This window comes from Varibaculum vaginae, from assembly GCF_900604285.1.
GTDB lineage: Bacteria > Actinomycetota > Actinomycetes > Actinomycetales > Actinomycetaceae > Varibaculum > Varibaculum vaginae.
On the sequence record NZ_UWNY01000002.1, the window covers coordinates 1 to 115,343 of the forward strand.

Sequence of the window (115,343 nt, forward strand, 5' to 3'; positions counted from 1 at the left end):
GAGCAAAAACAGGGGGTGAAACGGGAGTGAGAGTAGGGCGAGGTGGGGTAGCAGAAGTGGGAGTCATCTCGGGAGGAGGTGGGGGAACCGAGCTGATCATTGTACTGCCTTTATTGCCGTATTTTTTCTAATGCCAGACACTGTATGCACGTTCCATAATCTCACGATTAGCCTCAGTAGTGAAAAGCGATTCTGGTGGATGCACCGGAGTTAGGGCGCTAAATATCTAAAATATTTACTTCTGTGAAGTGCTAAAACACGCTTTAAATTCAATTTTGTATGTGTGGTGGACGGATGTCCCCAAGGTGGTTTATGATGGGTTTTCCTCAGCTGATTTTTTAGACATAGCCCCAGATAAATGCAAATGAAAATCTGCTGGGTATGAATACAAAAAAGCAGTCCCGCAGGGACAATCATGGAAATGTCATCAGCACGCCTCTTCCTTCTCGGATTAGCGCTGCACGTCGCAAAAAAATCCGGTTTCACCGCCGAGCCGCGATCGGAGCTTTAGTAGCGGTGACTGCGTTATTTTCCGGGGGAATAGTGGTCTTTGAAAACACGCCTTCCCAGGCGCAGGAAGTCAGTGTTACCTGGAAAAATCGGGGGGATCAAGACGCACAACTATATGCTCGTAAATCTATAGATGGGGCAAAAGTAGCAGTGTGTGCAACCGATAGGCAATCAAACTCCCCTGAGAATGTGGCGGTCACCTATCAAAATGTGAGAACCATTGGACCGGGACAGGAATACCGCTCAAACGAGAAAACCTTTGATATCAATTATCGGCAAAGAGGATCTGGCCTGATTTTTCCGGCAGAAACCCAGCAGAGAGCGGCATATTTGGTGAATTATCTGCGTTCGGCAGTAGATAAAGACGACAACGAGCTGGCTGCCACAGTTTACGCAATTCATGGGTTGGCCGGGCGCCTTCTTCCTATGCAAACCCAGTCAGAAAAAGTTAAGCAGCGGGGAAATCAGCTACTAGCGCAAGCACAAATGTATTCTGGTCCTTACCGAGCCGAGGGATTAGAACTTAATTTTATCCCCGGAAGAACCCGAGGGATGCTACGAGTACCGGTGGTAAAAAGTGCAGCAGGGCAAGAACTAAACGGTTTGAAAAAAACTATTACCTTGTCCGGGCCGGCCCATTTTAATGGTGAGGGTTCCCCGCGTAGTATCACGGTTACTTCTGGACAAAGGCAAGCAGAAATTCCTGTAGAGGTGAGCGCTCCGGGCAAAGTGACCGTCCAAGTGAGTATCACCGGACTTCCTCCCACCAGTTATCAGGTTTGGGAGGACGAACGCTGGCAGGATTTGCTGATTGCCGGTGCGCCCTCGCAGCTCAGTGTCAACGCGGAAGCCGAGGCGAACCCGCACCAAGAATTTGCGGTAAAAACTGAAACGCATTCGGAAATGACCCGACAAGATAAGGGGATGAAGTTAATCGACATGGTGAGGGTTAAACCTGAGGGGGAGTGGGGAAAGCGTACCGATCAGGATGTTTGGCAGACTCTGCTGGTTGACTTAGCGCTCTATGGGCCGTTTAGCTCAACTCGCGATGCAGGGGAAATTCCCTCGGGGGTAAAACCAGTAAAAACTTGGCAGATTTCTGCTACTCCTAACAGCGAAGAAGAAGCGAAAAGTGGGGTCAGTGTCTCGAATGAAAAAGATCCCTATGTAGCGGAAAGACCGGGGTTCTATACTTTTGTGGCGGCGGTTCATCGCAGTTCACAGCCTGAAGGTACCTATCTGAAATCTGACTATGTTCCTTCATTCTTTGAGGAGGAGGAAACTCAGGTACTACCATTTGCTCCGCAAGTGAAAACCCAGGTGAAAGTGGTGAGCAAACAGGAAGATAAGATTCTTACCGACCGGGTGGAGCTAAGTGGGTTCCCAGACGATCACCCCGATTTTGCTGGCAATGGAAAATGGCGATCCGACGAAAAAATAGTGCGCAATGATCTATATTGCTTGCCGCAACCTATTAAAGATCAAGACGCAAAAGGAAAAAAGCCCCTAGCCTCAATAGAAGTTCCTGCCCAAAACGGAACTTTTACCGTAGATAAAGACAAAGAAGGTAAACCGCTTAGTCTCAAACGATTGTCCTGCAAAGACACTTATGTGTTTGTGACTACCTATAAAGGGGACACGCGAACTCAAGCTTTCCGTAGTTCCGAAACTGAAATTAGTGAACAGTACTCAGAGCCGGTGGAATTTATTCCTCCGGCCGTGCAAACCTTGTTGGCAAAAACCGGTGGGAGTTTTTCGGAGGCTTTGGGGCTAGGTTTTCTACTAGTAGGAAGCGGGGGAATTTTACTTTATTACCGGGCGCGCCGGAGATAGCTGTACCTGTTAAGGGAATGGTTTTAGCGGGAATTAGTCCTGGATAGAGCGTTAACCACACGCTCTATCCAGGGCTGGTGGCTTATCGGGCCGGGCGTGCATTAGAGTTGAAAGGGTGTCTGAGGCGTGCGAAATAAATCCGGAACGCGGCGATCAAGAAACTGAGTTGATCCGGCGCGGCGGTCAAGCGCCCCTAGCGATCATGGCGGATCGGGCTAGTGCAGTCCTAGTTGGGCAAGCCTGCGGTAATGCCCTGGGAGTTGGATACGAATTTAGAACCCCACCCCTGGCGGGAACCCCGCGCATGCTAGGAGCTAAGGGGCGCCTTGAAGGCGGGGAGTGGTCAGAAAATACCCAGTTGGCAATTTGCCTAGCTGAAGTGGCAGTGACCGGAATAGACTTCACCACGGAAGAAGGCTTAGATGCAATTACCTCGCGCTATTTAGCCTGGTATCAGGGGGGTACTCGTAAAGTTGATGCTCCCACGCGGGTGGTGCTGGAAACCGCCGTTAACGATATTTCCAATATGAATCCCGCGCGAAAAATACGCTCCGCAGCGGCCTATTTTCATATGCGCACCCGGCGCACCAATGGTTCTGGTCCTCTTAGCCGTTGCGCTATTCTCGGGCTGACTCGCATAAAAGATCCACAGTGGACAGCAGAGTCAGTGCGGGCAGTAACTGAACTGACTCATGTGGATTCTCTGGCTAGTGAGGCAGCGGTTATCTATGCTGAAGCAATTCGCCGAGCGGTCACTGATCCGCTACCTGGCGATGAATCTTGGGCGAGCCGAATAAATCTAGGTACCGGGATTGCTTTGCTTGCCCCCTCTCGTCGGGAACAGTGGCGGGAATGGCTGCAACAGGCGGAAGAGACCTATTTTAAACCTCCCCGGGATAATACCTCTGCAGTTCCCGCGCTGCAGGCAGTTGCCGGAATCTTACGGGCAGTAAAAATCGAGCACAGCGAAAGTCCGCTTAGCGGGCAAGATGCATTCCGGAGGGCGGTGTCTCTTGCGGTGCAGCTGGGAGGAGCTACTGATGCTATTGCCGGGTTAATCGGGGCGCTCTTTGCTGCTGGGATTGGGCTTGCGCAAGTACCTGCTGATCTACAAAAGCGACTTCATGGCTGGCCGGGGCTAAAAGTAGATGCCCTGGCGGAAATGGGGGTAGGTACTGCTCTGGCAGGGGTAGTTGGCAGCCGCGGCATGGCGCAAATGATTACCTCGGCAGCCTCACTAACAGATCTGATTGCTGCTCACCCTGACGCCCAGTTGGATGCAGGGGTCTCGCCCGAACCCTGAGAGAGGCAAAGCAGCTAAGTAGCAGCTAGCTAAGAAAATTAATAATTTTTAGAGGGTGTGGAGTAAACAGGCGGTAGCGGCAGCCGCAACTGCGCCACAAACTGCGGCATTGCCGTGGTATACCTCTTGACCTGCCGGGGAGCAAAGGTCAGAAATGCAGCGTACCGCCAAGAAAGGAATCCCATATAGGTAAGCCACTTGAGCGGCGGCGGCCGACTCCATTTCTGCGGCTAATGCCGCTGGGAAGGCATGGCGAACCTCGTTTACATTGGCGTCAGTGATAAAAGAATCTCCAGTGGCGATAGTCCCGCAGCGCGCTAGAATCCCCCCTAAAGCCTCCATCGGTAACTTTTTTTCTTCCTTGTGGCCTGCGGCTTCCCAGGAGGTTAGGTTTAGCCGAGTCCTCTCTCTGCTCCCAGCATTGACAACCTCCGCATCTGTGGCAGGGCGCAACAGGCTGCGGGCAGCAGAAACTAGTTTTTCATTGGCTGGGTAACTGGAGGGCATCCCTGGCAGCTGCCCCGGAGGATATCCGAAGGCAGTTGCGTTCACGTTATGCAAAACATAGGTGTCGCCAAAAATGACTTCCCCCACCTGGCTGTCTGCGGCTAATCCCCCGGCTGTTCCCGAGTAAATTATCTGTTTTGCTCCCAAAACTTCGATGGCAACCGTGGCGGTACGGGCGGCGTTAACTATTCCCACTCCGCTTTGTACCGCGAGTACCTCTCGCGGGTACTCTGGCAAATCCATAGGGTAAAACCGTAACCCCGATAGATCTTTAAGGGGAGCTGGCAGTATCTTTTCGGGATCGCTGGGGCTATAGCAGGCATCGGAGAGGTGCGCTAAACATTCTTGCAGCCAAGAGCGATTCACCAGAGGGGCTAGTTCGGTAAGCTCTGCGCAAATTACTACGGTATCGTAACTGTTCATGAGGTGTTTAGCTCCTAGGCGTAGATTTGATCCCAGCTGTCATGCGCCGCTAAGAAACGTGCGGTAGCCTGCTGTGCTCCTTCAAGACTATGGTTCGCGCCCCATCCACATTGTCGCTCATTCGCTGCGGGAACTTCTTGGGCGTGTTGAATATCTTTAAAAGTTAATTCCAATAGTCGGGTAAATTCGGAGGGTTCCACCCCCAAGGTCAGGGCGTAAAATCCTGTTTGGCAACCCATAGGTGAAAAATCAATCAACTTATCGGTGTGATTGCGCATTAGTTCTGCGGTGAGATGCTCAATCGAATGCACCGTGTCCATTTCCAGGTGTTCCTGGTTCGGTTGGCAAAAACGTACGTCATATTTGACCAGTTCATCGCCGCCAGGCAGCTGCTTACGATCGGCCACCCGGACAAACGGAGCCACCACCTTCGTGTGGTCAAGGTTGAAAGATTCCACATTCATGCGCTCACTCATCGCCTACTCCTTAATACATAGCTGTTCTGGATACCACCTTAGCGAGATTCATTCGCCTGTGGGGGATAGCTTGCCATCGCTGCGGGTCTGGCTCGGTAAAAGCGCTCCGGGGCCCCGTGACCGGCAAAGCCGGTCAAGCCCCTCTCGTATCTTTTACCGGCCGCGACCCGCGTCCGATGCCTGTGAGCGCGGGGAAAAGTTTAGTCCGAGTGGGTGCGGTGGGCATAAGAATTCGGGAAACGTCGCCACGTTTCCCGAATTCTTGGGCGGGAGGACAAACTTTTCCCCCGCGCGGTACGTGACTGAAGAGAAAACGCCACGGCACTTGCGACACGCCGGGAAAGTTTTTATCCACAATTTTTGGTGGAACTGCTCACCAATAATCTCGCGGATGGGTTTTCCTTAAAAGCCAGGCAGACATGGGGCGGTCAGCCTATAAAGATGTTTCTTCTCTTAGGTTTCCCCAGAAATTCACGCTCTATCCACCGGTTATCCCCAAACACATTATCTTGGGGTGCTGGCATTAAATGACTACTAGGTGTAGTGTTTAATCCGTCGCCTAAATCTGGCGGTAGAAAAACTACAATGGTGTTATTCTTTGAATAGCGCAGACGAAGAAAGCGAAAATAAGGAGCGCAGAAATATGTCGATCACCGTTTACTCTAAGCCCCGTTGTGTGCAGTGTGATGCGACTAAGCGTGCCTTAAAAAAGCAAGGGATTTCCTACGCGGAAATCGATATGAGCCAGGATTTAGATGCTCTCGAACACGTTAAGTCCCTGGGGTTCGTGCAAGCTCCGGTGGTGGTAGCCGATGGTGACTCTTGGAGTGGGTTCCGTCCTGATAAAATCAAGGGACTAGCAGTCGCAGCTCGTGCGGTGGCTACTGCTTAGGTGGTCACTTCCTTAGGGAATAAAAGATGCCACATGTGGTAGTCGATGCAAAGAAGCGGAGCGCCGGGGCAGAAGTGTTAGCAGGTCTGCCTAAAAATAGGTATTAGCGAAGATTAAGAGGGATAAGGCAGGTCAAAGGTGAGCGATTCGGAACCTCTGCTGGTCTATTTTTCTTCCGCGACGGGTAATACCAAGCGTTTCGTTGAGAAACTAGGTTTTCGTAATAAAAGAATTCCGTTGCGTCCTCGTGATGAATTTCTTTATGTTAACGAACCCTATGTGATTGTAGTTCCCACTTATGGGGGTGGGAATATCAAGGGTGCGGTGCCTAAACAGGTGGTCAAGTTCCTAAACGAAAAAAATAACCGAGACCACTGTGTAGGCGTTATTGCCAGTGGAAATACTAATTTCGGCAAAGCGTATTGCATCGCGGGCGATATCATCGCTCAAAAACTTAAAATCCCGTTTATGTACAAGTATGAACTTCTGGGAACCTCCCAGGACGTAGAGATATGCCGTAAAGGACTGAGTGAGTTTTGGCAGAAAATCTAACTGACACCGGAGTAGAAACCGCGCTTTCCCCTGATCGGGATTATCATGCGTTAAATGCGGAGCTGAACCTGTACGACAAAGAGGGGAAAATTCAGTTCTGGGCGGATAAAGAGGCCGCTCGTCAGTATTTCCTTCAGCACGTAAATCAGAACACTGTTTTCTTCCATGACCTGGAAGAAAAGATGAAGTATCTGGTTAGTGAAGGATATTACGAGCAGGGAGTACTGGATCAGTATCAGTTCCAGTTCGTTAAAGACCTGTTCAAACGAGCCTATGCGTATAAGTTCCGGTTTCCCACTTTCCTGGGGGCGTTCAAATACTACACTTCTTATACTTTGAAAACTTTCGACGGTAAACGCTACCTGGAACGTTTTGAGGATCGAGTATGTATGGTCGGCCTGTATTTGGCACGTGGAGATGAAGAACTAGCCAAACGTCTCGTAGACGAGATTATGACAGGTCGTTTTCAACCTGCTACTCCCACTTTCCTAAATGCGGGTAAGAAAGCCCGTGGAGAACTAGTTTCTTGCTTCCTATTGCGCATTGAAGACAATATGGAATCCATTGCGCGTGGTATCAACTCTGCATTGCAGCTTTCAAAGCGCGGAGGCGGGGTAGCCTTATCGCTTACTAACCTGCGGGAAGCGGGCGCGCCAATTAAAAAGATTGAAAATCAGTCTTCCGGGGTAGTTCCAGTGATGAAGCTGCTAGAAGATTCGTTTTCTTACGCCAACCAATTGGGGGCACGGCAGGGAGCGGGCGCGGTTTACATCAATGCCCATCACCCTGACATTATGGAATTTTTGGATACCAAGCGGGAGAATGCTGATGAAAAAATCCGGATTAAGTCCCTATCCCTAGGGGTAGTGATTCCGGATATTACTTTCCACTTGGCGCGCAACAAAGAGCCCATGTATCTGTTCAGCCCCTATGACGTGGAACGGGTCTACGGTAAACCGATGAGTGATATATCCATCACCGAGCATTACCGGGAGATGGTAGAGGACGGGCGGATCCACAAGAAGAAGATCGATGCGCGTCGTTTCTTCCAGACCTTGGCCGAAATCCAGTTCGAGTCGGGTTATCCCTATATTGTTTACGAGGATACCGTTAATCGGGCTAACCCGATTAAGGGGCGGATTTCCATGTCCAACCTGTGTTCAGAGATCCTGCAAGTATCGGAAAAGAGTAAGTTCAATGAGGATCTAACCTATGCGCAGGTGGGTAAAGATATTTCCTGTAACCTGGCTTCGTTAAATATTGCGAAGACTATGGATTCTCCAGACTTTTCCGCCACGATTGAAACCGCAATTCGGGGTTTGACCAGTGTTTCTGATTTGTCAAATATCCGAGCGGTTCCCTCAATCGAGCGTGGGAATAGTATGAGCCACGCCATTGGTCTTGGTCAGATGAACCTGCACGGTTACCTGGCACGGGAAAAGGTATTCTACGGTAGTGAAGAAGCCTTGGATTTCACTAATATGTATTTCCTGACTGTGGCGTTTGAAGCGATTAAAGCCTCGTGCAAGATCGCTAAAGAGCGTGGGGAACGCTTCGAAGGTTTCGAGGATTCGCAATACTATTCCGGGCAGTACTTCGAGAAATACATTAATGGTGACTGGACGCCGCAGACCGCGAAATGCCGTGAGCTACTAGAAAAATCATCAATCAAGGTACCTACCAGCGAAGACTGGAAGAAACTGGCAGAAAAAGTCCGTGAATACGGAATGTATCACCAGAATCTGCAGGCGGTGCCACCAACTGGGTCGATTTCCTATATCAATAACTCCACGTCCTCTATTCATCCGATTGTTTCCAAGATTGAGATTCGTAAAGAGGGCAAGATCGGTCGGGTCTACTATCCGGCTCCCTATATGGATAACGACAACCTGGAGTACTACCAGGATGCTTACGAGATTGGGCCGCAAAAGATTATCGATACTTATGCGGTGGCTACCCAGCATGTCGACCAAGGGCTCAGTTTGACTCTGTTCTACCCGGACACGGTAACCACTCGCGAAGTAAACAAGAATTATATTTACGCATGGCGCAAGGGGATTAAAACTCTGTATTACATGCGTCTGCGCCAACATGCGCTACAGGGGACCGAGGTAGAAGGCTGTGTATCCTGCATGCTCTAAGGTTGCATAGCTGTTTTAGTGGGAGCAAGGGGCCCCGAACAACAGCAGTAAATGACAAATAGTTGCGGGTGGGGAAAATCTTTTCCCCACCCGCAACTATTATTTTTTTCCGATAAGCGCAGCTGCGCCTTTAAAAATTTAGAAGTCCCAATCGTCGTCCTCGGTATCAACGATCTCCCCGATAACGTAGGAGGATCCAGAACCTGAGAAGAAGTCATGGTTTTCATCCGCCGACGGGGAAAGTGCCGCTAAAATTGCGGGGTTTACATCGGTGGAGTCAGCTGGGAATAGTGCCTCATAACCCAAGTTCATCAGGGCTTTATTGGCGTTGTAACGCAAGAATTTCTTTACGTCCTCGGTCAGTCCCAGGGGGTCATAAAGATCCTCGGTATAAGATTCTTCGTTGTCGTAAAGCTCCGACAAAAGGTCAAAAGTGTAATCCTTGAGTTCTTCGCGCCGTTCGGGGGAAGACTCATTAACCGCCAACTGGTATTTATAGCCAATGTAATAGCCGTGTACTGCCTCATCCCGGATAATCAGGCGGATTAAATCTGCGGTATTAGTTAGTTTCGCGTGCGCTGACCAATACATAGGGGCGTAGAAACCGGAATAGAACAGGAAAGATTCCAGTAAAGTAGACGCAACTTTGCGTTTTTCTGGGTCATCTCCCTGGTAGTAGTTCATAATGATATGTGCTTTACGCTGTAGGTTTTCGTTTTCTTCGCTCCAGCGGAAAGACTCATTGATTTCCGTTGTGGACAACAGGGTAGAGAAAATCGAAGAATACGATTTCGCATGTACGCTCTCCATAAAAGCAATATTGGTGTAAACCGCTTCCTCGTGGGGAGTGCGTGCATCTGGAATCAGCGAAACCGCGCCCACTGTGCCCTGCAGAGTATCTAGTAAAGTTAGCCCGGTAAATACCCGGTTGGTCATTAGCTGTTCTTCGGGTTTTAGGGTTTTCCAGGAAGGTAAATCATTGGACAGCGGAATCTTTTCTGGCAACCAGAAGTTTCCCGTGAGTCGATCCCAAACTTCCAGATCTTTATCATCTTCAATATCGTTCCAGTTGATTGCTTGGATAGTGTCAATCAGTTTCAGCTTGTCAGTCACGAAAAATCCCTTTCCTCCTCTGAAATAGCCGGGTAGCCACCAGACGATGCCTGGAAGTTACTTTCGGGGTACCTCGCCAGTCTACAAGGCAAACCAGGGTGCGGCATAGAATAAGGAACTATGCGCGATGCAGATGAGCTAATTCGGAAAACTAAATCACTAGATGGACGCTCCTATGGTGGCTATAAACAGCTAATTGGGCAATGGAGTTTTGGGGATTTTACTTTCTCCATTGACCGGGTACAGTCTGACCCTTTTGCCCCACCCTCAGCCTGCCGGATATTAGTGCCCTTAGAAACTGCCCAGATTCCTAATGAAATGATTGACGACCAGCTGGGACGGATAGCTACCGGTGATTTTTTAGCACGGCGAGCTCGCAAAATTTTTGGGATGAGGCGATCGGGAGGGAAATCTGAATCGCAGTTGCGGATTGCTCCGGTTGGGCAAGAAATCTTGGCGCGCTCCTCGGTAACTCTGAGTGAGGAAGGACTGGAACTGCGTGTTCAGGTGCCTTTCCCGGCGGCCGGTCGGCGAATATTGGGACGTAACTTTGCGCGTTTCTTGGACTACGATCTGTGTGAACTGGTCTATAAAACCGTATGTTTTGGCGAAGACGATGGCCCGGATTTAGATGATCTCACTCGCCATATTCACACTTTAAAAGATCATGTGGCGCTGCAAAAGATTCTCGGTGAACGCGGGTGGGTGGCATTCGTGGCCGAGGGTGCGCTGCTGGCTCGAGCCTCCGGAATCAGTGATTTACCGATGAAAAACGCGGTGCCGTTTCACCTACCTACCGTATTAGGACAGGATGCCCCCTCACCCCTGGTGCAAATGGTAGAGCTGCCCTACAGCGGGAAAATATCGGGAATGGCTATCCCCAAAGGGATTACCGTGATTGTGGGGGGTGGCTATCATGGTAAATCTACCTTGCTAGAAGCATTGGAGCGTGCAGTTTACCCCCATATTCCTGGGGACGGGCGCGAATTGGTAGCGACTTTGCCCGATGCAATAAAGGTGCGTGCCGAGGACGGGCGGGCAATAACTGCTACCGATATATCTTTATTCATCGGTTCTCTACCTGGAGGTGGTGACACTAGCGCGTTCTATACCGAAAATGCATCGGGTTCCACCTCCCAGGCTGCAGCGATTACCGAAGCCATAGAGTGCGGCTCGCGGGCGCTCCTGATTGATGAAGATACCTCTGCTACCAACCTTTTGCTGCGTGATAGCCGGATGCGACGCCTGGTACGCAGTGAGCCGATTATTCCCCTGATCGATAGAGTAGGAGGCATCCGGGAAGAACTGGGGGTATCCACCGTTATCGTGATGGGAGGCTCAGGAGATTTCCTAGATTTGGCCGACCAGGTATTACTGCTAGAAAACTACCTGCCTTACGATGCTACTGCGCGCGCACGCCAGGTTAGTAGGGGAGAGGATGCGGCAAGCAGCACGGCTAGCGCGGGGGCTCCCTGGCCAAAAGAAGCGGTGAGGAAACGGATACTTTTATCTTGCCCGCCTCCTTCCGCTGGGCGACGAGAAAAAACTCGCGCGGAAGGTACCTCTACTTTGCGCTTGAACCGTGAAGAAATCGACATTTCCGCCCTCGCCCAAGTAGTTGATCCTGGGCAAGCAGAAGCGCTTGCTTATGCCATTCGGGCTTTGGTCAATGATGCTAACGGCAAAGAAACTATTGCAGATGCCTGTGCCCGCTTCGCGACTGAGTTTACGTCTTCCAGCTGGCAGGCTTTCGCCGCGGGACGCTACCCGGCGTTCCTGGCAGCTCCTCGTCTCCAAGATATTTTCGCGGCGCTTTGTCGCTATCGCCACCTAAAAGCCCGCTCTGCGTAAGTCCCACACCTTACACCTATCGCCTTAGGTATGTTCCGGCCGGTATTAGCGGGAGTAGTTTCCCGCTGTATTCGTCCGCGCACAGGGGCGGATTTTGCCTCGCGCCCCGAAATCCGGAAAATGCTCTGGTATTTTCACGGATTTAAGGCCCGAACCCTACCCCTCGGCATAAATTCGCCCCTGCACGCTTAGTGCGTACCTAGCGTGAGTCTCGCACCACCTGAGTCCCTTGCACGGGGGAGAAGTGTTATCCGAGCAGGTTAGGCGGGCGTAAAACTCGAAAAATGCCCTTGGGGCTTTTTCGAGTTTTTGGGCAGGAGGAAAAACTTCTTCCCCGCGCTAATGCCTGGTCGAGCCAGACCCGATGTTGGAGGAAAACTAAGTCCAAGCGGGGTGGATTATTTGGCTTGGCGTTGCTGGGCGGCTGCTAGTTCGCGGCGGCGACGGTTAGTAAATTCGGCGTGGATTTTCGCGTTTTGGGGACTCCGGCTCGCCAGGAACGATATCCCAGCGGTGATAGCAATCCACAGTAGGCTAGACAGCATGGCGAATCGCGTTGCGGGATCCAGAGCGAGGACGAACACCATCGCAACAATAAAGACGCTGATAACCGCGATTGAAAGGTATCCGCCGGGCATAGCAAATATTGACTCTTCATGCTTTTGGGGCAGCCGGCGACGAAACTCTACGTAAGCGGCCACAATCATTACCCACACGAACATGAATAGTACCGATGCCACCGAGGTTACCAAGGTGAATGCTTCCATTACCGTGCCTCCCACTGCCATCAACACAATGGAGGTCAGCAGGAATAGGCAGGTTACAATCAGGGCGTTTAAAGGCACAGAACGGCGGGAAAGTTTTTGGAAAATCTTTGGGGCATCACTGCGCAGTGCCATGGCGTACATCATCCGCGAGGTGGAATAAACCCCGGAGTTACACGACGAGGCAGCAGATGTCATCACCACCAGGTTTACCAGGGAAGCCGCAAAAACCAGTCCTACCAGAGAGAATAGATTCACGAAGGGGGAGGATTCGGGGTCTAGAGAATCCCACGGGGTTACCGACATAATTGCTATCAGTGCCAAAACATAGAACAGCAGTACCCGCAGGGGAATAGAGTTAATGGCTTTGGGTAGTGATTTTTCCGGGTCTTTGGTCTCTGCAGCAGTGGTACCCACCAGTTCGATACCTACGAAACTAAAGATAGCCAGCTGGAATCCTCCTAGGAATCCCGAGAAACCATTCGGGAAGAACCCGGAGCCGGTTACTCCCGGATGTGACCAAAGGTTAGTAATGGTGGCACGCTGACCATCGGGGGAAGTAAACCCGATGATCACCATTACGGCTCCACAGCAGATTAGGGCAATAATCGCGATGATTTTTATCATTGAAAACCAAAATTCGGTTTCCCCAAAGGCTTTAACGGTTAGGGCGTTAAGGAAGAATAGTAGCGCTACGGTAGCAATCGCGGGAATCCATCGTGGTAGATCTGGCCACCAAAAGTTAAAGTAACCGGCAATCGCAATTACCTCGGCGGTTCCGGTTACAATCCAACACAGCCAATAGGTCCATCCCACCACGAAACCTGCACCTGGTCCTAACAGGTCAGTAATGAAATCAGCAAAAGTGCCATACTTGTGATCGGAAACTAGTAGTTCTCCCATGCACCGCATCACCAGGAATAGCACGGCTCCAATAATGGCATAAACCACTAGCACTGAAGGGCCTGCCAGGTGAATGGTGCGTCCCGATCCCATGAACAAACCGGTTCCGATTGCCCCGCCAATTGCGATTAACTGGATATGCCGATTCGAAAGGTTGCGTTGCAGTCCCCCCGAATGGTTGTTGATAATGTCCTCAACCTCGACTGGTTTTTTCGGCATTGGCTTTCCCTTATCGATCCCTTTTTGTTTCCTCGATTTTAAGCGCTAAACCTCAAATCTAAGCAAACTGATGCCTATCCGCGTGGAATTAGCTTTTCCTGACCCTGAACTTGAGCGCGGGGGAGAAGTTTTTCCTCCTGCCATTCTCCGCGCGAAGCCTAGGTTTTCCTCCCGCCCAAAAAATCGGGCAAAGCTACAAATCTTTGCCCGATTTTTACGCCCGCCTAGCCTATTCGGATAAAACCTAGTCTCCGTGCTCGCTGACACCGCCTACGTCAGAGGCGCAGCGGAAAAAAGATCCCCGAAGATGCGCACTGAGCGTGCAGGGGCGGATTTATGTCGAAGGGTGGGCTTTGGACCTTAAATCCGTGAAAATGCCAGAGCACTTTCCGGATTTCGGGGCGCGAGGCAAAACCCGCTCCTGTACGCGGACGACTACGGGAGGAAAAACCTGACCCCGAGTTTAAGCGAGTGTGCGCGTCGGAAAGTTGCTATCGAGGTTGAGGACATTCAGTTAGGAGGGTCAGGAAATCTGGGAGAGGACTTCTAGGAGTACTGGGGTTACCCGCTCGATTACTTCCAGGGTGTCAGCGAACTCGTGCTCCCCGCCATACCAAGGATCTGGCACTTCCATATCGTCCGGGCTGGCCTCGGGGTCGAATTCGCGGTAGAGACGAACTTTACTAGCGTCAACTCCCCAACGTTGCGCTAGTCGGGTGAGTGCTCGTTTATGGCCGCTGGTCATGGCAAGTATCAGATCAAAATCTTGGAAGTCGCCGCGATGAACCTGGCGGGCATAATGATCGGGAACCAGCCAGCCGTGTTCTTCCAGGATATGTACTGCGCGATAATCTGGAGGATTACCGTGTTCTTCGTCAGAAACACCAGCCGAGTCAAAAACCAGGTTATCCAGTGCCTCTTCTTCAGCCTTTTGGGTGGCTACCGCCTGTGCCATTACCGAACGGCAGATATTGCCGGTACACACAAACAATATCCGATTCAAGGGGATTCCTTTCGCTAGTCAGCTAATGGGGTCTACTTGCAAGGCCACCTATTAAAGTGCTTCTACCAGGAAATTTCCACGGGTGCGCCTTCTTTGTACCCGGAGGCGCTTTGAATTCCGACGATTGCTTTTTCTCGGAACTCGGCTTGGTTTGCAGCGCCCGCATAGGTGAAGGAGGAGCGTACTCCCGCCAGGATCTGATCAATTAGGCTTTCCACGCCAGGACGAGCGGGATCTAGATACATACGCGAGGTAGAGATACCTTCTTCAAATAGCTCTTTACGAGCCCGTTCGAAACCGCGGGAGGTAGCGTTACGATTGCGAACTGCGCGGCGCGAAGCCATCCCAAAGTTTTCTTTGTAGGGTCGTCCATCCGCGTCTCGCACAATATCCCCCGGCGATTCGTGTGTACCGGCAAACCAGGAACCTACCATCACGTTAGAGGCTCCGGCGGCTAGTGCTAAAGCTACGTCACGAGGATGTCTAACACCTCCATCAGCCCAAACGTGTTTTCCAAGTTCATGGGCACGGCGGGAACATTCGAGAACCGCCGAGAACTGGGGGCGCCCTACACCGGTAGCCATACGGGTGGTGCACATCGCTCCCGGTCCGATACCGACTTTCAAAATATCAGCGCCGGCAGCAGCTAGCTCCGATACCGCGTCCGCGGTGACCACATTTCCGGCCACAATCGGTACGTCCACTCCAGTGGCGCGTACTGCCTGTAAAGCCTGGATAGTTCGGTCTTGATATCCGTGGGCGGTGTCAACTACTAGCACGTCAACGCCCGCTGCTACCAATTGACAGGCGCGTCCGGCAACGTCGCCATTGATGCCAATCGCTGCCGCCACCCGTAATTTTCCGTCTTTGTCAGTGTTGGGGGTGTAGATAGAGGAACGTACGGCCCCCGGGGCGGTCATCACTCCGATCAAGCATCCCTGCTCATCAACTACCGCGCCGAGTCCTAAGTGTTCTTCCGCTAATTGCCGGTAAGCATCCTCCGGGCCAATACCTTCTGACAGTAGCAAGGTATGGGTATCCATCACCGTGTGCAGCTGCGCAAAGTGGTCCACCCCGGCCAGTGCTGACTCGGGAACTACTCCCATGGGATGGTTTTCCTCGTCTACTACTAGTACCGCACGATGAGAGCGTTTGGAGATCAGCGAAAGGGCGGCAGCTACCGTGTCGTGAGGGCTGAGCACCACTGGGGTGTCATAGACCGTGTGGCAGGCTTTTACCTTGGCCACGGTCTTCGCGATGATGTCACCGGGAACATCTTGGGGCAGAGTAACTAGACCACCGCGGCGAGAAACTGTTTCCGCCATTCGCTTGCCGGCGACCGCCGTCATATTGGCAACGATAATCGGCACTGTGGTGCCGGTGCCGTCATCGGAAGACAAGTCCACGTCAAAACGAGAAGCAATTCCCGAACGGGAAGGAACCATAAAAACGTCGTCATAGGTCAGCTCGTAAGGAGCCGACATTCCATTTAGAAAGCGCACAACTACTCAGCTTAGTGCAAATAAGGCAAAAGGGGGAGACTTTAGGGGTGAGGGAAAAATCTTGCTGTAAATAATGGGGTGTTTTCGCAGTTAAGAGGGTAGGGAGGTGGGGAATGAAAAAAATATTCTCTCGCAGTTTCAAAAAGTTCGCTAAAAATAGCTAGGCTAGTTTCATGGCTGATACACAAGATCGGGAAGTGCTAACCTGGCAAGGATTCGGAGATGCCACCCGGCAAATTGCACAAAATATTGTTGATTCCGGGTGGATGCCCGAGCTAGTAGTAGCAGTGGCTCGTGGTGGCCTGTTGCCGGCTGGCGCCCTCTCATATGCAATGGGGTTGAAAGCAATCGGGACTATGAATGTTGAGTTCTACACCGATATCGAGGAAACCCTGCCCGAGCCAGTTCTAATTCCCCCGTTGATGGATGTTTCGGCGCTTTCAGGGAAACGAGTGTTGGTAGTAGATGACGTAGCTGATTCCGGAAAAACTTTAGAGCTGGTGATGAGGCTAATCCGTGAACGGGGGATTCCCTCCGGGCAAGAGGGCGAGCGAGTTACGGTTTCGGAGGCTAGGAGCGCATGTATCTATGTGAAATCCCGGTCGATTATTAAACCGGATTACGTCCTGAAGCACACTGATAAGTGGATTAATTTCCCCTGGTCAACACTACCTCCGGTCACCCCGGGTGTGATGGGACACTAGTTTATTCGCTGGCAACCATTCCAGCTAGGCAGCACGGTAAAGCGGCTTCTAAGAAGTGACTAGAAGGGCGTAATACTTGTCCAGATTCTGCTTCCTCGGAGCGGTTGATTAGGTCAGCTTGCCAGAGAGCAATCACCACAAAGGCACACTCTAGCGGTTGCACCTGCAAGTGTAATCCCAGAGAGCGTAGGCAGTTGGTGATTATTTGTGCCAATTGTTCTTCGATCACCCGGATTTCTGCGCGGAGAATAGGTAGGAATTCTCGGTTGCGTGCCGCGTATATCCGCAGTTCGGTCAGTACTAATACGAAATCTCGTTCAAATAACATAGTGGAGGCGATCGCTTCACTAACTGAAGGCCAGTGGGTAGTTAAGAAACTGTCTTTACAGGTCTCGGTTTCGGTAAATAGAACCGGTTCAATTAGAGTTTGGGCTTGGCTTAATTGCTCTGATACTCGTGTGAACTCGCCGTGGATGTATTGGCGTAAGAATTCTGAAAAATCAGGGAAGTTGGAGTAAAAAGCTCCGCGGGAAAACCCGGCGGCTTCACACAGGGTTTTCACCCCGGTTTTGCTCAGTCCTTCTTTGGCAAACAGCTCCCGAGCGGATGCGAATAGTTTTTGTCGGGTAACTTCCCGTCGTGCAGAGACCGTTGGGGGCATTGGAAGTGAGGTTGTCATTTAGGGGTTTTCCTCCGTTAGGATTCAGGGGAACAGACCCAGTTTATGGTTTTGGATGGATTATTTGAAAGTAAGCGACTTAGACAAGGTGTTAGAGCTGGCGCGTCGCATCCTGGATGCCTGCGGGTTGCAGGATTGGGAGGTTGGCTTAGATAATGCACGGCGGCGCGCAGGAGCTTGTCATTTTGGGGATAAACGGATTAGTTTTTCCCGCTACTTGTTGCCACTATATGATGCTGCCACCGCTCGGCAAGTGGTTTTACACGAGGTGGCTCACGCCCAATCCGGGCCGCGGGCAGGACACGGGAAACGTTGGCAGCAGGCAGTTAAGGCGTTAGGGGGATGCGCTGAACGTACAGTAGCCCCAGATGCGCCCTCCCTACCTGCTCCCTGGGTAGGAGTGTGTAAAGCCGGCCATCGCGTTGAACGTTTCCGTACTCCCACTCGAGTTTTAGCCTGTTCTAAATGCTCTCGAGATTTTCGTGTAGAAAATATTTTTACTTGGAGTTATCGGGGAGGCTCCCCGCGTCATCACCCCGCTTATCTGCGGGAACTCCGCAAGATCCAACGTGGAATTTGAGTTATTTGACCCAGATGTAACTTTTATACATCCCAGACCGTAAACTAAAAATGTTCAGGTTTAGATTTCCACCAAAGAAGGCGTATGGGGAAGCAACTATTGGTGCATTGCGGTGGGAAAGAGCTGATTCTTTCTCGCGGTCAGGGTGCAATAATAGGTCGGGATAGATCTGCAGATCTATTTGTGAAAGATCCGGTTGTATCGCGTCGTCATGCCCAGATTTCTTACCAGAATGGGCGTTTTACGCTGACAGACCTAAACTCAACTAATGGGCTCTATGTCAACGGACAGCGGTTACAACCTGGTAGGGCTTATGCGATGGAGGGAGTAGGGCAGGTTCGTATAGGATCCCAACCTTCCGCCCCGACTATTACCTATCAAGAGAAAGTCGTCAACCAGGAGCTTAAGGAAACTGGGGTCAGAAATCCAGCTTTACCGCTGGCCTCTGCGCTACCTCCCCGAGTGGTAGCTGCCAAAGGGGTTGAAAAAATTCCTGCTTCACAGCCGGTGAAAATTCCCCAAGGCGGGGTCAGCACTGCTTCTCCTAGGACACTCTCTCGTTCCGACATGTTGGTTCCTACTGGATGGACTACTTTAGGTGTCGGTAAAAAACCTCCCCGTCCTGCCCCAGACAGGCTTCCCGCTAATTTGGGTAAAACGGATAACCGCGAAATCGTGGGGGCAGGTAACCAGATTCCAATTCCTGCCCCTGGACAAATTTTCCATATCGGACGTGATCTTGAAAACGAAGTTGTATTACCGGATCCGATGGTTTCTTCCCGGCACGCGATGCTGGCTATTAACTATGGCAGGTTAACGGTTACCGATCTTGGTTCTACCAACGGTGTTTTTATCAACGGTCTGCGAGTACGCTCCGGTCAAATTGAGTCTGGAGATGTGCTAACGGTAGGAAGAATTTCTCTACGCTTAGAGGGAAATAAACTGGTCAGAATGGGGATGATAGCTACTGAAGGGCAAAAACATGATGCGTTAATCGTTGATAATATGTCTTTCTTGGTAGGTACTAGTGGGGCGGAACGGCAAAAGGGCGCCGGGGCGAAAAAACCTATTTTAGATCAGGTATCTTTTGCGGTTCCTAAGGATTCCTTGTTGGCAGTAATCGGTCCGTCCGGAGCTGGCAAATCTACGCTGCTTAACTGCATGATGGGTAAGCTGAAACCGCAAAAAGGCGCCACCTATTTCGAAGGCTTGGAGATGAGCCAATATGCCTCTGCGCTTTCTGATCGGATTTCAGCAGTTCCACAAGATGATTTGTTGCATTTGGATTTGACCGGGAGAAAAGTTTTAGATTATGCGGCCAAACTTCGTTTCCCGGATGATGCTCCTGCCGCAGTACGCAAAGAGGCGGTACAGAGAGTCATTAATCAGCTCGACCTCCGAGCCCATGCCGATACGAAAGTAAAACGGATGTCGGGAGGGCAGCGTAAACGGGTATCTACCGCTATGGAACTTTTAGACGAGCCTGATTTGTTGTTCCTGGATGAGCCAACTTCGGGGCTAGATCCTAATCTGGATCGGGAAGTCATGGCGCTGTTAGCTAAACTGGCGCACGGCCAAAACGGGCAACCGGGGCGCACGGTGGTAGTGATTACTCATTCGACTGCCAATCTGCATATGGCGGACAATGTGCTATTGCTAGCTCCCGGGGGGAAAGTAGCATATTTTGGTCCGCCAGCGGAGCTTAAGGGATATTTTGCCCCCATGGGGGTGAAAGATTTTCCGGAGATCTATGATTTACTTTCGCGGGCTCCTGACCATATGCAAGCCATGTTCGCTTCCTCGGGGCGAGTGAGTCTTCAGGGTATTAGGCGTTCGCTTACATTGGCTGGGGTTAGTGTAGGTAGTAGAGCCATTTCGGTTCAAAAGCAATTGATACAAGCGAAGAAGCATTCTCTGTTTAGGCAAAGTTGTACCTTATTTTCCCGGCAAATGCGGCTGATGATGTCCGATCCTCTGGTAGTAATTTTTACGGTGGCGCTTCCGCTAGTTATGGCGGTTTTGTCCTTAGTTATTCCTGGTAAAGCCGGATTTGTTGGGAGTACCGATACCGAGGGGATTAAATCTCCGGGAATGCTTTTGGTGATCGTTATCTTTGGGGCGGTACTGATGGGGCTAGTTCCCGCAATTAGGGAACTGGTGCGTGAACGCGCTATTTTTCTCCGAGAATCCGCGGTGGGGTTGCGTTTAGGTGCCTATCTGCTATCAAAAATCATTAGCCTGGGGCTATCGGCATTGGTGCAGGCGGGAATCCTTACGGTGGTAATAACGCTCCTGAACCGGATTCCTAAAGACGGGGTTGTCCTACCTTTCCGCTGGGAGCTATTCCTTGCCTGTTTGCTGGCAACTTTGGCGGCATCGTCTTTAGGGTTGTTTTTTTCTGCTTTGGTACGTAGCGCAGAACAGACCACTCCAGTGATGATCGTGCTGCTGATGGTGCAGTTGGTGATGTGTGGGGGAGTAATTGATTTTGCGGATTCCAGCGCGGGACACGTGTTATCTTCTACGGTTTCCTCGCAGTGGGCTTATTCGGCCGGTGCTGCATCAGTCGATTTGGATCGGGTGCGCCGGCAATCAGCTCTGGATGCGCAGAAAAAACAGGATAAAACTTATGCGGAAAATAAAGCGAAGATTGACCAACGTAACCAGGACGCCCAGCAACAGGCACAGGCTTTGGGGCAGGAGCCTCCTCAGGCTGAAAGCTTAAAAAAACCAGAGCCCATAACTATTCCGGAAAAGCATCAGCGATGGAAACCGGCTAAAGGTCGGTGGGCAGCTAACTTGCTGATTTTAGGGGGATTCTACGGCGTATTTGCCGCGCTAACTGCTTTCCCGTTAGCTAGGTTGAGGAGATAAGTGGTGCCTCAGTATCCCGAGTATCCCGACCGATTTCCGAGACAATTAGGCAACGGTGAAGACTCTAGATTTTCGCAAGTTCCGGTAGCTAACCAGGGAGTAACCGTTCCACCGCAAACTCCGTTTTATCTTGCCGGTTACCGCCTGCTCAAAGCCTTAGGTTCGGGCACTATGGGAGAAGTATGGCAGGTAGCGGATCCTGGAGGAAATGTTTACGCTGCCAAGATTTTACGCTCGAAGCTAGCAATTAAACCCGGGATTGTGCAGCGTTTTCGGATGGAGAAAGATCTGGTTACCGCAATTCGCCATCAAAATATCGTGGAAGTTTACGATCTGGTGCAAACCCCGGAATATATGGCAATCATTATGGAATATACCGATAGTGGAGATTTGGGGGAGTTGCTTAAAAAACGGGGTACGTTGCTTCCTTTAGATGCCGTCTACTATTGCATGGGAATTGCTGCGGGCCTATCTCCGATCCATCAGGCCGGGATCGTACATCGGGATTTGAAGCCTTCTAATATTTTGTTGAAACGGCAAGGTAACTATTTGGTTCCTAAAATCGCAGATTTCGGTCTGGCTCGATGGATTGATCCCCGCTACGAAATTCAGACTACCAAGCGTTCTGGAACTCCCTACTATATGGCTCCCGAGATGATTGAAGGCAAGGGGGTGAGTTCGAAAACCGATATTTATTCCCTGGGTGTGATTCTTTATGAGTTGCTCTGCGGAATCACCCCCTTTAGAGGGACAGTGGGAGAAGTGTTAAACCAGCAGTTCTACGATATGCCCGGTATGCTTACCGGGATTTCCAGTTCCCTATGGAATGTAATTACCAAAATGCTGGCCAAAGAAACTTCTGTGCGCCCCGATGCTGCCCAGACCTATGCCCTCTTAAAATCAGTAGTTGAGCAGGTTCGCAACCTAGAAGCTCTGGAAGTTCTAACGGAACCCCCACCACCGCAACCTTTAGAGGAGGTAGTACGAATATCCCCGCCGGATGCCCAGACCTCCTTGGCATCGGCTAAACCAATTATCCCTGCCCATGATGAAGCGGAAACTCGCTCCGGGCAAACCGTTCAGGGGCAGGTAGAACCGGGTTTTCCTACCTGGCATCCGGTGAGCTTACCCCCGGCGATTATGGTTAATACCGAGGAGACTATCGGGGTGACAACTGGAAGTCCCGAGGGTTTTTCTTCGCCCAGGGAGCAGAAAATATCCCCAAGTGAACAAACTATAGGCGCTTGGGGAAACAGCCCAGATCTTGCCGAGAATTTATCAAATCCTTCTTTCTATCAGGGCCCGTCAGCTCTCCGCCGGAGCCCAGCTAAAGAAATCTTAGGAGGGATCGCGATTGGTCTGGGGATCGGTACTCTCATTACCCTGTTAGTCGCCGCGATTTTACTATTGTTTTAGTGGAGACAGCCTAGAGTTAAATTTCTTTCAGTAGCTTGCTTAGGCGCTGAAGCGAAACCCGCTCCCGCGTACCCAAGGGTTGGGCAAACAGTGAAACCCTTAGCTCTTCCACTAGCCAGCGCCCGTGAATAAGGGAAGCTACTGCCGTAGGATCTGGGTTTAGGCTTTCCCGGTCTGCCAGCTTTTCGCGTGCGTCCTCCCAAATTGCTAAAGCTTGTTCTTCCTGGTGTCTGCCCTTGCTCTGCCCCTGGCTTGCTTTTTGCAAGCGGGAAGTGATCGCTCGTAGGTAGCGTCCTAAATCTTCCGCTCCCTCACATAAATCCCAGAGGAACCCCGGGTAGATCAGCTGCGATAACTGAGAGCGCACCTGGGTAACTTCGTTTAAAGCGCTGAGCGGGAAATGCCCAGAGAGCGCGGCTGACACTTCCCGGTAGCTGGCTCCAACCTCTCCAATTTCGCGAGCGAGGGCGTAAACCTCGTCCTCGAAACGGTCGCGGAAATCTACAGTGAGCTGTTGCAAAGCCGAAGAATCACGAACCGTCCAGGTTTCGACTTTTGCTTTTTCTAGGCAGCGCCAGGTGGCGATCAGCTGTAACTCTGAAAGTAAATCCGCTTTTTCGTAGGGAAGTGCCGCCAGGTTTAGTGCTAAAGGCGCTGGCCAGCGAGTAGAGATTCGGGCAGGCGGCAGGCAAAGCTGGGAACAAAGCAGGTAGGTAACCCCAAAGCGGTGGGCGCGCTGAGCTTGTTGTAAGGTTTCAAAACGTGCCACTCGCACTGAGAAAAGCAGGGATGTGGAATCCTGTCGTTTGTTATTTTCGCTGCCAGGTCGGGCGGCAGGCGGATTTTCATAACGGTTTTTTTGTGAGCCAGACAGTAGCGATAATCCGAAAGGCCGCGGCAGGCGCTGTGGCAGCAACCCCGGAAAGGCCTTACCCGGCACCCCGCCAGCACTAGTGATTATCTCAGTGGGTACAACTATCTCTTTCTCTTTCCCGCGTATTTGTGGCCAGGACGGAGAAAAGTCTGTTTCCGGGAAACTATGCCCGTGAACTCTATTATTCGTGGCACTGCCCCGCCCTGCTTGGGGCTGGGATGGGGTTTTCTTTTTATTTTCGACTTTGCTCACCTGCGAGAGCGCTTCCCGGATTACCTGTCTGCGGGCAGTGCGTCCTTTCTTGCCGTACCGGTTCTGCAGTTTTTCGAGGTCACGAGAATAAATTTGTTCTTTCCCAACGCGAAGGGCAAAACGAATCCGCAAGTGGGCAGGCAAGGACGTGACCGCCTGGAAAAAATCTTGCGTGGTTACTTCTACGGCGCGTAGTTGATCGAGAGCCGCGATAAAAAGCTGAGCTAGCGGGAGAGAAGGGGCGGTTAGTTTCTTTTTCTTAGAAGTTTCCGTTTGCTCGCGGTGGAAATTACTTTCAAAAGTACCCGCAGTGTGGTTTTTCCCGCCTCCTAGGGCAGCCGCAGTTGCCACTGCGGGTTCACTTTTAGCGTTGTCCGCCGTTCCTTGAACTTCTGACTTAGTTTCGTTGGTAAAGGACTTTGTATTACCGCTATCAATTCCTGCCCAAGCCGCTAGGCGTCCCAAAGAAGCCTGCAGCGCTTCCTCTTGCTTAAGCTGCACCGGGGTAGGTTCAAGGTTTTTGGCCGGCTCAGTAGTACCAGCCGTGGGATTAGCTAGTTGCTGTTGAATCCACGCATTCACTTCGGACGCTACTTGCGGGGCGGGCACCAATTGGCGGCGTACCGTTTTGGGGAGCGCCCGAATCAGCGCGGTGAACAGCTGCGGCCACAGCCCCGGTACCGTCCATTGAAATTCCTGAGGATCAAGGTAGGGTAACTGTTCCAAGCTAATCTGGCAGGTAATCCCATCTTCTTCCTTGCCGGGAGCGAATTTATACCGCAGGGGCAAACTAAAATCTGCCCCTATCCAGCGCTCAGGGAACCCCGCATGGGAAAGCCGGGTAAGTTTGTCTGCTAAATCGGTTCTGTTCCCAATCGAATGATCTGCGGCTTCTCCGCTGGAATAGTTGCGAGGCGTTTTTTTGGTGGCTGCGGGGGTGAGCACCACGTCTTCGGGATAATCCAAAATATGGGGATCATCTTGACGTTTGAACCAGGCAGCGAAAGTTCCCGGATTGGTTACCTCTTTACCTAGCCGGGCAGCAAAGAAAGCCGCTAAGGCGTCCTCGCCGGCAACAATGCCCGCCTGACGGGTACGTTGTTCGACTTCCCGCGCGCGCTCCAGCATTTTTTCATTGCGCTTCAAGAAAGGATAGTTCAAGGGGGCATCCCCTCTGACCAGTGCATTAGTGATAAAGAGGGTGCGTGACCACTCTCGGGCGGTTTGCGGGCTTTGCTCGCCGGGCAAATCCAGTCTATTTGCCGCAGGCGATAGCGTCGGCATCTCTTTATTACCTAGTCGGGACAGGGGAACCGGCACGTCAGCGGCTATAGTGAGACCGTAAAGGGTGACCCGTTCCGGCACTAGCGCCGTGCCTTTTCGCCTTGACCAATAAGGCTCCCCATAAGAGCGTTTTACCAGGTGTTTTCCGGCGTGAATAATCCAATCGGGGTTAACTCGGGAAACGTTGCGCGCAAAAAGCCGCGAAGTTTCTACCAGTTCGGCAGCCATTACCCAATCAAAATTACGGTTAGAGAGCCCCGAACCTGGCCAGATTGTGAAACGGGCACCACGTGGTGCCAGGTACTGTTTGGCACGCTGATCCCAGTTGCCAATCCCAGAAAGCATCCCTACCAGCAGGGAACGGGCGATAGCATCCGTATCCGAGTATTTGGAAGTTAGACTTTGGCAGGCCGCAATCAGATCGCGAGACTCCGGATCTGTTTGGTAGGCCGAACGGGAGGGCTCCGCCAAAGGGTGCGCGCTAATTCCCAGTTCTTTCAATAGTTGCCGCAGCTGATTAGTAAGGTCTTGCCATTCCCGAGTACGCAGGTAATGTAGGAATTCGCGCTGACACATTTTCCGGAAAGCGCTTCCTGACAGGTCGCGGGATTGGGTGCGTAGGTAGCGCCAAAGATTCAAGTAAGTCAGAAAGTCAGAACTGGGGTCTAAGAAACGCGCGTGAGCCTGATCCGCAGCTTCTTGCTGCTCTAGAGGACGCAGACGCACATCTTGCATTGACAGTGCCGAAACTATTACTAGTACCTCTGATATGCACCCGCGCCGGTCTGCTTCCAGCAGCATGCGGGCCAGCCGCGGATCGATTGGAAGCTTCGCAAGGCGTTTGCCCAGTTTGCTGAGGCGGTAACCTTCGGAATTTTCGCTTCGCTCCGAAAGAGCCCCCAGTTCGTAAAGTAGCTGTTCCCCGTCACGTACTTGCCTGGGATCCGGGGCGTCGATGAAAGGAAAATCGGCGACTTTTCCCAGATTTAACGAGGCCATCGCCAAAATTACTGCCGCCAAGGAGGTTCGTAAAATTTCGGGTTCAGTAAAACGGGGACGTGCCAGGAAATTTTCTTCCGAATACAGCCGGATACAAATCCCGTCGCTAATCCGCCCGCAACGTCCAGCTCGTTGGCGGGCGCTCGCTTGGGAAACTTCCTCAATCGGCAGGCGCTGTACTTTAGTGCGTTGCGAATAGCGAGAAATCCGCGCCAGACCGGGATCGATCACGTATTTTATGCCCGGTACGGTCAGCGAAGTTTCCGCCACATTGGTGGCCAGCACTATCCGCGGATAAGGGTGGGGGGCGAAGACGCGTTGCTGTTCGGCCGGGGATAGTCGGGCAAACAGCGGTAGGATTTCTACTGCGCCTGGCGCGGTTGAGCGCTCCCCGGCGCGCACGTACCGGGAACCTAGATGCGCGGCGAGGGCGGCTTCGGTGTCCCGAATATCTCGTTCACCTGGCAAAAATACTAAAATATCGCCGGGGCCGAACGCAAAGAGTTCATCAACTGCTTGGCAGATTCCCTCGGTCTGGTCTTTCAATTCGCCGCGGGTGGCTGCTTCTTTCTGCTGGTTAAGAGAAGTCTTACGGTTTTCTCTGAAGATTTGCGAATCATCGTTGGCGTCCTCGTCCCCGTTATCAGAGCCGTCCAAAGGACGGTAGCGCACTTCCACCGGGTAGGTGCGCCCCGAAACTTCGATAATCGGGACCGGGGAACCAGGGCGGGAAAAATGCTCGGCAAAACGCTGTGAATCAATAGTTGCCGAGGTAATAATGACTTTCAGATCCGGGCGGCGGGGCAGCAGACGCGCCAAATACCCCAAAATAAAATCAATATTGAGGGAGCGTTCATGGGCTTCATCCACGATGATGGTGTCATAGCGTTTCAGCAAGGGATCGGTGCGGATTTCCGCCAATAAAATCCCATCCGTCATTAACTTCACCATGGTTTTTGCGGAAACTACGTCAGTGAAACGCACCTGGAAACCGATGGTTTTTCCTAGCTCTTCCCCCAACTCACTGGCAATCCGGGAGGCAACCGAGCGGGCAGCAATCCGCCGCGGCTGCGTATGCCCGATTAGAGCGTCGCGTCCTCTGCCTAGCTCTAAACAGATTTTTGGCAGCTGCGTAGTTTTCCCGGAGCCAGTTTCCCCGGAAACCACTACCACCTGGTTGCTGGCGATGGCTTCGGCGATTTCTTTCCGCTTTGCGCTGACCGGTAATTCCTTAGGGAACTGGATCTGACTAGGCGCAGTATTTAGAGATTTTTCTTTAGGGAGGGCGGGGAACCTAGTTTTTTCGTGTAGTTTTTCGCGCCGCTTAGCCGGCTTAATCCGCCCGCTTGCTGCCTGCTGCCCGCTCATCGTCCTCCTTACCTCTGAGGAAAGTCTAGCGGGTATCGCGCTCTCATCATTATTGAAAGCTGGCAACTGCGATAAGGTAGAGGTTCTGAACCAGGTAATCCGCCCAGTGGAGGCAGCTAGATAGAACATGAGCGTGGAATACGATTTCGATGTCATTATCGTAGGTGGCGGTATCGCCGGAACGGTATGTGCTTACCTATTAGCAAAAGCTGATCACCAGGTCTTATTGATTGAGCGCGGTTCGGAAGTAGGGGCTAAGAACCTTTCGGGCGGGGTATTTTACTGCCAGATCATGAACCAGATTTTCCCGGAATTTATTGAAAAAGCTCCGGTTGAACGAAAAATCACCAAGAATATTATGTCATTCCTGAACTCAAAATCTGCGGTGAATCTGGAGTATTGGGATCAGCGTCTTGCTGAACCGGTGAATGCCGTGAGTGTTTTACGCGCCAAACTTGATCCCTGGCTGGCTGAGCAGGCTGAGGAGGCCGGAGCCACCATTATGCCGGGTATGAAAGTTGATGAACTGGTGCGCGAGGACGGAAAGTTCTGCGGGGTGCGCGCAGGCGAGGACACTGTGTACGGCAAAGTAATCGTGGCTGCAGACGGGGTGAATTCCTTCCTGGCGCAATACGCTGGGATTCGCCCGCAAGAACCCCTCGCTCACCTGGGGGTGGGGGTGAAATCTGTTATCCAGTTAGGGGAAGAAACGGTTAAAGAACGTTTCAACCTGCAAGCAGGTGAGGGCGCGGCCTATCAAATGGTGGGGGACTGCACCCAGGGGGTAGCTGGCGGCGGTTTTCTTTATACCAACCGCGACTCGGTTTCTGTTGGGATTGTGGCGATGTTAGATGATCTCAAGAAAAAACAGTTATCCTCATCTGAACTGCACGATCATTTCTTGCAGCATCCCTTCATCGAGCCGTTCCTTCGCGGAGGAAAACTGATCGAATATGGCTGTCACCTAGTAGCCGAGGGCGGAAAAACTATGCAGCACGGGCTGGTGTATGACGGGTTGGTCTTAATAGGGGACGCGGCTGGGTTTACGCTCAATACTGGGTTTACGATTCGGGGAATGGACTTGGCGGCCGGATCTGCCCAAGCCGCCGCCAGTGCCATAGATACTGCTCTCAAAGCCGAAAACTATAGTGCCTCCTCGTTAAATAGATATCTGGAAAACTATCAGGAAACCTTTGTGGGACAAGATATGGATACTTTCGCGCGTGCCCCACAGTTCCTACATAATCAGGAGCTATATGGTCAGGTAGGCCAGCTCGCGGCGGATACCCTACAGGGAATCTATAACCTGGACACTACTCCGCGAAAACGTCTATTACCGGTGGCACGAGCGGCGTTAAAAAAATCCCCGCTGAGTATGCGTCAGCTAATCAAACTCGGTTTACAAGCAGTGAGGTCGATTTAAATGACTGATTATCTTCCCGAAAGTGTTTCTGGCAGACTTACTGCCAATATTTACGAGGTAGACGAAGAAGAATCTCATATATTTATCGATCAAGAACTAGCTAAATCCACTGGTGCCGGAAAACTTTTGGAACGCGTTTGCCCCGCTCATGTATATATTGCGCGCGAAGATGGTTCGGTTGATATCGAATATGCGGCCTGCTTAGAATGTGGCACCTGCCTGGCAGTGGCCCCTCCGGGAGTTCTCAAGTGGCATTACCCGCGTTCCATGATGGGTGTTAGTTATCGCCAGGGATGAACGTTATTTCATCGGAAGTCGCCCTTTGAGGGGAAAAATAAATATCCTTAATGATATGAGCACCGCTATGCAGATACGCCAAGCCGAAAGCGCGGATGATATTCTTGATATTTTCGCGACCCGCCGCGCGGTTTTTCACCTGGAACAAGGGATTTCTCTGGATCGGGAAATAGACGATACCGACTTTGCTAAGGGAACCATCCACCTGCTAGGTGAGGACGCATCCGGTACTATCGCAGTAGGAAGGATATCTCCTCCCAAAATTGGGATTCCTGCTGATCTTGCCGAAATGTTTCCCCAAATTCCGCGGGATGTGCTTATCGGAAAATTAGGGCATTTTTGTGTGCTTCCTGCTGCTCGCGGCTGTGGAAACGGCAAGGAACTGTTGCGGGGTGCCGAACGTTTGGCGCTTAGCTGCTGGGCACGATCGGCGGGCGGCGGAGTGGTGTTGTTGCAAGTCGCGGCGCAGGCTCCGGTAATTGGCTTTTATCAAAAACTAGGCTACCGGCTCATATCTTCCCGGGATTCTTACCTGGATGCGGGAATCGAACATCGTGACCTGGTGAAATTGGTGGAGCCGCAAGCCAGCGTAGTGCAGTTCCCTGGCCGTTGGCTATAGCTGCCTGCGTGCCCTCAATACACAGATCAATAAGAACATCTGGGGCTGGTGAGGCGCAGAAAATCGGTTTTTCCTCCCGTCTAAGAATTTGGAAAACGTTGCGACGTTTTCCAAATTCTTAGACCCGCCGCGCCCACTCGGATAAAACCGATTCCCCGCGCTTTCCTCGCCATTCCCAGCGTGGGCAGCACACGAAGATCTATGCGCCCACGCCACCGCGGTTTATCAGAGTCTTAGGCCTCGGCCTGCTGCTTGGCGCGGCGGTAACCCGCGGCGGCTAAGGCAACGAAGATAACCAGTCCAACTAGGGAGGATACCCCCGACCAAGAATCAGGCACGATAGCCAGGGGCTCTTCGCTGCCGGTAGTACCTACAATCGCGGCATAAACCACGCCCCACAGGCTTTCTCCAACAATTAAACCAGTGGCGAGCAAAGTTCCCATCCGTGAGGCGGCCTCAGGATTCTTCCGAGTTTTTGCCCAACGGTTATAGAGGACTCCGCAGGTAGCGCCAATCGGAATCAGAATCGTGAGGGTGATGGGAAGGTACATCCCCATTCCCACTGCAATCGGGGGGAGTGCATAGCGGGAAGTGGTGTGCTTTAAAATTTCATCAATCAGAATGATAACTACCCCGATCAACGCCCCGAGCCCTAGGCGGCTCCAATCAATATCGCCTCCGAATACCCCTTTAGTAAGTTCTGAAATCAGGGAGGCTTGTGGTGCAGCCAGTGCATTTTTATCGGCGCCGGGGGCCCCTTGGAATCCAAAGGCGTTATTCATTAGCTGCAATACAGGGGGAATGATCAGGGAACCAAAAATCACTCCGATAATTAGGGCTACCTGCTGTTTCCAGGGGGTCGAATTAACCAATTGCCCGGTTTTCAGGTCTTGAAGATTGTCGTTAGAAATAGTGGCTATCCCGAAGACAATAGCCGCAGTAAACAAAGTATAAGCAACCAAAGTTTTCGGGTCGCTCCCAGTGGGAACCGCCGCCTTAATTACCAGGGCAGTCAATATTGCCACCAAGATACCGACCCCGGAAACGGGACTGTTGGAGGAGCCGATTAGGCCCGCCATATATCCACATACACTGGCAACGGCCAGTCCCAGAGCCAGAATGAACAGGATAGATAAGAAAATCAGGCCACCGGTATGGTGCTCCAAAGGGGTGTCTTTTAGGAACAACCAGAGCAACACTCCGATGGGGAGCATCAGCGCCAAGGTAATGCCAACTACCCAAGTCAGGGAAAGGTCGCGTTCTTGAGCTGGCACTTCCACCCCCTCTTTGCGTTGACGCGATGCAACCAGTGATTCGCGCATTCCCCGGATAATCGGACCAATTATTTTCAAGAAAGTCCAGATAGCGGCAATGGCGATAGCGCCGGCGCCTACGAAACGTACGTCGGAGGCAAAGATGCCTTGCACACCCTCGGTAAAATCTCCGCTGCTAAGCTGACCGGAAGAAAAGTAGGGCAGTAACATCCCATAGCTGATTACCATGCCGCAGATCATGGCAATACCGACCCCCAGGCCGACGAGGTGACCGATGCCGATTAATGCTAGGGAAAGGCTAGTGCCTACCATGGTTCCCCCAGCTCCGACCTTGAAAACAGTGCTTACACTGGAAAGCGCGATTTTCAGGTTGGTGAGTAAGGAAAAGAAGGCTGAGGAAACTGCTCCCCAAATAATCACTTGCAGACCCCGCCGATTATCAGCGGCACCTTCGCTAGTATCCCCAACTTTTAAGACTTCCGCGGCTGCTACCCCCTCGGGGAAAGCAAGGTCGGAACCGGTTACGAGGGCGCGGCGTAAGGGGATAGAGTAGGTGACCCCCAAGATACCACCCAGAGCACACAGCGCAGCGGTCGTCCAATAAGGGAATCCGCTCCACCAACCCACCATGATCAGACCCGGCAGTACGAAAATGATTGCCGATAAGGTGCCGGCCGCGGAAGCGATAGTTTGGACGATGTTATTTTCTTGAACAGTGTGATCCTTGAAATATCGCAGGATCGCCATAGAAATAACTGCTGCTGGAATTGAGGTGGCAAAAGTCAGCCCCACTTTTAGACCCAAATAAACATTCGCAGCGGTGAAAATCAGGGTAATAATGCCCCCGATAATCACTCCGCGAATAGTGAGTTCTTTTACTGTCGTTTTCGATTCAGCTGTCATTACTGGGAAATCTCCTTGGTAAAATACATAAAAAGAATACGACCAGCTCCGGGCGATTGAAAATCAAGATGCTGTTAAGGTGCTGGAACGAGATAGAAAAGCTTAAATTCGGGATAAAGACAACGAACCTAAATTAAAGTAACACTGATAGCTGAAAATATTGGAAAACTTAGGTAAAAGTTAGCTGTTATGCCAGGCTGTCGCGGGGTAATGATCATTTATCGCCAATGCTAGGGTTGCCTATTAACAAGCCGTAACCGGGTTCATAACCGGGCTGTCTTTGCATCTTTAGTGAAAAAACCTATTGCAGATATGTCCAGTATCGATACCTTCGGATTGTTTGTATTGCTGATGCGCGAAAATAGGCGAGTTACGATTTGCTCTACTAACCAGTAGCGACAATTTTCTTGAATAGGGCTACCTGTGAGAGCTCTCTCTCTAAGCGTCGTATGCGGGGGAAAATGTCTCATTGTCCCGCTAGATTGCAACCTTAAAAACTGCAGGCTTATTTTTTAGAGGGCAGCCAATAGTGGCTGCCGATTTGTTTAGAAACTGTATTAGAGGGACATATGAATTTTTTAGAAAAAACTGATCCGTCGCGGCGTCGTCTGGGAATTGCCGTGTTAGTGGGCCTAATTGGGGGTATCTTTAGCGCGATTGTGAAGTTTGGTTGGGAAGTTCCTTTCCCTCCGCGTACTCCAGAACGTAATGAGACCAATCCTCCTCAGGAACTGTTACAACAGTTGGGGATGAGTCATGATGCGTCGCATACTTCCGTGATCTTCAACGGTAATGAGCTTCCGATTTATTCGTTTATCATCCATTTCTCGTTTGCGATTGTCTTTGCAATCATCTACTGCGTGATTGCGGAGTATTTCCCGAAGATCAAATTGTGGCAGGGGGCAGCCTTCGGCTTATTAATCTGGGTGTTAGCGCACTTAATCGTGATGCCTGCTATGGGAACGGTTCCGGCTCCCTGGGATCAGCCTTTAGCTGAGCATTTCTCGGAGGCTCTAGGACACGTCGTTTGGCTATGGGCAATCGAAATTGTACGCCGTGACCTGCGTAATCGCATCACTCATGAACCTGATGCGGAAGTGTCGCTCAAGGTTACGAGTAGATAAGGTGTTGCCTTAAAACGGCAATGCTCTTATCCCAAGGGCGGATATTCCCGGTGATTTTGAGGGGAGTGCCCCTCGCATTCCGGCTGCGAATGCGGTGATATCCATCCTTGGTAGCTACCTTCGCCCTCCCTGTATGCGTAAGTTCCCGGAAAGTGGGAATTTTCAACGTTACCGGGAGGGCGATTATGTTACTGAGACGCTATGCTACTGAGACACGCAGTTGCTGCGCCCTTTTAACGGTTTCTTTTACCAAAACTTCCTGAGCATCAATAAGTGGAATTTCAGGCAGTGGGAAGGTTTCGTTTAGTACGCTCAGCTCGGTGCAACCCAGGATTAAAGCATCGCAACTGTTTTCTCTGTCTGGATGCAACATCTCGGTCAGTACGGACTGGTAGCGCTGCAGATCAAGCCCTCTCCCTCCTTTTACGTCCTCGTATATCAGGGAGGTTACCCGAGACTGTAAGGCGGCGTCAGGTTCGATGTAGTGGTAGCCGGCGGCAGTAATTGCTCGGCGGTAAACACCAGCCTGGAGAGATCCTTCTGTGCCCAAGAAACCTATATGAGAGCAGGTTTGTTTCGGGTGTCGGGCAGTGAGTTCGGCTATGGCTAGGCGCGGCATATGCAAAATTGGTACCGGGGTTAAAGCCTGGAAGTCATCGAAAAAGTAATGGGCAGTATTGCAGGTGAGAACGATGAAGCTAGCGCCCATCGCAGTTGCTTTCACTATGTCGTCAGCAATCACCGGGAAGGGGTTTTCCTTAGACTGCTCGTTTATAAAAGCGGTACGGTCAGGAACCGAGGCGTCATTGAAAACCACGTAATCCAAAAAATCTTGGTCGCTTTGCGCTTTAGTAGCCTTGTTGACCAGACGAATGAAGCTTTCAGTAGCGAGGGTACCCATGCCTCCCAAGACAGCAAAGAATGGACGTTTCATTTGGCACCCCTACTAACTAACTGAGCTCTTTAAACTATATAGCTAATAAAAGCATGATTATTTAAATGTAGTGTAAACGGTTTTGGCTATTAAGATTTATTGCGAAAATGCTGGGCGTAGCGCTTACTGTAGATTGAGAACATATGTCTAATCATTGCCCAACGTAGCAGATTCCTATCTTTGTGGTACTCCAGGGTTGTTCCCCAATCGCCGCGAGCAATCATTTCCATTCCCCGCTGTTTTTCTGCGCCCTCAGCAACGTAATCCTGGAAAATCCGGCGAGGAATCTCCATCCATAATTTGTTTCCGCGTCCAATTATAGTCTCACCATTAAAATCGGTTTGTTCGATTAAATCTTCAACAAAATAGCGTCCTAGATTGAAGCCATTTAAAGTAACGAAATAACTGGAGCGTCCCTGGCGAAGATTAATTTCAAACAGTTTTAATTTTCCATCACGTTCGTCATATTTCATATCGAAATTAGCGAAACCTACGTATTTTATATCTTCTAAGAAGGCTTTTATCTGTTGACAAATTTCTTGGTTGTAGTCGGGAATAATTGCGGCATAGTTTCCTACTGCCTCTGGGGTGGGGTCTTCTAAGAGCGGGTGCCCTAGAAACATCATTCGAACCTGATGATTACGATCCACATAGGCATTTAGAACCCGCATCCGGGAATCATCTCCGGGAATAAAATCTTGCAAAATCATTTCCCCGGTGTATCCCGCGTCGTAGGAACGGGTAATTAAGGTGTCGAGTTCCTGGGGGGTGTCAATGATGAATGCTTTTTTACGACCAGGAAAATCAATGTCTAGCCATTCAGTAGAGTTTGCTGGCTTCATTGCTATCGGAAAATCAAAGGGGAGCTGCTGATATTCTCCCGCTTTCACTTGTGTGGCGTTGAGAACCTTGGTGGCGGGATAGGGCAACCCGTATTCTTCACAGAGTTGATAGAAGCTGCTCTTCAGACTGAGGCGCCGGTTAAGGTCTAGGGGCAGCGTGTGATAAGAAAAGTGTTCTTTGAGTTCATCGCCGCATTCGCTGAGAAGATTAGCGTAAGCATCGCCGCAAGAAATCAGCAATAGTTTCACCTGAGGGTGTTCCGCATACCAAATTTTCGCGAATTGGAGCAGCGTTTGTTTGAAAGTTTCGAGCTGGCCAAAATTTTGAACAATCCGAACATCAATAATCTTGGAGTATTTTGTGGGGGAGAGCTGAAAGTGTGCGAATGCGATAGATTTTTTTCCGTATGCCTCGTGAAATGCCCGTGCCATGCCGTAAGCGTTAATGTCACTGCCCAAAATAACTGGTTGGAACTGCTTCATTGAGTGAAACTTTCTATATCTCGACTGTATGTACTGCTGAACGAGCCCGGTTGCCGATTACTGTCTAGCTGCTAGGGATGTTTCTATTTTAGCCTTAGCGTTGCCGGAGGATAAATCTATCCCTCTTTAAGCAAAGTGAAAATGGTGGGCAGCAAGGGTTCATGAGGGAAGAGAGGGAGGGGACGGGCTAAAAGAGAAAATCTGGAGGGGGAGGTTTTTCTCCTGCCTACTAGTCGGATAGCCTTAGAGTATCTTTAGACTTGCTCAGCTAATCCAGCGGGAGGAACCCTAGATGTGCGGAATCGTTGGCTTTGTCAATGACGCTTCCGGTGAAGATAAAAAGGTTATCTTAAAACAGATGACTGACGTTATCATTCATCGCGGCCCTGATGAGTACGGGGAGATGATTGATGATCATATCGCGATGGGGTTTCGGCGCCTGAGCATTATTGACCATAAAATGGGGTCACAGCCGATAGAAAACGAGGATGGAAATCTCGTAATTACCTATAACGGTGAAATCTACAACTATCAGCCGCTTCGTGAACAGCTTATCGCTGCTGGGCACCAGTTCAAGAGTAAGAGTGATACCGAGGTTATTCTTCACGGTTACGAAGAATGGGGTAAGGGTCTGCTGCAGCATCTACGGGGGATGTTCGCGTTTGTTATTTGGGATAAACAGAAGCAGGAACTCTTTGGGGCAAGAGACCACTTTGGGATCAAGCCTTTCTACTATGCCCAAATGAACGGTACCTTTTTTTACGCTTCCGAAATTAAAGCGATGTTGCCGCACCCGCAGTTCGTAAAAGAACTTAACCCGGACGCGTTAAGACCGTATCTAACTTTCCAATATCCGGCGATTAACGAAACTTTCTTTAAGGGGGTGTTCAAGCTTAAAGAGGGGCATTGCTTTACTTTGAGAAACGGGAAAATGCAGATTGAACGTTATTATGATCCCGATTTTCGTGAGAGTAAACAGGAGTTATCAGAATTGGTCGAGTCTATCGACAGGACCGTCCGTGAGTCTGTGGATGCCCATATGATTGCAGACGTGGAAGTGGGTTCTTTCCTGTCTAGTGGGGTGGACTCGAGCTATGTGGCTGCGGTGGCTCGCCCAGACCACACCTATTCCATAGGTTTCGATAGTGGAAAGTACAACGAGTCGCAGCAAGCGCATGAACTAGCGAAAGTGCTAGATCTACAAAACACTACTGCGGTGATTAACCCTCAGGTAGCGTTCCGAAACTTCCCGTTGATTCAGTGGCACTTAGATGAACCAGATTCTAATTTTTCTTGTGTTCCACTCTTCTTCTTGGCGCAACTAGCAGCGAAAGATTTGAAGGCGGTGCTTAGCGGCGAGGGCGCAGACGAACTATTTGCGGGTTACATTGACTACGGGGTACATACTAGCTCTAAAGTGATTAAAGTCTTTACGCGTTTCTGTTCCTACCTACCGGCGAAAATTCGTTATGGGATTGCAAACTTCGCTAAGAATAAAACTTTTCACGGAGCCTGGCACCTTTACTCTAATCTGGCTCCCGCTGAGGAAAGCTTTATTGGGCAATCCCTAGTTTTCAAGGAATCTGAATCTGATCGTTTCTTACGGCCAGAGTATCGCCGTGGTCCTAGCGTACGTTCGATTGTGGGAGAAACATACGGGCGATTAAAAGGAAAAAATCTTTCGGAACTAAAAAAGAAACAGTACCTTGATATGCATCAGTGGATGCCAGGGGATATCTTGTTGAAAGCAGATAAGATGACCATGGCTCATTCTCTAGAGTTGCGGGTTCCGCTGTTGGATCGGGAGCTCATGAAAGTTGCTGAGCAGGTTCCAACTAAATGGTTAATTACCGACCAGAATACTAAATATGCGTTCCGGCAAGCGGCTGCCCAACATATCCCGAGGGAATGGTATGACCGGGAAAAATTGGGATTCCCGGTTCCGGTCAAAGATTGGTTGCGAGATGAGAAATACTACCGTGAAGTGCGGGAGCTTTTCGCCAGTGACACGGCAGCAAAGTTTTTCAACCGGGAACTATTGTTACAACTAGTAGATGATAACTTTGCAGGTAGGGTCGATGAACGCCGAAAGATTTGGACAGTTTACACTTTCCTAGTTTGGTACACCGTCTACTTCATCCATGATGGCTCCAAGCCGGTAATCGTTCACGAATCTGAATAAGGGTGTTCGCTTCTCTGATTTTCAATCGGGAAGAAAAACTTTGCGGTATACAAATCGCTAATTCGTTTTCTGCCCTTTCGAGATTTTTTGCAAGGGTTTATTACGCAAGTTAGGTGTTATCTTAATCCTGTGATTTTCAGGGGCAGGCGGTGGTATTTGTCCCGGTTAACTAGGAGTTTTTCAAATAAGATGACACAAAATTTAACTGAGGTTAGCCCTACTTTGCTTCATTAATGACAGTAGAGAATCCACTTACGGAATATCCCAGGGATTAAACGCATTGATGTAGGGGATTGCGCCTCCACACTTTTTCTTCGTTCATTTTTCAAGGAGGTGGGGCGAGGGTATTAGATTTTTTGCTTTGGCTCTCCTTGCCTTAGCGGTTGTGGTTTTATCGCTTCATCTTGCCTACTGCTCGCCGCTTTATCCGGCTTCCTGACTCGCAAAAATTTTTATCTTGCTATTCTGACCGTGAAGTCAGAAAAGTCGTCTAACGCCTTAAACGCGCTGGTAAATGGAGGTGCCAAATGAGTTTGGTGGGGGAAAGAATATTAGGTACTTCTGCAAAGGTGCAAGAACGCGATGCACATGAGGATCAAAGCGTTAAGACTGCCTCGAAGCTGAACTGGCTACGTGCCGGGGTGCTGGGAGCTAATGACGGCATTGTTTCTACCGCCGGGGTAGTAGTCGGGGTGGCCGCCGCGGATCCGTTAAATAATATTGCGATCTTTACCGCGGGGATGGCGGCAGTGGTGGCCGGCGCTATTTCTATGGCGGCGGGAGAATATGTTTCGGTATCGACCCAGAAAGATACGGAGAAAGCCCTGGTTTATAAAGAACGGATACGGCTAAATCGTGATCCCCTTGGGGAATTTGAGGGACTGGTTAAGGTTTACGAAGCTAAGGGGCTGTCGAAGCCAACCGCCCGTCTAGTAGCTAGGGAATATTCTGCGATCGACCCAGTGGCGGCGCAGGTACAGGCGCGTTATTCGATTGATTCTGAAGAATTTGTTAGTCCCTGGAATGCCGCATTTTCTTCTGCGATTTCCTTTGTTCTAGGCGCAGTTTTACCGATGATTGCCATTCTGCTGTTCCCGCCTGCCTCGAAGTTTGTCGCCACCTTCCTGTTAACTCTGGTGGCGCTAGGTTTGGCCGGTTATACCTCGGCTTGGCTTTCAGAAGCCCCCCGGGGACGTGCAGTAATGAGGGTAATCACCGGGGGCGCCTTCGCTATGATTGTTACTGGCGCGGTCGGCCACCTCGTGGGTTTGTCGCTGTAATAGGATCGAAAATGGGGTGACTCGGGTTAAGTGATTCCGGGTTTCTTCGCGATCGTTGCCAGCATAGAAACTTACCCCAAAACTACTCCTTTTACTGTCCCTGATGAGGTTTACTAAAAGGGTGGTATCGGACTTTTCTCTCTCAAATGCGGCGCTATCTATTTGGGCGAAAACTAATTTCTGGAATGCAGCTCCACCTGAGGACGTAAATAAACAGTGGTTACCGCTTGCTGTCCACATGGCAGATTCAGGCGAAGTCGCTGAACTGATATGGGATAACTACTTATCGCAGCGGCAGCGGCAATTATTGGCGGATCCTTTACTGCAGATAAAGGGGATTGAAGAGCCTAGGCAAAAAGCCTTAAGCTTACTCAAGCTGATTGTGGGCGCGCATGATATTGGAAAATGCTCGCCCATGTTCCTTACCCAGAACACCGAACTTTATGAACGAGTTTTGAAACATTCGCTAACCAGGTGCAAGCGGGCAGATGAATGGCGCGGAGTTAGCCCACACTCATGGATAGGGGAAATAGCGTTTGAAAAATGGCTAGAGGCACGCTGGAATCATGGTGATCCAGAAAAGAAATATGTTTCTGTGACTGCTAAACAGTTGGGGTCGATTATTGGTGCTCATCATGGCCGCCCGGTGTCTTTACGCCAACATACTGTTATGGCAGGTCCCAGCCTTCCTTTGGCGGTTAGCGGTGATAGCACCTGGAGGCAGATTCGCCGGGAACTCCTCAATTGGTGGATGGACTGGACTGATAGCCAAGAGATTATTCGCCAATGTAAAGGGTTAGTTTTCCCAACTACCTGGCAAAGCCTGGTGGCAGGGATTACCGTGATGGCAGACTGGATCGCCTCGAATCAAGACCTTTTCCCGCTGGTTGATTGGGATGATCTATATCCAAAAAGGTTGCTATCTCCTGATCAGCATCGCGAGCGCACTAAAGCTGCTTGGGAGAATCTACATTTGCCGCCCTCTTGGAAGCCAGAAATACTGTCTCAAGATCCCGATCAGCTGTTACGAACCCTGTTCGCTTTAGGCGCCGATGCTCATGCGCGCCCCGCGCAGGTAGCGGCGGTAAAAGCCGCAGAGAAAATGACGCTACCGGGCATGATGATAATCGAGGAGGTGATGGGGGCAGGTAAGACCGAGGCGGCGTTAATGGCGGCCACCATTTTGGCGAAACGGGCGGGAACTTCCGGGGTGTTGGTGGCTCTACCCACGAAAGCCACTACCGATGCCATGTTTACTCGAGTGGTTGAATGGGCGCAGACCTCGGCAAAGACCGGTTTTAGCCTGAAACTGCAGCATGGAAACGCTGCCTTGAACAGTGCGTACAAGAAAATCCAATACGGAAGAATTGCTAGTGCGGGGAATGCGGTTTCCCCGGGAGAGAGTTCTTCCATGGGGATTGACGAAGAATCATCCCACAGCAGGCAGCCGGCAGTAGTTCATCGCTGGTTTAACAAGAAGGCCGCGCTGCTAGCCTCCGTAGTGGTTTGTACCGTGGATCATTTACTGTTCTCTGCGCTCCAAACCAAGCATGTGAGTTTGCGGCATCTCGGCATTAGCGACAAAGTTGTCATTATTGACGAAGTGCATAGCTATGACGTCTACACCAGCCAATTTCTGAAGAGAACGGTGCAGTGGTTAGGGGCATTTGGAGTGCCGGTAATTGCTTTGTCGGCTACTCTCACCCGCAGGGCTCGTGAAGAACTATATGCAGCCTATAAAAAAGGGCAAGAGCTGGAACGGCCTGCTCAGGAGAACAAAGGTTCGACACCGTTTGATACTTCGGTATTTGCAGCGATGCGCAAACCACAGTCGAAAAGGGGTGGGGTTTTAGCACCAGCTCGGGAATCGGAATCTGAGTCTATTCCGCAAAAAACCATCTATCCGGCACTTTCTTACTCGGATGCGCAGGGGGCTAAAGTTCGCCCTCTATCCGTACTAGCTACTAAAAAGATTGAAGTTGAGCATTGGGAGGACGATACGGGGCTGCTCGCGGATCTTGAAAAGCGACTCCAAAATGGGGGGTGTGCACTGGTGGTTCGCAATACGGTCGCTAATGCGCAGCGTACCTATGAAACTTTACGGGGTGTATTTGGGGATGACGTCCGTTTGGTGCATTCGCGTTTTACCCAGCAAGATCGCCAAGACAACGATGAGTGGCTGGTACGTACCTTTGGAAAACCCGGAAAATCTCGCCGCCCTAAGCGGGCAATCGTGGTGGGGACCCAGGTGGTCGAGCAGAGCCTGGATATTGACTTCGATGTGCTTTACAGTGATTTAGCGCCGATTGATTTGCTGTTTCAGCGCATGGGTCGGGTGCATCGTCACGAAAGAGATGCTCGCCCTCCTGCAGTTGCAGACCCGCGCTGCATCCTAATGGGGATCCCTAGAAAAGATAACCCGGAGCCGCGAGTTGATCGAGGTTCAACTTTTGTTTATGACGAGGATGTGTTGTTGCGGACTGCGGCTTATGTTCTAGACAAGGATATCGAGGAAGATGCTTGGCAGATTCCCACGGATATCGGGACAGCGGTGGCTGCTGTTTATGAGGAAACCGTTGCTACCCCCGATTGTTGGGGGGTAACTTTGCGGCGGACTAAGAAACGTAAAGAGGACAAGGCGCGTTCTAAAACCGAGGGTGCGGCTATGGGGCTGTTGGTGCCACCGGCTAACAGCGATACCGCCTCTTTGATTGGCTGGCTAGGTGGCAATAATCCTGATGGGGATCCCGATGAACTAGGAATCGTTGGGGTTCGTGACGGTGATTCGGGAGTGGAAGTGCTGTTGGTCGAACAACAGGGAGAGGGTATCGCAGCGATTCCTTCTGATCATCATCCAGAATTCCGAGAAATTGATTTGCAAGAATTGCCGAGCGGCGCGCTGCGGGAGCGGCTTGTACGGTCTCTGGTGTCTATTCCTTCAGCCCGGCTGCGAGTGAAAGGCCGGGGGCTTGAAGAGGTCATCGATGAATTCATCCACGAGCTAGAAAAGGAAACTCGTGACCTGGGGGTGAATTGGGAAAAAGACTTTATGCTGCGGGGGCAATTAGTTGTTCCGCTACAAGGAGGGGAGTACCGAACCGGGTTTGGGAAAACTATTTCCTATCGCCGCGATGTGGGTCTGCAAATTCTTTAGTCCCGATTTTGCTTTTTGAGATTGCCGGTGCAACTAGATTTGGCGGTCTATGGGACGGTGTAGGGTATCCCCGCAGGTGCGGGGCACGGGTGTTGGTTAATTCCTACACACGGATCATCTCAAGTTTTCTCGAGCTGACTTCATTCTATCAGCGGGAAACGAGGTAGCTAATATTAGTTCGCATCGAAGCTCGGTTGCTTGCTATGTTGTTATGTAAGATTTATATAATTCCTACACAGTTGTATAAAATAAATATCAAGGGTTTTGTGAGCGGTAGAAACGGGACTGCTTGAGATTATTAGTGAACCGAAGTCGGTTCATGAGAGGAAGGACATTGACTGAGAACCTGAAGTTTAATATGGCAATCTTTGATCGTATGGTTACCGAAAGCGTTTTGGTAAATACCAGTTTTGCCAGCCGGATTGTGCGTGGTAGCTTTGCTCGTGACGTTGACAACGAAGGCGAGTGCTACATCCCACTTGATGGCTTGGGGTCCCAAGAGCGGCGAGAAGCCGATGCTGGGGCATGCGTTATCGAAACCGTCGCCTTAATGTCCTCGACTAGGGATACTAAGTCGTCCTGTTTTATCGCTAGTAGACATATGGAGTAATGAGTGCTGCTCTCTCCTCTACCAACCTGGGAGGGACTCCCGCAGATTATTGTGGCTTATGATTTCGCAGATGCCTTAGGTGTGCTCTCAGAACTATCCAGGGCAGCTCTACAAATTTGGCAATCCTGACACGGTCAGATCGCAGCGGTTGATTCGCGCACTATAAGTTTCGGAACAAAGGAAATGTGTCTGGGCTTGTCAGTGTCGGAAAGTAGCAGATTTGCCGCGGTGTTTCCCAATTCATTCATTGGTTGGCGAATGGTGGTCAGTGGAGTAATGAGTTCAGATGCGACTGCTATATCATCAAAACCGACTACGGAAATATCATTCGGAATAGCCAAGCGGAGCTGACGAATAGTACGCATGGCTCCTATAGCTAACTGGTCACTGGCGCAGAAAACCGCAGTGATATCCGGATGGTTGCGGATAAGTTCGCGCGCCGCATGTGCCCCCGAAGTCGCATCGAAGTGATCGGCAACGATTTCAAATATATCCACCTTCGTAGCGACTTTATTCCGTGCCTCAATAACTCCTCGGTGGCGCGCACGCGCCTGCCTGATGTTTTTTGGACCATTGATGAACCCGACCTGGCGGTGGCCTAGACTCAGGAGGTATGTTATCGCGGTAGCAGCACCGGTCTCATCATCGACAGAGACGGTACTGATCTCTGCGGAAGCAGAAGGATAGTCCATGAAGACCACCGGAATCTTACGGCGTTGGAGTAAACGGATATTCTCCATTGCTTTATCTGAAGGAGTCATAATCACCCCCCTCACCTGTTGGGATGCCAGTTGCTGAATGAGTTTTCTTTCTTTGTTTGCATCCCCATCTGAAGAGCAAATCATGGGGTAGCAATTATCCAGTGCCAGCCGGTTCTCAATTCCTCTAGCAGACTGAGTGAAAAATGGATTTGCAATGTCGAGAACAATCAGTCCTACCAGGCGTGAGTTTCCAGCGCGCAATCGTCTACCCGCATCTGATGGAACGAATCCAAGTTGGGAAATCGCCTCTTCGACCCGCTTCCTAGTTGACGTCGAAACTAAGTGAGGATGATTCAAAACATTAGAAGCTGTACCGACCGAGACTTGTGCAGTTTTAGCTACGTCTTTGATACTTGGCGGCCTATTCATGGGAACTCCTAACTCTGGGCATTTCCTAATAAGTAGATTAGCTCATATCTGTCTGAACAGCGAAAACGGTCACTTGAAAATGGTTAAGAAGAAAAATGTAAAAACTCTTGACAGTGAAACGATTCAATGTTAGTTTAAAAACCAGGTTGAAACCTTTCAATCATGTGACAATGGAGTGACAATGAGTGGCGAAAAAACAACCCAAGAAATTCTAGAGACAAGCACACAGCGCTCAGATTCGCGCTGTGGTTTTCTGCTGAAAATACGTAAAGAAGTACTTGCCGAGTATTTGGAGATACACCAACACGTATGGGAGGAGATGAGGCAGGCACTTACCACAGCTGGTTGGAGAAACTATTCGCTCTTCGTAGATCCACCGACTGGGGTAGTATTCGGCTACTTTGAGGCTGATGATGTGCGAGACGCAATGTCGCGAATGGACTCGCAACAGATAAATAGGATTTGGCAATCAGAGATGTCCAGATTCTTCGTGCAGCCCGACGGGGGCGTTAATCACCTTCTGTCACAGTATTTCTACCTAAAGTAATTCAATATTTTCAATGGAGAAAACTATGCAAAACAAAACGTTAACAGGTTGGAAAGCGACGATCGCCGTTTCCATGTCAAACTATATTGACTCCGGATCTATCATTGCCATCGCTACTTCCTTAGGTTTTTGGGGCGCGGCCTTCTTCCCGGGGGATGACGGCACTATTGCTGGCATGCTTGCGGCATTCAGCTCTAACGCTTTTGGCGCCGCGCTTGGTGCGCTAATCGGTGGTCCACTTTGCGATAAATATGGACGGAAGTTCATCTACACTTATGATCTGCTGGTTTATGCGCTAGGTGGGTTGTTCGTGGTGTTTGCAGCAAATCTGGCAATGCTGTTCGTTGGCTTTGTGGTAATTGGGCTCGCGGTAGGAGCCTCTGTGCCGGCCGGTTGGACCTATATAGCGGAGTTCGCCCCAGCTGAGAGTCGAGGTAAGCATATCGGCACTACCCAAATGGCCTGGTCTTTTGGTCCTTTTATAGGATTTGGGCTGGCTGCGGCACTTACACCCCTAGGCCTGCTTGGTTCTAGGATAGTCTTTGCCCATCTTGTGGTGATTGCACTGGTCACCTGGTATATTCGGCGCAATCTCGAAGAGTCTGAGGTTTGGGAGGATGCCAAAGGCGGTGCTGCTGCAAAAGCACCTTCTATTTTCAAGTCATTTAAGGCTTTATTTAGCTGGAAGTGCAATATCAGCGCATTAATATTTCTCGCAGTGATCTATACCTGTTGGAATCAGGCGGCTTCGCAAAACGGAATATTTCTCCCAACGATATTGAACTCCATGGGATACGACCAAATGGCTTCCAATATGTTCTCAATGTTGTCTTGGGGTGTTGTTATTGTTGGAACTGCCGGATTTATGTATTTCGTGGACAGGGTTCCGTACCGTGTTCACTTCTTCGTGGGGGCGGCTCTCGCTATCGTAGCTTGGCTGATATTAATCTTTGGGTCAGCGGATTCTGCGTTTACCGCATTCGGCTATGCAATCATCTGGGGAATTTCCGCAGGTCCTTCGGCACAAGCGTTTTACTCAGTGTGGGCGCCAGAGTTGTTTGCTGCTCCGTATCGCGCCGGCGCACAAGGAATTATATTCTTTGCTGTCCGCGTCATGTCTGGCCTTATCTCTCTCATCTTCCCGGTCATTTTGAAATGGAACAACGGATTACTGGTAGACGGATTGATTCTTATTGGCTTCTTGATTGTCTCTTTAGTGGTAGGAACCGTTTGGGCGCCCAAAACTCAGGGTAGACCGTTAAGAGATATTGAAGTTGAGCGTTACGGTCGCGTTGTTTCTGCCAAAGATGAAACTAGATCGTAATGATTATTCGTATTGAGCATTCGACTGGCGTATAGGAAAGGAAAAAATAATGGTACAACTAAAAGACCTCAGCGCAGAAAATCGGAAACTGCTTGAGGAACAGGATATTGAATTGCCATCGTGGGCTTTTGGGAACTCTGGGACACGGTTTAGGGTTTTTACCACTGAAGGTGTGCCACGTGACCCATTTGAGAAAGTGGCGGATGCAGCCCAGGTAAACAAATTTACGAGATCGGCATCGCGCGTGTCTCTACATATCCCCTGGGATCTTACTGATGACTACGATGGACTGAGGAAATACGCGGAAGACAAGGGCGTAACACTTGGTACGATTAATTCGAATGTTTTCCAGGACGAGGACTATAAATTTGGTTCGCTTTGCAACCCTGACCCAAGAATTCGTCAGAAGGCAATCGATCATCACAAGCAATGTATCGATATTATGCGAAAGACCGGGTCTAAGGACTTAAAGATTTGGTTAGCAGACGGTACTAATTATCCAGGACAGGATTCAATCCGAGAACGGCAAGATCGATTAGCTAATTGCTTGGAAAAAATCTATGCCGAGCTGGATTTGGATATGCGGTTAATTTTGGAATACAAGTTCTTTGAACCTGCGTTTTATCATACGGATGTCCCTGATTGGGGTACTTCTCTGGTGCAATGCCAGGCTCTAGGTGAAAGGGCAATGGTAGTGCTAGATACGGGGCATCACGCCCCGGGGACCAACATTGAGTTCATCGTGGCACAGCTCTTACGCTTGGGGAGGTTGGGAGCTTTTGATTTTAATTCTCGCTTCTATGCTGATGATGATTTGATAGTTGGAGCTGCCGACCCATTTCAGCTGTTCAGAATCATGAATGAAATCGTAGCGGCGGGGGCGTTATCAGCTGACTCACCGGTCAATTTTATGCTCGATCAATGCCACAATTTGGAGGAAAAAATTCCCGGAGAAATTCGATCTGTCACCAATGTGCAGGAAATGACCGCAAAAGCCCTGTTGGTTGACCGGGGAGAACTAAAGAAGAAGCAGTTAGAAGGAGACGTGCTAGGGGCGAATGACCTACTGATGGATGCGTTTAACACAGATGTGCGGAGTCTATTAAGAGAACTTCGCGAATCGCAAGGTATAGATCCTGATCCAATGAGGGCGTTCCTGTCTTCCGGTTATCTGCAGAAGGTTCGGCAGGATCGGGTAGGAGGAAAACAAGCTGGTTGGGGAGCTTAACAAGATGATTTCATGTCCTTCCGTTTTCTCGGAAGTGGCTTAGTCAACGATTTTGGCCCGGCGTCGATTTTATCGGTTGCGTGTCGCGCGCCGGGCCAAGACGTGATGAATGGAGTTTTGAGAAATGCCTGTTTTCGCTGCAATTGATCTTGGTGCTTCTTCGGGAAGAATAATAAGTGGAGATGTCGAGGGTAACCAGATTCATACTAGAGAAGTAAGCAGATTTACAAATGGTCCGATCCGCGTACCTGAGCGGGGAAAGGCTGGCCTATATTGGGATATACACCGAATCTGGAATCAAATAAATAACGGATTGAGGATACTACAAAGTGAGTCAATTGAATCAGTGGGAATTGATTCGTGGGCCGTTGATTATGGGCTAATCGGCAACAACGGAAAGCTACTTACATCGCCATATAGCTACCGTGATTCCCGAACAAAGAGTGTTCCTGGCAAACTTTTCGGGAAGGTTTCTCCCCAACGGTTCTATCGCCATAATGGATTGCAGGTAATAAACTTCAACACGGTTTTCCAGCTGCTGGCTAGTATGGAAAATGAAGATGACCGAAGATTGACTGAGGCTGCTCGACATATTCTTTTGCTTCCAGACCTGATTGTTTACTGGTTGTCTGGAAAGATTTATGCCGAGGCGACGAATGCCTCTTCCACAGGGTTATTGGATCCCAGTACGCGTAGATGGTCCCGGGAAATATTGCAACTGTACACGCGGCAGACGGGCATGGACATCGCGCAAAAATTACCCGATGTGATTGAATCTGGAAAATGTATAGGGCCGGTCTTGCAAGATGTCATCCCTTTGCGTAACGGTAAGGATTTGCCCACCAACGTGGTAAGTGTAGGAAGCCATGATACGGCCTCTGCAGTTGCGGCGATTCCTGCTAAGACTGATAATTTCGCCTATATTTCTTGCGGAACCTGGTCATTGGTCGGGCTTGAATTAGCCGCTCCCGTGCTTACCGAAGCCTCTTGTAAAGCAAACTTTACTAACGAACTAGGTGTAGATGGAACAGTCAGGTACTTGCGCAACATTATGGGTATGTGGATCCTTAATGGCTGTGTTGCAAAATGGCGCGAAAAGGAGCCGCATTTATCTTTTGCGGAGATCGATGAAGCGGCTGCAAAAGCCCCCAGTATGCGCACGATTATTGACGTTAATGACCCCATCTTTGCGGATCCAGGTGACATGTTGGTTCGTATAGACCGGCTTGCTGATGAAACTGATCAACCGCGCCCTAGAGAAATAGGGGAATATGCACGCTGCATTTACGAATCTCTGGCATTAGCCCATGCTAGAACAATCCATCAAGCAGCCGCACTCGCGGATGTGCCGGTTGACACGGTGAATATCGTGGGCGGTGGCGCTAAGAATCTTTTGCTTTGCCAACTTACAGCTGACGCATGCGGGTTGCCAGTAACTGTTGGGCCAGTGGAGGCTACGGCATTAGGGAACCTTCTGGTACAGGCTCGAGCCAGTGGCGCGGTAGGAGATTCGCTATCTGAGATGAGATTCGTTGTATCTCAATCGGTAGCATCAATAACACTAAACCCTGAGGGAAAGAAAACGGATTGGCAACAAGCAGCTGCCCGAATTTTTAGCAAAGAAAGATGAGAAATAAAATGAACAATAATTCAACTATTAAGGAACTACTTGACCAAATGGGGCAGGCGGGCGCCCGGCTAGACCAGATGCACGCGGTGGAAGCAAGTGCGGGAAACATATCAATATTGATAAATTGGCCCGTGGATTTGGAGTCTGTTTTCCCCGACCGTCAAGAAAAGAAGAATTTGCCATGGGCGGTTCCGGCACTAGCCGGAAGAACCGTTTTCGTGACCGGCTCTGGGTGCCGGTTGCGGGATGTTGGAAAAATGCCGGCGGTGAATGTTTCAGCTTTCGTGATTGATGAGGGTGGTAGAACCGGTACCTGGTATACGCATCCAGACAAGAAATATCATCAACCCACGAGCGAGTTTAACTCCCATCTGGCGGTTCACAATGACCAGGTAGCTAGGAGGAAGGTAGATTTTCAAGCCGTGGTTCATGCGCAGCCACCTTACCTGGTTGCTCTGTCGCATCACCCGGAATTGCTCAATAACACTGACTATAACCGCGCGATTTTCCGCTGGGAACCGGAAACGATAGTCCAGGTTCCACAGGGTATAGAGGTGCTGGATTTCATGGTACCTGGCAGCCAGGAGTTGATGGAAAATAACTTACGGGGATTGCGCGATCACGAGATCACGCTGTGGGCAAAGCATGGAATCATGGTACGTTCTGACGTCTCGCCCGTGGCTGCCGTTGACAAAGTGGAATATCTGGAGACCGGCGCTATGTATGAATATTTGAATACCGCAAGCGGGGGGAAGGCAGAGGGTCTAACGGATGAGGAGATTCGCAGAGTTATCTCTGCCTTTGGGGTTAAAACAACTTTGTACTAAGACCTGATAGGAGAGAGTTTGATGTCACTTATCTTCCTGAGGAGGAGTCTAGACTTGCGCTTTGCATACCGGTAAGATCTAGCTCCTGTCTCAGGGGCAAACTAGGGTGATTGCCATCTCTCTGGCAAGTGTGTGGGTCGCGCTTTTGGCCACGGCGCTATATAGTGTCACGGGTGGCTTCCCTTGTAATTCCAACACAGTTCCTGTAAAACTATTTAGTAAGAGTCTTGTAGGTGAGCAGGATTCAGATTATTTGGTTTTTTGAGAACCAAAGGTTGGTTCTAGAAGGGAGGTACGGTGACTGAGAAATCAAAGTTTAACCTACTTGATGAGCCCTGGGTTCCGGTTGTGTTCTGCAACGGTAAACATCAGGTGCTTCCTCTGCGTGATTGCTTTTCGCGTTCGCCCGAGATTAGAAGATTGTCTTTTGGCCAGGATGCCGTAAGTTTCGCGGTGCTTCGAATCATGGTAGCGATAATGCAGCGAACGTTGTATGTTGCCAGCGTGGCAAGCAGGGGATGGAATGTGTCGGCTTGGCAGCGGGCTAATGAAAATCCGAAAGAAACCTTGGGTCTGGTAGAGCAGTATCTTGAAACATGGAGGGATCGATTCTTTTTATTTGATTCTGATTACCCATTTTTTCAGCATCCCACTATTCATACCCCTAAAGGAGACTACTCTGAGCTGAATAAAATACTGGCGGACGTTCCTAACGGGGAACCGTTCATCACTATGCGTATCGGGGCAGGTTTAGAAGAGATTAGCTATCCCGAGGTTGCTGCGCAGCTTATCCACTTACAAGCATACGATTCTGCGGGGATTCGCTCCGGAGCGGTTGGTGACCCCCGGGTGAAGGGTGGTAAAGGCTACCCAATTGGTACTGGTTGGGTAGGTGCCCAAGGTGGGGTTTATGTAGAAGGAGAAAGTCTGTTTTCAACTCTGATGCTGAATACCCTTGCGATCGGACAACCAGGGGAGGAAAGCGAAGAAGCCCGGGCGACAGGAATCATTGCTACCAATCCAGATATTGATTTACCTGCTTGGGAACGTGAAGAACAACCAGTAGGGCAACGCGCCGATATTTATCCTCATGGTCTAGCCGATATGCTTACCTGGCAATCTCGACGGGTGAGGTTGATTGATGGCGGTAACTCGGTAATCGGGTTGGTGCTGTGCCAAGGGGATAGATTGGGGTCAGAGGACGTTTCCGCGGTGTCTAACGCGCAGATCCGGGAACCTATGGGCGCTTGGCGATTTTCTGAGCCCCAGACCAAGAAAAACAAACAGATAACTTATATGCCACGCAAGCATGATCCCAGTCGCGTAATTTGGCGGGGAATGACTTCCCTCTTGCCTGAGTTTCCGGGGAAAACCGCAACCTACAAAGAGGTGCAGGTAGAAGCAAGCCTGCCACCAGCAGTAGTGCGTTGGGTGGGGTGGTTGCTGTCAAACGGTTATCTGCCGGAATCGACAACCTATCGCTTGCGATCTTGTGGGTATGTTTATGGATCCAACGAATCAATTTTTGAGGAAGCAATCAGTGATTATCTGGCAATCCCCCCTCGTCTATTGACTGGCAAAGATCAAAAATCCTTGTACTTAGTGAAAACCGGGATGGAGCTGTTAGATGAATTAGCCAGTGCGATTGCTGCGCTGGCTGGCAACCTGGAACGTGCGGTTGGGGCAGAGGACACCAAGCAAGCTAATCGGATAGTCCGCGAGCGCTTTTACTCGGGAATTGATGGAGCGTTCAGAGCCTGGCTGCTAGGGGTTGGTTCAACTACCTGCGATCTGGAGTCGCTGTGGAAATCTGGATACGGGATAGCTAAAAAACTGGAATCTGAACTGCTAGCAGCTGCTCCAGATGAAGCAATGAAGGGAAGAGAAAAAAACGGAACGGTTTTTGATCTTCCTAACTGTGTTAAATGGTTTGCAATCAAACTTTCGAAGACGAAATCAAAGGTCTCAGCTTTCAATGAGTCGAAGGAGAATCATGAGTGATCAAATGCAACCAGAGCAATCAAGTAAGCACTATTACAGTGAGCTTGGTTGGACAGTAGTACGGCGAATTGAATCCCTGCAGCAGGGGTATTTAAAAGATTCCCCGCAAGCTCGGGCTGATTTGGCTGAGCTGCGCAAGGCGTCCCAAGATCTCTATGTTTTTCCACCCTCAGTCTGGCACCTAGTCGACTGGGATGAAGTGGGCAGGAATACCTCTTCGGATCAATTGACGCCAAAGGAGCAGGCAATTCGCGGTGTCTTGTGGTTATATGCCCGCCACCAGCGAGGCAGAACTACCCCCATGCATCAACGAGGAGTAAACCTGGGAGAAGCAGTCTCTAGGCTGGCATGGCTTGAGGGCATGGATAACGAGAAAGCAGTGCGCCGCCATTTTGATGCGGCAGTCATGGCCACTACTTTTTCCGGATTTTTTAACCACTTGAAGGGGCTAATCTCTCAGCTGGGATCAACGCGTGCCGCGATTGCTATTGACTACGGGCTGCTGGCGCAAGACCTTTATCGCTTCGCAATCCCCGGGGGTAAACAAAAAGTTACCCTCTCCTGGGCAAGAGGCTACGCCCGACAGAAAAACGAAAAACTAGAAACTAACTCACAGACCAAATAAAGGAGATCATCATGACTAACTTTATCGATTTTCATATTTTGCAAAATGTTCCCCCTTCCTGCGTAAACCGAGATGATTCCGGAAGTCCCAAGACTGCAACATTTGGGGGACAACGCCGAGCACGAGTTTCTTCGCAATGCTGGAAACGAGAAACCAGACAAGTATTTGGAGACTTCCTCAATCAAGAAGATCTTGGCTATCGAACCAATCGGATTGTGGAATTGCTGGCTGAACAGATAGTGGCACAAAACCCGGATTTAGAACCGGAATCTGTGAAACTAGCGGCCGAAGTGTTCAAAGCTTTGGGAATCAAGTTAAAAGCCCCGCGCGCAAAGAAGGATGCTGAGGAAGAGGTCGGAAATGAGGTTTCTACCTACTTAGTGTTCCTGTCTGCCCTACAGTTGCGACAACTGGCGGAATATGCGGTAGAGAAAGCTGCTAATAAAGAAAAGCCAAAGAAACGCGAAATTGAAAAACTATTGAATCGAAATCACTCAGTAGATTTAGCTCTTTTTGGACGCATGGTAGCTGACGACGCGGCCGTGAACGTTGATGCCTCCTGCCAGGTAGCACACGCGATTTCTACCCACAGCGTAGAAAATGAATTCGATTTCTTTACCGCCGTTGATGACGTAAAGTCCCAAGATCAAGAGGAAACCGATGCGGGAGCGGGGATGATGGGAACGATTGAGTTCAACTCCTCGACGCTGTATCGCTACGCCACTATCAACCTAGATATGCTGCGGGAAAACCTAGGAAGTGACGATGCTACTGTGCGGGCAGTTGACGCGTTCGTCCAGGCATTTGTGAAAGCAATGCCCACCGGTAAACAAAACACTTTTGCCAATAGGACACTTCCGGAAGTAATCTACGTTTCCGTGCGTGATGACCAGCCAGTTTCCTTGGTGGGGGCGTTTGAAAATGCAATTACCGCTCGAGAAAATACTGGATTCCTAGCCCCCTCAGTGTCTCGGCTAGTAAAAGAGGTCGGTGATATTGAGGATGCTTACGGGGTCAAGCCTCTTGCCCAGTTTACCTGCGGGGTCGGGGACTCGCGGGAGCAGCTACGGCAGATTCAGGAACCAGTGGCGTTCCCACAGTTAGTTTCGGATCTAGGCAAACTGGTGACTGAACTGCTTGCCAAAGGTGAATAGCCATGAAAAATATGCTTTTGACCCTCAAGGGTCCAATGCAGTCGTGGGGTAATTCATCTAGATTTACCAGGCGAAGGACTTCCTCGGAGCCATCGAAGAGCGGAATAATTGGTTTACTAGCCGCAGCACAAGGGCGCCGCCGGGTTGATCCTATTGAGGATCTAGTTGGCCTGAAAATGGCGGTTCGCATCGATCAACCGGGAACCAGGGAAAGGGATTTTCATACCACTCATTCCTTTGATGGTGAGACTCCGTACCCTCTTTCTGACCGATATTACCTGGCAGACGCGGTATTTGTCGTGGGTCTCAGTGGGGAAAGCAGCCTGATCGACGCCGTTAACGAGGCCTTGGTTAAACCAAAGTTCCCGCTGTATTTAGGGAGAAGGGCGTTTCCCCCTATGATGCCTATCCGTCCGAAGCTGTCAGAGGGCAATCTGATAGACGACCTTGCTGCTTTTCCGTGGCAGGCTGCCCCGTGGTATCAAAAGAAACTATCGCGGAAAACTGTCTGGTCGCCGACTTCGCCCCTAGACCTCGAAAACGGAAAAGTAAGTTTAGAGGTAGTAGCGGATTTGGCTTTACTACCGGAGGAGCGACGGGAAGACTGTATTTTTGACCAAGTCCACGATGTTCCGCTCAGTTTCGATTCCCATCATCGGCAATATGAGTGGCGAGACGTAGTCAGGTGGAAATGCGAGGTGGTGTCGGGCATTACAGTTACCGAAACCGAGTCAGCGTTCTTAACCACCCACAATCCGGGAGGTATGTGGTGAGCGAAATTTATCTTTCACGCTGTGCTCTAAACCCGCGGAGACGGGGAGCTTCCAGGTTACTCGCCTCGATGGAGCGGATGCACGCCGCTATCTTGCAGAACTGTTTTCATGAATCCCAATGGGAGGGGGAGGCTCCTCCCAGGATTCTCTGGCGACTGGATAGACATCAAAAGGGCTATTACCTCTATATACAGTCTCCGGTGCGTCCGGATTTCACTCAATTCGTTGAAGAGGCTGGCTGGCCCGAGATTAAGTCCTCGTTCGGAGTGAAAAACTATCAGCCTTTCATGGAGCGACTCGCGGAGGGTAGCAGCTGGAACTTTAGGTTAGCGGCAACTCCCACCCGGGCAGTGAAAGGCGAAGGTGCTAAAAGGTCTAAGCGGATTCCAATCGTTAAGGATGAAGACCGCATTAAATGGTTGGCATCTAGAGCAAAGGGTTGGGGTTTTGAAATTCCCCAGGTAGCTGTCAATCCAGCGGAGAGTGAAGCAAATGGTTTGGCGGTAGCGATCGTGGAAAAGGAACGCATTCGTTTTCAGCGAGGGAAATCGGGAAAACCGGGATCTTTAGTCACCTTGAATCGAGTCGCATTCGAGGGAATTTTGACTGTTAAGGATCCTGAGGTGCTGCGCAGTGCCATACAAAATGGTTTAGGAGCTGCCAAGGCCTATGGGTGTGGTCTGTTAACCCTGGCTCCCAGGTAGATAGCAATGAGTGGCGGTCTCGCGAATAAGCCGATTCCTCGGCAATCTCTGCCCCGGGTGGAAGACCGCTGGTCATTCCTCTATGCAGAGCGCTGTATTGTTCACCGCGCAGACAATGCTTTGACCCTGCGAGATGAACAGGGCACGGTGCATGTCCCAGCAGCAACGATCTCGTCGCTGCTGCTGGGGCCAGGGTCTACGGTTTCTCACCAGGCCATGAGTCTATTAGGGGAATCCGGCGTGAGTGTCGTCTGGGTCGGTGAAAACGGGGTGCGCTTTTATGTCAGCGGACGCAGTTTGGCTGACTCTAATACCTTGCTGCAGCTACAAGCGCGTTGCTCGTCCTCGCAAAATGAAAGAATCAAAGTTGCCCGGGCAATGTACCAAATGCGTTTTGGTGATGAGGAAGTGGAGGGGATCTCCATGCGTCAGTTGCGGGGTAGGGAAGGTCACCGTATGAAAATGCTCTACCGGCGGTGCGCAGATGAATATGGGGTTCCCTGGGCCGGTAGAGTTTTCGATTCCCAAGATTTCCAGGCTAGCGATCCGGTGAATCAAGCACTTTCTGCTGGTAATGCCACCTTATATGGAATTGCTCATGCGGTTATTTGTGCTCTGGGTTGTTCGCCAGGTTTAGGGATTGTTCATACCGGGCATTCACGCTCTTTTGTCTTTGATATTGCGGATTTATACAAGGCGGATTTTGTAATCCCGCTAGCATTTCAGATTGTATCCGAGGGGGAGCAGGACGTTGCCACCAGGATGCGGATTAAACTTCGAGACCAGGTTTTTCGCGATGGACTGCTGAAGCGGTGTGCGCAAGATATTATCTTCTTACTTACCGGTGAGCGTGACGTATCTGTCGATGTTAAAGAAAACCGGATTCGCCTGTGGGACTACTATCAGGGAAATGTTGCGGGCGGCTCGAACTATGCGGCCGAGGCGGGGGAGACTCCGTTTTGATGGTTTTAATCTTAACTGCCTGCCCTCCGGGTTTGCGGGGATACGTTACACGCTGGCTTTTAGAGGCGTCTCCGGGAGTTTTCGTGGGGAGGTTATCTGCCCGGGTAAGGGAGAACCTGTGGGATTTGGTGGTTGCGGAGCGGAAACAAGGTAAAGCCCTGCTGATATATAGCACTAATAATGAGCAGGGTTACGCGGTGCGCTCGGCTGGGCATAAATGGAATCCAGTGGAACTCGAAGGAATGACTTTGCTGCAACATCCGGAGCGAATTAGGTCTGATAGTCAGACAGGGGAGGGGAATGTGCGAAAGCCGGGAGCGTGGCAAGGGAAATCTAATGGTAAAGAAGGGTATGGCTGGTCAATAGCTGCTAGGCGCCGGAAAATGCGTAGGCGTAAACCCTAATATTCTCGGTAAGTACCTATAGGATGGCTATAGCGGCGGATATTTTGGATCGATATCCCAGCTCATCGAGTAAGTGCCCCGCACCTGCGGGGATGATCCGAAGCGTTTCTAGAGGCTCACGCGCACCGTTGGAAGTGCCCCGCACCTGCGGGGATGATCCGGATCGAGCACCTATCGACGATAGACCACATGAAAGTGCCCCGCACCTGCGGGGATGATCCCCTAACCGCAGACCCGCAACTACGCTACACAAAAAGTGCCCCGCACCTGCGGGGATGATCCGAACGGACCCGCCCTACAATCCCTCGGCTTTAGAAGTGCCCCGCACCTGCGGGGATGATCCGGTCTGGAGATGCGGCGGGGTTAGATTTGCCTGAAGTGCCCCGCACCTGCGGGGATGATCCGAGCGAGCGACTAGTTTTCAGCTAGATACTGAAAAGTGCCCCGCACCTGCGGGGATGATCCCAAAATCCAACGCCTTAAAGCCGCGGCGGAAAAAAGTGCCCCGCACCTGCGGGGATGATCCCAGGCGCAAATAGACGCGGAAGCCGCCGCGCTCAAGTGCCCCGCACCTGCGGGGATGATCCCATCGAGGTCACCCTTATCGGCTTGGTCTATCCAAGTGCCCCGCACCTGCGGGGATGATCCTAAAAGAAGTAAGGGACGCGGTAACCACTATAAAAGTGCCCCGCACCTGCGGGGATGATCCCGCTTAATAGACGCTAGTTCCGCGACTTTATCCAAGTGCCCCGCACCTGCGGGGATGATCCCGCGAATAACATCAACCTCGCTGAGAACCTCCAAAGTGCCCCGCACCTGCGGGGATGATCCCCCCACATTCCTAAAATACGGGGTGCACGGGTGAAGTGCCCCGCACCTGCGGGGATGATCCGTTTTCTAGTTGTCCCCATGTGTCGAGGTCTTGAAGTGCCCCGCACCTGCGGGGATGATCCTGGACACCGTAACCCTGCCTGCCGCCACCGTCGAAGTGCCCCGCACCTGCGGGGATGATCCGGCGCGAAGCTGGTTTAGGTCTGCCATTTTTAGAAGTGCCCCGCACCTGCGGGGATGATCCCGAGTTCGGACAATTCGACGAAGACGACCTAAAAAGTGCCCCGCACCTGCGGGGATGATCCCTACAAGGAGCATCACTGATATGAGCGTAAAAAAGTGCCCCGCACCTGCGGGGATGATCCCACAAAACCGGGATTATCAGGCTACTAGAGGAAAAGTGCCCCGCACCTGCGGGGATGATCCGGCTTTTGGCCAGGCAATGATCTTTTCCCTGTCAAGTGCCCCGCACCTGCGGGGATGATCCGAAAGGGCTTAACCTCGCGCCTTAGTGCGGGGTAAGTGCCCCGCACCTGCGGGGATGATCCCGGGGGGCATGACGGAATAAACCGGCATTAGGGAAGTGCCCCGCACCTGCGGGGATGATCCCGTCTACAAAATCGGGCAATTAGTAATTTTTCAAAGTGCCCCGCACCTGCGGGGATGATCCCTATTGGGGGGACAGGAAACCGAACCCCGCTAAAAGTGCCCCGCACCTGCGGGGATGATCCCCGGGACGGGCGCTTAACGCGGCAAGTCTTTAAAAGTGCCCCGCACCTGCGGGGATGATCCTAAAGTTTTTCCAGGTCTTTCACCCAGATACGAAAGTGCCCCGCACCTGCGGGGATGATCCTGACCGGAACCAACCCCGCCCCAACGTCACCAAAAGTGCCCCGCACCTGCGGGGATGATCCCGTCAATCGACACACCTAACGCCTCTGCTATAGAAGTGCCCCGCACCTGCGGGGATGATCCCAAATAAAACAATGGAAACCCGCCGCTGCGATAAAGTGCCCCGCACCTGCGGGGATGATCCTGCATATGCGGCCCGGTCACGTTACCAGTCGCGAAGTGCCCCGCACCTGCGGGGATGATCCCGGACGCGGCGAAGGCAGAATCTTCCACAAAATAAGTGCCCCGCACCTGCGGGGATGATCCGAAATGAGCGAGCCGAAACGGTGGATCAAAATAAAGTGCCCCGCACCTGCGGGGATGATCCCCGGGGCGGCGCGCTTTGCTTTCGCGATCTCAAAAGTGCCCCGCACCTGCGGGGATGATCCCTCGCGGGCGTAGACCGGGACGCGCTAGATAATAAGTGCCCCGCACCTGCGGGGATGATCCCCGGAATCAAATCATTGTAAACACCAAAGTAGGAAGTGCCCCGCACCTGCGGGGATGATCCCCAGGAACATTTATAATCGGGCAATCGCGCCTAGAAGTGCCCCGCACCTGCGGGGATGATCCCACGGCTAAAACGGTCATTTTGCGCCGCCTATGAAGTGCCCCGCACCTGCGGGGATGATCCCGTGGGGCGAGTTGGTGGTGAATAGCGTCCTGTAAGTGCCCCGCACCTGCGGGGATGATCCTGGTACATTTTTGACGGAGGTAGGACATGGCAGAAGTGCCCCGCACCTGCGGGGATGATCCGCCGCGTTGCTCTGCTAGGGCTTGGTAAAACGCGAAGTGCCCCGCACCTGCGGGGATGATCCCCCTCAGACTTTTAGAGGTGGAGCGGCTCGAATAAGTGCCCCGCACCTGCGGGGATGATCCGCCCCGGCGACCGCGAAAAACCCCAAGCGCGGAAAGTGCCCCGCACCTGCGGGGATGATCCGCCCCGGCGACCGCGAAAAACCCCAAGCGCGGAAAGTGCCCCGCACCTGCGGGGATGATCCTAGCGCTACGCCTAAACCCGTCCAGCGTGGCATAAGTGCCCCGCACCTGCGGGGATGATCCCGGGTCGCTTGCGTTGGATGAGATTTATCAGGGAAGTGCCCCGCACCTGCGGGGATGATCCCATTCCCGCCTCCAGCATCAACGGGGTGCGCGCAAGTGCCCCGCACCTGCGGGGATGATCCCGCAAGATTATCTAGCGCGTCCCGGTCTACGCCAAGTGCCCCGCACCTGCGGGGATGATCCCAAAATTCACGTCCACCGCTAAATACTCAATCTAAGTGCCCCGCACCTGCGGGGATGATCCCAAACTAGGATTCACCATCAGCGGGCAAGACTAAAGTGCCCCGCACCTGCGGGGATGATCCGTAGTGGACGCGCTAGCCGATAAGTTCGCGCCTAAGTGCCCCGCACCTGCGGGGATGATCCCCAAACTAACCCGCCCGCCAGCAACGGGCAAGGAAGTGCCCCGCACCTGCGGGGATGATCCGAATTGTGGACTCGGTAGCGGTTTCAAGGTTCAAAGTGCCCCGCACCTGCGGGGATGATCCTAATCGCAATCACCACCGAATATGCCCATGCCCAAGTGCCCCGCACCTGCGGGGATGATCCCCCACGCATACCAATACGGGACAAGAGCAGACGAAGTGCCCCGCACCTGCGGGGATGATCCCGGGTATGGTGCGCAAGGGGCTTTTGGGTTAGTAAGTGCTCCGCACCTGCGGGGATGATCCCCCGCCACCGACGCCATGGTACGCTACAGCACCAAGTGCCCCGCACCTGCGGGGATGATCCTTTCTGTATTTTTAGGTGATTATCTGATATTCTAAATGGCTAGCACCTGCGGTGATGATCCTAAAGGAGGAAATAAGAATGAAAATAAATGCAATGCCCCTAGCATTTACCACTTTCGGTCTTTTCGTGTTGACCGAAATAGTTAGCTTTCCACCAGCGGTCACCGCGATGCTATCCCTAGCTGTAGGGGTTGGCGGGGCGTCTGCCTTATTCCTAGCAATCCGTCAACATGGCTAAAAGTAAAATGCCCCGCACCTGCGTGGTTGATCCCGCGTCCTGCGAATCAGGGTCATAAGCTACCCGAAAAGACTCCCACTTGTGGAGTTAATCCGAATGCTGTCCATAATCAACAATGTTCGGCTTGAAATGCCAGCAGCAGCGAATAATCGCTTTAAAGGACGAACTCGCACTAATACTCCATTAAGGATGAATGCCAATAATGTGGCAGCTAGAGCGCATAATCCCTGAATATATGTAATAGGACTGTTCTTTAGGGAAAGTAAAAAAGAATACCCCATGGGTAGCCTCGGCGAGGGGATATCCCCCGGGGTGGCCGGGGATAAAACTGGAGAAAGAAGTTAATGTGCTATGGCTTTAATCATTAGCTGTTGATTAACCTTTCAATCGCTATTTTAGCCTGGCATGCTTTGCTGGGCGCAGGCACAAAAAATAAATGAAAGACTGACTCTACTAACAGATGGGGTAGTTTATCTAACCCAAAGAGGAAAAAATTATTATCTAGAAATGCAACTGTTAGTATCCCGGTGTCGCTGGTCAGTATAACCGCCATATACCCTCACAATAAGGAACATGATTAACTATTTAACCGTAAACGGGGTGGCTCGGCGGTTCGGGTTATCCCCTCACACCATAAAAAGTCATATCGCGCGCGGTACATTCCCTGCCCCTGACGCGTCCATAGGAGCGGGAAACGCCATCAAATACGGGTGGCTACCCGAAACCGTGGATGCCTGGCAAGAAACCCGTCCTGGGAGAGCCGGAAGACCTAAAGGGAATTTTAAACGGCAGTTATAGCCATCACCTTCTCCCCGGCAAGCGCTATCATCAGATCCTGTTAATTGAATCTGTCCATCTTTTAGCCTCCTGCCATGTACCATCACGGAATTCCCCAAATGAATCACCACCGAGCTTGATTGTCCGCAGAGAGGATTATCTATTATCCCGAAGCGTTATGCTGTCTCCCGTAAGGCGCTTCATTTTATTTAGCGAACACTCTTCAGAAATATAGGCCTCCGAAAGGTTGATCAGTGCTGACCTACTTAGACCTATACAAAAGGGTGCGTCGTTATCTCGAAAAAACAGCTAGCCCTGCAGTCCAACAATTGATAGCAGATTACGAATATGGCGAGGGTGAAGACCTGGATTTTATTGTTTCACTCGCGTTTGAGGAACATATTCAGCTACCGAAAACCCTTTGCAAACAGCTAGTTGCCCTACAGGATGATTACACAAAGACCGGTGATTATCCCTTGCCCCTTGCTGAAGCGACCCTTAAATATTTACGGGAATAATCTCGCCGGATTATCGGATTGAAGGATGGAGCCGTTAAAGATTCCAACCCGACAGAGGCTATGTCTAAGGCAGGACTATGCTAGCCAGGGTGAACATAAATATCATGGTCGGCAACTATTCTGCAGATAATGACCTACGATGAACTTTACGCATCTGCGCGCGCTTTCTTCGAAGCTCATGCTACCCCCGAGCAAATAGCTCTTCTGGATAGTCATGAAAAGTGTGATGGGGCTGGTTTTGTTGATTCTGTCCTGTTCTTCATTGATATGTTTCTCGCCGATATACCGGGTGTGTCCGAAAAAATCACCAAGTGGCAGGCAGTTTTAGATAGCCTCTCAGAACACGATTAATCGATAGTCACCACGGTTAAAAATTTACTCCTAGCACCGGGAAGGTTGCTCTTCCGATTTGGACGGGTCTTTACCGGGGACTGGCAAATGTAGGTGGCGATAAATAGTCTCACCCGCATCTTTGATTTCACCACGCTGTTTAGCGGTTCTCCCAATCAAATGCGCCCCAATCGGAGCAGTTATTGTCTGCAGCACAATCGCTAGCATCACCACCGTCAGCCAAGACCAAGTTTGCCGAATCGCTACCAATCCCAGACAGGTCAAAATAAACCCGGTTAACTGCGGTTTGGTAGCTGCATGCTGCCTTTGCAGCAAAGTTGGCAGCTTAACCACCCCAATGGCGGCAATCAGTGTCATGGTAGAACCCAGGGTTAAAATTGATACCCCCAGGTATGTGAGGACGGTAGTCCAAGTTTCACTCATCGCGTCCTCCTTCCGCCGAGGTCATATTCGTCACTTGCTGCGGCTTAATAGCGGCACCGGGGTCAGCATCGTGAGCCTGTTCTGCCGCTGAACGCTGCCCAATAATCCGCGCTACTGACGTCGCGGTCAAGAAACTCACCAAAGTCAGAATCAATAAAATCTGCATGGTGTCATCACGCTCCCCAGTAACCGATATCAGGCAAATAATCCCGATGGTGATGGCGGTAAGCAGATCCAGTGCCACTGTACGGTTCAAAATCCCCGGTCCCCGCCACAAAATATAGAGCGCCAGTAGTTCAGCAACGCACAACATTGCCCAGTTCAAAGTAAAAATCAAGGTCATAGCGATTGCCTCCCTTCGCTAGCAGATTGCTGGGGCATGTCCGCGGGTAGGTAAGGACTCCTACCTGAATAGGGGATTTTTCCCTCCGCAACTAGCTGTTCATAGCTTTGCAAACGTTCCTCAGTCTCACGAATCTCTGCCCGGCTACCCAGGGCTTTTACAATTCTCATTTCAAGGGCGTGCAAAGATTTCTCTACTCCCCGCGCTCCTCCTGAAAGTTTGCCATCCAACACGTGCAAAACTACTCGTGAAGGGTTTATTTGGGCTCTAACCACCAAAGACCCGGGTACCAGGCAAGTCATTGCTGATGCCATAGTCAAGTAAAACTCTGAGCGGGTCACCATCTCTACTTCAATCATCTGGGGGCGAGCCGGTTTGCTGCGCAAAACTACATAGGCAACCTGGAAAGCCGAAGCCAGCAAATCCCAGGCAAACCGCAGAATCAGCCAAGTTACTCGCAGCGGGCGAAAGCTCTTGACCGGATTGACGTGCGGCATCGGGGAAAATATTTGTAGTGCTAAAGCAATCAATAAACCGCCGCAAATGGAAACCGCTGAAAGATCCCGAATCAGTAGCATCCAGACTACAAATAACCAGGCGGTCATGCCTAGGGAGCAGCGGCGAGGAAGACTTCGCAAACGCTGTTTTAGACCGGGTCGCCTAGGTGTGGCGCTGGCAGAAGCATTTCTCCACGCGCCCTCGCGGGTATCCCGGTCGTCAAAAGAATCTGCTAGCCCTTGTGCAATCTTCTCTGGAGAATCCACCGAAGCCGTGTTTTCTTTCTTAGGCTTATCCATTTTTTCGCTAATCATCGCTACCTCCCTTCACCAGGGAGGATTCGCTAAAATCTGTGGGAACCAGCGAAACTGCATCAAAAATAGGGGTACATGCACTGTTCTTTCTCTTTGAGGCAGTACGTTTCCTTGTGTTCTCAGCAAGCATATTTTCCGCAAACCCGGAAGCAATCTTCGAAATCCCGTGTCCGCGCCCGTCCTCACCGAGAATCGCGCGTTGATATTCTGCTCGTGACATAGAAATCGTGGCGCGTTCAGTAAAGGTATAGACCGGGCCGGCAAAAACCGACAGACCAATCGTTACTACAGTCAGGAAACCAGTTGCTGCCCATACTCCTCGTGGAATCCGCGAGGCAGTGTCAAAAGTATCGACTGCTTCCTGTTCTTCGCCTCCACTTTCTTGTGCAGATTCACGTCCCTGCCAGAAAGTTTGCAGCCAGATTTTTACCACCACATACAGGGTGAGCAGTGAAGCGATTAATCCCGCGGCCAGCAATGCCCAGGCCAGGGGAGTGTTGCGTGCCGCAGTAGCCTCCGCCAACCCCAGCTTTCCCAAGAAACCAGTCAAGGGTGGAAAACCCACCAGGTTGAAAGCCGGAACCAGGTACCATACGGCTAGCAGCGGGGAAATCTTCGCCAAAGAGTGCAGGCGACGCAACGAGGTCGAACCCCCCAGCTTTTCCATCATGCCCGCCACTAGGAATAAAGTGGTTTGTACCAAAATATGGTGGACGGCGTAAAAGATTGCCGATGCCACTCCCAGGGTATTGGCCAGAGAAATTCCCCAGATCATAAATCCGATATGGGAAACCAAAGTAAAAGAAAGTAAGCGTTTAATATCGTCTTGAGCCACAGCCCCTAAAATTCCCACAATCATGGTGAGAATCCCGACTACTGCCAGTACTATAGCCACCGGTGATTCCGGGAAAATCAGTACCTGCATCCGGATAATTGCATACACCCCGACTTTGGTGAGGAGACCGGCAAACACTGCAGTAATCGGAGCTGGAGCCGTGGGATAAGAATCTGGGAGCCAGGCAGAAAGCGGGAATACCGCCGCCTTTAAACCAAAGGCCACCAGGAATAACGTTTGGATAAGCATGGCGACTGCCGGATCGATCTCAGTTAGCCGCATGGAAAGCTGCGCCATATTCATAGTGCCGCAGGCGCCGTAGAGCGCGGCCAGAGCAATCAGGAAAACCGCTGATCCCACCATTGATACCGCGACATAAACGGTGCCGGAGCGAATCCTGTCCCGGGTCCCTCCCAGGGTAATCAACACGAAAGAGGAGGTGAGTAGGATTTCTACCCCAACGTACAGGTTAAACATATCCCCGGTGAGGAAAGCATTATTAACCCCCGCGCATAACACCAGGTAGGTGGGGTGAAAAATGGGAGTAGGAATATCTTCTGACTCGTGGACAGTGCCTTCTGAAAGTGAATAAGCCAGTACCGCCACCATCACCACCAGAGAAGTACACAGCATTATCGCAGCTAGACGGTCACCGACCAGGGAAATCCCGATTGGAGCCGCCCATGAACCCACATCTAGAACCAGGGTTGCTTTGTCGGAAAACACTAAAATAATGATAGCAACCACCAGGGAGGCGGTTAGGGTGGTGAAGGCAACTAGTGACTGGATCCGGTAGTGGCGTCCTAATCCCAAGGTTAAAGCCGCTGCTAATAGGGGAAGTAGTACCGGAAGTGCCAAAAGAAAGTTCACAGCTCCCTCCTTTTGCGTCCGTGGCTCTTGTCAAGTTCATCCAGATCTAGACGCAAGAAGCGCTCAGCATCGCCCATTTGCTTTGCCAGCCGTCTGTCTTCCAGGTCATCAGTAACTTCGTCATGCCCTGACAGTCGCCAGGAACGGTAGGCAAGCGCCAGCCCGAAGGCAGTGGTTGCCATGGATAGCACGATGGCGGTCAGGATCATGCCTTGAGGGAGAGGGTCTGACATTTTTGAAATGGCAGTTCCTAGAATCGGGGCAGTACCGGCTGCCCCTCCCTGGGAAAGTAGAAATAAATTAATACCGTTGCCCAGCAGTCCTAATCCGATAACTATACGGGTCAAAGTGCGTTCGGTGACTAGATAAACTCCGCAGGCAACCAGAAATCCTGCAGCTAAGAGTAGGCATAGGGAAACGCTCATCGCTGTGCCTCCTGAGGTTTAGAAACAGAACTTTCCACTGGTGCCAGGTTTTTTTCTTCGTTGGCGGAAGGTGTAGCTACCATTCCTTCCTGGGTGTCCCTTACATCTGGCGAATGATCCGCGGGATCTTCCCGTCCGGTGATATCGGTTTCTGGCAATTGGTGTCCCACAGATTCGCCTTGCCGGTCAATCTCGGATCCTAAAGATTGCAGCAAATCAAGCACCACCCCGATAACCAGCAGATATACCCCGATATCTAGTCCCATTGCGGAAGTGAAATGCAAACCGCCTAGAACCCCTAAATCAAGGTGAGCCTCCACACTTTGCAAAATGGTGTAGCCGAAAGCCAAGGGAACTAGGGCGCTAACTACCGCAGTCGTCATCCCGATGGCAATTACTCCGCCCGGTCTGGCCGGAACCGCCTCCAGCAATTCAAAACGCCCACCCGCAAAATAGCGGATAGTGATAGCGATCCCGGCGACCATGCCGCCAATAAAGCCGCCGCCAGGGTGGTTATGTCCGATAAATAGTAGCCATATCGAAACTAGCAGCAAAGTATGGAAGAGGATTCGCGTGGAAACTTCTAGCAAAATTGAGCGACGGCGCGGACTGATTAAAGTGGCGACTGCAAGCCAAGTTTGCTGGGGCGCGGCGGAATTTTCCTTTAAATGCTCGCGCCGCTTGCGCGCCCTTGCCAATAGCCGGTGACGACGGGCGCGTTGGGAATCAGCTAGTGTGGTGGACAATCCTCGCAAGTAGATTAGGGCGGTGACGCCGGTAGCGGCAACTAGTAGTACGGAAAGTTCTCCCACGGTGTCCCAGGCTCTTACATCCACCAGTAAGATGTTGACTAGGTTTTGGCCTCCTGCAAAAATACTGCCCTCGGTGGTTACCAGGTTTGAAACTGGTTCGTGAACTCGGGCAGAGGAAGTAGAGAGTCCCAGTAATACAATTCCCACTCCGCAAGCGGCTGCCATTAGTAGACGGTACCCGGGTGCCCAGCGGCTAAGGCGGCGGGAAAATCGGGGAGGAAGTCGTCGTAAAACTAGTAAGAAAAGGGTAAGGGTAATCGCTTCGACTACCAATTGGGTTAGTGCTAAGTCGGGGGCACCTTGCAGCACGTAAACGGCGGCCACTGCGGCTCCGCAAGCTGAAAGTGCCAGCACTGCATTTAGACGGCGCTGAGCGGCCACGCAGGTAGCGGCCATTCCGATGAGGGCTAGGCAGATGAATGCTTGTCCGAAGGAGTCGGCGAAATGCCAACGGTGCATATCGGAAATTCCTAGTAGGCATATTGTTCCCGCACATATCGACACTGTGAATATCACCGAAAGGTCTGCCGGTAAAGATCCTGTTTGCACTTTGCCGGTTAACCAGGAAGCGCTGCTTTCTAGGCTGCGGATAGTGCGGGAATATAAGCCTTGAGCACCCCACCGTGGTGAGAAGGCCAGGCGACGTTGTAAGCGAGCCAGGCGGGCGCGAATCCAGAACAGCCAACCCCCTGTAACCAGGATAAATATGGTTACTAAACCAGGAATTATCCCTGACCAAAGATGTAGGTGGCCCGGAGTTTTTCCATAGGCTTGTAGAGCGGTTTGCCCCAGGAAATTATCAAGAGTTGCTGGTAAGAATCCCAGGAGTAAAGAAAGGCCGGTGAGCAGTCCGGGAACTATGGTTAGCGTTTTGCCTGTAGCACGCAGTTTTTGGCGATGGGGGCAAGTTCCTTGGCGGTCATGTTTATGGCTAAAAGCCCCCCAAAAGTATCGGAGGGAGTAGGCAAAAGTTAGGGCAGATCCGACAGTCAGTACCGCCAAAATAGCGCCGGATTCTAGCTGAATCCTAGTGTTAAGAAGGGAGGTAATAGCGTGTTCTTTCCCTAGGTATCCACTGGTAATCGGGATTCCAGACATAGAAAGAATTCCCGCGAGAGCGCAGATAGCCAGTTTGCGAGAACGTTCACCCAATCCACATAGACTGGGGAACTCGCGGGTGCCCGTCTGTTTTTCGATAGTTCCCGTAGTTAGGAATAATCCGGATTTAAAAGTGGAATGTGCGGATAAAACACACAGTCCTGCCAGGTAAAGCTGGGGGCTGCCCGATCCAATTAGCATAGTCAGGAGTCCCAGTTGGGAAACCGTTCCGAAAGCCAACACCAGTTTTAGGTCAGTTTGCCGCAGAGCGGAGTATCCTCCTAGCAGCATAGTCATTGCCCCTAAGCTGACAATCGTCCAGGTTAGTCCAGGGAATCTAGCAAATGCGGGCGCGAAACGAGCAAGTAGGTAAATGCCGGCCTTTACCATGGCGGCTGCGTGCAGGAATGCGGACACCGGGGTGGGGGCGGCCATAGCTGCGGGGAGCCAAAAGTGTGTGGGGAAAATTGCCGACTTGGTGACTGCCGCAAATAGAATCAGGGATAATCCGCTGGCAGCCGTCACAGGATCCAATGGAGTTCCCAGGTCATTAGGGGAAGATAGTACGGTTAATAGTTCGCTGATCCTAAAGGAGCCTCCCGGCATGATTCCTAAGATCACAAAACCGGCAAACATACTTAAAGAGCCGGTAGTAGTCACCAAAATAGCCTGGCGGGCGGCGGCGCGAGAGGCACGTTCCTCGGCTTCGTGACCAATCAAGATAAAGGAGGTAAAGGTGGTAATTTCCCAGAAAAAGTAGAGGGTCATGGTGTGGTCTGCCAAAACCAAACCTGACATAGAGGCCGCAAAACCTAGGAAAGCTGCAATGAATTGACCTAGACGAGGAGAATTCTCGGAAAAATATTGCGCACAATAGAGCAAAATTAAGGTACCGACGAGGTTAATTACTATTAGCATTAGCCAAGAGAGGCCGGTTAGGCGAAACCCTATCTCTAGATTTAGCACGGTTGACCATTGATAAAAATCAGCTAGTCCCTGCGATCCGGTAGCGAAAGCCTGTCGAGTGTGCGATAGCGTCCAGAATAAGGCAATAAAGGGCATAAGGGCAGCGAAATAAAATGTGCGTTGCCGCAAATGCTTGACTAGAAAGGGAATTAGGAGCGCAGCTAAGAGGTAACACACAATCAGCGGGGCGGCACAATCCCACAACAGCATAGCTATTTCCAATCCACTTTCTAGATTTTCCGTCCAACATATTCGACTGCCTACTCATAGTATCGTGAACCACAATTATTAGGGGTGCTTCGTCCGGAAGGGGGGGGCGAGATATGCCCTTAAGGAAGAAAAATCTTGTGTGCACCCTCCCAAATGATTGTTTTCCTTCTTTTGGGAGGTGCTGAATCTACTTTCGTATTTTTAAATCCCATTTACAAGTGAGGGGGCACTTTTGGTGACGAGGTAAGTGTGGCGTGCGGTACTATAGTCCTATATCTTGACGTCGAGGTACTTACTGAGAGGACTTGCAAGTGGATCTTTATGAATACCAGGCTCGCGACCTGTTTGCAGCTCATGGGGTTCCTGTGTTGGCCGGTATTGTGGTCGAAACTCCCGCAGAAGCACAAAAAGCGGCAGAGAAACTAGCCCAACCTCTAATTGTGGTAAAAGCGCAAGTTAAAACGGGTGGGCGCGGGAAAGCTGGCGGAGTTAAGCTCGCTCATACCCCTCAGGAAGCCCGGGAAAAAGCTGAAGAAATCTTAGGCATGGATATCAAGGGACATACCGTAAACCGGGTACTGATTGCCGCTGGAACCGATATTGGAGCCGAATACTATTTCTCTATCCTGCTCGACCGCTCAAATCGTAGACACTTGGCGATGTGCTCTAAAGAAGGTGGCATGGAAATTGAGCAGCTGGCAAAGGAACGTCCTGAAGCATTGGCGAAAGTTCCGCTGCCGGATACTGGCATTGACGGGGGTATAGCTCGCAAGATTCTTATTGAAGCCGGTTTCGAGGACGAAGAGCTCATTAGCAAGATCGTGCCGGTGTTGGAGGGACTTTGGGATGTTTATCAGGGTGAGGATGCCACGCTGGTAGAGGTTAATCCTCTGGTAGTTAGTGAAGATGGTGAGATTATTGCCCTGGATGGAAAAGTCACCTTGGACGATAACGCTCGTTTTCGGCATCCTGAACACCAGGAACTGGTAGATAAGCGCAGTGAAGATCCTCTGGAAGCTAAAGCTAAAGAAAAAGGCCTGAACTATGTGCATCTGGAAGGCCAGGTAGGGATCATTGGTAACGGTGCCGGTCTGGTGATGTCGACTTTGGACGTGGTGGCTTATGCAGGTGAAGAATACGGGGTGAAACCAGCGAACTTCCTCGACATTGGGGGTGGTGCGTCGGCGCAGGTAATGGCCGATGGACTCGATATTATTCTGGGTGATTCCCAGGTTAAATCGGTATTCGTAAACGTATTCGGGGGGATTACCGCCTGCGACCAGGTGGCTACCGGAATCGTGAAAGCAATCGAAATCCTAGGTGATAAAGCCACTAAGCCACTGGTGGTGCGCTTAGACGGAAACGCAGTGGCGGCTGGTCGCAAGATTTTGGAAAAAGCAAAGCTGCCGCAAGTGACCATGGTGGAAACTATGGATGCTGGTGCTGCCCAAGCGGCTAAACTCGCTGCCAGCCATTAAGAATCGGTAAAAGAATAAGGAGAAACACGATGTCAGTATTCCTTGATTCCTCAGCCCGGATTGTCGTACAGGGCATGACCGGTTCCGAGGGGCGCAAACACACTCGATTAATGCTAGGGGCCGGTACCAATGTGGTAGGGGGTACCAACCCCAAGAAAGCCGGGCAAACGGTTGATTTCGATATCGTCCCCCTAGGAGAAGCCGCAGAAAAGAAAGGTGTTAAAGCCGGAACGGTTTCAGTGCCGGTTTTTGGCACCGTAAAAGAAGCCATGGAAAAAGAGGGTGCGAATGTTTCGGTAGTATTCGTCCCTCCGCGTTTTGCAAAGGGCGCGGTCTTAGAGGCAGTGGATGCCGGGATACCGCTAATCGTGGTGATTACCGAAGGGATTCCGGTGCAAGATTCCACCGAGTTCGTAAATGCTGCCCTAGAAAAGGGTTGCCGGATTATCGGTCCGAACTGCCCGGGGATCATTACGCCGGGACAGTCCAATGTAGGGATCACACCTGCCGATATTACTGGTTCTGGCCCCATCGGTTTGGTATCCAAGTCCGGTACCCTCACCTACCAGATGATGTTCGAACTGCGCGATATTGGCTTCACCACCTGTATGGGGATTGGCGGTGACCCGGTGGTGGGAACCACCCATATCGATGCGCTCGCGGCCTTCGAGAAAGACCCCGACACCAAAGTAATCGTGATGATTGGCGAAATCGGGGGAGACGCGGAAGAACGTGCGGCCGACTACATCGCTGCTAATGTTACCAAGCCGGTAATAGCCTATGTGGCGGGTTTTACTGCTCCTAAAGGTAAAACCATGGGGCATGCGGGTGCTATTGTCTCTGGCTCAGCGGGTACTGCCCAAGCCAAGAAAGAAGCCTTGGAGGCTCAAGGGGTTAAAGTGGGCAAGACTCCTTCCCAGGCTGCTCAACTGGCACGAGAGGCGTATGAAGCGCTGAGCTAACTGGTGGCATAAAGCCAGCTGAAATTGGGATACCTGTAAATGCGGGGGGCGGTGTTTGGCACCGCCCCGCACATTATTCAGCGCGGGGCGTGCTTGAGTGCGGTGCGCCTAAGTGGTGCTACCGTGAAAAAGTGGACAATAGTAGGGATGTTATGGCGGCATAAAGTTCCAAAGATTCCTCGGCAACCTGCGGGTGCGAGGAAGGTAGCTGCCTATAGTCCTGCCAGGAACTCCAATCAGCGGCTAAAGCAACGTACAGGGAAATTTGGATTTCAACGGCTCGAAGAAGCGAAGAAATATTCTGGCAAAACCAAGGGAGAACCTGGCAGCGTGAAGAAAGTGAAGGGACGCTCCTTGGCCAGTAAGCTGCGGCTACCGCGACAGAAAACTCCAGCTGTTAGGAAAACTACCGCTAAATCTACAGATGTTAAACCGCCAGCTATTTCCCAAAAATCTCGGCGTACTCTCACCGTTAGGATTCCAAGAGGATTTACTCGGATGGTGGCCGCTGCCCTAATTACCTGTATATTTCCTTGGATAATTTTCCTAGCGATTAGTGCCGGAGTGTATTTCTCCACTTCCGGTAACCCATGGATGGTTGACACTGTGTGGACAGAATCTCTCACAGTAGGTGCAAGCGTATGGGCGTTAGGCTTCGGAGTTCCCTTAACTGGCTCCCTAGGTGCGGCCGCCACCTTGTCGGTAATCCCGCTGGGACTGTGGATTGCCTACCTCTGGCTAGGGGGGCAGCTGTCGCACAGTTTTGTTCTTGAAAGTAAAACTATTCTGTGGACTTATCCTTTCACGCAAGCAACAGTGGCTACTGTTGTAGGTTTGGCAATTCGTGGAGCCTATAGCCTGAGCAGTCTATTCTTTTGGGGGTTACTGCACGGCTTTGCCGCTATTGCCTATGCCTTTTTCCTATTTGACCGCGATCAGCGTCGCGAGGACGAAAGGCCTTCACTGCGTTATCCTAAAGCACGTCTAGCTGCTGATTTTAATCGCTTTTCTGTTTGGAGTCGGACGTTTATCCTCCGGATGCGGCACCCTGATCGCGCTTATAAGCAAGATCTGGAAAACCGTCGTCTAGGAATTGATCGCGATGAACGTAGTTGGGATGGAACAAATAGCACCTGGACGATTCCCGGTTGGGTGGTTTCCGGGGTTCGTGCCGGATGGAAAATGTTTAAGTTATTCGGGTTTGTTACCTTAATCCTGGTGCTTGCCCAAGTGCTCTCGCATTTTGCGGCAGTAAATAAGATATATGACTTATACGGGGTTTCCTTGGGGGCAGGCGTTCTTATTTGGTTGGCACAATTTCTCTATTTGCCTACCGTTCAGACCTGGGCATTAGCTTGGATTCTAGGACCCGGATTTCATCAGGGTACCGGCACTATTCGTTCATTAACTCAGGTAAAAGCCGGCCCAATTCCGGCGGTGCCTATTCTGGGAGCGCTTCCGGATCAAACTCCTGGGTACTGGGTGCTGGTGGTAATCGGAGTGCTTAGCCTGCTAATCGGTTATCTGCTTTACACTTTAATGGCGAGAGTCGACTTTTTCTCTCATGTAGCGTCATTCCTGGTGGGGGCGCTGGTGTTTACCTTTTTGACCGCCTGGTTCTGTTCTTTAGCCTCCGGTTCTATCGGTGCGGGACGGATGTCTGCGTGGGGAGTGCACCCATTAACTGTCACCGCTATGGGGCTTTTCCTGGTATGGGTGCCAATCGTGCTAGTGGGCACGCTTCTACATCCGCATGCTCGTGCCTATTTGGCAGAAACATTCGTGAACTTCAAACAAGCAAGTGTGCGTGTTACCCGACAAGGCTTAGCGGTAGCGAAAGACAAAGCGAAGGATTATCACTCATGGAATCCTTTGAGCGCTGATCATACTGCTAAGAACGCGAAAGCTATAGAAGGTGAACAGGTTGCTACTGAAAATGTAGAAACTGTAACCGAAGATGTGTCGGCAGACAGTAATTCGTCGGCAATATCCTCAGCTGCAGAATCAGAGGAAACAGCAGAAATAGTAAAAACACGTGAACTGCCTGAAGCTAATGAAACACAATCTTCCGCTGATGATGTAAATGACCGGGAGGAGGAAACAGAAAAAGTTACGCAAACTATCCCCGAAGTAAGCGTTCACGAATCTTCCACTTACCCGGAAAATGATCAGGAGTCCCTAACGGACACTCTCCGGGCTCGGCAAGAGACTTTTGCTCACTCCCGGGGAGCACTTCCGGCAGACACCGAGGAAATAAAAGATCTCGCCACTGATTGGGCGGAACGCAAAACTGATGAAGTCATCGCTAAAGAGCAACAAGAATTAGAAAAAATAAAGTCTTCTGCGAAGCGGCTCCCGGCAGCAGAACTGACGCGGCCAGCGATTAAACGTTCGATTTTTAAGCGGGGTCGTCTGCAAGTGGGCAAACCGCGCCGTGACGCTGACGACACCTCCACCCAAGCCATAGAAATCCCCGACCAAGACTAACTTTCGTAGCTGGAGGTAGCGGGGTAGAGTGGTATTAACGTGACTGGCGAAAAAAGTGGATTACCACTGGGGAACGTAAAAGGACAGTCGCTCGCCTGGGCTGGACAAGGAATGCAACAAAAGGATCCCGCGTCATGAGCGAAATCAAACCCATTAAACGTGCCCTGGTTAGCGTCTACGATAAAACTGGCCTCGACAAACTGGCGAAGAACCTACAGGCAGCCGGGGTAGAGATTATTTCCACCGGTTCCACCGCCCAACAGATTGCCGCTGCCGGGGTAGCGGTAACTGAAGTTTCCCAGGTAACCGGGTTTCCCGAATGTCTCGATGGGAGGGTAAAAACCCTACATCCGCTGATTCACGCCGGGATTTTGGCGAACCGGGAGCTGCCGACCCACGTTGCCCAGCTAGAAGAACTAAAAGTAACCCCAATTGACCTAGTGGTCTGTAATCTATATCCCTTCGCAGATACCGTAGCCTCCGGTGCCGGGTTTGCGGATTGCATCGAAAAAATCGATATCGGAGGCCCTTCGATGATTCGGGCTGCCGCCAAGAATCACGCCGATGTGGCAGTGATTGTTGATCCCAGCTTCTACTCTGACTTAGCGGCTGCTTTGCAGCGCGGAGGTTTCACCGCGGCGGAACGCCGGGAACTGGCCGCGCAGGCTTTTAAACACACTGCAGTATATGATTCTCAGATTTCTTCCTGGTTTGTTCAGCAACTTCAAAGTGAGGATGAGGCTCCCCTTAACAGTGCCCTGCCCAATTTGGAACAGTGGAAACCGCAGCTGAAGGAATTGCATAGCTTGCGTTACGGGGAAAACCCCCATCAAGAGGCGGCGGTCTACCGTTTCACCGACGAAGAGGGCGGCCTTGCGCAGGCGGAACAGTTGGGCGGCAAACCCATGAGTTACAACAACTACACTGACGCCGATGCGGCTTGGCGGGCTGCCACCGACCATAGCGATCCCTGTGTGGCAGTAATTAAACATGCTAACCCTTGTGGGATTGCAGTTGCGGAGGATGTAGCGCAGGCGCACCTGCTGGCGCATGGCTGCGACCCACTGTCGGCATATGGCGGGGTGATTGCTTGCAACCGGCAGGTGACACTGAAGATGGCGCAACAGGTGAAACCAATTTTTACCGAAGTGATTATTGCTCCTGATTACGAAGAGGAAGCATTAGAGGTGTTGCAGACCAAGAAGAATCTGCGGATTTTGCGTATTGACGCGGATGCTCCGGTGGAATGGGAGTTCCGTCAAATCAGCGGGGGAGTATTGGCGCAAACTCGGGACCGCTTGCAGGCCGAGGGAGATAAGCCGGAAAACTGGACTTTGGCTGCGGGGCAGGCCGCAGATGAAGCCACCCTTGCGGATCTGGCATTTGCCTGGAGAACAGTGCGGGCAGTAAAGTCGAACGCTATTTTGCTGGCGAAGGATCAGGCAACTGTAGGTATCGGCATGGGGCAAGTGAATCGGGTAGATTCTTGCGCTTTGGCAGTTCAGCGTGCCAATACTCTAGGGCAGGCTCCGGAAGGCGAAATGGCTCCTGAGCGGGCACGAGGCTCGGTAGCCGCTTCCGATGCTTTCTTCCCCTTCGCCGATGGTCCCCAAACCCTAATTGATGCGGGTGTAAAAGCCATTGTGCAGCCAGGTGGTTCTATTCGTGATGAGGAAACTATCAAAGCCTGCCAGGAGGCAGGGGTAACTCTTTACCTGACCGGAACTCGCCATTTCTGGCACTAGGCAGTTTAATCGTGTCTGGCCGACAGAAATTCTCTCAATTTTAAAGTGGCCAGCTATTCGCCGGGATAAGTGAACAAACGTATATCCTGAGCGAGGAATCTGATACTGGTACTGATAACCTGGGGACGCCGGTCGGCGTCCCCAGGTTATTTTGATTTTCCAGGTGTGCAGTTAGGAGAGCGCAGATGATTATCGCAGCAACAGATGGTTCCTCTCTCGGCAATCCCGGTGCAGGCGGTTGGTGTTGGTATCTGTCACCTGAATGCTGGCGCGCCGGTGGTTTTACGCTGGGAACCAATAACCAGGCAGAGCTGATGGCTGTAGCTGACTTACTCGTCGAAACTGCCGAAATAGGCGATGATTTGTTGATTCAGGCGGACTCCCAGTACGTGATTAATATTTTGACGAAATGGCGCTTTGGGTGGAAGAAAAAAGGATGGAAAACTGGGGGAGGAAAGCCGGTAGCCAATCTGGAACTGGTTAAACACCTAGATCAGTTACTATCTGACCCCAACAGGAGGGGGAAAGTTAGTTTCGAATGGGTGAAAGGACATGCTGGTCATCCCCTCAATGAACAGGCAGATTCTCATGCGCAGGCGATTGCGCGGGAATACCAGTCGGGGACTCCCCGCAGGGAGGCTTTCGGGCCAGGCTGGAATTCCCCGAAAGAGGGAGCCAGTAAGCTGCCTTGCGACACCGCTGGGAATAACGCTGCCAGTTCCGCAAAAGACCAGCAGCCAGAAGCACGCCGTGAAACAAATGACCAGCAAAAACCGGCGGCACCCGCAGCACCGCTAGCGCGCCCTCTTTATCCGCATTTAGAACAAAATCCTAACCCAAAAGAATACCGTCAAGGACGTTACCTTATCCGTGAACACGTCCTCACCGTGCCCCTATATCATCCGGAAGTGTCACTAAAACTGTTCCCGGACTCGGCCAAAAATCCGGTCGTAACCCTGAGGCGAGAGGCAGATAACCAGGGAAGCGGGGTGCAGAGTGAACTATTTGCGGTGACTCCCAACGAACAACCTTCTGGAAAATCACAGAAAAATTCCAACATGTCTGCACCAGGCAACCAGTTCCTGCCTCCCTGGGTAGACGAGGAAATCAAGAAAACCAATATCCAAATCTATGCCCGCGAAATAGCCCTTGCTGATGATGAAAACCGCCCCTACCTAATCTTTTTCCAAGGTGGGCCCGGTTGTAAAGGCTCTCGCCCCGCCGATTGGTCTTCTCCCTGGTTCGGCGCCGCGCTGGAAAAATACCGCATAATTATGCTTGACCAGCGGGGAACCGGGCGCTCCACCCCACTAGATAACGTCACCATTCCTGCTTTGGGGTCCCGCGCCGGATCCTGGCTACGGCTAATGCGCGCCGACCAAATAGTAGGAGATGCGGAAGCGCTGCGCCGCGCTCTCGGAATAAAAAAGTGGACAGTGATGGGGCAAAGTTTCGGCGGATTTATTATTACCGCCTATCTCTCCCGTTTTCCGGAGGTTATCGAGAAAGCCTATATTACCGGTGGCCTGCCGGGACTTACCAAGGTAAACCGAATCTATGAGCAAACTTTTGCGGCCACTGCGCAGCGTTGCCAAGAGTTCTACTCCTTGCCTGGCATGGAAGATGCGGTTCGGCAGACCTGTGCGCACGTGCTAGAACACGATGAATACCTGCCTAATGGGGAAAAACTTACCCCTAATCGGATTCGGCAGGTAGGCCTGGAGCTGGGACGCACCCTTGGCCTGGATAACTTACGCTACCTGTTCGAAGCGCCGTTTGTGCAGACTGGAGGAAAGCGGCACCTCACCCAAGAATTTTTAGGGCAGGTAGGAGGACGAGTCAGCTTTTCCTTGGACCCCCTCTATGCCCTGCTACATGAAACCATTTACGGTAACGCGGTGCCGCAAACCGAAGTAGAACCGACTGCTTGGGCGGCAGATCGGATTCGGGAGAAAGCTCCCGGGTTTGCTCCAAACGCCAATCCCCTCGACTATGAGCAACCCTATTATCTAACCGGTGAACACTTTGGTAGCTGGGTATTTGCGCAAGATCCCGCGCTCCAGCCCCTAGCGGAACTAGCGGATGAATTAGCGGCAGAGACCGAGTGGCCGGTGCTTTATGACCCGCAGAAATTGGCAGAAAATCAGGTGCCGATATATGCGGTTGTTTACCGGGATGACATTTTTGTTCCCCGCGCTCTATCGCTAAATACCGGCCGGGTTATGGGAGCCAATATTTTAGAAAAACCAGACTGGCATCACGATGGGCTGCGCGTTAGTGGAAACCTGATTATTTCTTGGTTACTAGGGCACTAGACAAAGCTAAACGGTAATCAGCGATCAGCGGTGGCTAACTACCGGGGTGCCAATTGGTGCCCAGTTGTAAATCCACTCGGCATCGGCAGAGGGGGTGTTCACGCAACCGTGGGAAGTTTTGGTACCCGCAATAAAATCATCATGATTGAGCCAATATGCTCCATGAATCGCGTAACTACCGGTGAAATAAAGTACCGATTTAACATTGGGTACTTCGTATGGGGAGCCATCAGTATTACGTCCCCGCATAGTTTGTACGGGATGCTTTAGATACACCTTGTACTGCCCAGTTACCGTTGGGGTTTGGGGGCTTCCGGTAACTACCAGAATCGGTCCGCGCATCGGGGTTGCTCCTTCATAGGCAGTCATCAAGCGGGAACTCAAGTTAACGTCAATCCATTTTTCTCCGGGGGCTGCCCAATAGGCGAGATTTTCAGCTCCGTCTGCGATGACTTTATCTTCATTGCTGGCTTTATCGACTTTAGTCTCGAAGGTAGGAGAGCTGTCTTTCCCGGAACTAAAGTTAGTGGCGATTTCCTTTGTCACTTCCTCGGCGTTAGTAACCGTGACTCCATCCCTGGAGGCGGTTCGAGTTTTTAGGACCTTTCCAGAACTATTAACTAGACGCTGTCCGTTGACCTTTTCGACTTCCACCTCTTCTTTGCTCTTATTTACCCAGTCGGCAATGGTCTTCTCGTCTACCTTAGGTTTGGCACCATGGCTAACTGCCGGAATGCTGACAAAACCCACCTTGGCTTTTTGGTCAGCTATTATTTCCTTGTCCCCAGCTTTTACTGTAATTTTTGGGCGGGTGAATTTATTCGCTGCATCGGCCAACTTCTTCGCCATCTCAATATCGGTAAGTGGCTTAATAGTTCCCACGCTTAGGTTGATTTTTTGATTTTTTTGAGTCCCCATAACCTGGTTGGCTCCCGCAAGCAGTCCTTTGGTGTCGGCTCCGAATCCATCCTTGCCCAAAATCGCTTTAAAGCTAGTGCCTTGGTTATCGGGTTGCACACTGGGTTCAGTTACCCGTTTCGCGTTTTTAATACCTTTAGATAGCTCATGCGATAGCTTGTTGATAACCTGCACGTCAACATGGTATTTAATCGGAATTGTCCTGGTGGTGAACAAACTGCTCACATAATTGAAAGTGCTGCTGCGTGCGGTTGCGTGCCGTGCGGTTTCCTCCGCGTTTACCTGGTACCCGAGTTCTTTGGGAGTAAATGATTTTCCATGAACCCCATGTCCGGAAAAAGTAACTTGATATTTTGTTTCTGCAGTTTCGAGCTGTTTTTTGATTTGGCTAGCATTTAATCCAGAAACTTTAACTTCCCCCACTTTAGTGCCGGGTAGAGCTTTCTTCCCGACTGCGTAGTAGGAAACGTAAAGCGTAAAAGCAGCGATAAGGGTCACCAATACTGCCGATACAGTAACAATGGTTATTTTTGTTTTCTTAGACATTTTTATCGGGTTTCCAGGGTTGGGTAAATCAGAGATTATCTTCATCCTACCTGGATTTTTATCCTCAATCATCCTTAAAACTGGAAGTGGAACGCAAAATGCGCGTAGACCGGTTCTAGGGGTGAGTAGTCACGCAGAGCAGAGGTAAAAGCTAAGCTCGGGTGTGTTTAATGGTGAGTTACCACTACAGTTCCGATTGGTGCCCAGTTATAAATCCATTGAGCATCCACTGGAGGCGTATTTACGCACCCATGCGAGCCATGTCCTTCTTCGAAATATTGTCCAGAGGACCACCAGGGGGAGCCATGAATGGCATAGCTGCCGGTAAAATAAAGCACCGAAGGAACGCCGGGAGCTACATACTTGGATCCATCCGGGTTTAGGCCGCGCATGGTTTGTACTGGATATTTTAGATAAACCTCGTATTGGCCAGTGACTGTAGGAGTGTTCGGGTAACCAATAATCACTTTTATCGGTCCGCGAACTGGTTTTGCCCCCTCGTATGCGGTCATCTCGCGAGAACTCAGGTTAATATCAATCCATTTTTCGTCAGGGGAAGCCCAATAGACTAGTTTTTCGGCTCCATCGGCAACGGTTTTATCTTCGTTGTCGGCTTTATCAACAGCAGTTTTAAACGTCAGGTAACTGTCTTTGCCGGCGTCAAAGTTCTTAGTAATTTTTTTAATGAGTTCTTCGCCGTTGGTTACCTTGATTCCGTCCTTGGACTCAGTTTTGGTTTTTAGTACTTTCCCTTCGCTATTGACTAGGCGTTGTCCATTAACCTTTTTTACCTCAACAGCTTCTTTGTTCTTATTTACCCAATCAGCCACGGTCTTATCGTCGGCTGTCAGTTTGGCATGACGACTGACTACCGGAATATTCACGAAACTGACCTTTGCTTTTTGGTCAGCTACTATTTCTTTGTCTCCGGCTTTTAAAGTGACCTTGGGGTGGGTGAATTTTTGTGCTGAATCCGCTAACTTTTGCGCTAGCTTTATGTCCATTAGTGGTTTTACTACCCCAACGTTTAGAGTGGCCTTCTGGTTTTTTTGACTGGATAAAACCTTGTCTGCCCCTGCAATCAGCGCCTTAGTGTCTGCTCCGAACCCGTCCTTGCCGGGCACCGCTTGAAAACCAGTGCCCTGTTCATTGGGTTGCACGCTGGGCTCAGTTACCGCTTTGGCCTTGCTATCGGTTTCCGCTAGATCAAGCGAAAGTTTATTGGTAACTGTCGCCTCGATATCGTAAACAACCGGAATTTCTCGGGAAACAAATAGGCTGGTTACATAGTTAAGAGCGCTGCTGCGCGCGGTTGCTTGTCGGGCAGTTTCCGTGGAATTAACTCGGTACCCGATTTCTTTGGGGGTTAGTGTGGTTTCTTTGGTTCCCTGCCCGGAAAAAGTAACTTTATTATTAGTCTCTGCCGTGTCCAGCTGCTTTTTGATTTGGCTAGCTTTCAGCCCGGAGACTTTGACTTCCCCCACCATGGTGCCCGGTAAAGCTTTTTTCCCAACGGCATAGTAGGAAACATAGATTGCGAAGGCTGCCACCAGTGCTGTTAGGAGTGCGATTATTACGCCAACAGTTATTTTTGTTTTCTTAGACATCGATATCAGGCTTCCAACATGGGGTACTAAAAACGATATCTTCATCCTATCGACGTTTTTTATTTCGGCTATCCCCATTGCGGGTAAGTCTGCTCACAATCGCAGGTAAAAGCGGTTTAGGGTTGATTGACCAGCATCGATATTTCTTTCATTTCTTGTTTGTTATTAGATTGTTATCAGATTTAGTTTTTGTGTGGCGAGTGGAAAACAAAAGTGGGAAGCCGATGGAGGTAGTACCGGCCACATTTTCTCCAGGAAGTAGCGCGGCCACCGTCAGAGGTGACATAATCTAATCCGGTTCCGGTTCACCTTTTGCAACCTGTATTTGGACCCGGCGCCCTTAGAACCTCAAGGAGAAACCATGAAGCAGGGAATTCATCCCGAATACGTTCCTACCACGGTTACTTGTACCTGTGGGAATACTTTTGAGACCCGTTCGACCATTACTTCTGGCACCATGCGTGTAGATGTCTGCTCTGCATGCCACCCCTTCTACACCGGTAAGCAGAAGATTATGGATACCGGCGGACGGGTTGCTCGCTTCGAAGCTCGTTACGGCAAGCGCAAGCGCGAAAAGTAAGCTTTGTTTTAAGTGTGGTCGGCCAACGGGTCGGCCACACTTTTTAATTTTCAATGTGCCTCGGTCTCCGCGTGGAGAACAGATTACGGGAGCTGCGTGGCAGCAACCGGTTTTTTCCAGAGGGGTAGGCAACGTAGAGTAGAAGTCAGTTCGTGAAGAATTATTAAGGAGCTACTGTGGGATCGCCGATTGACGAGGAAGCCGTAAAGGCTCTCATCGCAGAAAAAACTGAACTTGAAATGAAAATGGGCGATCCGCAGATACAAAAGGATCAGCAGAAGGCTCGCAAGATTGGACGGCGTCACACTCAGTTGGCGCAGATAGCTAAAGCCTATGAGACCTGGAAGAGTGCCGAGGGAGATCTTGAGGCTGGTAAGGAACTGGCAAAAGAAGATCCCGATTTTGCTTCAGAGATTCCCCAGATGGAACAGGCTGAAAATCAAGCATTAGACAAACTGCGTAAAGTGTTGGCTCCCCGTGACCCCGATGATGCTCGCGACGTTATTATGGAGATTAAAGCGGGTGCGGGTGGGGATGAATCTGCCCTCTTTGCTGGAGATCTGCTGAGAATGTACGAGCGGTTTGCAGAAACCAAAGGATGGAGCCTCCAGGTACTGGATTCCACGGTGAATGATCTTGGGGGGATAAAGGACGCGCAAATCGCGATTAAAGCTAAAGGAAATGTGGCACCCGAGGACGGGGTTTGGGCAAACCTAAAATACGAAGGTGGCGTACATCGGGTTCAGCGGGTGCCGGTAACCGAATCACAAGGACGCATCCACACTTCCGCCGCCGGAGTATTAGTAATGCCGGAGGTAGAAGATACCGGGGAAATAGAGATAGATCCCAACGAGGTGCGGGTAGATGTATTTCGGTCTTCGGGACCGGGTGGCCAGTCGGTTAATACCACCGATTCTGCAGTCCGCCTAACCCATATTCCCACTGGAATCGTGGTCAGTATGCAAAACGAGAAGTCGCAGATCCAAAACCGGGAGGCAGCTTTTCGGGTATTACGGGCGCGTCTAAAAGCGGAAGAGGACGCCAAACGTGAGGCCGAGGCCGCCGAGCAACGCCACTCCCAGGTGCGCACGGTTGATCGTTCTGAACGGATTCGCACCTACAACTTCCCGGAAAACCGGATTGCTGACCACCGTACCGGGTATAAGGCCTATAACCTCGACCAAGTGCTTGATGGACAGTTGCAGCCAGTAATTGATTCGGCGATTAAACTCGATGAGGAACATCGTTTGGCGCAGCTTTCCGGGCAGGCAGCAGATAATAAATAAGAGCGGCGATTATTTCTTGATGAACGAGGCAGGTTTTTCTCGTCAGCAAGCATTTTCGTGGGCACGGGGGCGTTACGATGAAGCTGGGATCCAGCCGGCGCGGGAAATTATGGCTCTGTATTGCTCAGCCTGCGAAGCCGAAGAATTCTTATTTGCGCCTCAGGAGCTGTCAGCTAAGCAAACAGAGGTTTTCCGCGATTTAGTAAACCGGCGTTGTAATCACGAACCGCTTCAGCACCTGTTACAGGAAATGTATTTCGGCACGTTTCGTTTGATTTCCAACCCGGATGTTTTTATTGTGCGTCCAGAAACCGAGTATCTAGTAGAACTAGCGCTACGCAACAAGGAAGCAAGGAAAGCAGAGTTAGCTGCGGATTTGTGTGCTGGATCGGGCGCTATCGCCCTCACGCTTGCTCGTGAGTTGCCCTTAGCTCAGGTGTTTATGGTGGAGATCAGCGAAAAAGCTTTAGCAGTTGCGCGGAGAAATCTGGAACGCTATCCAGATTTGGCAAAGAGAATTAGTGCGAAGTGTGCAGATGTAGCGGATCCCGGGCTTTGGGCCGAGCGGGCAGGAGAGTTTAATCTGATAGTTAGCAACCCGCCCTATGTGCCGCCGGGAACTATTACCCAACCAGAAGCCCTAAAAGATCCGCCATTAGCGCTTTGGGGTGGGGGAGACGACGGCCTCAAGATTCCAAAAGAGACTGTTACCCAGGCTTTTCGTCTGTTGGAAAAGGATGGGATTTTCGCGATGGAGCATGACCCCACCCAAGGGGAATTGCTGTGTCAATTTGCTGTTGAAATAGGGTTTAGTTCAGTGAGGACGCAGCAGGATCTAAGTGGGAGGCCGCGCTATTTGCTGGCGCAAAAATAAAATAAGATTAGCGCTGACCTTAGACGATGATAATCTTAGGGTAAAGGAGCTGAAAACAGCAGAAAGGGGCGGTGATGGCGCAACGGTTTCGCACGGTAGTCGCCGTTGCCGCGGTATTTTTACTACCTGGTTTTTTGACCGCTACCGCTTTTGCTGATGACCCAACCCCCAAGGCTACTTTGCATTATGTAGAGGCTCCTCTTAATCGCCCTCCGGGAGGCAAGAAGATAGAGGTGGCTAAATCTTCTGAACCCACAGAAACTACGGTTAGTCCTGCCCCTCAGGGCGGTGAAGCTACAGCTGATTCACCGTCAGGTAGTACAGAGGAATCTGTTGAATTAGCGAAAACTGGGGGCCGGCGCGATATTTGGATGACAGGTTTTTCTCTGGTCTGCATTTGGGTAGGTGCCGCGGTAGTCACCTATGGGCGCGAGCGTAACCTAAAACGCTAATATCGAAGTATGTACACTCCTTTAAGTCAAGAAGATATCTCTTGCCTAAAAAATGAGATTTCTAATGGAAAATTACTGGTAGTACCCACAGATACTGTCTATGGGATTGCCGCCAACCCCTTTGTCCCCGCGGCGGTTGATAAGCTGCTGACTGCGAAAGGCCGAGGCCGAGATTTTCCCTCTCCCGTGTTGGTCAGTAGCATCGTGCAAGCTAGTTCTCTTGTCCGGGAGATTCCCCTGTTGGCTAGGCGCTTTATGGATAAATTTTGGCCGGGGGCGCTGACCATTGTGCTCGCGGCTCGTCAAGACCTGCCACTTGACCTGGGAGTAACTGGCGGAACCGTGGCTGTGCGTCAGCCGAATCAGGCCGATCTGCTGCAACTATTGGCTGCAACTGGGCCGCTGGCTGTAACCTCCGCCAATCTCCACGGGCTTCCGCCTGCGCAGTCGGCCGCAGAAGCGAAGAGCTATTTTGGGGATAAAGTCGCTGCATACCTGGACGCCGGCCCTAGTCAGATTGGTGAACCTTCCACCATTGTGAAAGTAGAGGGTGAAAATTATTCGCTGTTACGCATCGGAGCTATTGCCCCCGCGCAGCTATCGGCAGTAGCGGGCAAAGAGCCAAAAGATTAGGGAGGGAATGTGAAAGCCTATCTGTTACTAGGAGTTCTCGCCTGTGCGATTACCTTCTTAGTGACCCCGATAGTGCGGCGGATTTCCTTAGCGTTACACGTATTGACTCCGGTACGTGAACGGGATGTGCATACCATGCCCATCCCGCGCCTCGGGGGCATTGCCATGTTATTTGGTCTTTTAGGGGCGTTCTTGATTGCGAGACAAACACCTTATTTCTCGCGGTTTTATGGAGATCCTCAGGTATGGGCACTCGTCTTTGGATCCATCGGCATTACTGTGCTGGGAATGATAGACGATATTTTTGATTTGAACTGGTGGACAAAGCTATCTGGCCAGATACTAGTGGCTTGTGCGGTTGCCTGGCAGGGAATCCAAATAGTTTCTTTCCCGATTTTCGGAATGACTATTCCCTCAACAAAGATGTCGATTCTAGTAACCGTGATGATTATCGTGATTTCAACCAATGCGGTGAATTTTGTAGACGGTCTGGATGGTTTAGCTGCCGGAATCACCCTGATTGGGGCTGGTGCGTTCTTTATTTATTCTTACCTACTGATTCGCCTTACCAACGCCCAAAGTTATGCTTCCTTTGCCGCCATGATTGGAATCGTGATTGTAGGAGTGTGTCTAGGGTTCTTAACGTCCAACTTTTACCCCGCGAAGATTTTTATGGGTGATTGTGGCTCGATGCTACTGGGATTTACTACTTCCTGTATGTTCATTGTGGTAACCGGGCAGACGGATCCGGCGTCTTTAGGGAGATCTGCATTCCTGCCAGCTGCTATCCCGGTGTTGTTGCCCATAGCGGTAATGATTTTGCCGTTCCTTGACATGTTGATGGCAGTGATCCGGCGGGTTGCCCGCGGTCAAAGTCCTTTTAAAGCTGATCGCCAGCATCTACACCATCGTCTTCTGAAAATGGGACACTCCCATCGGCGAGCGGTTTTAGTGATGTATCTTTGGGCGTTTTTTATTTCCCTGCTGGCAGTGAGTTTCTTGAAGTTGAAACCGTTGGTAGAACTACTGTTGGCCGCCGGTGGTGGGGTCTTGTGTCTAATAGTTACCATAGCCTTCCTGCCAGGTTTACGTAGGGATTACTTCACCGGCAACGGATCTTACCCACGACATCTGCGGTATAAGGGGGATTGATGGCCGAGGGAGCACGAGTATCCAGATGGGAGCAAACTGATTTGGCAAGCAACGTCGATAAGGTAGGTCAAGAAGCTAACTTGAATGTCTCTAACTCCTCTTTTCGGGATCGCTATGGAGCAGGTGCTGCCATTCGTAAAGGTAATCGGGTAGTTGTCTTGATTTTAGGGATCCTAACAGTAGTGTCAATACCACTTGCCGGGGTAATCCGTTCCTGGCCAGGGGCGTTAGGTGCTGTTGCCGGGATGGTGATTATGTGGCTGGTAGCGGCGATAGGTATTGGCGCCAATTGCTTTGTGCTGCGCAATCCTCTGCGCACGACCGGAGTGGTATTTGCTGCTTATTTGATGAAACTGGTCATAGTTATTTTGGCGGTAGCGGTTTTGCGGCCTCTCCCGCAGATTGATAACACGGTGATCTTCCTGGTGTTGATAGCTGGAATTTTGCTAACCACCATCGGCGAAACACACGAGGTTTCAAAAACCAATAAATTGATTATTGAGAAACTTTAGAAATGGTAAATGTGTGGCCTCGGAAGCATTATTTCCAGGGACGCACGTCCTATGTTAAGTTAATCTACGGATATTATGAAGCGGGCTCCGGAAGCGTTATAAAAGCGTTACAATGGAAGCCGATCACAGTTTTCGGCCAGCTTCGGCAGGAATGAAGGGAACGGACAGTGTCACCGATGCTTAGTGGGCTCAACAACCTGTTACCGCAAGGCGGTTTCGAGGCACCTACTATTGATGAATTTTTCCCACCGATTATCGCGTTTGCTGGTACCCCCTTCGAAATGAACCGCATAACTTTGGTGCGGATTGTGCTGCTGCTAGCTTTTTTGGTTTGTGCGATGCTTTATACTCGTCGGGCAAAAATGGTTCCTGGCGCAGCGCAATCCACCATGGAATATCTTCTGGATTTTTGTCGCGTCAATATTTCTGAGCAGGTGATGGGCAAGGAATACGCCCGGCAATACAACGGTTTTGTTACCGCGATTTTCTTTACCGTTTTATTTATGAATATCGGCGGTATTATCCCGGGGCTAAATATTGCCGGTAGTGCGGTTGCGGGCATCCCGCTACTGCTAGCGGTGTTTGTCTGGTTTCTGTTTATTATCGCTGGAATCCGAGCCCAGGGCTTTGGTGGCTACTTTAAGTCTTCCCTTTTTATCCCGAATGTTCCCAAGGTGCTCTATATTCTGCTGACGCCAATCGAGTTCTTCTCAACCTTCCTGGTGCGTCCCTTTACTTTGTTCGTCCGGCTTCTTGCCAATATGATTGCCGGACACATGCTATTAGCGCTGACCATGTTGGCCTCGAATTATTTCTTGCTGACCGCAGCTGGAGGCCTAAAAATAGTATCCGCAGTTACTTTCATCGCCGCAATCGCGGTAACCCTGTTTGAAATTTTCGTTGCATTCCTACAGGCCTACGTATTTGCTGTCCTGACGGCGGTATACGTAGAACAATCGGTGCACAGCCACTAAAGACTTCCGCCTTCGGCGGGAAAACCCACAAATTAAGAGAAGAAAGAGAAAAAAATGAATTTAGCTGTTCTCGCTACTATCGGATACGGCTTGGCTTGCCTGGGACCTGGTATCGGTCTGGGTATCTTGATTGGTAAGACCCAGGAATCTCTTGCTCGCCAGCCTGAACTTGGCGGCCGTCTAACCACCAATATGTTCATCGGTATCGCGTTCGTAGAGGCGCTAGCGCTCATCGGTTTGGTTGCCGGCTTCCTGTTCAAGTAATAAAAAGGAACCTTAATGTTAAACATGATTCAGCAGGCCGGGGCAGGTGAACACCATATTTTGCTGCCTGCGATCCCAGAGCTAGTCCAGTCTGCGATTATTCTGGCGATCTTCTTCATTGTGATGTTGAAGTTTGTTTATCCAAAGTACAAAGAAGTTACCGACAAACGTGCTACCACCATTAGGGAAGGTTTGGAAAGGGCTGAGCAATCAAAGCAAGCAATCGCTGATGCTAACGCCCAATCCGAATTGGCGTTGCGGAAAGCTCACGAAGAAGCAGCCCAGATTCGCGCCGAGGCACAAGAAAGTGCGAAACGGATTGTGGCTGAAGCAAAGACTCAGGCCACCGAAGAGGCTGAACGTATCAGCGTTAACGCGCAGCGGCAACTAGAGGCTAATCGGCAAGCAGCAGAGATTTCTCTCAAGACTGAAGTCGGGATGTTGGCTGCAGATCTGGCAGAAAACATCGTCGGTGAACAATTAACCGATCGGGAACTATCTGCAAGAGTAATTGATCGTTTTCTGGATCAGCTGGAAACCTCCGGTGAAAAGGAAAGTGTTAAGAAATAATGCGCGCATCCAGTAGGCAAGCCCTAGAAAAGGGCAAGGGGGTTATAGCCGGGCAATCGGGTATAGCAGCTGAGACTTGTTACGACTGGGCAGATAGTCTCTTCGTCCTCTCTGATCTGGTACAGGGCTCATCTAGGATTGCTTTGGCGCTTACCGATCCGGCTCGTAGCCATCAAGATCGGTCCGGGTTGCTATTCGCATTGGCTACCGAACTGTCAGATATTGCTAAGCAAGCAGTTTCGGCAGCGCTGGCGGATGTCCCTACCTCCCAGGAATTACCTACCGTGATTGAAAGACTGGGCGAATATGCGGTGCGCTGTGGTGCTCTGGCAGATAACAAAGCCATCAAGATCTCAGACGAGCTGTTCTCGTTGGAACAGTTCGTACGCGCGAATCATCAGGTGCGTTCGGCGCTTTCGGATCGCAATCGCGATCCCAAATATCGGGTGCGGCTGTTAAAAGAACTTGTCGGCTCACAGCTATCCCGTCCGGCAGCTACCTTGGCTGCGCGAGCAGTTAGATCCATTAACCGTGACACCAAAATAGAGGGCTCGGTTTCCCTGACGGGAACGCTACGTCACATGCGTCGTGACCTGGCCTCTGCGGGAGATTTCTTGGTAGCTACGGTGCAGGTGGCAATGCCCTTGGAACCGGAACAAGCTGAGCGTCTGCGGGATATTTTGTCTCGTCGCTGTCAAAAAAACATTCACCTGCAGGTGAGCGTAGATCCTTTAGTGGTCGGGGGGATGAAAGTTCGGGTTGGTTCCCAGATTTTCGATGGCTCCGTGGCCACCATTATTCAAGAAACTAAGCAAAAACTGGCCGGGTAGTACCGGAACGATAGGAAAAGGCAATTTCATGGCTGAACTTCAAATCCAACCGGAGAAGATTCGTGACGCCCTCGCGGACTTTGTAAGCTCCTACGAGCCCACGCGCTCTACCGAGGACGAAATTGGGCACGTAGTAATGGCGGCTGACGGTATCGCTCGGATCGAGGGCTTGCCGGGGGCGATGGCGAACGAACTTCTCAAGTTCGCTGATGGTACCACCGGATTGGCAATGAACCTAGAAGATCGCATTATTGGCGCAATCGTTCTGGGAGACTTCTCAGGTATTGAAGAAGGCCAGCCCGTGCGGCGTACCGGAGAGGTGTTATCCGTTCCTGTGGGTGACGGATACCTAGGGCGAGTAGTCGATCCCATGGGGCAGCCTCTGGACGGTCTGGGTGAGATTCAAAATATCGAGGGACGTCGTATCCTGGAGTTGCAGGCTCCCGGGGTAATGATGCGTAAATCTGTGCATGAGCCACTCCAAACCGGCCTGAAAGCTATCGACTCTATGATTCCGATTGGGCGCGGCCAACGACAGTTAATTATTGGTGATCGCCAGACCGGCAAGACTGCGATTGCGATTGATACTGTTCTTAACCAGCGCAAGAACTGGGAAAGCGGTGACCCCAACAAGCAGGTACGCTGTATTTATGTGGCTGTGGGGCAAAAGGGATCGACCATTGCCAGTGTGCGCGGACAGTTAGAGGCCGCGGGAGCCATGGAATACACCACTATCGTGGCGGCTCCTGCTTCTGATTCTGCCGGGTTTAAGTACCTGGCTCCCTATACCGGCTCGGCTATTGGTCAACACTGGATGTACCAGGGCAAACACGTCCTAATTATTTTTGACGATCTTTCCAAACAGGCCGAGGCTTACCGCAGCGTTTCCCTGATGCTGCGTCGCCCGCCGGGGCGCGAAGCCTACCCGGGCGATGTGTTCTACTTGCACTCTCGGCTGCTAGAGCGCTGCGCGAAGCTATCGGATGAGCTGGGTGGAGGCTCGATGACTGGCTTGCCTTTGATTGAAACTAAAGACAATGATGTGTCGGCCTACATCCCCACCAACGTAATTTCGATTACCGATGGGCAGATTTTCTTACAGTCGGATCTATTTAACGCCAACCAGCGTCCGGCGGTGGACGTAGGTATTTCCGTTTCGCGTGTAGGCGGGGATGCGCAGGTTAAAGCAATGAAGAAAGTTTCCGGTACCTTAAAGATTACTTTGGCGCAGTACCGGGATATGCAAGCTTTCGCCATGTTTGCTTCCGACTTGGATGCCACCACTAAACGCCAGCTAACTCGAGGGGAACGTCTGATGGAGCTGTTGCGTCAGCCGCAGGCCACCCCCTACGAGGTAGAAGATCAGGTTTGCTCTATCTGGGCTGGCAATAGTGGCTACATGGACGATATAGAGGTGAGTGATGTTCACCGCTTTGAATCAGAAATGCTTGCCTATTTGCACGCCAACTCAGATATTCCCAGCAAGATTAAAGAAACTGGACAGTTTGATTCCGATATGGAGCAAGCCTTGAAAGAGGCTGTGGAAAAGTTCCGAGCGGGATTTGTTTCTTCGCAGGGAGTATTGGAATCGGAAGTTCAGATTCCCGAAGAGGTTTCCGAAGCTGAGCGTGACAGCGAACAACTGGTGGTAGATCGCCACAATAAGAAAGACAAAAAGGATTAACCTTGAGCGGAAAGCAGCGGATATATAAGCAGAAGATTAAGGCCACGCAGACGCTGGCCAAAGTCTTTCATGCTATGGAGCTGATTGCGGCCTCACGTATCGGGAAGGCCCGTGCAGCTGCCACTCAGTCCACGCCCTTCGATTCGGCGCTTACTCAGGCTTTGGCAGCTTTGGCACTGCACTCTTCCTTTGATCATCCGGTTACCCGTAGACGAACCGATACTGACCGGGTAGCGGTCATGTGCGTGACTTCAGATCGCGGCTTAGCGGGAGCCTATTCAGCTTCTATTTTACGGGAAACCGAAAAACTGATTGAAGAGCTACAGGCGCAGGGAAAAGAGCCAGTGCTGTATAGCTATGGGCGTAAAGCAGAAAGTTATTTCCGCTTCCGAGGTGTTCCGGTTAAGCAGTCATGGACGGGTAATTCAGATTCCCCGACGATTGAGCAGTCTTACGAAATTGCGGACGTCCTTACCGAAACTTTTTTGGCGGACGTGATTCACGAGGGCGTGGCACAGGTATACCTGGTGTTTACCCGGTACGTGAATATGGTTAAACAGGTTCCGGTAGTGCGTAAGATGCTACCTCTAGAGGTTGTCTCGCAAGAAGAAGCAGAAGAGATGGACATTAATCTGGATCCTCCCCAGGGCAAGGTGCCTCCTCTGTATGATTTTGAGCCCAGTCCCGAGGCAGTCCTGGATCAGATCCTACCCATGTATGTGCGCTCGCGGATCAGGTCAGCGTTGCTGCAGGCAGCAGCCAGTGAGCTGGCCAGTCGGCAAACCGCGATGCATACCGCAAACGATAACGCCAAAAATATGATTGAGCGTTACACCCGCCTGGCGAATAACGCGCGGCAGGCAGAAATTACTACTGAAATAACTGAGATCGTCGGCGGGGCAGAAGCCTTGGCCGCCGGTCGCTAGAGGAAACAAGGAATAAGGAGACTCTAATGAGTGATACCGAACGGACTACGGGCGTGGGACGGGTTTCCCAGGTGATCGGCTCGATTGTGGACGTGGAGTTCCCGCCCGATCATCTGCCTGAAATGTATAACGCGCTGGAGGCAATGATCCAGATTGAGGGAGAGGAAGCCCCTCATAAGCTTACTTTGGAGGTGGCGCAGTTCCTGGGGGACGATGTGGTTCGTTGCCTCGCACTTAAGCCCACCGATGGTTTAGTGCGTGGTCAAGAGGTTACCGATACCGGCGCTCCTATTTCGGTTCCGGTAGGCGATGTAACCAAGGGACACGTATTTAATGTAACTGGCGATTGCCTAAACTTAGAAGAGGGCGAAACCCTCGAAATTAAAGAACGTTGGCCGATTCACCGCGATCCGCCCTCTTTCGACCAATTGGAATCTAAGACCCAAATGTTTGAGACGGGGATTAAAGTTATCGACTTGCTAACTCCCTATGTGTTGGGTGGCAAGATCGGTCTTTTCGGAGGCGCGGGCGTAGGCAAAACCGTGTTGATCCAGGAAATGATTCAGCGCGTAGCCCAAGACCATGGTGGCGTTTCAGTATTCGCCGGTGTTGGTGAGCGTACCCGTGAAGGTAATGATTTGATCCATGAAATGGCAGAAGCGGGAGTATTTGATAAGACCGCACTGGTATTCGGGCAGATGGATGAGCCTCCGGGGACGCGGTTGCGTATTCCACTAACCGGTTTGACCATGGCAGAATACTTCCGGGATGTGCAAAACCAGGACGTATTGCTGTTCATCGACAATATTTTCCGTTTCACACAGGCGGGATCAGAGGTTTCTACTCTGCTTGGGCATATGCCTTCGGCAGTGGGTTACCAGCCGAACTTGGCCGACGAGATGGGGCTGCTCCAAGAACGGATTACTTCGGTAGCAGGACATTCTATTACTTCGCTGCAAGCTATTTACGTGCCTGCTGACGACTACACTGACCCCGCTCCGGCTACCACTTTCGCGCACTTGGATGCCACTACCGAGCTTTCGCGTGATATTGCTTCGCGTGGTCTGTATCCGGCGGTTGATCCCTTGGCTTCAACTTCACGGATTTTGGATCCCAACTATGTGGGTGAAGAGCACTATCAAGTAGCCACCCAGGTGAAGACAATTCTGCAAAAGAATAAAGAACTGCAAGATATTATTGCGATTCTAGGTATGGATGAGCTCTCCGAAGAGGACAAACTAACTGTGAACCGGGCGCGCCGGATTCAGCAGTTCCTATCCCAGAACACCTATATGGCGGAAAAGTTTACCGGGGTAGAAGGCTCTACGGTTCCGCTTTCAGAAACCATCGAAGCTTTTAAGCGTATCTGCGAAGGCCAATACGACCATATTCCGGAGCAGGCATTCTTCAATATCGGTGGCATAGAAGATCTGGAACGCAATTGGGCGCAGCTACAGAAAGAAGTAGCGTAATGAGTTCGCTTTCGGTTAGATTAGTTACCCGCTCTGGGGAGCTTTTTAGTGGGCAGGCGGGATTCGTCTCCCTGCCCACTACCGAAGGTTCTATGGGGATTTTACCCGGCCATCTTCCGCTTTTGGCAACTATTACCGCTGGTACAGTAAAGGTTGGCGCAAAGGAAAATGATCCGGGTGCTAAGGAGTTTGAGGTGGTTCCTGGATTCGTCTCTGTTGACGAGGATCGGGTAACCATCGTAGTTGATGGGCTTTAAGCCGAAAATAATCGTCTATAAGGGTTATAGTTAGGCCATGACGGCGCTAAAATTTTTCCTGCTAATCATCTTAGTGATTGCAGCTCTGGTGGCTCTAGTCGCCGCCTATTTTCTGTGGCGAATGAATCGTCTTTATCGCCAGGGGGCTTTCCTATGCTCTTACCGCCCGGATGTCACCTCAGGTTGGACCGAGGGTTGTGCAGTCTATGAGGCCGAGTCTTTAAACTGGTACAAGGCGGCGGGTCTTTCGTTTCATCCCAATAAGACCTGGCCGCGTCGGCAGGTAGAGTTAGGTAAGGTTCACAACTATCTTTCTAAAAAAGGGATGCGTAACGTAGCGGTACCGGTTAGTGTGGGCTCCCATCGTTTTTGGTTGTTTCTTTCCGAGGACGATCATGCTGGTTTAGTATCTTGGGCGGAGGCGGCGCCTCCGCGGGAAATCCCCCAATCCTGGGATTAAAATCTTTTTGCTTTAGAATAGATTCTCATGCGTGTTCTCTTCGCTAATTGTTCTGTTGAATACAGCGGTCGTCTAACCTCTTTTTTGCCGATGGTGCCGCGAATGATTATGGTCAAAGCGGATTCTTCGGTGCTTATCCACTGCGATGGTGGCTCCTATAAACCCCTAAACTGGATGGCCGGTCCGGCTACTATCGAGGAAATCGAGGTGAGTTCGGAGGACACGGCAGCTGGGGTGGAGCAGATTTGGCTAGTGGAATCGGCAAAAACTGGGGACCAGTTAAAGCTGCGAATCGGGGAGGTTTTCTCGGAAACTAGTTGCGAGTTGGGGGTAGATCCCGGGTTGCAAAAAGATGGGGTTGAAGCGCATTTGCAAGAGTTGCTAGCGGCGCAAGTACCCGAAATTCTCGGGTCTGGATGGGAACTAATTCGGCGCGAATACCCTACCCCGGTAGGTCCGGTAGATTTATTGGTTTTTGACCCCGATCTCAATCATGTGGCCATTGAAGTGAAGCGGCGCGGAGAAATCGATGGGGTGGAACAATTAACTCGCTATTTAGATTTACTTTCCCGTGATCCGCTCATGCCGGAAGTGCGGGGAATATTTGCGGCTCAAGTGATTAAACCCCAGGCCAGAACGCTAGCCGAGGATAGAGGAATTCGTTGTCTAACCTTGGATTACGATACGATGCGAGGGGTGGATGACGCGGAATCGCGTCTATTTTAAGCAATGAAAATTAAACTGAGCGGGCAGGAGCATTGCAGCTATGAGTGAAGTTTATGCACTACGCGGGCGAGTAGTTACCGCGAATCGCATCATTACTGATGGGGCAGTAGTGGTTTCCGGAGATGCCATTGCCTGGGTGGGGGAAGCAACTGCCGCCAAAGAGGTCGGTTTTGGTGATGAAATTTTAGCTGCGGAATCTCCCAGTGATGATCGCTACGTGCTTCCCGGTCTAATCGACGTGCACTGTCATGGCGGTGGGGGAGTCTCCTTTCCGGACATTCAAACTAAAGAACAAGCGCTGGCTGCAGTGTCTGAGCATCTGCGTTGGGGAACCACTTCACTGGTGGCCTCACTGGTCACGCAGTCTCCGATGGTGCTACGAGAAAAAGCTGAGATGCTGGCGGAACTGTGCGAGTCCGGAAAACTCGCTGGTATCCATTTTGAAGGACCTTTCATAGCTCAAGGTCATTGTGGCGCGCAAGATCCCGCACATATTCAAGCTCCCAACGCGCCCCTAGCCAGAGAATTGTTGATTGTCTCGCGGGGCTACGCCGTATCGATGACCTTTGCCCCCGAAAAACCCTATGCGATGGGCCCATCCGGGGTGGCGGAAACTTTGATTGCCGGTGGGGCAGTGCCTTCTTTTGGACATACTGATACCAGCTCCCAAAAGATGCGAGATGCACTAGTAGAAGTGCGGCAGACCTTGCAACATTCCGCGCGTGCCCGCTGCCCGCATGCTACTGTTACCCATTTGTTTAACGGAATGGCTCCCCTGCATCATCGTGATCCCGGTCCGATTCCCGAGATTTTAGCGGATGCTGCTGGGGGTGGGGTGATTGTAGAACTTATAGCTGATGGAGTACATGTCGCCCCCTCGCTGGTTCGTAACGTGTACGAACTTATAGGGCGGGAACAAATGGTGTTTGTTACCGACGCGATGGCGGCGACTGGTTTGGGAGATGGTGATTACGTCCTTGGTGGGCAAGCTGTAACCGTTAAAGAGGGCGTAGCTACCTTGAATCAACCTGGTGGGGGATTCGCCGGAGGGACTTCTCATCTGATTAACCAGGTTAAGATCGCGCATCAAGCGGGGATTCCCCTGGTAGACGCGGTGTATTGCGCCTCAATGCAGGGGGCGAAAATCTTGGGTAACTCCCAGTTGGGAGAGGTAGCCCCCGGAAAGTCTGCGGATTTACTGGTTACCGATGCCGATTTGAATCCCATGCGGGTCTATAAGCGGGGAGCCTTAGCGTTTTAAGTGGCCAGACGATCTCGTAAGCGTCCCTGGGGTGAGTATCGCCCTTTGCGGATGGATTCTCTAGCTTCTATGCCCCGGGCAGTTTCCCGAGCGGATGGAGACTATCAGGTGCAGTATCTTTCGCAGGCGCGTAAGGTCTATCGTTGCCCCGGATGTAGTCAAGAAATCCAGATTGGGCAGGCACATGTGGTGGCTTGGCGGACTGATTCTCTTTTTGGTCAGCGTTCCGCTCTAGATGAGCGCCGCCACTGGCATCGTTCCTGTTGGGAACGGGGTTTATAGCTGCGCTTAGCGATGCGCAAATTTCCTGTCTCCGGAAAACCCCAACTCTCGCGCCGATTCCTCTTAAGCTGAGCGGTCAGCTGTGCAAAGATGGAATTATGAACGTGGCGATTTTTACGCGCGATGCGCAAAGAATAGGCAGTACTCCCGCAGTAGTTTTACTAGCTGCTTTCCCTTATGATCATCGAATGTGGGAGGGGGTGGCACGCCGCTTCGAGGGGGTGCCAGTGATTGCCGTTGATCCCCCAGGGTTTGGTCATTCTCCAATTCCGACTGACCCGCCGTCTTTGGAAATCTATGCCGACTATGTTGCCCAGGCGGTACGTGCGGAAGGTGCGGAAAAAGTACTGGTTTGCGGAAACTCTATGGGGGGACATACCGCCCAGGCAATGATAGAGCGTCATCCGCGTTTAGTTGGCGGAGTAGTGCTGGTTGGTACCAAGGCTGATATTGACACTCCTAAGGCACGGGCAGCTCGTACCGAGATGGCGGTAGGAGCGCTGGTGGGCAGGGCACAAGAACAGCTGATAAAGGGTATCCCTACAATGCTGGCTAAAGAAACGATTACTGATTTCCCCAAGATTCCCCAGCTGATGGAAAAGTGGATTAACGAGGCTCCCGGCGAAGCAATTTCCTGGGCGCAGCGGGCGTTAGCGGCACGTCCAGGGCGTTTAGAAACTCTGGGGCGAGCGCAGATTCCGGCAATGGTGGTACGCGGGGAACAAGATCAAAGTTCCACCTCTGCCCAAGCCGAGGCGATGGCCAAGGCGCTGGGCACTCGGGTAGTCTCCGTGCCGCGCGCCGGGCATTTGGTTCCCCTAGAGGCGCCCTCTGCGGTGGCGCGGGCAGTTATGAGCGTCTATCGCAGGATGTCTTGACTTTTTCGAATTTGATTTGTGGGTAGGGCGTAGAAGGTTTGCGTCCTCTTAGACAGGTTTAGGAAGCGAATATTTTAAAACAAGTTGCTGAGCGTAACCTGAAAGGTTTGGTATTCACCTGCTTGAATTGGGGAAAATCGACCGTAGAGTGAGACTGAAAAGCATGGGCAGCGTCCATCCTCATACCGTAAAACTATGAGTTCTTATTCTGACTTTGACCTAGCATTGTCTAAGCTGCATCCCCATATGTTTGGCAAGTATGTGTTCTTGTCGGAGCGGGAAGGCTTACCCACTGGTTTAGAGCCATTTGCCCAGATAAAGGAAGAGGAAGGACTTACTCTAATAGTGCCCTTGGAACAAGCAAAGGCTGCCGGGGTTGCCGAGGGAAAAAAGATTTATCGTCGTATCACTTTGGACTGTGATGTTTCCCTAGAAGAAACCGGGCTGACTTTTACGGTGGCGTCCCAACTGGCCAGTCAATCTATTCCTTGCAATGTTTTATCCGGCCTGTATCATGATCATCTGATGGTTCCGGCAGCGCGGGCACAAGAAGCTATAACTTTGTTGGAGCAGCTATCTAAGCAAGCACAAGGCTGGCTGCAGTATTAAACCTGCCCTTCCTATACCGGTGGCTAGTTTTAGGGCGCTAAAGCTGTACTGATTTTAGAAAGGGTGGCTTTCTCGCCTCCCACGAATACATTCTCAATGTTGCGATCTGCCCCTGGTTTTCCGACTTTATTTCCCCGGGGGTCGTAGATACCAATTTTTGCCCCTACGTAACGGCGTTGTGAAAACGAAAATTTCTTAACTCGGGCAAACCCGGCCTTACTGATGGCATTAATCATTTCGTCCTCATTAATCCAGGCCTCATCGTTATAGGAAACCACGATGGTTTTGGCACGCACCCGCCCCAGTAGGGAGAAGAAACTTTGTGCCATGGTGCGCTTGGAGTTGAAAGCTGAGCGGTGTTGATCGCCACGGGCATCTACCCGTTTGCGGGCTACCCCGTAGGTTTCCGGGGAGTCCCAGCGTACTAGGGTTTCCCAAATATGATAGTTAGTGAAGTATCTATGCTGGTTATAGGGGGGATCTAGGTAGGCAAGGTCAACTGCCGGTACCTGGTTAACCAGATTGAGAGCGTCGCCATGTAGTGCCTGTCCCTTGCCGGGAAGTAGCTTAGGTAAACGCAGTTCTAGCTGGTTGTAGGAGCGCGGTGCCCATTTCTTCAAATACGCCATCTGGATTCCAGTGGTGGAATCTACCCGGTCTGCTGCTTCCATCAGCGAGGTTAGCAATATCGGGAAGAGGGGGTCGTCAGTAAGGGGAACCAGATACTCCCTACAAGCGTCAATGCGTGCTCCATTGTGGGGTTGGAAGAAGCGTGCCTGCCGGCAAAAAGTTTCGGTGAAATAACCTTCTTTGCTATCTAGGGAGCTCATTGCCAGTAGGTGCGCGCGCAAAGCGTCATAATCTACCGTATCCGCGTCAGTCTCGATATAGGTACGTGCCAGCTGATAACTATAGGAGGCCAGGTCACAGGCGGTGGTGAAGATTCCGCGGCGTTTGAATTCTTGAGCAACTCGGGTCGTGCCGGAAAACAGATCGAGGGCAGTGTGGGCGCCGGCGGCGGTAGCAATAGTTCCTAAAGCTGGCACCAGGTTTCGTTTAGATCCCAGATACTTGATCAACTTTCCTCCTTTCCTTCCGCTCACTATAAACCAGACCTAATGGTTTTAAGATATCTGACTTACACGCGCCGAGGGTGAACGAAAAAGTAGTCGCTGGCAACTAGGGTGGGAGTATGGCAAAAGAGGAAGCAGAAGCCGCGCGCGCCCTTGTTAAACTGGCCGATGGAACCGTTAAACAGCGAAACCAGCTGACCGGAACTGAGGTGTGGACCGTTCCGGGGCGAGGGCATCGGCCTCTGGCTAAACCACAGGTTAACCCTACGCCGATCACTGCAAAAGACCATACCTCTAGCTGTGCTTTCTGCTCCGATCGTTATCTGGAAACCCCGCCTGAAAAATCACGGATTGTGCTCGGGAGTTCGGAATTACCTGCAGATAAAACTACTAGTTGCGGGGATTATCGGATTGTAGAAGGGCTAGCAGCTGATCAGCTGAGTAAATATCCGGCAGATTTTCGCCGGATTCCTAACCTATTTGAGATTGTTTCCTATAAATACTGGAACCTTAACTATGGGCATCAGCCTTCAGATAAGGAACGCCAACATCTGGCAGAATATCTGTCTACCCCTACCGGATATGACCATATACTGCGGGTGGTGGGGGCTAAGTTACGTCAATACGGTATGGGCGATGCAGAAATAGCCGGTATGAGCGAGTCAGAGATGCTGGGGCATGCCAATTCTTTCTTTTCGGGCGGACACGATCTGATTGTGGCTAACCGGCATTTTGTTCCGGGAGCAACAAATTCTTCCCAATTGGCTTCGACGGGCACTCTTACCCCCGAGGAACATAATGCTTACACCGCTTTCACTGCCCGTACCCTGCGGGATCTATATGATTTGGATCCGGCGGTTAAATATGTGGCGACTTTCCAGAACTGGTTAAAACCGGCAGGCGCCAGTTTTGATCACCTGCATAAACAGCTGGTCGCGATTGATGAATTTCCGGTTCAGACTGTGCAGGAACGCGATCGTCTGCGCAAAGATCCTGATATTTACCACACTATTTTAAAAATTAGAGCAACTCGTGGTCTGATTTTGGCGCAAAACGAGGACGCGATTGCGATGGCTGGGGTGGGGCATCGTTATCCCACAATTGCAGTCTGGCCGTTGGGTAAACCTTGTAATCCATGGGATGCGGAAGAAAAGAAAGTTCGAGCAGTATCCGATATTTTGCATGCTATTCATGCGGCTACCGGTGCAGATGTTCCCTGTAATGAAGAGTGGTATCACCGTCCACTTTCTGTTTCCACCCCGATGCGCTGGCGGATTTTAGTTAAATGGCGGATTTCTACCCTGGCAGGATTTGAGGGCGGAACCCGAATTTATCTGAACACGATTGATCCTTGGGGAATTTGTCGGCGGATGGTTCCGCGCTTAAAAGAGCTGCGCGCTGCCGGAAAAATCGCTGATATGCGTATTGGCGACGAAACTAAAGTTTCGCCCTCGCAACTGGATTAACTGCAAGTTTTTAACCAGCACGACCGCGTGTATAGACCCTAGAGACTTTAGGTAGGTAATCATAAAAGGATCGGGAGGCGGTAGCGTCCCGATCCTTAAATTAGCTACTTTAAAAGCTTAGTTTTCTCTGGATTTACTTATCGTCAGAGAAACCTTCCTTAATTTTTTCGGCAGCAGCCTTCAGGTTTGCGCCGGCTTCTTCGGCCATGTCCTTGGCTTTATCCGAGAACTCAGAAACCTTCTCTTTGATTTCTGCGCTGGCCTGATCAACTTTGCCTTCGGCTTCTACGTTCTTGTCTCCGCTGAGTTTGCCAGCAGCTTCTTTAGCCTTGCCACCCAAGTCTTCAGCGGCATTCTTAATCTTGTCGTCTAATCCCATATTGTTCTCCTTTATTTTTTCTATGAATCTACGCGGTCCGCAGATCCTAAGTTACTTCGCCAATTCGTGGTTAATCGCACCAGAATCGGCATTTTTATTCCTAAAACCTGATCAAGCGTAGCGATTGCCCGTTTAAGCTCAGCTTTTACTTCCTGAGGGTTCGCTCCCTTATAAACTGCGGCACTTAGCAGCAGTCCGGGCCGTTTCTTGACTTCCCAAGAGGCCACTTTCAAAGACGAGATCCAGCGGCTGTCGGTGACTTCCTGCTCGATAAGGTCTTGGATTAAACCCAATTCGGCGGTAATCTCGCCCTCTTTTTCGGAATCTTTCCCGGCTGCATTTAAAGCCAGTGAGCGGATCTTGCCGCCTCCCTGGGAAAAGATCCAAGTGATTAGCAAGAGGGCGACAATAATCGCGACTGCAATCAGTCCCACCTGCACCCAAGAAAACTGGTAACCGGAGACTTGAAAAGTTGCTTGCTGAGCTAGGGAAGCGTATCCACTGTCTAGACGTGAGCGATATTTAAACGCCAGCTCGCGCAGCGGCGCATAGGTTGTCACTCCCACCAGTGCTGCTCCGGTGGCTAAAAAAAGCAAACCGAAGACAAACAGAAGAATCCGGTTCAATGCCCGCGGTAGTTTCTTCACTTTTCTAGCCTCCCCTCGATGGTGACCTTAACTGCGGTTTTTAGCCGCGGCTGCAGCTGCCAAGAAGTAACTTCGTCCTTCGTGAACTTGAGCATTTGTTCTTGGTCAAGCGGACGACCGGTACTGGGAGTAATGGTGCTTAGCGAGCGGCGTTTACTGACCGCGGTAGTCACCGTTCCAGCAGGGAGCCTAGCTTCTTCGCGCAGCAAGCGGGAAATTCCGGAGGCGATCACCCTGTCATCGGCCACATAAGCGGCACGTTCATCCTTTAATGCATGTTTACTGAGCACTCCGGGGAAAAGCGCTTTTGCTATTAACCCCAGCCCTAAAAGCCCTAGCATTAGTCCTACGAGGAAAACTAGAGAGCGGTATTTCTCCTGCAAAACAGCGGGAGTCTGTTCCCACAAATCTTGGGGACTAATTACCAAGGGAGGACGTCCTAACGCGGACAGCGCTCCCTCCGTGGCTAAATACCCTAGCCCAGCAATGAAGAATAGTGCCAGGGTGATACTGATTAACGCTCGTGAGGAGTGGGTTTCTCGTCTAACTAGATAGGAAACATATAGCCGCGGCTGGCCAGTTTTATTGTTCATTTCAGCCGCCTCTTTTCTGTCTGTCTGTGTATTCCGGTTAGCCTCAGGTTCACTTTCCCAACTTTTACCCCCGCGATTTTGCTAACGCGGGTAACGATATCTTTTCGCGCTTGACTTGCCAGGGAAAACACGGAAGCGTCCGGGGTATGCTCAATGGTGTTCAGGGCATCAGAATTTAAGGGGCAAGAAATATCTATCCCCAATAGCCCCTGGTCATCGTGGGTACTGACCTTTATTACCTCATTGGGAACCCTGAATCGACGTTCGGCGGTAGCAGCCACAATGGTTTGGATGGCACGAGCAGAAACCGTGGTGATTCCCGTGAGTTTGGAAAGTTCCGTAGCGGATAACATCTACCGCCTCCTCCTTAATCGGAGGTGGTAGTGTGCTTGCCGATTAGAGCCTCACCAATGCCTTTCAGATCTAGTTTGCCAGCAGCTGCTCTCCCTAAGATTGCCCCAATGGACATAAAAAGAACGGAGACTAGAAATCCAAAAAACCCGTGAGCCACGGCCATATAGGCCAGGAAAGCACCAAAAAAAATACCGGATATGGTGGTCATTTTATTTTCCTTTCCGGCGAGGATTACTTCAGATCCTTATTTTCCTTTTCATCCTCGTCCTCGTTGCTAGGGACATGAACGTCAGTTACCTTGATATTTACTTCGGTAACTTCCAAGCCCACCAGACCCTCGACAGCGGAGAAAATCGCTTCCCGTACCTGGTCGGCTACTTGGTGCACCGGGTGGGGGTATTCCACAATCAGCACCACATCTAGTGCGGTTTGGGTCTGCCCGATTTCTACGGAAATTCCCTGAGTGATACTCTCGGAGGCGCCAACTTTCGAACGCAAAGCTCCTAGGGCGCGAGCAGCGGAGGTGCCCAGATCATAAACTCCCGGAATCTCTTTAATGGCGAGGCCGGCAACTTTGGCTACTACCTGGTCGGCAACCGTGGTCAGTCCCTGACCTTGGTCCGTCGCAATATTATTGGCAGGGATTAGTTCCTTGGCTTCCTCAGTTGTGGGTACTACGGTCGGTTTTTTCTTATCTTTTTCTGCGGTTGCCATTACTTATCCCAACTTAGTTATCTAAATATCTTTTAGCGGCCTTTAACCAGCTGTTTTATAACCCTGATTCTATTTGACCTGTTTTCAGGGTATCGGAGATTACTCTCCTTCGCGAGCGTTAGTGGCATATCGATAAGCATTTAGCAGGGTTTTCCCGGTAGTATCGCCCTATGAGTAAGGAAGAAGATAAAGAAGAAACGGCTGGGCATGGCTTAGGTGATGCCAATAAGAGCTCCGAGGATTCGAAAAAGGTTTCGCCGGCGGCGAACGGGGAAGAAAATTCCGTGCCAGAAACCAGTGAGGAGGATGGGAAACAAGTTTCTTTCCTGCCAGGTAAGGATGTGGAATTACAACGAGAAGATGAGCATCCTGACCAACTTACGGAAACTGATGATACCAGCGGAGAGACTGATGGCCAGGAATTTCGTATTCCTGAAATCTTACCTTTGGCCGGTAGTGGGCAAGAATCACCGAAAAAATCAGCTGTAGCCGGTGAAAAAGATGAAGACGTGCGGGTTTGGGGTAACCAAGTTGGAGGCCATGTTAACCGCGAGGAAGTTTCGGCTCTGTCAGCCGGGAGTTCTTTTGATGTTTCCCAGATATCGGTAAAGAAATCTGAGTCAGTTAAGCGGGCGCATTCGAATTCTCGTCGTGTCGCTGGTTGGATTTTAGGGGTACTAGCAATTATTGCCCTGGTTGTAGTAGGGCTTTATGCTAGTGGGATTTTGCAAAAGCTCTTTGCTTCCGAGGGGGCGGCTTCCCCCAAGGAAGGGGCGCGGTCCTATTATGGGGCGCTGTTGGATAAGGACGCCGAAACTCTATGTGGGCTTAGCTCTCCGACTGCACGCGGGGAACTGGTGGCAGCCTTGGGTAAAAAATCCAAAGGAAACAGTAATAGTGTGGGGGAGTGCACGTCTGTTGCGAAAAAAGCATTTGCGAAGGTGCCAGATAATCCCGCTATCAAGCTAAAAGATATGGTATTTGTGCCCGAAAAGGCGGCAGATGCTGGCAGGGTAAAAGCAGTATTAATTAAGGATAAAAAGGGTATGCCCTTACAGATAATGGGCTGGCAGGAAATTGATGGCCGCTGGTTCCTGGCAGGGCAGCAGTCTCAGCAACAGGTGATGATGAAGTACCAGCAGTCTTTGGCAGCGGGGGTGAAAGGAAAAAAGTAGGCTTAGTGGTCTAGGTTGTTCTCGCCCTCGTCGTCGGCAAAACGCTCGTCGTAGTTTGGGTCTTCAAAATTATCGAGGGTGGGGGAAAGTTCTTCCCATTCTTCCTCGTGATTTTCCCAATTTCCGCTGGGAGACAGTACCAGTTCGCTGCGGTGCTCACGGAAGGAATCGGGGGTAGCCATATAAACGTAGGCTTGTACATCTTGGGTGGGGCCTTCCCAGGTGCTGTCCTCGTCCGGGAATACCTCTACTCGCACAGTTTGGCGGGTGTACATATTATTGGGGTCGCCTTCTCCCAGGTATCCCTCGTATTCATCGAGTTCTTCGAGGGTTTCTTCAAATAGGCGCTGTTCTACTAAGAGAATTTGTCCTACGATTCCGGTTCCGCCGATAGAACGGATTGCCATCGGGTAGGAGGCTCCGATATACAGGGAGGCCTCCTGTAGATATGCCGGGGCGAATTCGGTCACCGCGGCTTTCAGACTAGAGCCAAAGCCGCGCGAACCAAGTTTCAGGGTGCCGTAGACGAATAAAGGTAGGTATCGCGTGCTCATGTTTTTATTTTCTCAGTAGCGAGCGGTTTTCGGGCGGCTTTGGGGCGGCATTTTGGTGTGAGACCTCCAGTGGGTAGGGAAAGGGAGTTGTATCTGCTGGTAAAAGCATTTTTTTGATTTTGGGGAGATGGAGGGAAATAAAAAATTAAAGTTGAGTCTATAGGGCTTAAGGTTTCGCCCCCGGAATAATTTGCTAGCACTTTAGCGCATAGAGTGCCAGTATAGAAAACGTGAGGCCGAGAACTTCTCGGCAAGAAGATTTCCCGCGGCTTCAGCGGGGGTAAGGAGTAATCATGGTTCGCAGGTATGATCCCTTCCGTCAGATGGAAGCGATTTTTGATGACGCTATGCGTCAAGGTCCTTCTCGGGCTGCTATGCCCCTGGATTTGTATCGTGATGGGGAAAAGTTCATTGCCCTGTTTGACTTACCGGGGGTGGATCCAGCCAGCGTAGATATCGATATTGAGGATCGCACCCTCACTATTCGTGCCGAGCGCAAATCCCCCGAAATCGCGGGCGCCCAGTGGCTTACCCATGAACGTCCCTTCGGTACATTCGCTCGCCAACTCACCTTGGGTAATGGCGTAGCCCTGGATCAGGTAGCGGCAGAGTATGTGGACGGGGTGCTAAAGCTGGTTATTCCGGTAGCTGAGGAGGCCAAGCCCCGCAAGATTGCGGTGCAGCGCGGTACTCGTCAAATAGAGGGCAGCGGCGAAATCCTAAATCAGGATGACTAATAACAGTAAATAGTTTTTTGAGGGCGGGGACGCAAGTTTTGTGCATCCCCGCCCTCTTTGTTTTATTCCCAGGCGTTGTTTCCAGTGGTACCGGTTACTTCCTTGCCCGTTTTCTGCGTATTACTACCAGGCTGCCAGCTGCGGTAAACAAAGCTGCCGCGCATAGATAGAGCAGACCGTTAGCTCCGGTTACTGGAGAGTCAGAAACGATCTGTTTGCTCTGCGGGGTAGCAGGCGCTGGGGGCACAGTTTTTTCTGGCTTGGTCGGTGTTGCTGGGTGTTCAGGGGCACTCGGCGCGGGAGGTAATGGAGTTTCCGGTGTTTCCGGCTCAGTCGGTGTTACTGATGGCTCCGGCGTACTCGGCGCGGGAGGTAATGGAGTTTCCGGTTTTTCTGGCTTGGTCGGTGTTACTGATGGCTCCGGTGTACTCGGCGCCGGGGGCTCTTCCTCTGGGGTAAAGATGGGGGCGATGACTGCGTTCGCAGAGAATTTGTGTCGCTTGCTAAAGTCATAGACTCCGTCTTTGGTCTGGTCTTGATTTAAGGTCTCCTGGTCGGCAGACCAATGCTTAAATCTGGAAGAAACCTTGTCTTCATCGCTTACCGCAATTTCTGGGATCTCTACCCAGGCTTTGGGGTTCACCCAGTAGCTCTTAGGAGTTAGATTGCCTAGTTTGTTAGTGGGATTGACCGTTACCTTTACGTAGTTTTGGGCTTTAGTGTCCTTTAACAGGTTCACTAAATCACCATTACCGCTTGTTGCCGTCTTCAAGAAGTCGGGCATTTCCCCTGATGAGGGGAGGGCGTCGTAACGGTTTTTATAGACCTTTAGAGGCACGTCAATTTCCCGCTTATTTTTCTCTCCCTTAATTATTACTTTCGCCTTGAGGGTTATAGCTAGGAATTGTTCCTCTGCGTCAGTCTTACCTTTTTCGCTTACCAGCTTGTAGATGTCGGCAGGGGTTTTTACTTCGTTACCAGCAGCGTCAGAGAACTCGATACTTTCATACTCGGGCAAGGGTTTTATCTGATCGTCCTTACCTTTTGCCTTAATCAGTTGCTTTAAAACATCCAACTTTGGTGCAAAATCATTTGTCCAGGTGTTAGCGGGATCAGTGAAGGCCTCGGTAATAGCCATGCCCTCGGTGGTGAGAGTAAACCAGTCAAACATAGCGGTAAAGACGTAAGGAGATTCGTCGTCCCTCTTTTTGATGATGGTTTCTTGGGATAACAGGAGATTTTGATCCCACTTTTCAAAGGTCTTGCCATCTTCCGGGGTGATGTAATATTTGCCCTTTTCGGGAGCATCACCCTTCTTCAATTCTCTAGGAACCGGAATCGACTTAAACTTAGTGCCTTCCAGCACGTCGTAATCAATTTCCTTAATAGGGTTCCCCTTTTCATCTTTGCCAAAGGAACCGCCATCGCTGGCCTTAAATTTTACTCGGACATATCCGTCTGGAGTTTTGCCTCCCTCCGGTACTTCAATGACCCTGACGTCCTTATAGAAGAAGTTGATTTCGTTGTCTTTATAAAAGAAGTCAACTCCCTCTGTACCTCTAGCATTTGTGCCCTTTAGCTGGTTAGTATCTTCGTCGACATCGTAGAAAAGCTGCTGTTGGGGATCCGAAACCAGTTTCCAGCCAATGATCGGCTTATAGTTGCGAGCATCGTAATGCCGGGCTCCACTGGTGACTTGTTCTTGATCCAAGATGCGGTATTTATCAATTATCTTCTGCCTCTCAGCAGCGGTGATGCCGGGCTTTGCCAACTCTGTCTTAGCTCTTTCGTCCACATAGTTCACCTGGTAGTGGCGGCTTCTAAAGGGGCGATAGAAGAAATGGAATTCATTGTTTGGATTATCAACTAAGGTGCCATCCTCTGATTTCTTTTTCGCCTCTACCAGGAGGGTTTGGAAATAGGGGTTACCTTTCGTTGCCCGGTTTCCCAGCTCGTCAGCCAGCTTTTGATAATCGTCATAGAACTTTTTGGTTTCTTTGTCTTTGGTATTCTGCAAATCTGCATCGGAAGCCAAAATCCAATTGGCGTCTTGCTTAGAACCAATGGCGGCCACATATTTACCGGCGCGCTGGTTTTCGATAGTTTCTTTAGCGGGATTATCCTTCACGGTCTTATCAATTGCTAGATTATTATCCAAGAAATGGTGGAAAACCTGCACATCCTGCATATCATTTTTTACCCAAATGGCTTTCAGATAAATCGGGGCAACTACATCGTTACCAAAGGAATAAAGCTCTGGAACCCCGTAGGTCTTCCGATAAGAGGTGTCTGCTTGCTCGGTGTAGTTACCGTCGGCGTCCTTGGTGTAGCGCAGTACCTCCCAACCCATGAAGCTGTAGCCTTTTCGGGTTGGTTTCTGTGGCGCGCCCAGCTTTTGCCGCTGCACGAGGGTAAATACTTGCTTGTCTCCTTCATCTGTGCCCTTTGTGGCGTAGGTGACTTCTTTTTGGTCGTTGATATCGCCTTCCTTAATAGTCTTGCGGGCGGTGGTAACTTTCTCCGCCGCAATGGGGTCTAACTTGCCCCCATTGGGGTCAAAGGTTACCTTCCACTTGTAGTCTGGTTCCCCCCACTTGGCGTAGAGCACCAGGTTGTGAGCGGGCATCGTTTCCTTGTTTTCCCAAACCAGTTTCTGTCCGGCCGGGTCTAGCGCCCAACCCTTAAATACCATTTCAGGCGCCAGTCCCTTTGGTCTTTTAATCCGATAGTTTCCGTCGTCATCTTTTTCCACCAAATCCGTCAGATCTAGTTTCAATAAAGTTTGAGGATTATCTAGGTTTAAATCCTTTAAGGGTTGTTGGAAGAAGATATCTGTTTGATTAGTTTTGTTGTACTCGCTGTCATCCATGAGCTTTGCGGGATCATTGTTGAACCGCAATTTGTACTTATTCCGGTGGTAGTGGAAGCGAATATAGCCATTTTTCTTAAATGCTTCACTGCCATCGTTGGGGTCACCGAATTCATCGGCACGATTAAAGAATGTGGGCAAAAAATACATTCTGCCCTTGGTGCGTTCGAAATCATACTGGTCAATTATCGTTTCATTTGGAAATGGGGTTATCTCTTCCCTCTCCTCGTTAACGGCGTCAAGCTCGTCCTCGGTAAGCTGCTGCGAGATTTCGCTAAATTTGTCAGGGGTAAAGCCCTGCACCACCGGGTACTTGTGCCCATAGCTTAGGGAAGATGTATCCGCCTTGGTCCTATAAAGGTCATAGTCAATGATGGTTTCACCGGGCTTAAAGCCGTCCATCCAAAAGTCCATGTGGTGAGGCATTGGCTGGCCGTCTTCACCTGGGCCACCCCGTTGGGCGATACCAAAGGAAAGGGTGGTGAAAGTTTGCGGGTTAGCCTTCTGATTTGCAGGTATAGTAACGCCATTACCAGCATCAATCTCACTGGTATAACCGCCCCGCTCCTCGTAACGGGTCATATCCAGGAACTCTTTAGCCGATAGTCGGTAGGGGGGAGTGTCATAGTATGAATCCCATTCTGGTACGGCGTAGTTTGGTCCCCATCCATAACTTTGCTTACCCTCGGAAAACCCCTTGGTTTCTTGGGCATCATCCGGCCATTCTCTCATCAGCTGGTTAAACCTGGCCTTAAAGTGGTAGGGATCTCCCGGACCTCCTAACTGTTTGCCATGTCGCCAAATTTCGGGATAGAAAGTAGCTGACTCCGGTTGCTTATTGGACTTAGTAAAGTAAAGATCATAGACCTGCCGGTCATAGTAAATGTTATAGACGGTTTTGCCGTTGGAAGAAACAGACTTTACTAGGCTGGGATTGTTGGGGTCCGCGTTTTCTTTATCGGTTAATTCTTTATTGTATTTATAGAATTTATTAATGTATAAGAACTGGTTTCCGCCAAACTTTTCCCCTCTGTAAATTCTTTCTAAGCGTTTTTGATCTAGATCCGGAAACTCTACGCCCTTCACTGGCTCGTTAGCTAGGTTAGGGCGAGTACCGGTGTCTTGACTTTTATAAACATGGGTACCCACGAAGTCGTATTTGTCTAAAAGAGAAGCCTTCTCGGGGTGGTCGGCCTTTTCCGTCCAGAACTGCACTGCATAATCTGCCTTAGGATCGTCCTTCCACTTTGCGGTAAACTTGATGTTTTCAGATGGCATTATCAGGTTGGCGTTTAGATCTTTAATCGCGTCGCCATTTCCGTCTTTAATGACTTCGCCGGCTTTAAAGGTCTTGCCCGATTTATCTTTTAGCTCCATCGAAGGCTTCCAGCCTTGGAAGGTAGCTCCCACTTTCTTGGGGATATCTTTGGTATCCAGGGTGGGGATTACTTGCTGGTAGTAAAGAGTGCGGGTAGGAACTTCCGTACCCCCATCAGTGTCGAAAGTAGCGTCATAGTGGTTACGGTTGTAACGATATTCCACGGTAAATTTCGCGGTATTTAGAGGAACTTGTATCTGGATAAACTCGGTTTCCGGAACGAAACCTTTTATTTCCTTTGCTGGTAAAGGCGAAATTTTCAGGTTCGAGCCTACGCTACCTTCTGCGGTAGTTTTAGTTTCGTCGGTTTCTCCAGGTTTATTACCGTATTTGTTAAAATCACTGATGTCTTGGAAAACGTGTCTGACGTTAATAGTTTTCTTTTTTGCGTCATACTTAAAGTCTTGGGAATTTTGGTGAGTGATTCCGTATTCGGTATTCCCACTGCTTTTACCCTTTTTCGCGGCGTCCACAACTTTTTGATAGTTGATCAGAAATTGGTCTAGGGGATTGCCGTTATCTTGGGGCTTACCGTAACCCGGGAAATCCGGAAACTTAATATTTATGTTTACCTTGTCTTTTTCTTCTGGAGTAGCCGCTGCCCCTACGGTCGCCACATAGGGTTGATAGTTGATGTCGTACTCCCCATTTCTTTCAACCTTAAAGTCGCTACGAAGCGTGTAGATATCAGGTTGCTTCGGGTTGCTGACGTAATCCTTCGCCTTTTCGCCTTTCGGTAGCTTAACCGGTTGCACTTCTAGTTTGTCTGCGTATTTGCTGGTTTCGGCGGCGCCAGCTTCCAGAGGGTGGGAGAGGAACGTCGCCCCTGGAAGAATCAAGCCGAGTGCCAGCATCAGGGACAGAGTTTTCTTTAGCGAAACTTTCACAGGGACTTCCTAACTTTCAACACCAACATTTCTTTTCGAGGGCGAATATCGGTGTTCTCTATCTGAATTTTCGGCAATTAAAACATTATTAATTTAATCGAAGGTAGCTGCTTATAGCAAGTGCTCAGAGAGTGATTAGGGTATTAAAGCATGCTCTTAGGAACGCCTAAGTTATTTCCGGGGTATAGGTTTTCCTCGGGTTATTGCAAAATGTCTTTAATGCTTAAAAATCCTTATTAGCTAGTTGCTCGTGGACGCTAGTAGTGAACTCTAGAATCTGGCTGGCGACGGTCACCGGGTCAAAAACTTGCAAGAGGTGGCGGGAAGAGTCGGCCCGCACCAGGCGGGCATCAATCGCGCGAGCAAAGGAAGTCAGTCCTCGCCAGGTTTTGCCATTGCGGCGGTGAGCGGCGGAAATCACCAGTTGGGGCAGTCGGCGATCCAATAAATCAATTTCTTGTAGATCTTTCCAGGCCATATAAAAAGAAGGCTGCTCGCGGGCGGCGCCGCGGTAAATCCAAGTGAGGATCTTTTGTTCGATTTCCTGATAGAGGGGGCTGGCGCCCTCGCTGTTTCCTTCAAAAGAGGGATCTATTTGTACGATTCCTACTGGTTTTACCCGGGAGGGAGCGCGGGCTTTAAGTAGCTGCGCCGCCCAAACTCGCACCAGCATCGCCCCATAGGAGTGTCCTACCATCACTACCGGCAGGGGATTGTCGAAGGTAGCCCCCAAGTGGCGGGCAGTTTCTTCCCCGCCCTCCCGCATCTCGGTTACTAGGCTTTGCCAAGTGACTTCCGCGTCCGCTTCGGGGTACAAAATGGGGGAGCGAGTGGAGCGGGCGCAGTGAAAAGCGCGGCAAAGAATGGGAAAAGTTAGGTTCCAGCTGTGCATAGACCCGCCCAGTCCGGCCTCGAGCCAGATCAGGGGCGCCGGCCTGGCCGCAGGAGTTTTTCCAATCTGAACCCGCATATAACCAATTTAAGGTAAGAAGCTACTTTGGGTGAAGCGTTCATCGCTGCGCGGTGGTAGCAGGGCTGGGAATACCTGGGGCTGTGAGCCGCGAAATCGCCTGCCAGTTCACAGTGCTGGCCATTGCCAATTTATCTCGATGTCGAGTAAAGTTAAGGCCAAGGACTTAAAACTAAGGCTTTTGGAGTTATTCATGGCAAAGATCAAAGTAGCCGGCCCGATCGTCGAACTAGACGGCGATGAAATGACCCGTATTATTTGGCAGAAAATCCGTAACGAACTAATCCTTCCCTATCTGGACGTGGATCTTCGTTACTACGACCTTGGTGTTGAAAATCGTGACGCTACCGGTGACCAAGTTACGATTGACGCTGCTAACGCGATTAAGGAACACGGTGTAGGGGTTAAATGCGCGACCATTACCCCCGATGAAGGTCGGGTGGCAGAGTTCGGGTTGCAGAAAATGTGGAAATCTCCCAATGGCACTATCCGCAATATCCTGGGTGGGGTAATATTCCGGGAACCTATCATTATGCGCAACGTTCCCCGGTTGATCGGTGGCTGGACGAAACCGATCGTAGTTGCCCGCCACGCCTTCGGTGACCAATACAAGGCTACGGATTTTAAGGTTCCCGGTGCTGGTAGTCTCACCATTACTTTCCATCCCCAAGATGGCTCAAAGCCTATCGAACATACCGTGGTTGAATACCCCGAAGGTGGGGGAGTGGCTATGGGGATGTATAACTTCAACGATTCCATTAAAGATTTTGCCCGAGCCTGCTTCCGCTACGGTCTGCTGCGGGGTTACCCGGTTTACCTGTCCACCAAGAACACTATTTTGAAAGCCTATGATGGGCAGTTTAAAGATATCTTTGCCGACATCTATGAGGCCGAATTTAGAGCACAATACGAGGAAGCTGGGCTGCACTATGAACACCGCTTGATAGACGATATGGTGGCCTCCTCGTTGCGTTGGGAAGGTGGATATATCTGGGCTTGCAAGAACTATGATGGCGATGTTCAGTCCGATACTGTTGCGCAAGGTTTCGGTTCCCTCGGGCTGATGACCTCGGTATTAATGACCCCCGATGGTCGCACGATGGAGGCTGAGGCGGCGCACGGTACGGTAACTCGGCACTATCGACGCTGGCAGCAGGGGGAGAAAACCTCCACTAATCCAATCGCCTCTATTTATGCTTGGACACGCGGTCTGGCACATCGCGGGAAATTGGACAACACCCCGGAAGTTACTCGCTTCGCCCAAACTTTAGAAGACGTCATTATTGACACCGTTGAAGGCGGACAGATGACCAAAGACCTAGCGAGTCTGATCGCTCCGGATCATCCGTGGTTGGACACCGATGGCTTTATGGAGGTGCTGATTGAAAATCTAGCTCGGCGCCTCAAAGGAAATTCTTAACTTGAAGTCCAGGTAAAGCTGGGTTTTCTTAGGTGATTTCCATTTGAATATTTCCAAGCAGAGTGGATCTTTCGGGACGGACGCAACCACCAAGCGTCCGTCCCGATTTTTAGCACTGGTTGGATCGGTGAAATAGGCTAGTATTAACTTTAGAACTGAGAGCTAAAAACTTAGAGTAACTCGGCATCATGGCAGGGAGGGAGACAGTGGCGAAGGATCAACAGGCAGATCCCAAACGATTCCTATTGGTTATCCCTCCGATGCCACATAATTCTCCAATGCTCAGCACGGTGATGCGGGCAGCATTCGAAACTGCCAAAATGGGGATTGATTTAATCCCGGTTCAGCTAAACAATGATCAGCTCGATGTCGATGCGCTAGCAGATAGCGCAAAACGGATTGGTTCGATTCTGCCGTTAGTTCCCTTTAGCGCAGAGCAAAATGACCAGTTGCAGAGCCAGGGAGTGCAGATAAAACCGGCAATTTTTGCCACCGATTCTCCGATGTATTCAGTGGTGGCAGCGCTTTATGGGGCCTCCGGGCGGGCAATGGCTTCGCGGATGGTTTCCTCCGGGCATCGAAACCTTGTTTATTTGTGCTCTGATAGCGCCCTCCTTAAAAACCTGAACCAATTACGTTATGCCGGAGTGCTGCAAGGATGTATCTTCGGGGGATGTCCTACCCCCACCATGCTGACCACTGAATATAATTCTCCCAAATTATCGGGAGAACTGGTGCAACTCTTTTCGAAGAATCCCGGAGTCGACGGATTTATTTGCCATAATGATTTCTTAGCGATGGAAGTAGTTCAGGCGCTGCGGATGTGTGGGCGGATGGTTCCCAACGACTGTGCGGTGATTGGAGTGGGGAACGCCCCCGAAGGGGCGCTTTTCAATCCCCCCCTGACTTCTGTTGATTTTAATCCCGAAGCCAGTGGCCAGATGTATGCCCAGGCTCTCGGCAAGTTCTTGTCTGGAGAAAAGGTGGAAGCGCCTGATCCAGCAGAAGTAGACAAAATGATGACGCTGGTGGCCAGGGGAAGCGCCTAGGGGCCAGCCTTCAAAGAGGAGGAATAATGGGTCAGTCTACGCAAGGGCAACCAAAACGGCTTGGAGTCTTAACCTCGGGCGGGGATGCCCAGGGGATGAACGCTGCAGTGCGGGCAGTCGTACGCACCGCCCTAAAAATGGGGGCTCAACCATACGCGATTCTTGAAGGTTGGCAAGGGGCAGTTACCGGCGGCGAGATGATTAAGCCTTTGGGCTGGTCAGATGTGTCTAGTGTGCTCAATAAAGGCGGAACAGTCATTGGCACTGCTCGCTGTCAAGAGTTCCGGGAACGTTCCGGTTTGCGAAAAGCCGCTAAAAACTTGGTTCTACAGGGGATTGACCGACTAATTTCTATCGGCGGGGATGGTTCACTTGCGGGAACCAATGAGTTCCAAGAAGAGTGGCCTAGCCTGCTGGCCGAATTGGTGGAGCAAGGGGAACTGACCCCCGAGCAGATTGCCGGACATGAAAAGTTGCGGGTTGCTGGGTTGGTCGGTTCTATCGACAATGATCTGGTGGGATTTGATATGACCATCGGGACGGATTCTGCCCTGCAGCGAATCCTGGTGGCTCTGGACGAATTATCATCTACCGCTGCCTCCCACCGCCGGACTTTCGTAGTAGAGGTAATGGGGCGGCATTGTGGGTACCTACCGTTAATGAGCGCGGTTGCTCGTGGTTGTGACTATGTGTTTATTCCCGAAGCTCCTCCCGAGGATGGCTGGCAAAAGACCTTAGCAAACAAACTTGCAGCTGGGCGTAAAGCTGGGCGGCGCGAATCAATAGTACTGGTTGCCGAGGGAGCTATCGATCATGACGGCAATCCCATCGCTGCTAACGATGTTTGTGATGCCCTTGAGCAAGAAACTGGACAGCGCCCGCACTTGACGATTTTGGGGCATGTACAGCGTGGTGGTACCCCCTCTGCCTATGACCGTTGGATGCCCACTGCCCTGGGGTACGCTGCCGCTTATGAAGTATTGCACCAAGACGAAAACTCTGAGCCGGTAATTATCGGGGCTCGTAACAATCGGGTAGCTCGGCTACCTTTGATGAAAGCCGTCACGGACACCCGCGCGGTTGCCAAATTCACCAAGGCAAAAGAATACGAAAAAGCGGTGCAAGCACGCGGTCGCTCTTTCAGTGAGATGCTGGCGATTAATGAAGTAATGTCGACTCCTCCCGAAGAAGACCAGCTGCCCGCTGATGCACGGCGGGTAGCAATCATGCACGTGGGGGGGCTGGCTCCTGGGATGAATTCTGCCGCCCGCGCGGCAGTGCGGCAAGGCATCGATTGCGGATTTGAAATGCTGGGGATTTACGGATCTTTTGACGGACTCATGTCCGGGAAAGTGAAGCCCCTCGCCTGGGAAGATGTTGAAGGATGGGGATTTGACGGAGGAGCCGAACTGGGAACCCTACGCCCAATTCCTAAGGTAGAAGAATACTATGCGATAGGGCGTGCGCTGGAAGAACACCATATTGACGCCCTGGTGGTAATCGGGGGTTATAACGCTTACCTTTCGATTAACCAGATGCGTCAGGAAACTTCTCGCTACCCCGCGTTTAATATCCCCATGATTTGTGTTCCGGCCTCAATTGATAATAATTTGCCGGGTTCAGAACTCTCCATCGGAGCCGATTCTGCCTTAAATAATGCGGTATGGGCATTAGACCGCATCCGGGAATCGGCGGCAGCTTCAAGGCGTTGTTTCGTTGCCGACGCGATGGGTCGTCACTGTGGGTACCTGTCCTTAATGTCAGGTATCGCAGCGGGAGCAGAATTGGTTTACCTTGATGAATTCCCCTACGATCTGCAAAATCTGGCGAGTGACGTGCGTATGATGCGGAATTCTTTCCGTGACGGTCGCCGCCTGTGCTTGGTTCTACATAATGAAGAAGCCGGCGGTAGATATGACCGAGAGTTTATTGCCTCCGTGTTCGCACAAGAATCGAAAGGGCTCTTCGATGTACGTCATTCCGCCCTCGGACACTTGCAGCAAGGTGGAGAGCCCTCGCCCTTTGATCGAATTCTAGCTACGCGTCTCGTACGGGTGGCAATCCAAGAGCTCAGTGCGCAATTTGCTCAAAATAGAACCGAACCTTTAGGGGTGGGGCTGGCTGAGAAGGGAATTGAGACTTTCCCGCTGTTGCAAATGCAGGACAAGGTAGATCAACAGGTGCGTCGTCCTCTCAACCAATGGTGGTTGCCGCTGGTTGACATTATTCCCGTGGTTTCCCGTGACGAATGGGATGTTGAAGTTCGGGAACTACCAGTCACTGATCTTTAAAAACTTTTGAACAGGAGAAAACATGAGTGCTCCCATTGATCCCAGTACCACCCAGGCTTGGCAAGAGCTAGAGAATCTTGCCAGGTCATTTCAGCCTGACTTAGCGGGTTGGTTCCAACATCATCCCAATCGCGCCGAGGACTTGACCTTTAAGATCGCAGATTTACAGGTAGATTTATCAAAAAATCTGGTGACCGCTCCGATATTGGCGGCATTGGCACGCCTGGCAGCACAGACCAAAGTAGAGGCGCATCGGGACGCAATGTTCGCAGGTGTTCATATTAATACCACCGAGGATCGCGCAGTACTACATACCGCTCTGCGGCGGCCGTCAGAAGATAATCTAAAGGTTGACGGTCAGGATGTTAGTGCCGATGTAGCCGCTGTTTTAGAGAGG

At 50.9% G+C, this 115,343-nt stretch carries 96 protein-coding genes, 1 CRISPR repeat array and 1 riboswitch (1 of these 98 running past the window's edge); of the genes, 66 read left to right on the forward strand and 30 right to left on the reverse strand.

From position 1 onward, the window contains the following. Nucleotides 1–381 precede the first annotated feature (381 nt). Entirely contained in the window at nucleotides 382–2,343 is a 1,962-nt protein-coding gene (locus EFB02_RS05915; protein WP_122820680.1) for a hypothetical protein, read from the forward strand. Between the two features lie 115 nt (nucleotides 2,344–2,458). Further along, entirely contained in the window at nucleotides 2,459–3,646 is a 1,188-nt protein-coding gene (locus tag EFB02_RS05920) for an ADP-ribosylglycohydrolase family protein (RefSeq protein WP_122820681.1), read from the forward strand. Between the two features lie 48 nt (nucleotides 3,647–3,694). Here EFB02_RS05920 and EFB02_RS05925 read toward each other — a convergent pair whose 3' ends face one another. Continuing rightward, nucleotides 3,695–4,576 (reverse strand): 5'-methylthioadenosine/S-adenosylhomocysteine nucleosidase, encoded by an 882-nt coding sequence (locus tag EFB02_RS05925; RefSeq protein ID WP_122820682.1) that lies wholly within the window; start codon nucleotides 4,574–4,576, stop codon nucleotides 3,695–3,697. 14 nt (nucleotides 4,577–4,590) lie between these two features. After that, entirely contained in the window at nucleotides 4,591–5,052 is a 462-nt protein-coding gene (locus tag EFB02_RS05930) for an S-ribosylhomocysteine lyase (protein ID WP_200831567.1), read from the reverse strand. A gap of 643 nt (nucleotides 5,053–5,695) precedes the next feature. Between EFB02_RS05930 and nrdH the strand changes: the two genes are divergently transcribed. The 3 genes from nrdH to nrdE all read left to right on the forward strand — a co-directional run bounded on the left by nrdH (nucleotide 5,696) and on the right by nrdE (nucleotide 8,637). Next, nucleotides 5,696–5,944, forward strand: coding sequence for a glutaredoxin-like protein NrdH (gene nrdH / locus EFB02_RS05935; protein WP_122820683.1), 249 nt, complete (start codon nucleotides 5,696–5,698; stop codon nucleotides 5,942–5,944). Nucleotides 5,945–6,082: 138 nt separating this feature from the next. After that, the gene (nrdI, locus tag EFB02_RS05940) at nucleotides 6,083–6,496 is read left to right on the forward strand and encodes a class Ib ribonucleoside-diphosphate reductase assembly flavoprotein NrdI (protein WP_234992760.1); all 414 of its coding nucleotides are present in this window, start codon (nucleotides 6,083–6,085) and stop codon (nucleotides 6,494–6,496) included. Further along, nucleotides 6,481–8,637 carry a class 1b ribonucleoside-diphosphate reductase subunit alpha gene (gene nrdE, locus EFB02_RS05945; protein WP_122820684.1) on the forward strand — a complete coding sequence of 719 codons (2,157 nt, stop codon included), beginning with the start codon at nucleotides 6,481–6,483 and terminating at the stop codon, nucleotides 8,635–8,637. Before nrdI ends, nrdE begins: the two co-directional genes overlap by 16 nt. A gap of 138 nt (nucleotides 8,638–8,775) precedes the next feature. Here the strand turns inward: nrdE and nrdF are convergent, their stop codons facing one another. Continuing rightward, nucleotides 8,776–9,750 carry a class 1b ribonucleoside-diphosphate reductase subunit beta gene (gene nrdF / locus EFB02_RS05950; RefSeq protein ID WP_200831568.1) on the reverse strand — a complete coding sequence of 325 codons (975 nt, stop codon included), beginning with the start codon at nucleotides 9,748–9,750 and terminating at the stop codon, nucleotides 8,776–8,778. 120 nt (nucleotides 9,751–9,870) lie between these two features. Between nrdF and EFB02_RS05955 the strand changes: the two genes are divergently transcribed. Continuing rightward, the gene (locus tag EFB02_RS05955) at nucleotides 9,871–11,601 is read left to right on the forward strand and encodes an ABC-ATPase domain-containing protein (RefSeq protein WP_122820685.1); all 1,731 of its coding nucleotides are present in this window, start codon (nucleotides 9,871–9,873) and stop codon (nucleotides 11,599–11,601) included. Nucleotides 11,602–11,999: 398 nt separating this feature from the next. On the opposite strand, the gene EFB02_RS05960 is transcribed toward EFB02_RS05955, so the two are convergent. From EFB02_RS05960 to EFB02_RS05970, 3 genes are all read right to left on the reverse strand, one after another. Then, on the reverse strand, nucleotides 12,000–13,487 hold the full coding sequence (locus tag EFB02_RS05960; RefSeq protein WP_122820686.1) for an amino acid permease: 1,488 nt from the start codon (nucleotides 13,485–13,487) through the stop codon (nucleotides 12,000–12,002). 523 nt (nucleotides 13,488–14,010) lie between these two features. Beyond that, nucleotides 14,011–14,490, reverse strand: coding sequence for a low molecular weight protein-tyrosine-phosphatase (locus tag EFB02_RS05965; protein ID WP_122820687.1), 480 nt, complete (start codon nucleotides 14,488–14,490; stop codon nucleotides 14,011–14,013). 62 nt (nucleotides 14,491–14,552) lie between these two features. Beyond that, nucleotides 14,553–15,992 (reverse strand): GuaB1 family IMP dehydrogenase-related protein, encoded by a 1,440-nt coding sequence (locus EFB02_RS05970; protein WP_122820688.1) that lies wholly within the window; start codon nucleotides 15,990–15,992, stop codon nucleotides 14,553–14,555. A gap of 173 nt (nucleotides 15,993–16,165) precedes the next feature. Between EFB02_RS05970 and EFB02_RS05975 the strand changes: the two genes are divergently transcribed. After that, entirely contained in the window at nucleotides 16,166–16,696 is a 531-nt protein-coding gene (locus EFB02_RS05975) for a phosphoribosyltransferase (RefSeq protein ID WP_122820689.1), read from the forward strand. Nucleotide 16,697: 1 nt separating this feature from the next. Here EFB02_RS05975 and EFB02_RS05980 read toward each other — a convergent pair whose 3' ends face one another. Continuing rightward, on the reverse strand, nucleotides 16,698–17,375 hold the full coding sequence (locus tag EFB02_RS05980) for a TetR/AcrR family transcriptional regulator (RefSeq protein ID WP_122820690.1): 678 nt from the start codon (nucleotides 17,373–17,375) through the stop codon (nucleotides 16,698–16,700). 64 nt (nucleotides 17,376–17,439) lie between these two features. Here EFB02_RS05980 and EFB02_RS05985 point away from each other — a divergent pair, with 64 nt between their 5' ends. From EFB02_RS05985 to EFB02_RS05995, 3 genes are all read left to right on the forward strand, one after another. Beyond that, entirely contained in the window at nucleotides 17,440–17,955 is a 516-nt protein-coding gene (locus EFB02_RS05985) for a SprT-like domain-containing protein (RefSeq protein ID WP_160115383.1), read from the forward strand. Nucleotides 17,956–18,039: 84 nt separating this feature from the next. Further along, a complete protein-coding gene (locus tag EFB02_RS05990) occupies nucleotides 18,040–20,829 on the forward strand; it encodes an FHA domain-containing protein (protein ID WP_122820692.1) in 2,790 nt (929 codons plus the stop codon). Then, a complete protein-coding gene (locus EFB02_RS05995) occupies nucleotides 20,830–22,245 on the forward strand; it encodes a serine/threonine-protein kinase (RefSeq protein ID WP_122820693.1) in 1,416 nt (471 codons plus the stop codon). A gap of 16 nt (nucleotides 22,246–22,261) precedes the next feature. Here the strand turns inward: EFB02_RS05995 and hrpA are convergent, their stop codons facing one another. Next, nucleotides 22,262–27,178 (reverse strand): ATP-dependent RNA helicase HrpA, encoded by a 4,917-nt coding sequence (gene hrpA / locus EFB02_RS06000; protein WP_234992761.1) that lies wholly within the window; start codon nucleotides 27,176–27,178, stop codon nucleotides 22,262–22,264. On the opposite strand from hrpA, the gene EFB02_RS06005 reads away from it, so the two are divergent. From EFB02_RS06005 to EFB02_RS06015, 3 genes are read left to right on the forward strand one after another with little or no spacing between them, the layout of a single operon-like run. Further along, entirely contained in the window at nucleotides 27,150–28,445 is a 1,296-nt protein-coding gene (locus tag EFB02_RS06005) for an FAD-dependent oxidoreductase (RefSeq protein ID WP_122820695.1), read from the forward strand. The two genes, hrpA and EFB02_RS06005, sit on opposite strands and share 29 nt — an antisense overlap. Continuing rightward, nucleotides 28,446–28,742, forward strand: coding sequence for a ferredoxin family protein (locus EFB02_RS06010; protein WP_122820696.1), 297 nt, complete (start codon nucleotides 28,446–28,448; stop codon nucleotides 28,740–28,742). A 55-nt stretch (nucleotides 28,743–28,797) separates the two neighbouring features. Then, entirely contained in the window at nucleotides 28,798–29,361 is a 564-nt protein-coding gene (locus EFB02_RS06015) for a GNAT family N-acetyltransferase (RefSeq protein ID WP_122820697.1), read from the forward strand. Nucleotides 29,362–29,594: 233 nt separating this feature from the next. Here EFB02_RS06015 and EFB02_RS06020 read toward each other — a convergent pair whose 3' ends face one another. Further along, the gene (locus EFB02_RS06020) at nucleotides 29,595–31,538 is read right to left on the reverse strand and encodes an OPT family oligopeptide transporter (protein WP_122820698.1); all 1,944 of its coding nucleotides are present in this window, start codon (nucleotides 31,536–31,538) and stop codon (nucleotides 29,595–29,597) included. A gap of 569 nt (nucleotides 31,539–32,107) precedes the next feature. On the opposite strand from EFB02_RS06020, the gene EFB02_RS06025 reads away from it, so the two are divergent. Beyond that, nucleotides 32,108–32,662, forward strand: a complete 555-nt coding sequence (locus tag EFB02_RS06025; protein ID WP_122820699.1) for a YagU family protein — start codon at nucleotides 32,108–32,110, stop codon at nucleotides 32,660–32,662. Between the two features lie 199 nt (nucleotides 32,663–32,861). Here the strand turns inward: EFB02_RS06025 and EFB02_RS06030 are convergent, their stop codons facing one another. Next, nucleotides 32,862–33,596 carry an aspartate/glutamate racemase family protein gene (locus EFB02_RS06030; RefSeq protein WP_122820700.1) on the reverse strand — a complete coding sequence of 245 codons (735 nt, stop codon included), beginning with the start codon at nucleotides 33,594–33,596 and terminating at the stop codon, nucleotides 32,862–32,864. Between the two features lie 89 nt (nucleotides 33,597–33,685). Beyond that, nucleotides 33,686–34,921, reverse strand: a complete 1,236-nt coding sequence (locus tag EFB02_RS06035) for a carboxylate--amine ligase (RefSeq protein ID WP_122820701.1) — start codon at nucleotides 34,919–34,921, stop codon at nucleotides 33,686–33,688. Between the two features lie 292 nt (nucleotides 34,922–35,213). Between EFB02_RS06035 and asnB the strand changes: the two genes are divergently transcribed. From asnB to EFB02_RS06055, 4 genes are all read left to right on the forward strand, one after another. After that, complete coding sequence (gene asnB, locus EFB02_RS06040; protein ID WP_122820702.1) at nucleotides 35,214–37,103, forward strand: asparagine synthase (glutamine-hydrolyzing); 1,890 nt, start codon at nucleotides 35,214–35,216, stop codon at nucleotides 37,101–37,103. A 527-nt stretch (nucleotides 37,104–37,630) separates the two neighbouring features. After that, nucleotides 37,631–38,383, forward strand: a complete 753-nt coding sequence (locus EFB02_RS06045) for a VIT1/CCC1 transporter family protein (RefSeq protein WP_122820703.1) — start codon at nucleotides 37,631–37,633, stop codon at nucleotides 38,381–38,383. A 103-nt stretch (nucleotides 38,384–38,486) separates the two neighbouring features. Beyond that, nucleotides 38,487–41,537: a CRISPR-associated helicase Cas3' gene (gene cas3, locus EFB02_RS06050; protein WP_122820704.1), complete on the forward strand. Its 3,051-nt coding sequence runs from the start codon at nucleotides 38,487–38,489 to the stop codon at nucleotides 41,535–41,537. Between the two features lie 334 nt (nucleotides 41,538–41,871). Continuing rightward, on the forward strand, nucleotides 41,872–42,147 hold the full coding sequence (locus EFB02_RS06055) for a hypothetical protein (RefSeq protein ID WP_122820705.1): 276 nt from the start codon (nucleotides 41,872–41,874) through the stop codon (nucleotides 42,145–42,147). Nucleotides 42,148–42,281: 134 nt separating this feature from the next. Here the strand turns inward: EFB02_RS06055 and EFB02_RS06060 are convergent, their stop codons facing one another. Then, entirely contained in the window at nucleotides 42,282–43,277 is a 996-nt protein-coding gene (locus EFB02_RS06060; RefSeq protein ID WP_122820706.1) for a LacI family DNA-binding transcriptional regulator, read from the reverse strand. Between the two features lie 181 nt (nucleotides 43,278–43,458). Between EFB02_RS06060 and EFB02_RS06065 the strand changes: the two genes are divergently transcribed. The 15 genes from EFB02_RS06065 to EFB02_RS06135 all read left to right on the forward strand — a co-directional run bounded on the left by EFB02_RS06065 (nucleotide 43,459) and on the right by EFB02_RS06135 (nucleotide 60,856). Then, nucleotides 43,459–43,824 carry an L-rhamnose mutarotase gene (locus EFB02_RS06065; RefSeq protein WP_122820707.1) on the forward strand — a complete coding sequence of 122 codons (366 nt, stop codon included), beginning with the start codon at nucleotides 43,459–43,461 and terminating at the stop codon, nucleotides 43,822–43,824. A gap of 25 nt (nucleotides 43,825–43,849) precedes the next feature. Next, nucleotides 43,850–45,148, forward strand: coding sequence for an MFS transporter (locus EFB02_RS06070; RefSeq protein WP_122820708.1), 1,299 nt, complete (start codon nucleotides 43,850–43,852; stop codon nucleotides 45,146–45,148). 49 nt (nucleotides 45,149–45,197) lie between these two features. Continuing rightward, nucleotides 45,198–46,376, forward strand: coding sequence for an L-rhamnose isomerase (gene rhaI, locus EFB02_RS06075; protein WP_122820709.1), 1,179 nt, complete (start codon nucleotides 45,198–45,200; stop codon nucleotides 46,374–46,376). A 124-nt stretch (nucleotides 46,377–46,500) separates the two neighbouring features. Beyond that, nucleotides 46,501–48,006 carry a rhamnulokinase gene (locus tag EFB02_RS06080; RefSeq protein WP_122820710.1) on the forward strand — a complete coding sequence of 502 codons (1,506 nt, stop codon included), beginning with the start codon at nucleotides 46,501–46,503 and terminating at the stop codon, nucleotides 48,004–48,006. A gap of 8 nt (nucleotides 48,007–48,014) precedes the next feature. Further along, nucleotides 48,015–48,833, forward strand: a complete 819-nt coding sequence (locus tag EFB02_RS06085) for a class II aldolase/adducin family protein (protein WP_122821034.1) — start codon at nucleotides 48,015–48,017, stop codon at nucleotides 48,831–48,833. A 297-nt stretch (nucleotides 48,834–49,130) separates the two neighbouring features. Continuing rightward, nucleotides 49,131–50,834, forward strand: a complete 1,704-nt coding sequence (gene casA / locus EFB02_RS06090; RefSeq protein ID WP_122820711.1) for a type I-E CRISPR-associated protein Cse1/CasA — start codon at nucleotides 49,131–49,133, stop codon at nucleotides 50,832–50,834. Beyond that, nucleotides 50,827–51,459, forward strand: coding sequence for a type I-E CRISPR-associated protein Cse2/CasB (gene casB / locus EFB02_RS06095; RefSeq protein ID WP_160115384.1), 633 nt, complete (start codon nucleotides 50,827–50,829; stop codon nucleotides 51,457–51,459). Before casA ends, casB begins: the two co-directional genes overlap by 8 nt. A gap of 11 nt (nucleotides 51,460–51,470) precedes the next feature. Continuing rightward, nucleotides 51,471–52,613, forward strand: a complete 1,143-nt coding sequence (gene cas7e, locus EFB02_RS06100) for a type I-E CRISPR-associated protein Cas7/Cse4/CasC (RefSeq protein WP_122820713.1) — start codon at nucleotides 51,471–51,473, stop codon at nucleotides 52,611–52,613. Between the two features lie 2 nt (nucleotides 52,614–52,615). Then, complete coding sequence (gene cas5e / locus EFB02_RS06105) at nucleotides 52,616–53,386, forward strand: type I-E CRISPR-associated protein Cas5/CasD (RefSeq protein ID WP_122820714.1); 771 nt, start codon at nucleotides 52,616–52,618, stop codon at nucleotides 53,384–53,386. Continuing rightward, nucleotides 53,383–54,090 (forward strand): type I-E CRISPR-associated protein Cas6/Cse3/CasE, encoded by a 708-nt coding sequence (gene cas6e, locus EFB02_RS06110; protein WP_160115385.1) that lies wholly within the window; start codon nucleotides 53,383–53,385, stop codon nucleotides 54,088–54,090. Before cas5e ends, cas6e begins: the two co-directional genes overlap by 4 nt. Before the next feature lie 6 nt (nucleotides 54,091–54,096). Further along, nucleotides 54,097–55,053, forward strand: coding sequence for a type I-E CRISPR-associated endonuclease Cas1e (gene cas1e / locus EFB02_RS06115; protein WP_122820716.1), 957 nt, complete (start codon nucleotides 54,097–54,099; stop codon nucleotides 55,051–55,053). Further along, nucleotides 55,053–55,457, forward strand: coding sequence for a type I-E CRISPR-associated endoribonuclease Cas2e (gene cas2e / locus EFB02_RS06120; protein WP_234992762.1), 405 nt, complete (start codon nucleotides 55,053–55,055; stop codon nucleotides 55,455–55,457). The genes cas1e and cas2e overlap by 1 nt, the downstream gene beginning before the upstream one ends. Nucleotides 55,458–55,528: 71 nt before the next feature. Further along, nucleotides 55,529–59,034: a CRISPR direct-repeat array (repeat unit 28 nt; unit sequence AAGTGCCCCGCACCTGCGGGGATGATCC). Nucleotides 59,035–59,051: 17 nt separating this feature from the next. Next, entirely contained in the window at nucleotides 59,052–59,210 is a 159-nt protein-coding gene (locus tag EFB02_RS08720; RefSeq protein WP_160115386.1) for a hypothetical protein, read from the forward strand. 1,061 nt (nucleotides 59,211–60,271) lie between these two features. After that, entirely contained in the window at nucleotides 60,272–60,505 is a 234-nt protein-coding gene (locus EFB02_RS06130) for a hypothetical protein (protein ID WP_147471046.1), read from the forward strand. Nucleotides 60,506–60,634: 129 nt separating this feature from the next. Beyond that, nucleotides 60,635–60,856 (forward strand): hypothetical protein, encoded by a 222-nt coding sequence (locus EFB02_RS06135; protein ID WP_122820720.1) that lies wholly within the window; start codon nucleotides 60,635–60,637, stop codon nucleotides 60,854–60,856. Between the two features lie 30 nt (nucleotides 60,857–60,886). Here the strand turns inward: EFB02_RS06135 and mnhG are convergent, their stop codons facing one another. From mnhG to EFB02_RS06165, 6 genes are read right to left on the reverse strand one after another with little or no spacing between them, the layout of a single operon-like run. Continuing rightward, nucleotides 60,887–61,279 (reverse strand): monovalent cation/H(+) antiporter subunit G, encoded by a 393-nt coding sequence (gene mnhG / locus EFB02_RS06140; protein WP_122820721.1) that lies wholly within the window; start codon nucleotides 61,277–61,279, stop codon nucleotides 60,887–60,889. Further along, the gene (locus EFB02_RS06145; protein ID WP_122820722.1) at nucleotides 61,272–61,622 is read right to left on the reverse strand and encodes an MrpF/PhaF family protein; all 351 of its coding nucleotides are present in this window, start codon (nucleotides 61,620–61,622) and stop codon (nucleotides 61,272–61,274) included. The genes mnhG and EFB02_RS06145 overlap by 8 nt, the downstream gene beginning before the upstream one ends. Then, the gene (locus EFB02_RS06150; RefSeq protein ID WP_122820723.1) at nucleotides 61,619–62,434 is read right to left on the reverse strand and encodes a Na+/H+ antiporter subunit E; all 816 of its coding nucleotides are present in this window, start codon (nucleotides 62,432–62,434) and stop codon (nucleotides 61,619–61,621) included. Before EFB02_RS06150 ends, EFB02_RS06145 begins: the two co-directional genes overlap by 4 nt. Beyond that, entirely contained in the window at nucleotides 62,427–64,139 is a 1,713-nt protein-coding gene (locus EFB02_RS06155) for a Na+/H+ antiporter subunit D (RefSeq protein WP_122820724.1), read from the reverse strand. Before EFB02_RS06155 ends, EFB02_RS06150 begins: the two co-directional genes overlap by 8 nt. Further along, the gene (locus EFB02_RS06160) at nucleotides 64,136–64,564 is read right to left on the reverse strand and encodes a Na(+)/H(+) antiporter subunit C (RefSeq protein ID WP_122820725.1); all 429 of its coding nucleotides are present in this window, start codon (nucleotides 64,562–64,564) and stop codon (nucleotides 64,136–64,138) included. Before EFB02_RS06160 ends, EFB02_RS06155 begins: the two co-directional genes overlap by 4 nt. Continuing rightward, a complete protein-coding gene (locus tag EFB02_RS06165) occupies nucleotides 64,561–67,650 on the reverse strand; it encodes a Na+/H+ antiporter subunit A (RefSeq protein WP_122820726.1) in 3,090 nt (1,029 codons plus the stop codon). Before EFB02_RS06165 ends, EFB02_RS06160 begins: the two co-directional genes overlap by 4 nt. Before the next feature lie 311 nt (nucleotides 67,651–67,961). Between EFB02_RS06165 and sucC the strand changes: the two genes are divergently transcribed. The 5 genes from sucC (at nucleotide 67,962) to EFB02_RS06190 (ending at nucleotide 76,637) form a co-directional block, all read left to right on the forward strand. Continuing rightward, on the forward strand, nucleotides 67,962–69,128 hold the full coding sequence (gene sucC / locus EFB02_RS06170; protein WP_122820727.1) for an ADP-forming succinate--CoA ligase subunit beta: 1,167 nt from the start codon (nucleotides 67,962–67,964) through the stop codon (nucleotides 69,126–69,128). Nucleotides 69,129–69,157: 29 nt separating this feature from the next. Continuing rightward, entirely contained in the window at nucleotides 69,158–70,090 is a 933-nt protein-coding gene (gene sucD, locus EFB02_RS06175) for a succinate--CoA ligase subunit alpha (RefSeq protein ID WP_122820728.1), read from the forward strand. 39 nt (nucleotides 70,091–70,129) lie between these two features. After that, on the forward strand, nucleotides 70,130–72,577 hold the full coding sequence (locus EFB02_RS06180) for a cell division protein PerM (RefSeq protein WP_122820729.1): 2,448 nt from the start codon (nucleotides 70,130–70,132) through the stop codon (nucleotides 72,575–72,577). A gap of 29 nt (nucleotides 72,578–72,606) precedes the next feature. Continuing rightward, nucleotides 72,607–72,685: riboswitch (ZMP/ZTP riboswitch) on the forward strand. Nucleotides 72,686–72,711: 26 nt separating this feature from the next. Further along, entirely contained in the window at nucleotides 72,712–74,322 is a 1,611-nt protein-coding gene (purH, locus tag EFB02_RS06185) for a bifunctional phosphoribosylaminoimidazolecarboxamide formyltransferase/IMP cyclohydrolase (protein ID WP_122820730.1), read from the forward strand. Nucleotides 74,323–74,507: 185 nt separating this feature from the next. Next, entirely contained in the window at nucleotides 74,508–76,637 is a 2,130-nt protein-coding gene (locus EFB02_RS06190; RefSeq protein WP_122820731.1) for an alpha/beta fold hydrolase, read from the forward strand. A 24-nt stretch (nucleotides 76,638–76,661) separates the two neighbouring features. Here the strand turns inward: EFB02_RS06190 and EFB02_RS06195 are convergent, their stop codons facing one another. Further along, nucleotides 76,662–78,146: a L,D-transpeptidase gene (locus EFB02_RS06195; RefSeq protein ID WP_160115387.1), complete on the reverse strand. Its 1,485-nt coding sequence runs from the start codon at nucleotides 78,144–78,146 to the stop codon at nucleotides 76,662–76,664. A gap of 122 nt (nucleotides 78,147–78,268) precedes the next feature. Continuing rightward, nucleotides 78,269–79,708, reverse strand: coding sequence for a L,D-transpeptidase (locus EFB02_RS06200; RefSeq protein ID WP_160115388.1), 1,440 nt, complete (start codon nucleotides 79,706–79,708; stop codon nucleotides 78,269–78,271). Nucleotides 79,709–80,069: 361 nt separating this feature from the next. Between EFB02_RS06200 and rpmE the strand changes: the two genes are divergently transcribed. From rpmE to EFB02_RS06305, 21 genes are all read left to right on the forward strand, one after another. Next, a complete protein-coding gene (rpmE, locus tag EFB02_RS06205; protein ID WP_024059374.1) occupies nucleotides 80,070–80,288 on the forward strand; it encodes a 50S ribosomal protein L31 in 219 nt (72 codons plus the stop codon). Nucleotides 80,289–80,464: 176 nt separating this feature from the next. Continuing rightward, nucleotides 80,465–81,574 carry a peptide chain release factor 1 gene (gene prfA, locus EFB02_RS06210; protein ID WP_268811523.1) on the forward strand — a complete coding sequence of 370 codons (1,110 nt, stop codon included), beginning with the start codon at nucleotides 80,465–80,467 and terminating at the stop codon, nucleotides 81,572–81,574. After that, on the forward strand, nucleotides 81,522–82,448 hold the full coding sequence (gene prmC / locus EFB02_RS06215) for a peptide chain release factor N(5)-glutamine methyltransferase (RefSeq protein WP_122820734.1): 927 nt from the start codon (nucleotides 81,522–81,524) through the stop codon (nucleotides 82,446–82,448). The genes prfA and prmC overlap by 53 nt, the downstream gene beginning before the upstream one ends. A gap of 74 nt (nucleotides 82,449–82,522) precedes the next feature. Then, entirely contained in the window at nucleotides 82,523–82,900 is a 378-nt protein-coding gene (locus EFB02_RS06220) for a hypothetical protein (RefSeq protein ID WP_122820735.1), read from the forward strand. 9 nt (nucleotides 82,901–82,909) lie between these two features. Next, on the forward strand, nucleotides 82,910–83,533 hold the full coding sequence (locus tag EFB02_RS06225) for an L-threonylcarbamoyladenylate synthase (RefSeq protein ID WP_122820736.1): 624 nt from the start codon (nucleotides 82,910–82,912) through the stop codon (nucleotides 83,531–83,533). A gap of 9 nt (nucleotides 83,534–83,542) precedes the next feature. Further along, on the forward strand, nucleotides 83,543–84,685 hold the full coding sequence (locus tag EFB02_RS06230) for a glycosyltransferase family 4 protein (RefSeq protein WP_122820737.1): 1,143 nt from the start codon (nucleotides 83,543–83,545) through the stop codon (nucleotides 84,683–84,685). Further along, nucleotides 84,685–85,197 carry a Cg1360 family ATP-synthase-associated protein gene (locus EFB02_RS06235; RefSeq protein WP_122820738.1) on the forward strand — a complete coding sequence of 171 codons (513 nt, stop codon included), beginning with the start codon at nucleotides 84,685–84,687 and terminating at the stop codon, nucleotides 85,195–85,197. The genes EFB02_RS06230 and EFB02_RS06235 overlap by 1 nt, the downstream gene beginning before the upstream one ends. A 176-nt stretch (nucleotides 85,198–85,373) precedes the next feature. Continuing rightward, a complete protein-coding gene (atpB, locus tag EFB02_RS06240; RefSeq protein ID WP_122820739.1) occupies nucleotides 85,374–86,171 on the forward strand; it encodes a F0F1 ATP synthase subunit A in 798 nt (265 codons plus the stop codon). A 54-nt stretch (nucleotides 86,172–86,225) separates the two neighbouring features. Beyond that, nucleotides 86,226–86,435, forward strand: a complete 210-nt coding sequence (atpE, locus tag EFB02_RS06245) for an ATP synthase F0 subunit C (protein WP_122820740.1) — start codon at nucleotides 86,226–86,228, stop codon at nucleotides 86,433–86,435. A 15-nt stretch (nucleotides 86,436–86,450) separates the two neighbouring features. After that, complete coding sequence (locus EFB02_RS06250; RefSeq protein ID WP_122820741.1) at nucleotides 86,451–87,005, forward strand: F0F1 ATP synthase subunit B; 555 nt, start codon at nucleotides 86,451–86,453, stop codon at nucleotides 87,003–87,005. Beyond that, entirely contained in the window at nucleotides 87,005–87,835 is an 831-nt protein-coding gene (locus tag EFB02_RS06255) for a F0F1 ATP synthase subunit delta (protein WP_122820742.1), read from the forward strand. The genes EFB02_RS06250 and EFB02_RS06255 overlap by 1 nt, the downstream gene beginning before the upstream one ends. A gap of 28 nt (nucleotides 87,836–87,863) precedes the next feature. Further along, nucleotides 87,864–89,519, forward strand: a complete 1,656-nt coding sequence (gene atpA, locus EFB02_RS06260) for a F0F1 ATP synthase subunit alpha (protein WP_122820743.1) — start codon at nucleotides 87,864–87,866, stop codon at nucleotides 89,517–89,519. Between the two features lie 2 nt (nucleotides 89,520–89,521). Continuing rightward, entirely contained in the window at nucleotides 89,522–90,445 is a 924-nt protein-coding gene (locus EFB02_RS06265; RefSeq protein ID WP_122820744.1) for a F0F1 ATP synthase subunit gamma, read from the forward strand. Between the two features lie 26 nt (nucleotides 90,446–90,471). Continuing rightward, nucleotides 90,472–91,917 (forward strand): F0F1 ATP synthase subunit beta, encoded by a 1,446-nt coding sequence (atpD, locus tag EFB02_RS06270; RefSeq protein WP_122820745.1) that lies wholly within the window; start codon nucleotides 90,472–90,474, stop codon nucleotides 91,915–91,917. After that, nucleotides 91,917–92,174, forward strand: coding sequence for a F0F1 ATP synthase subunit epsilon (locus EFB02_RS06275; protein ID WP_122820746.1), 258 nt, complete (start codon nucleotides 91,917–91,919; stop codon nucleotides 92,172–92,174). Before atpD ends, EFB02_RS06275 begins: the two co-directional genes overlap by 1 nt. Nucleotides 92,175–92,211: 37 nt before the next feature. Continuing rightward, on the forward strand, nucleotides 92,212–92,634 hold the full coding sequence (locus EFB02_RS06280) for a DUF2550 family protein (protein ID WP_122820747.1): 423 nt from the start codon (nucleotides 92,212–92,214) through the stop codon (nucleotides 92,632–92,634). Nucleotides 92,635–92,661: 27 nt separating this feature from the next. After that, nucleotides 92,662–93,360 (forward strand): endonuclease NucS, encoded by a 699-nt coding sequence (nucS, locus tag EFB02_RS06285; RefSeq protein WP_122820748.1) that lies wholly within the window; start codon nucleotides 92,662–92,664, stop codon nucleotides 93,358–93,360. A 40-nt stretch (nucleotides 93,361–93,400) separates the two neighbouring features. Then, on the forward strand, nucleotides 93,401–94,621 hold the full coding sequence (locus EFB02_RS06290; RefSeq protein ID WP_122820749.1) for an N-acetylglucosamine-6-phosphate deacetylase: 1,221 nt from the start codon (nucleotides 93,401–93,403) through the stop codon (nucleotides 94,619–94,621). After that, nucleotides 94,622–94,903: an Rv1322 family protein gene (locus EFB02_RS06295; protein WP_234992763.1), complete on the forward strand. Its 282-nt coding sequence runs from the start codon at nucleotides 94,622–94,624 to the stop codon at nucleotides 94,901–94,903. It begins immediately after the preceding gene. Between the two features lie 98 nt (nucleotides 94,904–95,001). Beyond that, a complete protein-coding gene (locus EFB02_RS06300; protein WP_147471047.1) occupies nucleotides 95,002–95,781 on the forward strand; it encodes an alpha/beta fold hydrolase in 780 nt (259 codons plus the stop codon). A 195-nt stretch (nucleotides 95,782–95,976) separates the two neighbouring features. Further along, the gene (locus EFB02_RS06305) at nucleotides 95,977–96,390 is read left to right on the forward strand and encodes an ACT domain-containing protein (protein WP_122820752.1); all 414 of its coding nucleotides are present in this window, start codon (nucleotides 95,977–95,979) and stop codon (nucleotides 96,388–96,390) included. 29 nt (nucleotides 96,391–96,419) lie between these two features. Here EFB02_RS06305 and EFB02_RS06310 read toward each other — a convergent pair whose 3' ends face one another. Then, nucleotides 96,420–97,469, reverse strand: a complete 1,050-nt coding sequence (locus EFB02_RS06310) for a DNA adenine methylase (RefSeq protein WP_122820753.1) — start codon at nucleotides 97,467–97,469, stop codon at nucleotides 96,420–96,422. A gap of 113 nt (nucleotides 97,470–97,582) precedes the next feature. Between EFB02_RS06310 and EFB02_RS06315 the strand changes: the two genes are divergently transcribed. Then, entirely contained in the window at nucleotides 97,583–98,929 is a 1,347-nt protein-coding gene (locus tag EFB02_RS06315; protein WP_122820754.1) for a DUF4921 family protein, read from the forward strand. 133 nt (nucleotides 98,930–99,062) lie between these two features. Here EFB02_RS06315 and EFB02_RS06320 read toward each other — a convergent pair whose 3' ends face one another. Genes EFB02_RS06320 through EFB02_RS06345 form a run of 6 tightly spaced genes read right to left on the reverse strand, consistent with a single transcriptional unit; the run spans nucleotide 99,063 to nucleotide 101,616 of the window. Beyond that, the gene (locus tag EFB02_RS06320) at nucleotides 99,063–99,308 is read right to left on the reverse strand and encodes a CsbD family protein (RefSeq protein WP_122820755.1); all 246 of its coding nucleotides are present in this window, start codon (nucleotides 99,306–99,308) and stop codon (nucleotides 99,063–99,065) included. 20 nt (nucleotides 99,309–99,328) lie between these two features. Beyond that, on the reverse strand, nucleotides 99,329–99,955 hold the full coding sequence (locus EFB02_RS06325) for a hypothetical protein (RefSeq protein ID WP_122820756.1): 627 nt from the start codon (nucleotides 99,953–99,955) through the stop codon (nucleotides 99,329–99,331). After that, entirely contained in the window at nucleotides 99,952–100,548 is a 597-nt protein-coding gene (locus EFB02_RS06330; RefSeq protein WP_122820757.1) for a hypothetical protein, read from the reverse strand. The genes EFB02_RS06325 and EFB02_RS06330 overlap by 4 nt, the downstream gene beginning before the upstream one ends. Beyond that, nucleotides 100,545–100,901, reverse strand: coding sequence for a hypothetical protein (locus EFB02_RS06335; RefSeq protein ID WP_122820758.1), 357 nt, complete (start codon nucleotides 100,899–100,901; stop codon nucleotides 100,545–100,547). The genes EFB02_RS06330 and EFB02_RS06335 overlap by 4 nt, the downstream gene beginning before the upstream one ends. A 14-nt stretch (nucleotides 100,902–100,915) precedes the next feature. Continuing rightward, nucleotides 100,916–101,110, reverse strand: a complete 195-nt coding sequence (locus tag EFB02_RS06340) for a hypothetical protein (RefSeq protein ID WP_122820759.1) — start codon at nucleotides 101,108–101,110, stop codon at nucleotides 100,916–100,918. Between the two features lie 23 nt (nucleotides 101,111–101,133). Next, the gene (locus EFB02_RS06345; protein ID WP_122820760.1) at nucleotides 101,134–101,616 is read right to left on the reverse strand and encodes an Asp23/Gls24 family envelope stress response protein; all 483 of its coding nucleotides are present in this window, start codon (nucleotides 101,614–101,616) and stop codon (nucleotides 101,134–101,136) included. A 170-nt stretch (nucleotides 101,617–101,786) separates the two neighbouring features. On the opposite strand from EFB02_RS06345, the gene EFB02_RS06350 reads away from it, so the two are divergent. Beyond that, nucleotides 101,787–102,791: a hypothetical protein gene (locus tag EFB02_RS06350; RefSeq protein WP_122820761.1), complete on the forward strand. Its 1,005-nt coding sequence runs from the start codon at nucleotides 101,787–101,789 to the stop codon at nucleotides 102,789–102,791. A gap of 2 nt (nucleotides 102,792–102,793) precedes the next feature. On the opposite strand, the gene EFB02_RS06355 is transcribed toward EFB02_RS06350, so the two are convergent. Then, nucleotides 102,794–103,345, reverse strand: a complete 552-nt coding sequence (locus EFB02_RS06355) for a gamma-glutamylcyclotransferase family protein (RefSeq protein ID WP_122820762.1) — start codon at nucleotides 103,343–103,345, stop codon at nucleotides 102,794–102,796. 293 nt (nucleotides 103,346–103,638) lie between these two features. Between EFB02_RS06355 and EFB02_RS06360 the strand changes: the two genes are divergently transcribed. Continuing rightward, nucleotides 103,639–104,082, forward strand: coding sequence for an Hsp20/alpha crystallin family protein (locus EFB02_RS06360; RefSeq protein ID WP_122820763.1), 444 nt, complete (start codon nucleotides 103,639–103,641; stop codon nucleotides 104,080–104,082). A gap of 94 nt (nucleotides 104,083–104,176) precedes the next feature. On the opposite strand, the gene EFB02_RS06365 is transcribed toward EFB02_RS06360, so the two are convergent. Both EFB02_RS06365 and EFB02_RS06370 read right to left on the reverse strand, forming a co-directional pair. After that, on the reverse strand, nucleotides 104,177–109,216 hold the full coding sequence (locus EFB02_RS06365; protein ID WP_122820764.1) for an InlB B-repeat-containing protein: 5,040 nt from the start codon (nucleotides 109,214–109,216) through the stop codon (nucleotides 104,177–104,179). A 223-nt stretch (nucleotides 109,217–109,439) separates the two neighbouring features. Beyond that, nucleotides 109,440–110,186 carry an alpha/beta fold hydrolase gene (locus tag EFB02_RS06370; protein ID WP_122820765.1) on the reverse strand — a complete coding sequence of 249 codons (747 nt, stop codon included), beginning with the start codon at nucleotides 110,184–110,186 and terminating at the stop codon, nucleotides 109,440–109,442. A gap of 193 nt (nucleotides 110,187–110,379) precedes the next feature. On the opposite strand from EFB02_RS06370, the gene EFB02_RS06375 reads away from it, so the two are divergent. The 4 genes from EFB02_RS06375 to pgi form a co-directional block, all read left to right on the forward strand. Next, nucleotides 110,380–111,606, forward strand: a complete 1,227-nt coding sequence (locus tag EFB02_RS06375; RefSeq protein ID WP_122820766.1) for an NADP-dependent isocitrate dehydrogenase — start codon at nucleotides 110,380–110,382, stop codon at nucleotides 111,604–111,606. 188 nt (nucleotides 111,607–111,794) lie between these two features. Further along, nucleotides 111,795–112,655, forward strand: a complete 861-nt coding sequence (locus EFB02_RS06380; RefSeq protein ID WP_122820767.1) for a substrate-binding domain-containing protein — start codon at nucleotides 111,795–111,797, stop codon at nucleotides 112,653–112,655. 26 nt (nucleotides 112,656–112,681) lie between these two features. Continuing rightward, nucleotides 112,682–114,946: a 6-phosphofructokinase gene (locus EFB02_RS06385; RefSeq protein WP_122820768.1), complete on the forward strand. Its 2,265-nt coding sequence runs from the start codon at nucleotides 112,682–112,684 to the stop codon at nucleotides 114,944–114,946. A gap of 22 nt (nucleotides 114,947–114,968) precedes the next feature. Next, nucleotides 114,969–115,343 carry the 5' end (the start) of a glucose-6-phosphate isomerase gene (gene pgi / locus EFB02_RS06390; RefSeq protein ID WP_122820769.1) on the forward strand. It continues 1,323 nt past the right edge of the window, so 375 of the gene's 1,698 nt are visible here — the first part of the coding sequence; it begins with the start codon at nucleotides 114,969–114,971; its stop codon lies off the right edge, out of view.

Excerpts from the sequence above, each read along its gene's own strand:
- EFB02_RS05915 (WP_122820680.1), top strand. The coding sequence starts at position 382 with ATGAATACAAAAAAGCAGTCCCGCAGGGACAATCATGGAAATGTCATC.
- EFB02_RS05925 (WP_122820682.1), bottom strand. The coding sequence starts at position 4,576 with ATGAACAGTTACGATACCGTAGTAATTTGCGCAGAGCTTACCGAACTA.
- EFB02_RS05930 (WP_200831567.1), bottom strand. The coding sequence starts at position 5,052 with ATGAGTGAGCGCATGAATGTGGAATCTTTCAACCTTGACCACACGAAG.
- nrdH (WP_122820683.1), top strand. The coding sequence starts at position 5,696 with ATGTCGATCACCGTTTACTCTAAGCCCCGTTGTGTGCAGTGTGATGCG.
- EFB02_RS05955 (WP_122820685.1), top strand. The coding sequence starts at position 9,871 with ATGCGCGATGCAGATGAGCTAATTCGGAAAACTAAATCACTAGATGGA.
- EFB02_RS05960 (WP_122820686.1), bottom strand. The coding sequence starts at position 13,487 with ATGCCGAAAAAACCAGTCGAGGTTGAGGACATTATCAACAACCATTCG.
- EFB02_RS05975 (WP_122820689.1), top strand. The coding sequence starts at position 16,166 with ATGGCTGATACACAAGATCGGGAAGTGCTAACCTGGCAAGGATTCGGA.
- EFB02_RS05980 (WP_122820690.1), bottom strand. The coding sequence starts at position 17,375 with ATGACAACCTCACTTCCAATGCCCCCAACGGTCTCTGCACGACGGGAA.
- EFB02_RS05990 (WP_122820692.1), top strand. The coding sequence starts at position 18,040 with ATGGGGAAGCAACTATTGGTGCATTGCGGTGGGAAAGAGCTGATTCTT.
- EFB02_RS06005 (WP_122820695.1), top strand. The coding sequence starts at position 27,150 with ATGAGCGTGGAATACGATTTCGATGTCATTATCGTAGGTGGCGGTATC.
- hrpA (WP_234992761.1), bottom strand. The coding sequence starts at position 27,178 with ATGACATCGAAATCGTATTCCACGCTCATGTTCTATCTAGCTGCCTCC.
- EFB02_RS06010 (WP_122820696.1), top strand. The coding sequence starts at position 28,446 with ATGACTGATTATCTTCCCGAAAGTGTTTCTGGCAGACTTACTGCCAAT.
- EFB02_RS06015 (WP_122820697.1), top strand. The coding sequence starts at position 28,798 with ATGAGCACCGCTATGCAGATACGCCAAGCCGAAAGCGCGGATGATATT.
- EFB02_RS06020 (WP_122820698.1), bottom strand. The coding sequence starts at position 31,538 with ATGACAGCTGAATCGAAAACGACAGTAAAAGAACTCACTATTCGCGGA.
- EFB02_RS06025 (WP_122820699.1), top strand. The coding sequence starts at position 32,108 with ATGAATTTTTTAGAAAAAACTGATCCGTCGCGGCGTCGTCTGGGAATT.
- EFB02_RS06030 (WP_122820700.1), bottom strand. The coding sequence starts at position 33,596 with ATGAAACGTCCATTCTTTGCTGTCTTGGGAGGCATGGGTACCCTCGCT.
- EFB02_RS06035 (WP_122820701.1), bottom strand. The coding sequence starts at position 34,921 with ATGAAGCAGTTCCAACCAGTTATTTTGGGCAGTGACATTAACGCTTAC.
- asnB (WP_122820702.1), top strand. The coding sequence starts at position 35,214 with ATGTGCGGAATCGTTGGCTTTGTCAATGACGCTTCCGGTGAAGATAAA.
- EFB02_RS06045 (WP_122820703.1), top strand. The coding sequence starts at position 37,631 with ATGAGTTTGGTGGGGGAAAGAATATTAGGTACTTCTGCAAAGGTGCAA.
- cas3 (WP_122820704.1), top strand. The coding sequence starts at position 38,487 with ATGAGGTTTACTAAAAGGGTGGTATCGGACTTTTCTCTCTCAAATGCG.
- EFB02_RS06060 (WP_122820706.1), bottom strand. The coding sequence starts at position 43,277 with ATGAATAGGCCGCCAAGTATCAAAGACGTAGCTAAAACTGCACAAGTC.
- EFB02_RS06065 (WP_122820707.1), top strand. The coding sequence starts at position 43,459 with ATGAGTGGCGAAAAAACAACCCAAGAAATTCTAGAGACAAGCACACAG.
- EFB02_RS06070 (WP_122820708.1), top strand. The coding sequence starts at position 43,850 with ATGCAAAACAAAACGTTAACAGGTTGGAAAGCGACGATCGCCGTTTCC.
- rhaI (WP_122820709.1), top strand. The coding sequence starts at position 45,198 with ATGGTACAACTAAAAGACCTCAGCGCAGAAAATCGGAAACTGCTTGAG.
- EFB02_RS06080 (WP_122820710.1), top strand. The coding sequence starts at position 46,501 with ATGCCTGTTTTCGCTGCAATTGATCTTGGTGCTTCTTCGGGAAGAATA.
- EFB02_RS06085 (WP_122821034.1), top strand. The coding sequence starts at position 48,015 with ATGAACAATAATTCAACTATTAAGGAACTACTTGACCAAATGGGGCAG.
- casB (WP_160115384.1), top strand. The coding sequence starts at position 50,827 with ATGAGTGATCAAATGCAACCAGAGCAATCAAGTAAGCACTATTACAGT.
- cas7e (WP_122820713.1), top strand. The coding sequence starts at position 51,471 with ATGACTAACTTTATCGATTTTCATATTTTGCAAAATGTTCCCCCTTCC.
- cas5e (WP_122820714.1), top strand. The coding sequence starts at position 52,616 with ATGAAAAATATGCTTTTGACCCTCAAGGGTCCAATGCAGTCGTGGGGT.
- cas1e (WP_122820716.1), top strand. The coding sequence starts at position 54,097 with ATGAGTGGCGGTCTCGCGAATAAGCCGATTCCTCGGCAATCTCTGCCC.
- cas2e (WP_234992762.1), top strand. The coding sequence starts at position 55,053 with ATGGTTTTAATCTTAACTGCCTGCCCTCCGGGTTTGCGGGGATACGTT.
- EFB02_RS08720 (WP_160115386.1), top strand. The coding sequence starts at position 59,052 with ATGAAAATAAATGCAATGCCCCTAGCATTTACCACTTTCGGTCTTTTC.
- EFB02_RS06135 (WP_122820720.1), top strand. The coding sequence starts at position 60,635 with ATGACCTACGATGAACTTTACGCATCTGCGCGCGCTTTCTTCGAAGCT.
- mnhG (WP_122820721.1), bottom strand. The coding sequence starts at position 61,279 with ATGAGTGAAACTTGGACTACCGTCCTCACATACCTGGGGGTATCAATT.
- EFB02_RS06145 (WP_122820722.1), bottom strand. The coding sequence starts at position 61,622 with ATGACCTTGATTTTTACTTTGAACTGGGCAATGTTGTGCGTTGCTGAA.
- EFB02_RS06150 (WP_122820723.1), bottom strand. The coding sequence starts at position 62,434 with ATGATTAGCGAAAAAATGGATAAGCCTAAGAAAGAAAACACGGCTTCG.
- EFB02_RS06160 (WP_122820725.1), bottom strand. The coding sequence starts at position 64,564 with ATGAGCGTTTCCCTATGCCTACTCTTAGCTGCAGGATTTCTGGTTGCC.
- EFB02_RS06165 (WP_122820726.1), bottom strand. The coding sequence starts at position 67,650 with ATGCTGTTGTGGGATTGTGCCGCCCCGCTGATTGTGTGTTACCTCTTA.
- sucD (WP_122820728.1), top strand. The coding sequence starts at position 69,158 with ATGTCAGTATTCCTTGATTCCTCAGCCCGGATTGTCGTACAGGGCATG.
- EFB02_RS06180 (WP_122820729.1), top strand. The coding sequence starts at position 70,130 with ATGCGGGGGGCGGTGTTTGGCACCGCCCCGCACATTATTCAGCGCGGG.
- purH (WP_122820730.1), top strand. The coding sequence starts at position 72,712 with ATGAGCGAAATCAAACCCATTAAACGTGCCCTGGTTAGCGTCTACGAT.
- EFB02_RS06190 (WP_122820731.1), top strand. The coding sequence starts at position 74,508 with ATGATTATCGCAGCAACAGATGGTTCCTCTCTCGGCAATCCCGGTGCA.
- EFB02_RS06195 (WP_160115387.1), bottom strand. The coding sequence starts at position 78,146 with ATGAAGATAATCTCTGATTTACCCAACCCTGGAAACCCGATAAAAATG.
- EFB02_RS06200 (WP_160115388.1), bottom strand. The coding sequence starts at position 79,708 with ATGTCTAAGAAAACAAAAATAACTGTTGGCGTAATAATCGCACTCCTA.
- rpmE (WP_024059374.1), top strand. The coding sequence starts at position 80,070 with ATGAAGCAGGGAATTCATCCCGAATACGTTCCTACCACGGTTACTTGT.
- prmC (WP_122820734.1), top strand. The coding sequence starts at position 81,522 with ATGAGGAACATCGTTTGGCGCAGCTTTCCGGGCAGGCAGCAGATAATA.
- EFB02_RS06220 (WP_122820735.1), top strand. The coding sequence starts at position 82,523 with ATGGCGCAACGGTTTCGCACGGTAGTCGCCGTTGCCGCGGTATTTTTA.
- EFB02_RS06225 (WP_122820736.1), top strand. The coding sequence starts at position 82,910 with ATGTACACTCCTTTAAGTCAAGAAGATATCTCTTGCCTAAAAAATGAG.
- EFB02_RS06235 (WP_122820738.1), top strand. The coding sequence starts at position 84,685 with ATGGCCGAGGGAGCACGAGTATCCAGATGGGAGCAAACTGATTTGGCA.
- atpB (WP_122820739.1), top strand. The coding sequence starts at position 85,374 with ATGCTTAGTGGGCTCAACAACCTGTTACCGCAAGGCGGTTTCGAGGCA.
- atpE (WP_122820740.1), top strand. The coding sequence starts at position 86,226 with ATGAATTTAGCTGTTCTCGCTACTATCGGATACGGCTTGGCTTGCCTG.
- EFB02_RS06250 (WP_122820741.1), top strand. The coding sequence starts at position 86,451 with ATGTTAAACATGATTCAGCAGGCCGGGGCAGGTGAACACCATATTTTG.
- EFB02_RS06255 (WP_122820742.1), top strand. The coding sequence starts at position 87,005 with ATGCGCGCATCCAGTAGGCAAGCCCTAGAAAAGGGCAAGGGGGTTATA.
- atpA (WP_122820743.1), top strand. The coding sequence starts at position 87,864 with ATGGCTGAACTTCAAATCCAACCGGAGAAGATTCGTGACGCCCTCGCG.
- atpD (WP_122820745.1), top strand. The coding sequence starts at position 90,472 with ATGAGTGATACCGAACGGACTACGGGCGTGGGACGGGTTTCCCAGGTG.
- EFB02_RS06275 (WP_122820746.1), top strand. The coding sequence starts at position 91,917 with ATGAGTTCGCTTTCGGTTAGATTAGTTACCCGCTCTGGGGAGCTTTTT.
- EFB02_RS06280 (WP_122820747.1), top strand. The coding sequence starts at position 92,212 with ATGACGGCGCTAAAATTTTTCCTGCTAATCATCTTAGTGATTGCAGCT.
- nucS (WP_122820748.1), top strand. The coding sequence starts at position 92,662 with ATGCGTGTTCTCTTCGCTAATTGTTCTGTTGAATACAGCGGTCGTCTA.
- EFB02_RS06290 (WP_122820749.1), top strand. The coding sequence starts at position 93,401 with ATGAGTGAAGTTTATGCACTACGCGGGCGAGTAGTTACCGCGAATCGC.
- EFB02_RS06300 (WP_147471047.1), top strand. The coding sequence starts at position 95,002 with ATGAACGTGGCGATTTTTACGCGCGATGCGCAAAGAATAGGCAGTACT.
- EFB02_RS06305 (WP_122820752.1), top strand. The coding sequence starts at position 95,977 with ATGAGTTCTTATTCTGACTTTGACCTAGCATTGTCTAAGCTGCATCCC.
- EFB02_RS06315 (WP_122820754.1), top strand. The coding sequence starts at position 97,583 with ATGGCAAAAGAGGAAGCAGAAGCCGCGCGCGCCCTTGTTAAACTGGCC.
- EFB02_RS06320 (WP_122820755.1), bottom strand. The coding sequence starts at position 99,308 with ATGGGATTAGACGACAAGATTAAGAATGCCGCTGAAGACTTGGGTGGC.
- EFB02_RS06330 (WP_122820757.1), bottom strand. The coding sequence starts at position 100,548 with ATGAACAATAAAACTGGCCAGCCGCGGCTATATGTTTCCTATCTAGTT.
- EFB02_RS06335 (WP_122820758.1), bottom strand. The coding sequence starts at position 100,901 with ATGTTATCCGCTACGGAACTTTCCAAACTCACGGGAATCACCACGGTT.
- EFB02_RS06340 (WP_122820759.1), bottom strand. The coding sequence starts at position 101,110 with ATGACCACCATATCCGGTATTTTTTTTGGTGCTTTCCTGGCCTATATG.
- EFB02_RS06345 (WP_122820760.1), bottom strand. The coding sequence starts at position 101,616 with ATGGCAACCGCAGAAAAAGATAAGAAAAAACCGACCGTAGTACCCACA.
- EFB02_RS06350 (WP_122820761.1), top strand. The coding sequence starts at position 101,787 with ATGAGTAAGGAAGAAGATAAAGAAGAAACGGCTGGGCATGGCTTAGGT.
- EFB02_RS06355 (WP_122820762.1), bottom strand. The coding sequence starts at position 103,345 with ATGAGCACGCGATACCTACCTTTATTCGTCTACGGCACCCTGAAACTT.
- EFB02_RS06360 (WP_122820763.1), top strand. The coding sequence starts at position 103,639 with ATGGTTCGCAGGTATGATCCCTTCCGTCAGATGGAAGCGATTTTTGAT.
- EFB02_RS06370 (WP_122820765.1), bottom strand. The coding sequence starts at position 110,186 with ATGCGGGTTCAGATTGGAAAAACTCCTGCGGCCAGGCCGGCGCCCCTG.
- EFB02_RS06375 (WP_122820766.1), top strand. The coding sequence starts at position 110,380 with ATGGCAAAGATCAAAGTAGCCGGCCCGATCGTCGAACTAGACGGCGAT.
- EFB02_RS06380 (WP_122820767.1), top strand. The coding sequence starts at position 111,795 with ATGGCAGGGAGGGAGACAGTGGCGAAGGATCAACAGGCAGATCCCAAA.
- EFB02_RS06385 (WP_122820768.1), top strand. The coding sequence starts at position 112,682 with ATGGGTCAGTCTACGCAAGGGCAACCAAAACGGCTTGGAGTCTTAACC.